103 protein-coding genes, 1 tRNA gene, 1 rRNA gene and 1 riboswitch (1 of these 106 running past the window's edge) are annotated in these 115343 nt (G+C 67.4%); of the genes, 57 read left to right on the forward strand and 48 right to left on the reverse strand.

What is annotated here, in order from left to right; genetic code table 11:
* Together rrf and AC1DC5_RS15435 are read left to right on the forward strand one after the other, a co-directional pair.
* Positions 1 to 98: ribosomal RNA gene (gene rrf / locus AC1DC5_RS15430) — 5S ribosomal RNA — on the forward strand; the annotation flags it as partial.
* Between the two features lie 366 nt (positions 99 to 464).
* On the forward strand, positions 465 to 1313 hold the full coding sequence (locus tag AC1DC5_RS15435) for an SDR family NAD(P)-dependent oxidoreductase (RefSeq protein WP_476865751.1): 849 nt from the start codon (positions 465 to 467) through the stop codon (positions 1311 to 1313).
* A gap of 337 nt (positions 1314 to 1650) precedes the next feature.
* On the opposite strand, the gene AC1DC5_RS15440 is transcribed toward AC1DC5_RS15435, so the two are convergent.
* The 7 genes from AC1DC5_RS15440 to AC1DC5_RS15470 form a co-directional block, all read right to left on the reverse strand.
* Complete coding sequence (locus tag AC1DC5_RS15440; protein WP_476865752.1) at positions 1651 to 3507, reverse strand: putative bifunctional diguanylate cyclase/phosphodiesterase; 1857 nt, start codon at positions 3505 to 3507, stop codon at positions 1651 to 1653.
* A 332-nt stretch (positions 3508 to 3839) separates the two neighbouring features.
* Positions 3840 to 5942 (reverse strand): putative bifunctional diguanylate cyclase/phosphodiesterase, encoded by a 2103-nt coding sequence (locus tag AC1DC5_RS15445; protein ID WP_476865753.1) that lies wholly within the window; start codon positions 5940 to 5942, stop codon positions 3840 to 3842.
* Between the two features lie 165 nt (positions 5943 to 6107).
* Complete coding sequence (locus tag AC1DC5_RS15450; RefSeq protein ID WP_476865754.1) at positions 6108 to 8336, reverse strand: EAL domain-containing protein; 2229 nt, start codon at positions 8334 to 8336, stop codon at positions 6108 to 6110.
* 136 nt (positions 8337 to 8472) lie between these two features.
* Positions 8473 to 9945: a UDP-glucose dehydrogenase family protein gene (locus AC1DC5_RS15455; protein WP_476865755.1), complete on the reverse strand. Its 1473-nt coding sequence runs from the start codon at positions 9943 to 9945 to the stop codon at positions 8473 to 8475.
* On the reverse strand, positions 9942 to 11108 hold the full coding sequence (locus AC1DC5_RS15460) for a glycosyltransferase family 4 protein (RefSeq protein WP_476865756.1): 1167 nt from the start codon (positions 11106 to 11108) through the stop codon (positions 9942 to 9944). Before AC1DC5_RS15460 ends, AC1DC5_RS15455 begins: the two co-directional genes overlap by 4 nt.
* A 386-nt stretch (positions 11109 to 11494) precedes the next feature.
* A complete protein-coding gene (locus AC1DC5_RS15465; protein ID WP_441407169.1) occupies positions 11495 to 11743 on the reverse strand; it encodes a hypothetical protein in 249 nt (82 codons plus the stop codon).
* Positions 11743 to 13179 (reverse strand): flotillin family protein, encoded by a 1437-nt coding sequence (locus AC1DC5_RS15470; RefSeq protein ID WP_476865757.1) that lies wholly within the window; start codon positions 13177 to 13179, stop codon positions 11743 to 11745. Before AC1DC5_RS15470 ends, AC1DC5_RS15465 begins: the two co-directional genes overlap by 1 nt.
* Before the next feature lie 252 nt (positions 13180 to 13431).
* Here AC1DC5_RS15470 and AC1DC5_RS15475 point away from each other — a divergent pair, with 252 nt between their 5' ends.
* On the forward strand, positions 13432 to 14814 hold the full coding sequence (locus tag AC1DC5_RS15475) for a phenylacetate--CoA ligase family protein (RefSeq protein ID WP_476865758.1): 1383 nt from the start codon (positions 13432 to 13434) through the stop codon (positions 14812 to 14814).
* Positions 14815 to 14979: 165 nt separating this feature from the next.
* On the opposite strand, the gene AC1DC5_RS15480 is transcribed toward AC1DC5_RS15475, so the two are convergent.
* Positions 14980 to 15885 carry an HNH endonuclease gene (locus AC1DC5_RS15480; protein WP_476865759.1) on the reverse strand — a complete coding sequence of 302 codons (906 nt, stop codon included), beginning with the start codon at positions 15883 to 15885 and terminating at the stop codon, positions 14980 to 14982.
* A gap of 55 nt (positions 15886 to 15940) precedes the next feature.
* Here AC1DC5_RS15480 and AC1DC5_RS15485 point away from each other — a divergent pair, with 55 nt between their 5' ends.
* Positions 15941 to 16120, forward strand: coding sequence for a hypothetical protein (locus AC1DC5_RS15485; protein ID WP_476865760.1), 180 nt, complete (start codon positions 15941 to 15943; stop codon positions 16118 to 16120).
* Positions 16121 to 16593: 473 nt separating this feature from the next.
* Here the strand turns inward: AC1DC5_RS15485 and AC1DC5_RS15490 are convergent, their stop codons facing one another.
* Positions 16594 to 16998: a DUF4383 domain-containing protein gene (locus AC1DC5_RS15490; protein WP_476865761.1), complete on the reverse strand. Its 405-nt coding sequence runs from the start codon at positions 16996 to 16998 to the stop codon at positions 16594 to 16596.
* A gap of 251 nt (positions 16999 to 17249) precedes the next feature.
* Between AC1DC5_RS15490 and AC1DC5_RS15495 the strand changes: the two genes are divergently transcribed.
* A complete protein-coding gene (locus AC1DC5_RS15495; protein WP_476865762.1) occupies positions 17250 to 18566 on the forward strand; it encodes a cell division protein PerM in 1317 nt (438 codons plus the stop codon).
* A gap of 25 nt (positions 18567 to 18591) precedes the next feature.
* On the opposite strand, the gene AC1DC5_RS15500 is transcribed toward AC1DC5_RS15495, so the two are convergent.
* The gene (locus tag AC1DC5_RS15500; RefSeq protein ID WP_476865763.1) at positions 18592 to 19032 is read right to left on the reverse strand and encodes a hypothetical protein; all 441 of its coding nucleotides are present in this window, start codon (positions 19030 to 19032) and stop codon (positions 18592 to 18594) included.
* Between the two features lie 39 nt (positions 19033 to 19071).
* Between AC1DC5_RS15500 and purN the strand changes: the two genes are divergently transcribed.
* Positions 19072 to 19656 carry a phosphoribosylglycinamide formyltransferase gene (gene purN / locus AC1DC5_RS15505; RefSeq protein ID WP_476865764.1) on the forward strand — a complete coding sequence of 195 codons (585 nt, stop codon included), beginning with the start codon at positions 19072 to 19074 and terminating at the stop codon, positions 19654 to 19656.
* Between the two features lie 72 nt (positions 19657 to 19728).
* Here the strand turns inward: purN and AC1DC5_RS15510 are convergent, their stop codons facing one another.
* Positions 19729 to 21081, reverse strand: coding sequence for an MFS transporter (locus tag AC1DC5_RS15510; protein WP_441407160.1), 1353 nt, complete (start codon positions 21079 to 21081; stop codon positions 19729 to 19731).
* Positions 21082 to 21243: 162 nt separating this feature from the next.
* Between AC1DC5_RS15510 and purH the strand changes: the two genes are divergently transcribed.
* On the forward strand, positions 21244 to 22929 hold the full coding sequence (gene purH / locus AC1DC5_RS15515; RefSeq protein WP_476865765.1) for a bifunctional phosphoribosylaminoimidazolecarboxamide formyltransferase/IMP cyclohydrolase: 1686 nt from the start codon (positions 21244 to 21246) through the stop codon (positions 22927 to 22929).
* Between the two features lie 425 nt (positions 22930 to 23354).
* Here the strand turns inward: purH and AC1DC5_RS15520 are convergent, their stop codons facing one another.
* Positions 23355 to 24356: a trypsin-like serine peptidase gene (locus AC1DC5_RS15520; protein WP_476865766.1), complete on the reverse strand. Its 1002-nt coding sequence runs from the start codon at positions 24354 to 24356 to the stop codon at positions 23355 to 23357.
* A 246-nt stretch (positions 24357 to 24602) separates the two neighbouring features.
* Here AC1DC5_RS15520 and AC1DC5_RS15525 point away from each other — a divergent pair, with 246 nt between their 5' ends.
* Positions 24603 to 26822: an NADP-dependent isocitrate dehydrogenase gene (locus tag AC1DC5_RS15525; RefSeq protein WP_476865767.1), complete on the forward strand. Its 2220-nt coding sequence runs from the start codon at positions 24603 to 24605 to the stop codon at positions 26820 to 26822.
* Positions 26823 to 26915: 93 nt separating this feature from the next.
* On the opposite strand, the gene AC1DC5_RS15530 is transcribed toward AC1DC5_RS15525, so the two are convergent.
* The 13 genes from AC1DC5_RS15530 to purU form a co-directional block, all read right to left on the reverse strand.
* Positions 26916 to 27440, reverse strand: a complete 525-nt coding sequence (locus AC1DC5_RS15530) for a mucin-associated surface protein (RefSeq protein WP_441405707.1) — start codon at positions 27438 to 27440, stop codon at positions 26916 to 26918.
* The gene (locus AC1DC5_RS15535) at positions 27437 to 28705 is read right to left on the reverse strand and encodes a serine/threonine-protein kinase (RefSeq protein ID WP_476865768.1); all 1269 of its coding nucleotides are present in this window, start codon (positions 28703 to 28705) and stop codon (positions 27437 to 27439) included. The genes AC1DC5_RS15530 and AC1DC5_RS15535 overlap by 4 nt, the downstream gene beginning before the upstream one ends.
* Before the next feature lie 728 nt (positions 28706 to 29433).
* Entirely contained in the window at positions 29434 to 30102 is a 669-nt protein-coding gene (locus AC1DC5_RS15540; protein WP_476865769.1) for a hypothetical protein, read from the reverse strand.
* Between the two features lie 855 nt (positions 30103 to 30957).
* On the reverse strand, positions 30958 to 32028 hold the full coding sequence (locus AC1DC5_RS15545; RefSeq protein ID WP_476865770.1) for a Gfo/Idh/MocA family protein: 1071 nt from the start codon (positions 32026 to 32028) through the stop codon (positions 30958 to 30960).
* Positions 32029 to 32198: 170 nt separating this feature from the next.
* Positions 32199 to 32906, reverse strand: a complete 708-nt coding sequence (locus AC1DC5_RS15550; protein WP_476865771.1) for an ABC transporter ATP-binding protein — start codon at positions 32904 to 32906, stop codon at positions 32199 to 32201.
* Positions 32907 to 32908: 2 nt separating this feature from the next.
* Entirely contained in the window at positions 32909 to 34342 is a 1434-nt protein-coding gene (locus AC1DC5_RS15555; protein ID WP_476865772.1) for an ABC transporter permease, read from the reverse strand.
* 186 nt (positions 34343 to 34528) lie between these two features.
* Entirely contained in the window at positions 34529 to 35632 is a 1104-nt protein-coding gene (locus AC1DC5_RS15560; protein ID WP_476865773.1) for a substrate-binding domain-containing protein, read from the reverse strand.
* A gap of 61 nt (positions 35633 to 35693) precedes the next feature.
* Positions 35694 to 36962 carry a multiple monosaccharide ABC transporter permease gene (mmsB, locus tag AC1DC5_RS15565; protein ID WP_476865774.1) on the reverse strand — a complete coding sequence of 423 codons (1269 nt, stop codon included), beginning with the start codon at positions 36960 to 36962 and terminating at the stop codon, positions 35694 to 35696.
* Positions 36963 to 37011: 49 nt separating this feature from the next.
* Positions 37012 to 38568 carry a multiple monosaccharide ABC transporter ATP-binding protein gene (gene mmsA / locus AC1DC5_RS15570; RefSeq protein WP_476865775.1) on the reverse strand — a complete coding sequence of 519 codons (1557 nt, stop codon included), beginning with the start codon at positions 38566 to 38568 and terminating at the stop codon, positions 37012 to 37014.
* A 130-nt stretch (positions 38569 to 38698) separates the two neighbouring features.
* Positions 38699 to 39889, reverse strand: coding sequence for an ROK family transcriptional regulator (locus AC1DC5_RS15575; RefSeq protein WP_476865776.1), 1191 nt, complete (start codon positions 39887 to 39889; stop codon positions 38699 to 38701).
* Positions 39890 to 40018: 129 nt separating this feature from the next.
* Positions 40019 to 40537 (reverse strand): gamma carbonic anhydrase family protein, encoded by a 519-nt coding sequence (locus AC1DC5_RS15580; protein WP_441405717.1) that lies wholly within the window; start codon positions 40535 to 40537, stop codon positions 40019 to 40021.
* A gap of 139 nt (positions 40538 to 40676) precedes the next feature.
* Entirely contained in the window at positions 40677 to 41090 is a 414-nt protein-coding gene (locus AC1DC5_RS15585; RefSeq protein WP_441405718.1) for a class I SAM-dependent methyltransferase, read from the reverse strand.
* Positions 41091 to 41149: 59 nt separating this feature from the next.
* Positions 41150 to 42010: a formyltetrahydrofolate deformylase gene (purU, locus tag AC1DC5_RS15590; protein WP_441405719.1), complete on the reverse strand. Its 861-nt coding sequence runs from the start codon at positions 42008 to 42010 to the stop codon at positions 41150 to 41152.
* Between the two features lie 98 nt (positions 42011 to 42108).
* Positions 42109 to 42194, forward strand: a riboswitch (ZMP/ZTP riboswitch).
* Between the two features lie 171 nt (positions 42195 to 42365).
* On the opposite strand from purU, the gene glyA reads away from it, so the two are divergent.
* The 11 genes from glyA (at position 42366) to AC1DC5_RS15645 (ending at position 52078) form a co-directional block, all read left to right on the forward strand.
* Complete coding sequence (glyA, locus tag AC1DC5_RS15595; RefSeq protein WP_441405720.1) at positions 42366 to 43667, forward strand: serine hydroxymethyltransferase; 1302 nt, start codon at positions 42366 to 42368, stop codon at positions 43665 to 43667.
* Positions 43668 to 43671: 4 nt separating this feature from the next.
* Positions 43672 to 44583, forward strand: coding sequence for a bifunctional methylenetetrahydrofolate dehydrogenase/methenyltetrahydrofolate cyclohydrolase (locus tag AC1DC5_RS15600; RefSeq protein ID WP_441405721.1), 912 nt, complete (start codon positions 43672 to 43674; stop codon positions 44581 to 44583).
* A gap of 224 nt (positions 44584 to 44807) precedes the next feature.
* Complete coding sequence (locus AC1DC5_RS15605) at positions 44808 to 45758, forward strand: ABC transporter ATP-binding protein (protein WP_441405722.1); 951 nt, start codon at positions 44808 to 44810, stop codon at positions 45756 to 45758.
* A gap of 10 nt (positions 45759 to 45768) precedes the next feature.
* Positions 45769 to 46632 carry an ABC transporter permease gene (locus AC1DC5_RS15610; RefSeq protein WP_441405723.1) on the forward strand — a complete coding sequence of 288 codons (864 nt, stop codon included), beginning with the start codon at positions 45769 to 45771 and terminating at the stop codon, positions 46630 to 46632.
* Positions 46629 to 47462: an ABC transporter permease gene (locus AC1DC5_RS15615; RefSeq protein ID WP_441405724.1), complete on the forward strand. Its 834-nt coding sequence runs from the start codon at positions 46629 to 46631 to the stop codon at positions 47460 to 47462. The genes AC1DC5_RS15610 and AC1DC5_RS15615 overlap by 4 nt, the downstream gene beginning before the upstream one ends.
* Before the next feature lie 25 nt (positions 47463 to 47487).
* Entirely contained in the window at positions 47488 to 47631 is a 144-nt protein-coding gene (locus AC1DC5_RS15620; RefSeq protein ID WP_441405725.1) for a VOC family protein, read from the forward strand.
* Positions 47632 to 47744: 113 nt separating this feature from the next.
* Complete coding sequence (locus AC1DC5_RS15625) at positions 47745 to 48320, forward strand: hypothetical protein (protein ID WP_441405726.1); 576 nt, start codon at positions 47745 to 47747, stop codon at positions 48318 to 48320.
* 10 nt (positions 48321 to 48330) lie between these two features.
* Entirely contained in the window at positions 48331 to 49164 is an 834-nt protein-coding gene (locus AC1DC5_RS15630) for an exodeoxyribonuclease III (RefSeq protein WP_441405727.1), read from the forward strand.
* A 17-nt stretch (positions 49165 to 49181) separates the two neighbouring features.
* Positions 49182 to 50297: a tryptophan--tRNA ligase gene (gene trpS / locus AC1DC5_RS15635; RefSeq protein WP_441405728.1), complete on the forward strand. Its 1116-nt coding sequence runs from the start codon at positions 49182 to 49184 to the stop codon at positions 50295 to 50297.
* A gap of 4 nt (positions 50298 to 50301) precedes the next feature.
* On the forward strand, positions 50302 to 50967 hold the full coding sequence (locus AC1DC5_RS15640) for a 2'-5' RNA ligase family protein (protein ID WP_441405729.1): 666 nt from the start codon (positions 50302 to 50304) through the stop codon (positions 50965 to 50967).
* Positions 50912 to 52078, forward strand: a complete 1167-nt coding sequence (locus tag AC1DC5_RS15645; RefSeq protein WP_441405730.1) for a YihY/virulence factor BrkB family protein — start codon at positions 50912 to 50914, stop codon at positions 52076 to 52078. Before AC1DC5_RS15640 ends, AC1DC5_RS15645 begins: the two co-directional genes overlap by 56 nt.
* On the opposite strand, the gene AC1DC5_RS15650 is transcribed toward AC1DC5_RS15645, so the two are convergent.
* The 5 genes from AC1DC5_RS15650 to sdhC form a co-directional block, all read right to left on the reverse strand.
* Positions 52041 to 52805, reverse strand: coding sequence for an alpha/beta hydrolase family protein (locus AC1DC5_RS15650; protein ID WP_441405731.1), 765 nt, complete (start codon positions 52803 to 52805; stop codon positions 52041 to 52043). The two genes, AC1DC5_RS15645 and AC1DC5_RS15650, sit on opposite strands and share 38 nt — an antisense overlap.
* Positions 52806 to 52905: 100 nt before the next feature.
* Positions 52906 to 53688, reverse strand: a complete 783-nt coding sequence (locus tag AC1DC5_RS15655) for a succinate dehydrogenase iron-sulfur subunit (protein WP_441405732.1) — start codon at positions 53686 to 53688, stop codon at positions 52906 to 52908.
* A gap of 1 nt (position 53689) precedes the next feature.
* Complete coding sequence (gene sdhA / locus AC1DC5_RS15660; RefSeq protein WP_441405733.1) at positions 53690 to 55489, reverse strand: succinate dehydrogenase flavoprotein subunit; 1800 nt, start codon at positions 55487 to 55489, stop codon at positions 53690 to 53692.
* Between the two features lie 126 nt (positions 55490 to 55615).
* On the reverse strand, positions 55616 to 56113 hold the full coding sequence (locus tag AC1DC5_RS15665; protein ID WP_441405734.1) for a succinate dehydrogenase hydrophobic membrane anchor subunit: 498 nt from the start codon (positions 56111 to 56113) through the stop codon (positions 55616 to 55618).
* A 2-nt stretch (positions 56114 to 56115) separates the two neighbouring features.
* A complete protein-coding gene (gene sdhC, locus AC1DC5_RS15670) occupies positions 56116 to 56496 on the reverse strand; it encodes a succinate dehydrogenase, cytochrome b556 subunit (RefSeq protein ID WP_082492811.1) in 381 nt (126 codons plus the stop codon).
* 294 nt (positions 56497 to 56790) lie between these two features.
* Between sdhC and AC1DC5_RS15675 the strand changes: the two genes are divergently transcribed.
* The 24 genes from AC1DC5_RS15675 to AC1DC5_RS15790 all read left to right on the forward strand — a co-directional run bounded on the left by AC1DC5_RS15675 (position 56791) and on the right by AC1DC5_RS15790 (position 82902).
* Positions 56791 to 57948, forward strand: coding sequence for a mannose-1-phosphate guanylyltransferase (locus AC1DC5_RS15675; RefSeq protein WP_441405735.1), 1158 nt, complete (start codon positions 56791 to 56793; stop codon positions 57946 to 57948).
* 134 nt (positions 57949 to 58082) lie between these two features.
* Positions 58083 to 59282: an amidohydrolase gene (locus AC1DC5_RS15680; RefSeq protein WP_441405736.1), complete on the forward strand. Its 1200-nt coding sequence runs from the start codon at positions 58083 to 58085 to the stop codon at positions 59280 to 59282.
* Positions 59283 to 59589: 307 nt separating this feature from the next.
* The gene (locus tag AC1DC5_RS15685) at positions 59590 to 60054 is read left to right on the forward strand and encodes a MarR family winged helix-turn-helix transcriptional regulator (RefSeq protein ID WP_441405737.1); all 465 of its coding nucleotides are present in this window, start codon (positions 59590 to 59592) and stop codon (positions 60052 to 60054) included.
* A gap of 157 nt (positions 60055 to 60211) precedes the next feature.
* Positions 60212 to 60643, forward strand: coding sequence for an organic hydroperoxide resistance protein (locus AC1DC5_RS15690; RefSeq protein ID WP_441405738.1), 432 nt, complete (start codon positions 60212 to 60214; stop codon positions 60641 to 60643).
* Complete coding sequence (locus AC1DC5_RS15695; protein WP_476865777.1) at positions 60640 to 61671, forward strand: NADP-dependent oxidoreductase; 1032 nt, start codon at positions 60640 to 60642, stop codon at positions 61669 to 61671. The genes AC1DC5_RS15690 and AC1DC5_RS15695 overlap by 4 nt, the downstream gene beginning before the upstream one ends.
* 269 nt (positions 61672 to 61940) lie before the next feature.
* Positions 61941 to 63050 carry a BMP family lipoprotein gene (locus AC1DC5_RS15700; RefSeq protein ID WP_441405740.1) on the forward strand — a complete coding sequence of 370 codons (1110 nt, stop codon included), beginning with the start codon at positions 61941 to 61943 and terminating at the stop codon, positions 63048 to 63050.
* Between the two features lie 167 nt (positions 63051 to 63217).
* Positions 63218 to 64897, forward strand: coding sequence for an ABC transporter ATP-binding protein (locus tag AC1DC5_RS15705; protein WP_441405741.1), 1680 nt, complete (start codon positions 63218 to 63220; stop codon positions 64895 to 64897).
* A complete protein-coding gene (locus AC1DC5_RS15710) occupies positions 64890 to 66293 on the forward strand; it encodes an ABC transporter permease (protein WP_441405742.1) in 1404 nt (467 codons plus the stop codon). Before AC1DC5_RS15705 ends, AC1DC5_RS15710 begins: the two co-directional genes overlap by 8 nt.
* Positions 66290 to 67615, forward strand: a complete 1326-nt coding sequence (locus AC1DC5_RS15715; RefSeq protein WP_441405743.1) for an ABC transporter permease — start codon at positions 66290 to 66292, stop codon at positions 67613 to 67615. Before AC1DC5_RS15710 ends, AC1DC5_RS15715 begins: the two co-directional genes overlap by 4 nt.
* Before the next feature lie 2 nt (positions 67616 to 67617).
* Entirely contained in the window at positions 67618 to 68022 is a 405-nt protein-coding gene (locus tag AC1DC5_RS15720; protein ID WP_441405744.1) for a cytidine deaminase, read from the forward strand.
* A complete protein-coding gene (locus AC1DC5_RS15725) occupies positions 68019 to 69341 on the forward strand; it encodes a thymidine phosphorylase (RefSeq protein ID WP_476865778.1) in 1323 nt (440 codons plus the stop codon). The genes AC1DC5_RS15720 and AC1DC5_RS15725 overlap by 4 nt, the downstream gene beginning before the upstream one ends.
* A gap of 220 nt (positions 69342 to 69561) precedes the next feature.
* The gene (locus AC1DC5_RS15730; protein WP_441405746.1) at positions 69562 to 70197 is read left to right on the forward strand and encodes a DedA family protein; all 636 of its coding nucleotides are present in this window, start codon (positions 69562 to 69564) and stop codon (positions 70195 to 70197) included.
* 114 nt (positions 70198 to 70311) lie between these two features.
* A complete protein-coding gene (locus AC1DC5_RS15735) occupies positions 70312 to 71067 on the forward strand; it encodes a DedA family protein (protein WP_441405747.1) in 756 nt (251 codons plus the stop codon).
* Positions 71068 to 71181: 114 nt separating this feature from the next.
* Positions 71182 to 72336 (forward strand): adenosine deaminase, encoded by a 1155-nt coding sequence (locus AC1DC5_RS15740; protein WP_441405748.1) that lies wholly within the window; start codon positions 71182 to 71184, stop codon positions 72334 to 72336.
* 67 nt (positions 72337 to 72403) lie between these two features.
* Positions 72404 to 73021, forward strand: a complete 618-nt coding sequence (locus tag AC1DC5_RS15745; protein ID WP_441405844.1) for a MazG nucleotide pyrophosphohydrolase domain-containing protein — start codon at positions 72404 to 72406, stop codon at positions 73019 to 73021.
* 158 nt (positions 73022 to 73179) lie between these two features.
* A complete protein-coding gene (eno, locus tag AC1DC5_RS15750) occupies positions 73180 to 74460 on the forward strand; it encodes a phosphopyruvate hydratase (RefSeq protein ID WP_224048898.1) in 1281 nt (426 codons plus the stop codon).
* A gap of 206 nt (positions 74461 to 74666) precedes the next feature.
* Positions 74667 to 75356 carry an FtsB family cell division protein gene (locus AC1DC5_RS15755; RefSeq protein WP_441405750.1) on the forward strand — a complete coding sequence of 230 codons (690 nt, stop codon included), beginning with the start codon at positions 74667 to 74669 and terminating at the stop codon, positions 75354 to 75356.
* Between the two features lie 95 nt (positions 75357 to 75451).
* Complete coding sequence (locus AC1DC5_RS15760) at positions 75452 to 76219, forward strand: DUF501 domain-containing protein (protein ID WP_441405845.1); 768 nt, start codon at positions 75452 to 75454, stop codon at positions 76217 to 76219.
* Positions 76216 to 77163 carry a Ppx/GppA phosphatase family protein gene (locus tag AC1DC5_RS15765; protein WP_441405751.1) on the forward strand — a complete coding sequence of 316 codons (948 nt, stop codon included), beginning with the start codon at positions 76216 to 76218 and terminating at the stop codon, positions 77161 to 77163. The genes AC1DC5_RS15760 and AC1DC5_RS15765 overlap by 4 nt, the downstream gene beginning before the upstream one ends.
* 141 nt (positions 77164 to 77304) lie before the next feature.
* On the forward strand, positions 77305 to 78693 hold the full coding sequence (locus tag AC1DC5_RS15770; protein WP_476865779.1) for a S8 family serine peptidase: 1389 nt from the start codon (positions 77305 to 77307) through the stop codon (positions 78691 to 78693).
* A 38-nt stretch (positions 78694 to 78731) separates the two neighbouring features.
* A complete protein-coding gene (locus AC1DC5_RS15775) occupies positions 78732 to 80201 on the forward strand; it encodes an NAD(P)/FAD-dependent oxidoreductase (protein ID WP_441405753.1) in 1470 nt (489 codons plus the stop codon).
* Between the two features lie 111 nt (positions 80202 to 80312).
* Positions 80313 to 81260: an N-acetyltransferase gene (locus tag AC1DC5_RS15780; protein ID WP_476865780.1), complete on the forward strand. Its 948-nt coding sequence runs from the start codon at positions 80313 to 80315 to the stop codon at positions 81258 to 81260.
* A gap of 32 nt (positions 81261 to 81292) precedes the next feature.
* Positions 81293 to 81366, forward strand: a tRNA-Leu gene (locus AC1DC5_RS15785).
* A gap of 177 nt (positions 81367 to 81543) precedes the next feature.
* A complete protein-coding gene (locus AC1DC5_RS15790) occupies positions 81544 to 82902 on the forward strand; it encodes an ABC transporter substrate-binding protein (RefSeq protein WP_476865781.1) in 1359 nt (452 codons plus the stop codon).
* A gap of 994 nt (positions 82903 to 83896) precedes the next feature.
* Here AC1DC5_RS15790 and AC1DC5_RS15795 read toward each other — a convergent pair.
* The 4 genes from AC1DC5_RS15795 to AC1DC5_RS15810 form a co-directional block, all read right to left on the reverse strand.
* Positions 83897 to 84670 (reverse strand): ABC transporter ATP-binding protein, encoded by a 774-nt coding sequence (locus AC1DC5_RS15795; RefSeq protein ID WP_441405756.1) that lies wholly within the window; start codon positions 84668 to 84670, stop codon positions 83897 to 83899.
* Positions 84667 to 85695 carry an ABC transporter ATP-binding protein gene (locus AC1DC5_RS15800; RefSeq protein WP_441405846.1) on the reverse strand — a complete coding sequence of 343 codons (1029 nt, stop codon included), beginning with the start codon at positions 85693 to 85695 and terminating at the stop codon, positions 84667 to 84669. Before AC1DC5_RS15800 ends, AC1DC5_RS15795 begins: the two co-directional genes overlap by 4 nt.
* A gap of 98 nt (positions 85696 to 85793) precedes the next feature.
* A complete protein-coding gene (locus AC1DC5_RS15805) occupies positions 85794 to 86762 on the reverse strand; it encodes a branched-chain amino acid ABC transporter permease (protein ID WP_441405757.1) in 969 nt (322 codons plus the stop codon).
* Positions 86763 to 86771: 9 nt separating this feature from the next.
* The gene (locus AC1DC5_RS15810) at positions 86772 to 88055 is read right to left on the reverse strand and encodes a branched-chain amino acid ABC transporter permease (protein ID WP_441405758.1); all 1284 of its coding nucleotides are present in this window, start codon (positions 88053 to 88055) and stop codon (positions 86772 to 86774) included.
* A gap of 544 nt (positions 88056 to 88599) precedes the next feature.
* On the opposite strand from AC1DC5_RS15810, the gene AC1DC5_RS15815 reads away from it, so the two are divergent.
* Positions 88600 to 89538 (forward strand): Bax inhibitor-1/YccA family protein, encoded by a 939-nt coding sequence (locus tag AC1DC5_RS15815; protein ID WP_441405759.1) that lies wholly within the window; start codon positions 88600 to 88602, stop codon positions 89536 to 89538.
* A 104-nt stretch (positions 89539 to 89642) separates the two neighbouring features.
* On the opposite strand, the gene AC1DC5_RS15820 is transcribed toward AC1DC5_RS15815, so the two are convergent.
* Together AC1DC5_RS15820 and galK are read right to left on the reverse strand one after the other, a co-directional pair.
* Complete coding sequence (locus AC1DC5_RS15820) at positions 89643 to 90881, reverse strand: acetyl-CoA C-acetyltransferase (protein ID WP_441405760.1); 1239 nt, start codon at positions 90879 to 90881, stop codon at positions 89643 to 89645.
* 20 nt (positions 90882 to 90901) lie between these two features.
* Positions 90902 to 92062 (reverse strand): galactokinase, encoded by a 1161-nt coding sequence (gene galK, locus AC1DC5_RS15825; protein WP_441405761.1) that lies wholly within the window; start codon positions 92060 to 92062, stop codon positions 90902 to 90904.
* Positions 92063 to 92150: 88 nt separating this feature from the next.
* Between galK and AC1DC5_RS15830 the strand changes: the two genes are divergently transcribed.
* The 4 genes from AC1DC5_RS15830 (at position 92151) to AC1DC5_RS15845 (ending at position 96381) form a co-directional block, all read left to right on the forward strand.
* A complete protein-coding gene (locus tag AC1DC5_RS15830) occupies positions 92151 to 93140 on the forward strand; it encodes an aldose 1-epimerase family protein (protein ID WP_441405762.1) in 990 nt (329 codons plus the stop codon).
* A gap of 61 nt (positions 93141 to 93201) precedes the next feature.
* Positions 93202 to 94476 (forward strand): AI-2E family transporter, encoded by a 1275-nt coding sequence (locus tag AC1DC5_RS15835; RefSeq protein ID WP_476865782.1) that lies wholly within the window; start codon positions 93202 to 93204, stop codon positions 94474 to 94476.
* Between the two features lie 33 nt (positions 94477 to 94509).
* Positions 94510 to 95748: a threonine ammonia-lyase gene (ilvA, locus tag AC1DC5_RS15840; RefSeq protein WP_441405764.1), complete on the forward strand. Its 1239-nt coding sequence runs from the start codon at positions 94510 to 94512 to the stop codon at positions 95746 to 95748.
* Positions 95749 to 95757: 9 nt separating this feature from the next.
* Positions 95758 to 96381: a rhomboid family intramembrane serine protease gene (locus AC1DC5_RS15845; RefSeq protein WP_441405765.1), complete on the forward strand. Its 624-nt coding sequence runs from the start codon at positions 95758 to 95760 to the stop codon at positions 96379 to 96381.
* A gap of 106 nt (positions 96382 to 96487) precedes the next feature.
* Here the strand turns inward: AC1DC5_RS15845 and greA are convergent, their stop codons facing one another.
* A complete protein-coding gene (greA, locus tag AC1DC5_RS15850; RefSeq protein ID WP_346924763.1) occupies positions 96488 to 96982 on the reverse strand; it encodes a transcription elongation factor GreA in 495 nt (164 codons plus the stop codon).
* 166 nt (positions 96983 to 97148) lie between these two features.
* On the reverse strand, positions 97149 to 97607 hold the full coding sequence (locus AC1DC5_RS15855; RefSeq protein ID WP_441405766.1) for a DUF4307 domain-containing protein: 459 nt from the start codon (positions 97605 to 97607) through the stop codon (positions 97149 to 97151).
* Positions 97608 to 97728: 121 nt separating this feature from the next.
* Between AC1DC5_RS15855 and mca the strand changes: the two genes are divergently transcribed.
* The 3 genes from mca (at position 97729) to AC1DC5_RS15870 (ending at position 101247) form a co-directional block, all read left to right on the forward strand.
* Positions 97729 to 98634: a mycothiol conjugate amidase Mca gene (gene mca / locus AC1DC5_RS15860; protein WP_441405767.1), complete on the forward strand. Its 906-nt coding sequence runs from the start codon at positions 97729 to 97731 to the stop codon at positions 98632 to 98634.
* 110 nt (positions 98635 to 98744) lie between these two features.
* Complete coding sequence (locus AC1DC5_RS15865; protein ID WP_441405768.1) at positions 98745 to 99077, forward strand: hypothetical protein; 333 nt, start codon at positions 98745 to 98747, stop codon at positions 99075 to 99077.
* Positions 99055 to 101247: a thioredoxin domain-containing protein gene (locus tag AC1DC5_RS15870; protein WP_441405769.1), complete on the forward strand. Its 2193-nt coding sequence runs from the start codon at positions 99055 to 99057 to the stop codon at positions 101245 to 101247. The genes AC1DC5_RS15865 and AC1DC5_RS15870 overlap by 23 nt, the downstream gene beginning before the upstream one ends.
* 46 nt (positions 101248 to 101293) lie before the next feature.
* Here the strand turns inward: AC1DC5_RS15870 and AC1DC5_RS15875 are convergent, their stop codons facing one another.
* Positions 101294 to 101866: an alpha/beta fold hydrolase gene (locus AC1DC5_RS15875; protein ID WP_441405770.1), complete on the reverse strand. Its 573-nt coding sequence runs from the start codon at positions 101864 to 101866 to the stop codon at positions 101294 to 101296.
* Between the two features lie 120 nt (positions 101867 to 101986).
* On the opposite strand from AC1DC5_RS15875, the gene AC1DC5_RS15880 reads away from it, so the two are divergent.
* Positions 101987 to 102655 (forward strand): HAD family hydrolase, encoded by a 669-nt coding sequence (locus AC1DC5_RS15880; RefSeq protein ID WP_441405771.1) that lies wholly within the window; start codon positions 101987 to 101989, stop codon positions 102653 to 102655.
* A gap of 135 nt (positions 102656 to 102790) precedes the next feature.
* Here AC1DC5_RS15880 and trhA read toward each other — a convergent pair whose 3' ends face one another.
* Complete coding sequence (gene trhA / locus AC1DC5_RS15885; protein WP_441405772.1) at positions 102791 to 103513, reverse strand: PAQR family membrane homeostasis protein TrhA; 723 nt, start codon at positions 103511 to 103513, stop codon at positions 102791 to 102793.
* 152 nt (positions 103514 to 103665) lie between these two features.
* On the opposite strand from trhA, the gene AC1DC5_RS15890 reads away from it, so the two are divergent.
* Together AC1DC5_RS15890 and AC1DC5_RS15895 are read left to right on the forward strand one after the other, a co-directional pair.
* Complete coding sequence (locus AC1DC5_RS15890) at positions 103666 to 104427, forward strand: isoprenyl transferase (protein ID WP_441405773.1); 762 nt, start codon at positions 103666 to 103668, stop codon at positions 104425 to 104427.
* A 233-nt stretch (positions 104428 to 104660) separates the two neighbouring features.
* Positions 104661 to 106103, forward strand: a complete 1443-nt coding sequence (locus tag AC1DC5_RS15895) for a PhoH family protein (RefSeq protein ID WP_441405774.1) — start codon at positions 104661 to 104663, stop codon at positions 106101 to 106103.
* A 394-nt stretch (positions 106104 to 106497) separates the two neighbouring features.
* On the opposite strand, the gene lepB is transcribed toward AC1DC5_RS15895, so the two are convergent.
* The 5 genes from lepB to AC1DC5_RS15920 form a co-directional block, all read right to left on the reverse strand.
* Complete coding sequence (gene lepB / locus AC1DC5_RS15900; RefSeq protein ID WP_441405775.1) at positions 106498 to 106980, reverse strand: signal peptidase I; 483 nt, start codon at positions 106978 to 106980, stop codon at positions 106498 to 106500.
* A 4-nt stretch (positions 106981 to 106984) separates the two neighbouring features.
* Positions 106985 to 108589 carry a multicopper oxidase family protein gene (locus AC1DC5_RS15905; protein WP_441405776.1) on the reverse strand — a complete coding sequence of 535 codons (1605 nt, stop codon included), beginning with the start codon at positions 108587 to 108589 and terminating at the stop codon, positions 106985 to 106987.
* A 146-nt stretch (positions 108590 to 108735) separates the two neighbouring features.
* Entirely contained in the window at positions 108736 to 109266 is a 531-nt protein-coding gene (locus AC1DC5_RS15910; protein ID WP_441405777.1) for a hypothetical protein, read from the reverse strand.
* 48 nt (positions 109267 to 109314) lie between these two features.
* On the reverse strand, positions 109315 to 109965 hold the full coding sequence (locus tag AC1DC5_RS15915; RefSeq protein ID WP_441405778.1) for a GNAT family N-acetyltransferase: 651 nt from the start codon (positions 109963 to 109965) through the stop codon (positions 109315 to 109317).
* A gap of 48 nt (positions 109966 to 110013) precedes the next feature.
* Positions 110014 to 110838: a hypothetical protein gene (locus AC1DC5_RS15920; protein ID WP_441405779.1), complete on the reverse strand. Its 825-nt coding sequence runs from the start codon at positions 110836 to 110838 to the stop codon at positions 110014 to 110016.
* 59 nt (positions 110839 to 110897) lie between these two features.
* Between AC1DC5_RS15920 and AC1DC5_RS15925 the strand changes: the two genes are divergently transcribed.
* The 3 genes from AC1DC5_RS15925 to AC1DC5_RS15935 all read left to right on the forward strand — a co-directional run bounded on the left by AC1DC5_RS15925 (position 110898) and on the right by AC1DC5_RS15935 (position 112758).
* On the forward strand, positions 110898 to 111461 hold the full coding sequence (locus AC1DC5_RS15925) for a prepilin peptidase (protein WP_441405780.1): 564 nt from the start codon (positions 110898 to 110900) through the stop codon (positions 111459 to 111461).
* A 41-nt stretch (positions 111462 to 111502) separates the two neighbouring features.
* A complete protein-coding gene (locus tag AC1DC5_RS15930; protein ID WP_441405781.1) occupies positions 111503 to 111973 on the forward strand; it encodes an NUDIX hydrolase in 471 nt (156 codons plus the stop codon).
* 116 nt (positions 111974 to 112089) lie between these two features.
* Positions 112090 to 112758: a vWA domain-containing protein gene (locus tag AC1DC5_RS15935; RefSeq protein ID WP_476865783.1), complete on the forward strand. Its 669-nt coding sequence runs from the start codon at positions 112090 to 112092 to the stop codon at positions 112756 to 112758.
* Between the two features lie 117 nt (positions 112759 to 112875).
* On the opposite strand, the gene AC1DC5_RS15940 is transcribed toward AC1DC5_RS15935, so the two are convergent.
* The 3 genes from AC1DC5_RS15940 to AC1DC5_RS15950 form a co-directional block, all read right to left on the reverse strand.
* A complete protein-coding gene (locus AC1DC5_RS15940) occupies positions 112876 to 114312 on the reverse strand; it encodes a class II fumarate hydratase (RefSeq protein WP_476865784.1) in 1437 nt (478 codons plus the stop codon).
* Positions 114313 to 114398: 86 nt separating this feature from the next.
* Positions 114399 to 115013 (reverse strand): carbonic anhydrase, encoded by a 615-nt coding sequence (locus AC1DC5_RS15945; RefSeq protein WP_476865785.1) that lies wholly within the window; start codon positions 115011 to 115013, stop codon positions 114399 to 114401.
* Between the two features lie 9 nt (positions 115014 to 115022).
* On the reverse strand, positions 115023 to 115343 hold the 3' portion of the coding sequence (locus AC1DC5_RS15950; RefSeq protein WP_476865786.1) for a DUF4245 domain-containing protein. It continues 426 nt past the right edge of the window; the window shows 321 of its 747 coding nt (coding positions 427-747); the start codon falls outside the window, past its right edge — the gene reads right to left on this strand; it ends in the stop codon at positions 115023 to 115025.

The following is a 115343-nucleotide window of genomic DNA, read 5'->3' on the forward strand; positions in this document are numbered from 1 at the left end:
CGCCCGCGCCCGGTCCCATTCCGAACCCGGAAGCTAAGACCCACAGCGCCGATGGTACTGCACCCGGGAGGGTGTGGGAGAGTAGGTCACCGCCGGAACATCATTACACGGTCGAGAGCCCCAACCACAGGTTGGGGCTCTCCCGCATTTAACCCCCAAACCACAACCAGGACCCTCCCGCACCCCCGCGGGCACCGTCGAGGCAGCAGTTCACGGCAATGCCACGCGCCAACACTGCCGCCAACTGCCCACTCACCGCAGATCATGCCGGCCACACCCGAACCCTCCCGCGCACCCGGGGGCATAAGGTCCAACCCTCCCGCACACCCGGGGGCAAAAGGTCCAACCCTCCAACAAATCCTGCCGGAGCGTCGCACCGGAACGTTGGTCATCCTGGCGTCGTTAGAGTTCGGTAGGCTCGATTCCAATATCCTGCTAACCACTTCCGCCTAAAGGACTTCTTTATGACTGCACGGACCATCGTCATCACCGGCGCCAGCGACGGCATCGGCGCGTCCGCCGCGCGGACCCTGAGCAAACAGGGGGAGCAGGTGGTCGTCGTCGGACGTTCCAGGGAGAAGACCGAGCGGATCGCGAAGGAGATCGGCGCGGACTTCTTCGTCAGCGATTTCGCGGAACTGGCACAGGTGCGCCAACTCGCCGCGCAGCTGAAGGAGAAGTATCCGCGGATCGACGTCCTGGCCAACAACGCCGGCGGCATCATGGGCAAGCGTGAGCTCACCGTAGACGGCCACGAGAAGACCTTCCAGATCAACCACCTGGCCCCGTTCCTGCTCACCACCGAGCTGATGGACGTCCTTACAGCCAGCAACGCCACCGTCATCAACACCTCCAGCGCCGCGAACTCGCTCTACGGCAAGCTGGACCTTGGCGACCTCGGGACCGCCACCAAGTACTCCGCCAACCTCGCCTACGGCAACGCCAAACTCGAGAACATCCTCTTCACGGCCGAGCTGAACAACCGCTATCAGGCTGCCGGCATCTCGACGGCGGCCTTCCACCCCGGCGTCGTGGCCACCAACTTCGCAGCCGATACCACCAGCCCGTTCCGGTTCCTGTACCGGAGTTTCCTCAACCGGTTCATGCTGAGCCCCGAACAGGGCGCGGACACGCTTGTGTGGCTCGCCACGGCCGCACCAGGGCAGGACTGGGTCTCCGGCGCTTACTACGCCAAGCGGGCCCTGGCGAAGGCCAACAAGCAGGCGTACGACTCCGGCCTCGCGGGGGAGCTGTGGGAGCGGAGCGCGGCCATGGTTGCAAAGGATGTCGACAAGCTCGACTTCCCGGCGTAACGACAGCGGCCTGCTCGTAGGTGCGGGAGCGTCGTTGGTTTTCCCGCCGGATCTGAGGGAGCGTCGGAGCTTCGTTTCCCGGGAGCGACGCTCCAGCCCAGTTACTCGTGCGGGCAGGGAGGCAAAACCGCGGCAGGACACGGAGCATCTGACGGCTGAGCGGCTTCGGCGCCGTGTAACTGGGCAGGAGCGTCGCCCCCGGAGGCGGCGCCCAGCGTAGCCGTCCACGCAGGTCGCGCCCAAACCCGCCGGATTTGCGGGAGCGTCGCCTGATTCATGCCGGACGTGCGGGAGCGTCGCGCCCAAACCCGCAGGAGCTGCGGGAGAGTGGCCCGGGCTACCGGCCGGCGTCGACCTTGTCGATGGCTGTGAGCGCGCTCTCCATCGTTCCGGCCAGATCGCTGGCCGGGGCCGGCTTGGCGAACAGGTAGCCCTGCAGGGAGTCGCAGCCGCGGTCCATCAGGTACCGGGCCTGGGCGGGCGTCTCGATGCCCTCGGCCGTGACCTTCAGGCCCAGGGCGTGCGCGGCGTTGATCATGGTGCCGAAGAACGGCAGCTGCTCCTGGCCGGTCTTGATCATCGCCACAAAGGAGCGGTCGATCTTGACCTTGTCCAGCGGCAGCTCCTTGAGCCGGCCCAGCGACGCGTACCCGGTGCCGAAGTCGTCCATCGCGATCCGCACGCCGGCCTCCCGGAGCTGGCGCAGCTGGCGCAGCACATCAGAGTCCGACTCAAAAAACACACTCTCGGTCAGCTCCAGCACGAGCTGGCGCGGATCCACCCCGGTGGAGGCCACAATAGCCAGCACATCGGTGGCGAAGTCGCGGTTCTGGAACTGCAGGCCGGAGACGTTCACCGCCACGCTGTACGCGGCGTCGCCGGCGAGCCAGGGCCGGATTTCCGCGCAGGCCCGGCGCATAACCTCGTCGCCGATCTCACGGATCAGGCCGCTTTGTTCGGCGACGGGGAGGAACTGGTTGGGCGGGACCAGCCGGCCGTGCCGTTCCCAGCGGGCAAACGCCTCGAACTGCACCACGGCCCCGAGCCCGGGGGAAACCACCGGCTGGTAGTGCACCGAGATCTGGCCCAGCTCCACGGCCTGCCGCAGCCCGGCCTGGCCGTCCGCCTTGGCGGCCACGGTGTTCAGCATCTCCGGCCGGAACCGCAGCCACGCGTTCTTGCCGCCGGTCTTCGCGGCCGTCATGGCCGCGTCCGCCTGCCGCAGCAGCTCCGCGCCGTCGAGCGTCCCGGAGGTCCTGGAGGCCAGGCCCATGCTCACGCCCGGCCGGACCAGGGAGCCGCCGACCCGCAGCGGCTCGTACAGCGACTCGGCGATCCGCTTGGCCACCGCATCGGCGTTGAGGCACTCGGTCAGGAGCACCACGAACTCGTCGCCGCCGAGCCGGGCCACGGTGTCGTGCGGCCGTACGCAGTTGCGGAGCCTGCTCGCGACCTCCATCAGCAGCTCGTCCGCGGAGGAGCGGCCCAGCATGTCGTTGAGGTTCTTGAAGTCATCCACGTTCAGCAGCAGCACATCCACCGGGTCCGGGCGGCGCAGCGCCGCGGCGAGCCGCTCGTTGAACAGCGTGCCGTTGGGCAGCGAGGTCAGCGGGTCCCGCAGCACCCCGGCCCGCACCTGGTCGTCGTGCCCGGTGAAGGCTGCGGGAACGGCCGCGGACGCAGCAGCAGCAGTACGACGGCGGTGCGTTGCGGCGTCCGCCGCTGTGCCGGCACCCGCAACGGCACCGGCATCCGTGTAGGTGCCGGCAAAAGTGAGGGCGGCCGCGGCAGTGCCGGCGTGGCGGTTCCCGGACTGCGCAGCCGGACGGTGCCCGGCCCCGCGGACGGACAGCGCGACGGACCGCGCGGCCGGACCAGCACCGGCGTCGGAGGGCAACAGCGAACAGGTGATCTCGACGGGAAGTTCGGTGCCGTCGGCGCGCCGGCCTGAGCCGGCGAAGGGCTGGCCGGAGCGTGGCGCGGAGGCGCCCAGGCCGGCGAGGACGCCATGGAAGGGCTCGCGGGAGTCCTCGGCCAGGAGCAGGGACGAATCGGCGCCCAGCAGCTGGGCGCGGGAGTACCCGAAAAGCTCCTCAGCGGCTGCGTTCAGGAACGAGATGGACCCGTCCGGATCCAGCAGCAGCAGCGGGTCCGGGCTGTGCTCCAGCAGTAGGTGTGCGAGTCCAGATTCCATGTGTTTTGCCTGCCCCCCAAGCGACGGATGCGAAGTGGCAGCCGTCCTTGCGGAGAACAAGGCGGGCTGCGCTCACTGAATCATATGTGGTGCGGACCCCGCGCGTGATACGCGTCATGTTGCGGCCAGAATTGTGTCGCTGGCGGCGGCCCCGCGGCGGCCAGGCAGCCGGCCAGCTGGCCCGCACGTCTACACCCGGGCAACGCCGGCCGGGGGTTCGGCGCCGCCGGCGGCCCGGCGGCCACCCGCACGGGCCCACCCGGGCAACAGCTGGCCCGCGAGCCAGCCCGGCGGCCCGACGCCGTCGGACGGCCAGCGCCTTACGCGCGCAACTATGCCGGCAGCGGAACACCCTCCAGCGCCGCAATGGCGGCGAGGGAGTTGCGGATGCCGAGCTCGCGCCGGGACTCGGGCTCGGGGCGGGAGAAGAAGAAGCCCTGCAGGGCGTCGCAGCCGTGATCCATCAGGTAGCGGGCCTGTTCCGGGGTTTCGATGCCCTCGGCGGTGACCTTTAGCCCGAGGCTGAGGGCCATGTGGATCATGGAGGTCAGGATGGGCAGCTTCTCCGTCCCGGAGCGCAGCATCGAGACAAAGGACTTGTCGATCTTCACGATGTCCACGGGGAGTTCCTGCAGTCGGCCCAGCGAGGAGTAGCCGGTGCCGAAGTCGTCCAGGGCAACCCGGATTCCGGCGCCGCGAAGGGTCACAAGCTGGGTGATGACGTGGCACTGGGCATCGAAGAAGACGCTCTCCGTCACCTCCAGGACCAGCTGGTGCGGGTCCACGCCGCTCCACGCCGCGATGTCCAGGACGCGTTCGGCGAAGTCCGGGTGCTGCAGCTGCACACCGGAGACGTTCACTGCCAGGGTCCGGCGCGGGTCCTCCGCGAGCCAGGGCTGGAGCTCGGTGCAGCTGCGCCGCAGCACTTCCGCCCCAATCTCCCGGATCAGGCCGCTGCGCTCCGCTGTCTGGATGAACGTGTCCGGGGGCATCAGCTTCCCGTCCCACTGCCAGCGGGCCAGCGCCTCGAACTGCACGACGTCCAGCTGCTCGGCGGACACCACCGGCTGGTAGTGCACGTTGATCTGCCCGAGTTCCACGGCCCGCCGCAGCCCGGAGGTCAGCTGGGTGCGCTCCAGCAGGGCGGCGAGCATTTCCGGCCGGAAATGCACGTAGCAGTTCTTGCCGGCTTCCTTGGCCGCGTACATGGCCAGGTCCGCCTGCCGCAGCAGCTCGGAGGACGTCATGGTCCCGGGACCCCGTGAGGCTACGCCCAGGCTCAGGCCCGGCCGCATGAGGGTCCCCTCGATGGACACCGGCGCGTTCAGGGCGGCCACCACCCGCTGGGCCACGGCGTCCGCATCGTTGCAGTCCACCAGCAGCACCACGAACTCGTCCCCGCCGAGCCGCGCCACGGTGCCGTGCGGCCCCACGCACTTCTGCAGCCGCCGGGAGACCTCCACGAGCATCTCATCCCCGGCATGGTGGCCCAGGACGTCGTTGACTTCCTTAAAGTCATCCAGGTCCAGCAGCAGCACGTGCACGGGCCCGGGAGTCAGCAGCGCGGCGGCGGCGCGTTCGTTGAAGAGCATCCGGTTGGCCAGCCCCGTCAGCGGGTCCTGGAAGGCCAGTTCCTTAAGCTTGTCCGTCTGCTCGGCGAGTTCTTCCATGGCGCGGCGGGCCTGGTCCTGCGCGCGCTGCCGGGTGGTGATGTCGCGGAAGTTCCAGATCCGGCCCACGATCTGGTCGGCTACCGTCTGCGGCCGGGAGTACAGCTCCACCGTGCGGCCGTCCTTGAACTCCAGCACGTTGTTGCTCTGCTTGGCCCTGTCGCCGTCCAGCTCAGTGACCTTCTGCAGGAAGTCGTCCGGGTCGACCAGCTGCTGGGCGATGAAGGTGACCAGTGCCGTCGGGTCCTCCGCCGTGATCAGCGCCGGCGGCATGCCCCACAACTTGAGGTACTGGTCATTGATCCCGGTGATCAGCCCTTCGTTGGAGACCACCACAATCCCGTCGGCAGTGGTTTCCAGCGTGGCATCGAGCAGCGAGACCGCCAGGCGGCGGCCCGAGTCGGTGTCCTCCCGGTGGCTGCCGTCCCGGACAGCAACCGCCATGGCCGTGCCGCCGTCGACCGTTACCAGCGAGCAGGTGATCTCCAGCGACAGTTCGCTGCCGTCCCGACGCCGGCCTGCCGCCGCGAACGGGCGCCGGCCCGCGCCGCTGCCGCGGCCCAGCCGGCCGAAGACCCGCAGGAACCCGCCGCGCTCGTCCTCGGAGAGCAGGATGTTGTGCCCGACGCCGAGCAGCTGTTCGCGCGGATAGCCGAAGAGTCGCTCCGCGGCCGAGTTCACGAACGCGATGGTTCCGTCCGAGGTCAGCAGCAGATACGCATCGGGGCCCTGCTCAAGCAGGCTTTCTTCAATCCCAGTTTCCACGGCGATACCGGCCCCCAAAGCGACGGATGTTGACGGACGTGACTTAAAGTCCGACGGCGGCGCCGCGGACAAGCGTTTCCTGAATCATAGGGTCCGTTGCGCGCTTGTCCAGCACCTCGGCACCGGACTTTCGCGGGTCAACTTTGCCGGTCACCCTTTTGCGGGTCAGCGGAGCCCGGCGACCCGATCTCCGCGGAGGGCGGCGAATGCCCCGGCAGACCGGGCGATCGCGGACGCCAGGGCGGGCTGGGCTTCGGGGCCGGAAAACAGGAAGCCCTGCAGCGAATCGCAATCCAGGTTCATCAGGTACTCGGCCTGCGCCGCCGTCTCCACACCCTCGGCGGTGACGGTCAGTCCCAGGCCGTGGGCCATGTTGATCATGCAGCTGAGGATCGGCAGGTTCTCCTCGCCGGTGTTGATCATGGAGATAAAGGACTGGTCGATTTTCAGGGTGTCCACGGGCAGGTCCTGGAGCCGGCCCAGCGAGGAGTAGCCGGTGCCGAAGTCGTCCAGTGCCACCCGCACCCCAGCCTTGCGGAGCGCGATGAGCTGCTGGATGACGTGGCAGTCGTCGTCGAAGAACACACTCTCTGTGACTTCCAGGACCAGCTGCCGGGGATCCACCCCGCAGGATCCGGTGACGGCGAGGACCAGCTCGGCGAAGTCGCCGTGCTGCAGCTGGACCCCGGAGACGTTGACGGCGAGGGACCGGGAGGGGTCCTCCGCGAGCCAGGGCTTCAGCTCGGTGCAGCCCTTGAGCAGGACCTCGGTGCCGATCTCCACGATCAGGCCGCTGCGCTCCGCCGTCGGGATGAACTGCTGGGGCGGGACCGTTTCGCCGTCGCGTTCCCAGCGGGCCAGCGCCTCGACCTTGACCACAACGCCGAGCCGGGACGAGACGATCGGCTGGTAATGCACGGCGATCTGGCCGGCGTCCACGGCCACCCGCAGCCCCGCCTCCAGCTCGGTGCGCGCCACGAGCGACTTCATCATCTCCGGCCGGAACCGCAGGTACCGGTTCTTACCGGCGGTTTTCGCCGCATACATGGCGACGTCGGCGCGGCGCAGCAGTTCGGAGGCGTCCACGGCGTCCTCGTGGAGGGATGCCAGCCCCAGGCTCAGGCTGGGGCGGAGCATGGTCCCGTCGATCCAGAGCGGCACCCGCAGCGATTCGACGATCTTCCCGGCCACCGCCTCGGCGTCCGGCGAGCCGACCAGCAGCACCACGAATTCGTCACCACCCAGTCGTGCTACAACGTCGTTGGCGCGGACACATTCGCGCAGCCGCCGCCCCACCTCGATCAGCATCTGGTCGCCGGCGTGGTGGCCCAAGATGTCGTTGACTTCCTTGAAGTCGTCCAAGTCCAGGAGCAGGACGTCGACGGCGGCACCGCGCGGGCCGAGCAGTGCGGAAGCGAGCCGGTCGCTGAAGAGCTGGCGGTTGGCCAGGCCGGTCAGCGGGTCCTGGAACGCGAGGGCCTTGAGCTGGGCGGCCTGCTCGGCGAGGTCGGCCATGGCCTTGGCGATCCGGTCCTGCGCGATCCGGGCCGGGGTCACGTCCCGGAAACTCCATACGCGCCCCACGACCTTGTCCGCGACCTTCTGCGGGCGGGAGTAGCGTTCGAAGGTCCTGCCGTCGCGGAAGTCCAGGATGTCGTTGCTTTCCGCGGAGGGAGCGGCGTAGAGCGCGGTGACCTTCTCGACGAACTGCGCCGGATCCACCAGCTGGTCCAGGACGAAGCCCATGACGGCCTCGTCGTCCTGGGTGGCCAGGAGCTCCCTCGGGATGCCCCACATGGAGATGAACTGGTTGTTGACGCCGGCGATCCGGCCGTCGCCGTCGACAACGAGGATGCCGTCGGCCGTGGATTCCAGCGTGGCGCTGAGCAGGGACATGGCTTCGCGGAGTCCGGCATCCGCGGCCAGCCTGTGGGAGGTGTCTCGGACGGCGACGGCCATGGTGGCGGGGGCGTCGTCGCTGTCCTGGGCCAGCAGCGAGCACGCCACTTCGCCCTGGAACTCGGTGCCGTCGCGGCGCAGGCCGTAAGCCTCGACCGGGGGGAAACCGGGGGGCATAGGGGACGTGGGGGCGGAAGCGGCCGGGCCGGCGTCGGTGGTGCCGGGGCCGCCGTCGGCGTCCTTGCGCAAGGCGAAGAAGAGCCGCTGCAGGCCGCTGCGGAAGCCTTCGGCTAGGAGCATCCGGTGGTCCTGGCCCAGGAGTTCGTCCCGGGTGTAGCCGAACATGCGTTCCGTGGCGGCGTTGACCCGGAGGATTGTGCCGTCCTCGGTGACCACCAGGAGGGCGTCCGGGCTGGACTCCAGCACCGCTTCGATGCCGGGTGCCGGGTACGGGGAAGCCGTCACGCGGCCACCGCCGTGCGAATTTGAGACCACCGGTAATCCATTGAAAAGCCCTCCCCTCAGGAAATCATAGGGGGTCGCTGGTTCGGGAGGCGTCCAAGCGGGGGTGGCGCGGCGGCATTTTGGCGGACGTGGTGACGCAGGCGGGCAACAGCCGTGGGCGGCCAGGTCACCCGGGCCGGTGTCCGGCGGCGCTCAGGCGTGTGGGGCTGGGCTTGGTTGCGCTCGGCTTGGGGCCGGGGCTGGCCGCCGTCGTGCCGGCTGCCGTGGTGCCGGCTGCGCTGAGGCTGGGAGCAGAGCCCCGGCCCAGTCCGCGGACCGTCCAGCCTTCCGCCTCCCAGACGGAGGCGTCGAGGACGTTCCGGGCGTCCAGGAGGGTCCGGCGTCGTACGAGCGCCCCGGCGTCGGCGGGCGAGAGCGCCGCGTACTCGTCCCACTCGGTCAGCAGCAGCACGAGTTCCGCTCCGTCCAGTGCCTGGGACGTGGACGGCTCGAAGCGGAGCTGCGGGTAGCGCAGCCATGCGTTGTTGATCGCGGCGGGGTCCGTCACCGTGACATGGGCGCCGGCGGACGCCAGCTGGAGGGCGACGTCCAGGGCAGGGGAGTCGCGGATATCGTCCGTGTCCGGCTTGAAGGCCGCGCCGAGCACCGTGACGCGGCGGCCGCCGAGCTGGCCCCCGCACAGTTCCGCGGCCAGACCGACGGTGCGGGAACGCTGGTCCCGGTTGATGGAATCCACCACGTCCATCCACCGGTCCACCGACTCCACGCCCAGGCCCGCCGCCTGGACCCGGAGCGAGCGGATGTCCTTGGGCAGGCAGCCGCCGCCGAACCCCAGGCCGGCGTGGAGGTACCGGCCGCCGATGCGCGGATCCATGCCCATGGCCGCGCCCAGCTGCTTCACGTCGGCGCCCGTGGCATCGCAAAGTTCGGCCATGGCGTTGATGAAACTGAGTTTCGTGGCGAGGTACGCGTTCGACGCCGACTTGATCAGTTCCGCCGTGGCGAAGTTGCAGACCAGCCGCGGAATCCCGGCGGCCAGCAGGGGCGCGTAGACGGCGTCGAGGGCTGCCGTGATTGCTGCGCCCGGGTTGCCGTTTCCGGTGCCGCCGTCGTCGTCCTGGGCGGAGTCCTCCGGGACGCCGTAGACCAGGCGGTCCGGGACTAGCGAGTCCTTGACCGCCGTGCCCTGGCGCAGGAATTCGGGGTTCCAGCCCAGGAGCACGTCCGGCCGTGGGGACAGCACGCCGCGGAGCATGTCCACCGTTCCGACCGGGACAGTGGACTTGCCCACCACCGCGGATCCGGCGGCAAGGTGGGGGAGCAGCGCCTGCGTGGCGGCGACGAGATAGCTGAGGTCGGCGCCGTCGGAGGTCTTGGACTGCGGTGTGCCCACGCAGAGGAAGTGCAACCGGGCATCGGCGGCGTCGGCGAATTCCGTGGAGAAGCTGAGCCGGCCGGTGGCGATGCCGTCGCGCAGGAGTTCGTCCAGGCCCGGCTCGAAGAACGGCGCCGCGCCCCGGCCCAGCTGCCCCACCTTGGCGGCATCGACGTCGATCCCCACCACGGTGTGGCCCATCGACGCGAGGGTGGCCGCGTGCACGGCCCCGAGGTAACCGCAGCCGATCACGGAAATTTTCACAGGGTGACTCCTTGACGGGTTGTGCTGGTGGTCCGGCTGGTGTGGGGGTTGTGGGCGGCGAGGACCGCGTTGTAGTGCTGGACCAGCTCGGCGCCGAGCGTGGACCACGTCCGACCCTGGACCGAAGCGTGGGCCGCCGCGGCGAACGCGCGGCGCTTGGCGTCGTCGCCCATCAGGTCAGCCACGCGGGACCGCAGCATGGCGAGGTCGCCGGGCTCATACAGCCAGCCGGTGCGGGAGTTTTCGACGAGGTCCAGCGGGCCGCCGCGGCCCGTCGCGACGACGGGCACGCCCGAGGCCATGGCCTCCTGGATGGTCTGGCAGAAGGTCTCGAACTCGCCGGGATGCACGAAGAGGTCGAAGGACGCCACGGCCCGGGCCAGCTGGTCGCCTCCGAGGAACCCGGTGAAGACAGCGTCCGGCAAGGCGGCCTGGAGGGCTTGCCGCTGGGGTCCGTCGCCGACAATCACCAGCCGGGTGCCGGGGATATCGGCCAGTACGGCGAGGTCCTGCACCTGCTTTTCGACGGCGAGGCGGCCCACGTAGCCGATGATGCGCTCGCCGGCCGGGGCGACGGTGCCCCGCCATCCGGCGTCGCGCTTGTCCGGGGAGAACCGCTGCGTGTCCACGCCGCGCCGCCACATCTGGACCCGCGGGATGCCTCGGCCGCGGAGCTGGTTGAGCGCGAAGCTGGAGGGGACTAGGGTCCGGGAGGCCAGCAGGTGGATGTTCTCCACCCGGTTCCAGGCCCAGTTCTCCAGGAATGGGACGCCGTACCGCCCGGCGTAGCCCGGGACCTCGGTCTGGTAGATGGCGATGGTGGGGATCCCCAGCTGGTGAGCGGCCTGCGCCGCGCGCCAGCCGAGCACGAACGGGGACGCCAGGTGGACCACGTCCGGTGCATAGTCGGCAAGGATTCGCTTGACCCGATAGACACCGCCCATTGCCACCCGGACGTTCGCGTAGCCGGCCAGCGGGACCGAGGGCAGCCGGTGGACATGCGCCCCGTAGACCTCGCCGGGCGCTCCTGTGTCCTGCGTGGACGGCGCGATCACCAGCACATCGTCTCCGCGCTCCTGCAGATGCTCCAGCACCCGCAGGATTGAGTGGGTTACCCCGTTCATCAGCGGCAGGAATGACTCAGCGACAATTGCGATCCTCACCCCTCCACCCTGCGTGGGCCGGCTTTCGGCGCGGGGTGGGGCGGATGGCGGGCGGGGGAAGAGTGGGTTAACGGGGTGTGGTTCGGGTGCCGGTGTTCGCGCCACCCCACCCACTGGGCACACGGTCCGGCGCCACTGGACATGCCCGCCGGCCGGGCCCAGGACTGGACATAGTGCCTTATGTCCTCTCGTGGCCGCGACGAATGGGCATGTTCACCGGGTGCGCGGTCCGTTGACTGCTGCTTGGCTGCCCGGGCCACTGGGCATCTCTTCCGGCCGGGGCCAGGACTGGACATAGTGCCTCATGCCCGCTCGTGGGCGCGAAGAATGGGCATGTCCACCCGCGGCGACAACGCTCCGGGCGTGGCGTACTCGGCGTCGAGCTTCTAGCCTTGACTGTCCTTCCGCAGGACGTCCGGCAGCTCGTCCACGTAGACAGTTTGCGGGGGCTCGTAGTAGATCACCAGGACCTCCTCGCCAACCGCGAAGACACTGGTCTTGTCGAACGGGTGGGCGTGGAAGGCGCTGGTTCCGCCACGGAACGGCAGCATTACTTCGCCGATGGTGCCCGGTGCGATGCGTCCGGTAACCCGCCCGATCCGGCCGGTGAGGCTCCGGTCAACGTCCCTGTGCATTACGCTTCCGGAGCTTTCGGTGGCCGCTTTGCATCCTCCCGACCATTCCTTAGCGAGGACCTGAGGGCGGGAAGATAGTCGCCCACCTGGGACAGGATTCCGCCGATCATTCGGTTGATGCCGTCGCCGCCGTTGAGGACGGTGAACTGGCCAACGTGGGCGAAGGGCTCCGCGGCAGCCGCGATGATGGCCGGCATGTTTTCCGCCAGCTGCTGAGAAATAACGGCTTCCTGGTTCGTGCCCAAGGCCTCGGCGCGGGCCTTGATGCCGTCCGCTTCGGCCAGCGCCTTGGCCTTGACAGCCGAGGCGGCAGCATCGCCGCGGGCCTTTGTGGCCGCAGCCTCCGCCTCGCCGGTAACCCGGGTGGCTCCGGCCGCGGCGGCCGCAGCTGTGGCATTGGCGTTGGCCTGAAGTTCCGTGCGCCGGGCGTTGGCCTCCGCTTCGAGTTCAGTGCGGCGTGCCAGCGCCTCGGCGGCGCTGATATCGGCCGCCTTCTGGCCCTCGGCATCGGTACGTTTCGCGTAGGCCTTGGCATCGGCGGGCTTGCGGACCGAGGTCTGCAGTTTCTGTTCCTCCCGGTCGGCCTCGAGCTTGGCCACCTCGGTCTCCTGGACCACCACCTGCTGGCGGGCCGTCGCGTCGGCGAGGGGGCCCGCCTGGGCGGCATGGGCCTTGGCCCGTTCGGCGTTGGCCTGTGCCTCGGACTGCCGGATGGCCGAGATGCTTTGTGCGTCCGCGATCAGCGCCTCCGCTTCGGCTTCCTTTTCCGCGGCCTCGCGGTTCCTGGTGGCCTCGGCGATGCGCGCCTCCATCTTGACCTGGGCGATATGCGGTTTGGCGATGTTCTCGATGTAGCTTGTGGGATCCTGCAGGTCCTTGATCTGGAGCGAATCGACCACCAGCCCCAGCTTTTCCATTTCAACGCCGCTGGCGCTGCGTACCTGTGAACCGAGCTTGTCGCGCTCGCGGATGATTTCCTCCATGGTCATGCTGCCGATGATCGAGCGCAGATGGCCCTCGAAAACGTTGTAGACCTGGCTTTCCATTTTCGCCTGCTGGCCGAGGAAGCGCCGCGCGGCGTTGGCGATGAATGGCGGGGCATCCCCGATCTTGTAAATGACAACACCTTCGACGATTACCTGGATGCCCTGCGACGTCACGCAGGAGACTTTGAGCTCGGTTTCATTGAGGGTCAGGGACAGTGTCCTGACGGTCTGCAGCCCGGGAAACACGAGCGCGCCCTTGCCGGTGACGATCTTAAAGTCCATTCCTTCCCTGGTCTCCAGGGTTCCCCGCGTCAGCCCCGAGATGATGAGGGCTTCATTGGGTTCGGCCACTTTCCACATCAATTTTGTGGTCAGCCAAATAACAGCGATGACGACAGCCGCGCCGATGATCGTGGCAAACAGCGGGAAGAAAACTGAAAAATCCGGCATAACCAGGTCCTTTCACGATGCTGGAAAAGGTGGTGCGGCACGGCCCCCAAACCGTGCCGATGATAGAACCCGGCCGGACGCGAAAATGGAGGTGAAGGGCCGCCAATCCAGCTGTAGTAGACAGTGTGATGCGCTCCCCGCCGCAAAGTCCAGACATTGGATGATGCGGGGACGAAAGCCCCTGCCACGGCGTCTGCTCAGGTGGAAGAGTGGATGTGGGCCGCCCGGGCCGGCCCGGGAAGGTAATTCGCGATGCGTGGTGTATCCGGAACGACGGTCGGGATCGCCTGGGACATCTGGCGCGCCGAGCGGGAAGGCCCGGAAGGGATCGCCCGCCGGCAGCGGGCCCGGCTCGCGGACCTCGTGGGCTTTGCCCGGTCCGCTTCACCCTATTACCGCCACTCGTATCGGGACGTGCCGGACGACGTCGCGGATGTGCGGCAGCTTCCGCGCGTAGGCAAGCGGGAGCTGATGGAGAACTTCGACGACTGGGTGACGGACCCGCACATCACCCTGGCGAAGCTGAAGTCAGAGATGCTCTCCGACCTCTCCCAACTCGGGAGGTCCTACCGCGGGAAATATCTGGTGCTGACCACGTCCGGCACCTCGGGGGAGCCGGCCGTCCTGGTGCACGACCGTGCCTCGTTGACGGCGGCGGGCGTCGTCGCAGGGATGCGCGGGCGCCGGACCCTGATGACGACGGCGGATGTGCGGACTCTGCTGCGCCACGGCCCGCGGGCGGCGGCCCTCGTCGCGGACGGCGGCCACTTTTCCGGCGTCGTGATGACGGAATCCGCCCGACGGCGCAGCCCCGCCATAGCCCGGCGGGTGCGCGTCTTCTCGGTGCTCAGGCCGCTGCCGGAGCTCGTGGGGGAGCTCAACGACTTCAGGCCGACGGTGCTCTACGGGTACCCGAGTGCCATGCTCCAGCTCGCCGAGGAACAGAAAGCCGGGCGTCTGCGGATCGGCCCGGCGCTGGCCGTCAGTTCGGGCGAGAAGCTGACCGCGGCGGGAAAGGCGGAGATCGAAGCGTCGCTCGGCTGCCGGGTGACGGACCGCTATCTTTCGTCGGAAGTCCCGGCCCTGACCTACCTCTGCCGGAACGGCGCGTTCCACGTCAACACTGACTGGTACATCATGGAACCGGTCGACGCGGACTACCAGCCCGTCCCCGCCGGCGTCACGTCCCACACGGTACTGGTCACCAACCTGGTCAACCGGGTGCAGCCCATCATCCGCTACGAACTCGGAGACCGGGTCACGCTTGCCACCTCGCCGTGCCCGTGCGGCAGCCCCTTCCCTGCTGTGAAAATCGAAGGCCGCGCCGGGGACTTGGTGTCCTTCGAAGCGTCGGACGGACACGCGGTCACAGTCCTCCCGCTGGCACTGGGCACGGTGATCGAGGAGACCGCCGGAGTACGCCGCTTCCAGGCGATCCGCACCGGGCCGCGGACTCTGCGCCTTCGGTTGGAGCCGGAGGAGGGCGCCGACAGGGTGCAGGTGCAGGCCGCCGTCGAGGAGCGGCTGGCAAGCTTTTTCGCGGCCCACGGGGTTGGAACCATTGCCATCGAACATGCGGAAGAGCCGCCCCAGGCCGACCGCAGCGGCAAGTTCCGGCAGGTCTGGTCCCTGTGAGGGCGCGCTGAACCGGGCCGACGTCGTATGGGCGCGGACGCCGACCGGCAATGCCAGGGTGAGCCTCCTTGGCCGGGTCCAGACGCCGACCGGTGGGCATACGATTCGCCGCATAGGGCCGCTCTGCAAGCGCGCGAAGCGGCCATATGTGGCGAACGGCTATGCCTACTGCGGTCCCAGGAGCTCCCGGGCGGCACGCTGTGCCTCCAGTTCCTCGGGGCTGACGGTTGCTCCGCGGAGGAATCCGGCGTCGCCGATGACCCGCCGGAGCTCGGCCACGGTCCGCGGGGTGCCCACGCCCTGGTGCGCCATGGCGTGGCAGTTGGCGCAGAGCGGGACTAGATCGGAAATGGGATCGAGCTCGTAGCCGCTGCCGAGCTGGGACACGGGGACGAGGTGGTGCACCGGGATGAAGTCCCTGCCGATCTCGCCGTACTTCTGTTCGAAGGAGAATCCGCAGGCCGCGCAGCTCGTGCCGTGGTGTGCGATGCAGGCCCGCCGCGCGTCGGGGTCCTGTTCGTAGCGGTTGACCTCGACCCGGGTGACCGCGTGCTGAGGGTAAGTGCCGGGGGCCGGCCGGGTGGGATCCGTGCCGGGCGGGGGCCCGACGTCGCGCCACAGGGTCCTGATCGCTGCTTCATCGGCCGGATCGTCGATCAGCGCCTCGGCATGATCGCCGGCCCACGGGATGCCGGGTGCGGCGTCTATGAGAACGCCGACGGCGATCTGCTCGCCGGGCGGCAAGAGCGAATCGAAGGCCACCTGCACATAGATCGTGGCCTGGTCCGGAGTCGCCCCGCGTGGATCGAGGGAGTGTGGCTCAGGAGTGCGTGGATCGGGAACGTTGGGCCCGGTCGCGGGCTGCACCGAAAGCACTACGCCGTGGCCGATCAGTCCCCGGCCGCGGTCCCCCTGCAGGCGCAGCCAGGCGTCCGTGCCCGCGGCGATCTGGTCACCGCCCACGCTCCACCGCTCAAGGTGCAGTCCCGTCGCGGCGACGCGTTCGACGGCGGCCGGATAGTTCCAGCGGTTCCGGCGGTCCGGGTTCCAGCCCAGGATGATGGCGGTCATCTGGCCATTCTCGCAGGCGCGGACCGCAGTAAAATTGATAACAGAGGTGTTGGACATGACCGGGTCCTTTGTGGTTCTGCTGATCATCCTGGCGGCGGTTTCCCTGGTCGCCATCGTTGGCACGGTGGTGCTGGTGATCCGCGACGGCCGCGGAACGCTACCGATGGAAAAGTCGGACCGGCCCTGGACTGCGGGGAACCTGCCGAGCCTTCCGTACTCCCTGATCCGGTTCTAGGTTGCGACCCTGCGTGTGGGCGCGTACGTACTCGCCCCCCACCGATTCGCCACATATGGTCGCTATCCGGGCGCTCAAAGGGGCCATTCGTGGCGAATGAGTAGGGCGGTGGATGGCGAAGGGGCCATTCGTGGCGAATAGACGAGAGCGCTCCGAACCCACGGTTTCCAGGGCTCCGCCGTCCCGTGCCGCCGTCGAGCCTCTGCTCCAGCAGGCGGGCCGCGGCGTCGTAGTTGGCCCACAACACGGCGATTCGCCACATATGGTCGCTATCAGGGCGCTCAATGCGGCCATTCGTGGCGAACGGTGGAGCCTCGGACGGCGTGGCAGCCCACCCGCAATCCCCACAAACACAAAGAAAGCTGGTGCAGTCGCTGCGTTTCCGCGAGGCGACTGCACCAGCAGGTAGTACGAATTTTCAGATTGCTATGAAACGTTACTCATTCGCGGCTCCCTTTATCCCGGTTGTTCGCTTACCGGGTTTTTGCGTCCTCGGCCAGATGCCTGGACATCAGCCAACCGGCGCCTACCATTGCTAGGCCCAAGATCATAAAGCCCCACGCACCCATGACATTCATCGACAGGAAGTTGGCCATCGACGACACACCGACAATGAGTGAGTAGGCGCTCAGGACGATGTAAAGCAGGCCAAAGCCCATGAGGAAGTTCCGGGCGCCCATGGGGTTGTTCCGGGACATCACTACGCCGACGGTGCCGATGAGGGCCTGGATGATGTTCAGCAGGATCGATACCTGGAACAGGCTCAGGAACAGGGCCGTGGAATTCGGTCCAACGATCGCCAATGAGTTGTACTGCGTGGTGATGCCGGGGATGAATCCGAGGATGCCCACGACTATAAGGACGATACCTACACCCATGCCGACGTTCTGGACATCTGTCCGTCCAAAGTGAACGCCATGTGCATGTGGAGATGCGGTAGTCATTTTCTGCCTCCAACCAATGATTGCGGACAGTACAATTTTACGGCCGGGTAGGCGAAAAAGCGCTGGAGAGCTGACCAGTTGAAGTGAGGGCGCACTCCCTGGAACGGGGCAAAATCACGGCCAAATCGGCCCGTTGAGCCTGTCGCACCGGGCAGGATCCCCGGCACGTGGCACGATGGATCACGATGAAACTGCGCGCTGATCAGACCGGGGAACGTGGACTTCCGATGCCGTTGTGGCTGCAGGGAGCCCTCGAGTCCGCGCAGGCAGCCATCATCTCGGCCCTGGTGGTGGCCGCTCCGATCGTCGCCGTGTGGGCCACCGCCGGTTTCCAGAACGGCGCCGCCGACGTACTGGCCCGCCTCGCCGGGCAGGCCTGGCTGCTGATCCACGGGGTTCCGCTGCTGCTCGAAACGGTCGGTGCGGGCTCCGCGGCGCAGCCGGAATCCGGCGTCCTGTCGCTCACGCCGCTCGGGCTCACCCTCATCCCGTTCCTGCTCGCCTGGCGCGCGGGCCGTCGGCTCGCCCGGGCGTCGTACACGGACCAGCTCTGGCAGGCGCTGCTCGGCTCCTGGCTGATGTACGCCGGGTTCGGCCTGGCCACAGGCTTCGTCTGCCGCACGCACGACGTCGGCGTGGGCCTCTGGTCCGCCGCCCTCATCCCGCTGATCCCGTTCGGGCTCGGCATGGTGATCGGCGCCCGCCGCGAGGCAGGCTCCTGGAGCCGGCTAATCGGCGTCGACGCCGTCGCCTGGCTCTCCCGCACCAGCCAGCATTCGCGCTGGGCCGGGTCCTACCTCGTGTCCGCGATCAAAGCCGGCTTCGTGGCGCTCCTGGCCAGCCTGGCGATGTCCTGCGCACTTCTCGCCGCCACCCTGATCGTCCATTGGAACCTCGTGATCGCGGTGTATGAAGCGCTCGACGCCGGCGCCCTGGGCGGTGCCGTGCTCACCATCGCGCAGCTCGGCTTCCTCCCCAACCTGGCGGTGTTCGCGCTCGCCTGGACCTCCGGTGCGGGCGTGGCCCTCGGCGTCGGCTCCCAAGCCGGCGCCCTGGGCACCGCCGTCGGGCCGCTGCCGTCGATCCCGGTATTCGCGGCGCTGCCGGCCGGGTCGCTGGACTACGGGGTTGCGGCGCTTGTGGTGCCGGTCCTCGCCGGGACCCTGGCCGGCTGGTGGTTCCTCCGGGAGGGCGAAAACCACTTTGACGAATGGCTCTCGATCAAGATCCGCGCGCGCTGGTTCACCGCCGCCGTCTCCACGCTGTGGCTTGGCGTGCTGGTCGGCTGCGTTGCCGGGCTGTTCGCGGCAGGCCTGGCGTGGCTGGCCCGGGGTTCGGCCGGCATCGGACGCCTCACGGAGATCGGCCCCGACCCGCTCACGACGGCACTGTTCGTGGCCGCGGAAGTGGGGATCGGCGTCGTGATCGGTTACGCTGCCGGGCCGTGGCTGGAACGCCAGCAGAAGCTGCGCGAAGCGGACCTGGAGACGGCGTCGTTGTGACGCGGCGCGCTGCCTGGCGGAACTCTTAGCGGAACTGCGGCAGTGATTTTTCCAGCTGGGTCTGGCACATGGAGGCGGCCTGCTGGGTGAGGGCGGCGCGGCTGCACTGCTGGTAGTCCCGGACCTGGTTGAAGAACAGCGCCGAGGACAGGAGCAGCAGCACCTGGATGGCGAGGACCACCAGCCCGGAAATCGTCCCGAACAGCACGAACTTGGATTCCTTGAACCTGGCGTACCGGACCAGCACCATGATGCCCAGCACGATCGCGGCCACCGTCAGGAGCGCGCTCAGCCAGAGGTAATTGATGTCCAACTGGTAGACGAAGAACGATCCCAGCACCGCCACGATGAAGCTGCGGAACAGAAGGTGGGTCTTCGCCTGCGAGGCCTTGGCCGCGTCACTGAGCGGGTGCTGGCCCTGCGGCTGGCCGCCCTGGCTGCCGGCGGGGTCGTTCGGGGGATTCATGTTTTCCAGCCTACGCGAGCGGCCCCATAAGCTAGGACAATGCGCATCGTAGTCCTCGTCTCCGGCACCGGCTCCAACCTCCAGGCCGTCATCGACGCCGTAAAAGAGGGACAGCTCGAGGTTGAGATCGCCGCCGTCGGTGCCGACCGGCCCGGAACCTACGGGGTGGAGCGCTCCGCCGCCGCCGGAATCCCGACCTTCGTGGTGGACTTCAAGGCCTACCCGGACCGGGCCGCCTGGAACGCCGCGCTCACCGACGCCGTGGCCGCGTGCGCGCCCGACGTCGTGGTGTCCTCAGGGTTCATGCGGATCGTCAGCGCGGACTTCATTGACGCGTTCGGCGGCAAGTACCTCAACACCCACCCGGCCCTGCTGCCGTCCTTCCCCGGCGCGCACGGGGTCCGCGACGCGCTGGCCTATGGCGTGAAGGTCACCGGCTGCACGGTGCACTGGGCCGACGTCGGGGTGGACACGGGCCCGATCATCGCCCAGGAAGCCGTGGCGGTCGGGGACGGCGAGACCGAAGACTCCCTGCACGAACGGATCAAGGTCGTGGAGCGCCGGCTGTTGGTCGCGACCCTGGCCTCGCTCGCCGCGGAGACGGGCGCCGAAACACCCCGTTGAGCTATCACTTTTGGTGCTTCACAGCGGTTCAGAAGCACCAAAAGTGATAGCGCATCCGGGGTCCTGGACGCGCTAGGAGAGGTGGCGCTGCTTGGTCTCCGGGGCGAAGAACGCCATCCACAGCACGCTCAGCAGAACCAACACGCCGGCGATCGCGAACGACGTCGCCAGGCCCAGCTCCGGCCAGAGGAACGCCGCGAAGATCAGCGGGCCGAAGCCGGCCCCGAGCCGGGAGAACGTGGAGGCCCAGCCGAAGCCGGAACCGCGCAGCTCCGTCGGGTAGAGCTCGGAGACGTAGGCGTAGAGCACCGGGATGGCCACCTGCACCACAAAGCCGAACACCAGCAGCCAGAACACGGCCGCCGTCGGGATGTCCACCACGATCGCGACGATCACCAGGGTCAGTGCGGACAACGGGCCGGTGATCGCCAGGATCCATTTGCGCCCCACCCGCTCCACCAGCAGCGCGGCCACCACCACGCCCAGGAGCCCGACGGCGGCCATGGAGGCGGTGGTGAGGAACGCCTTGTACTCCTCGAAGCCGGCGCCGATCAGGATCCGCGGCATCCAGGTCAGGGACAGGTAGTACACCAGCAGGATGCTGAAGAACAGGGACCAGGCCGCCGTCGTGATTTTCCAGTCGTACTGCCAGAGCAAGCGCAGCTGGGTCCAGGCGCTGCCGGCGGAGAGCTTCGGGGCGTCCTTCGCCTCCGGCAGGCTGTAGACGCGCGGTTCGGCCCCGGTGGCCGCGACGAGGTCGTCGATCACCTTGGCGGCCTCGTCCCGGCGGCCCTTGCGGATCAGGAACAGCGGTGATTCGGGGACGCTGCGGCGGACCCAGAACACGAGCAGCGCCGGCAGGACCATCACCAGCATGGTCAGCCGCCAGTCGCCGTACAGGGCCACCAGCCCGGCCGAGATGAAGCCGCAGAGGGCGGCGCCGATGGGCCACCAGCCGTCCATCGCGGTGAGGACCTTGCCGCGCTGCTTGCGGGGCGTGAATTCGCCCACCAGGGCGTAGTCCACCGGGATGCAGCCTCCCAGGCCGAAGCCGGCCATAAAGCGGAACGCGACGAACCAGAGGAAGTCGGGGGAGAACGCGCCCAGCACAGTGAAGACCGAGAAGATCAGCAGTGTGGCGGTGAAGGCCTTTTTGCGGCCGATGGTGTCCGCGATGGTGCCCCAGATGAAGGCGCCAAGGGCCATGCCGATCAGGTTCGAGGCGCCGATCCAGGCGGCCTCGCCCGGGCTGAGGGACCAGTGCTTGGACAGCAGCGGAATCAGGATCCCGTTGAGCGTGACGTCCCAGGCGTCGAACATAAAGCCCAACCCGCCGATCAGGAAGATCCGGCCCTGCACCTTCCAGCGCCACGGCAGTTCCTGGACCACCTGTTCGCCGCTGGGCACAGTGGTGTACGTATTCATCTCAGCCTCCTGGGAAAACTCTACGTGGCCCGGCCGCGGCCTGCGTGTGCTTCATACTCCGGCGCGCGGGCATCCCGGCGGGACGGCAGAGTGCGCCGACGCGATAAACTGGCCGCATCCCCACCACCCGCGGCCCCGCCGCGATATAAGACGGAGACTTTTGTGAGCTTCACGCAGCTTGACCGTGTATCCATCGACCGTGTTCCCATTCGCCGGGCCCTGATCTCGGTCTACGACAAGACCGGTCTGGAGGAGCTCGCGAGGGGCCTGCACGACGCCGGCGTCAAGATCGTCTCTACCGGCTCCACCGCCAAGAAGATCGCCGCCGCCGGCATCCCTGTGCAGGAAGTCGAAGAGGTCACCGGCTCTCCGGAAATGCTGGACGGCCGCGTCAAGACCCTACACCCGCGCGTGCACGGCGGCATCCTCGCCGACCGCCGGGTCCCGGCCCACATGGACACGCTCGCGTCGATGGACATCGAGCCGTTCGACCTCGTCGTCGTGAACCTCTACCCGTTCGTGGAGACCGTCAAGTCCGGCGCCGCGCAGGACGACGTCGTCGAGCAGATCGACATCGGGGGCCCGGCGATGGTGCGCTCCGCCGCGAAGAACCACGCCGCCGTCGCGATTGTGGTGGACCCGTCCTCATACAGTTCCGTGGTGGCTGCCGCTGCCTCCGGCGGCTTTGACCTGAAGACCCGGCGCCGGCTCGCCGCCAAGGCCTTCGCGCACACCGCGACCTACGACACCGCCGTCGCCAGCTGGACCGCGAGCCAGTTCCTCGACGAGGACGGCGACGGCGTCATCGACTGGCCCGCGTACGCCGGCCTGGCCCTGGAACGCTCCGAGGTGCTCCGCTACGGCGAAAACCCGCACCAGCAGGCCGCCCTCTACGTGGACAAGGCCGCGCCGGCCGGCATCGCGCAGGCCGACCAGTTGCACGGCAAGGCCATGAGCTACAACAACTTCGTCGACGCGGACGCCGCCCTGCGCGCCGCGTTCGACTTCGCCGAGCCCGCCGTCGCAATCATCAAGCACGCCAACCCCTGCGGCGTGGCCGTGGGTTCGGCCTCCGCGGCGGACCCGATTGCCGACGCGCACGCCAAGGCGCACGCCTGCGACCCGGTCTCCGCGTTCGGCGGCGTGATCGCGGCCAACCGCACGGTCACCGCGGGCATGGCCCGGACCGTCGCCGGCATCTTCACCGAGGTCGTCATCGCGCCCGGCTTCGAGGACGAGGCGGTAGAGATCCTGTCCAAGAAGAAGAACATCCGCCTCCTGGCCCTGCCCGAGGGCTACGGCCGCTACCCCTCCGAAATCCGCCAGGTCTCCGGCGGCGTGCTGGTGCAGATGTCGGACAGGGTGGACGCCGACGGCGACAACCCGGCCAACTGGACCCTCGCCGCGGGTGTTGCCGCCGACGCCGACACCCTGGCTGACCTCGCCTTTGCCTGGACCGCCTGCCGCGCAGCCAAGTCCAACGCCATCCTGCTGGCTTCGGATGGCGCCGCCGTGGGCATCGGCATGGGCCAGGTCAACCGGCTTGATTCCTGCAAGCTCGCCGTCGAGAGGGCCAACTCGCTGGGTGTTTCGGTGGAGTCCGAGGTTGACGGTGCCGGCGGTGCCTCGAACGCTGATGCCAGCGGCGCCCCCGAGCGCGCCCGTGGCGCGGTGGCGGCGTCGGACGCGTTCTTCCCGTTCGCCGACGGCCTGCAGATCCTGATCGACGCCGGTGTCCGCGCCGTCGTCCAGCCCGGCGGCTCGGTCCGGGACGATGAAGTCATCGCCGCAGCCAACGCCGCGGGCATCACAATGTACTTCACCGGCGCCCGGCACTTCTTCCACTAAGGGGCCGCGCCCGACGACGTCGAGATCGGTGGCGCGCGGTCAATCCGGCCCTGGCGGCACCAAGAATGGACATGTCCTCCCCTTGCGGAGGGCATGTCCATTTTTCGTGGCCGCGGGCGGGCATATTGGGATTATGTCCAGGCCTGAGTCCCGGGGGAGGGGCATGTCCCCGCGGCTGGATGGTGCGGAGTGGATTGCGGGCAGGTGCGCGTCGAGGGACATGCCCATAGTTCGCGCCGGAAACTGGGCAGAAGAGGGTTATGTCCAGTCCCGGGCTCCAGGGGAGGGCATGTCCCGGCCACCGTGAGAAACCAGCCCGAAACACCGGGACGACACGCCAACGCGGGGCCACCTGGGCCCATCCCCGCTGCTGGAGATGGGCCTCGAGTGACCCCGCGCTGGTGTTTGTGTGGCTGGCAGCGGGCCTAGGCGGCTGCCGCGCTGCTGTAGGCCTGCTGGATGACGGAGCCCCAGTACGGGCCGTACATCTTGGTGGAGTTGGTTCCGTAGCCGTAGCTGTTGACCGAGTTCTGGTAGCCGGACGAGCTGGAGCCGATGAACCAGGGGCCGCCGGAGGAACCGCCGGTCATGTTGCAGGAGATGCCCTGGGTGTTGAACTGCGGGTTGTTCGGGTCGTTGGAGGCGGTGCCGCTGCAGCTCTTGAGGGACTCGCCGTTGAACGGCGCCGCCGCGGGGTAGCCGAACGCCTTGTAGCTGAGGCCGCGCGCTGCGTTGAACTGCACACCGGAGGCGCCGACGACGTCGGCGAGCTTCTGGCCGTTGAGGGTGTTCATGACAGCGAAGCCCGTGTCGTAGGTCATGTCGCCGCCGGAGCTCCACTGGGTCGGGGCGTAGAGGGCCTTGGCCGTCCACATGCCGTAGGGGGCGGAGCCGTTGAGGTAGGCCGGGACGAACGTGAACTTGGTGGCGAAGGCGCCCGGGCCCTCGTTGAGGCAGTGGCCGGCCGTGGAGACCGTGCTCTTGTTCGCGGAGGACACCGAGTTGGCGGAGCAGACGTAGTTGGCGCCGCCCAGGGTGAAGAAGACCTTGCCGATGTGCTTGACCGGGGACTCGCTGGCGTTCGCCTTGGGCGTCACTGCCTTGGCCTGCAGGCTCGGGGACTGGGCCTCGACGGTGCTCGGCGCTCCGGCTTCCGCGGGCCGGTTCGCGGCGGCCTTCGAGTTGGCGCTCCGCTGTTTGGCCCTCTCAGCCAGCACGTCGCCCGGGATGGCGTTGCGCATCTTCTCCGCCGTCCAGTATTCCGCTCCGCCAGTCTCGACGACGGTGTGGCTGGTGACGCCCGACGTCTCTGTCGGGGCTTTGCCGGGTGCCGGGGCCGCGCTCGCGGCGCCCGCGGCGCTCAGTGCCAACAGTGCCGCGGCCGAGAGGCTGAGGAGGCTGGTGGCAAGAGTTTTGCGTGTTCTCATGGGTGTCCTAACCGGTGGAAAGCGGGGCGGCCGCTGGTGGTGGCCGCTGTGATGGAACGAAACTACGGGACTTTGACGAATCTGTAAAGTCGATTGTCAATTCTTGTCAAAGCTGATTGCGGCCGTCACGGAGTCCGGGTCCTCCGACGCCGGTAGGCGGCAACCCGGCTCCCTCGGGTAAGTTAGGGGTGTTGAGATAACACAAGATTCCGGAAATACCCAGACCTTCAGGGAGACGCCCGAGCAATGGCAAAGATTATCTATACCCACACCGACGAAGCGCCGATGCTGGCTACCTATTCGTTCTTGCCGATTGTTGAAGCCTTCGCTTCGACGGCCGGTGTGGAAGTGGAGACCCGCGACATTTCGCTGGCCGGCCGCATCATCGCATCGTTTGGCGACTACCTCACCGAAGAGCAGCGCGTCAGTGACGCACTGGCCGAACTCGGCGCCCTCGCCAAGACGCCGGAAGCCAACATCATCAAGCTGCCGAACATCAGCGCCTCCGTGCCGCAGCTGAAGGCCGCCATCGCGGAACTCCAGGGCCAGGGCTACGCCCTGCCGGACTACCCGGACAACCCGTCCTCGGACGAGGAGACGGACATCCGCTCCCGGTACGACAAGATCAAGGGTTCCGCCGTCAACCCGGTGCTCCGTGAAGGCAACTCGGACCGCCGTGCGCCGCTCTCCGTCAAGAATTACGCCCGCCAGAACCCGCACAGCATGGGCGCGTGGACCCCGGAGTCCAAGACCAACGTTGCCACGATGGACGCCGATGACTTCCGCTCCAACGAGAAGTCCGTGGTCATCGAGGCGGACACCAACCTCAAGATCCAGCTGGTCAAGGAAGACGGCACGGTCAAGGTCCTCAAGCGTGCCTTCCCCGTCCTCGCCGGCGAGGTCATCGACGGCACCGTGATGCGCGCCGCCGCGCTGGATACCTTCCTCGCCGCCCAGGTTGCCCGCGCCAAGGAAGAGGGCGTGCTGTTCTCCGCCCACCTCAAGGCCACCATGATGAAGGTCTCGGACCCGATCATCTTCGGCCACGTCGTCAAGGCGTACTTCGCCGAACTGTTCGACACCTACGGCGCCCAGATCGCGGCCGCCGGCCTGAGCCCGAACAACGGCCTCGCCTCCATCCTCAACGGTCTCGCGGACCTTCCCGAAGAGATCCGCGCCGACGTCGAGGCCGGCATCCAGAAGGGCCTGAACGACGGCCCCGAGCTGGCCATGGTCGATTCCGACAAGGGCATCACCAACCTGCACGTCCCCTCCGACGTGATCGTGGACGCCTCCATGCCTGCCATGATCCGCAGCTCCGGCCACATGTGGGGCCGCGACGGCCAGGAAGCCGACACCCTCGCCGTCCTCCCGGACAGCAGCTACGCCGGCATCTACCAGGTAGTCCTCGACGACTGCCGCGCCAACGGCGCCTTCGACCCGACCACCATGGGTACCGTCCCGAACGTCGGCCTGATGGCCCAGGCCGCCGAGGAATACGGCAGCCACGACAAGACGTTCGAGATCCAGTCCGCCGGAACGGTGCAGCTGGTCGACGACGCCGGCACGGTGCTGATCGAGCACCAGGTCGCCCCGGGTGACATCTGGCGCGCCTGCCAGACCAAGGACGTGCCGATCCGCGACTGGGTCAAGCTGGCCGTCACACGCGCCCGTGCGTCCGCCACCCCGGCCATCTTCTGGCTGGACAAGGGCCGCGCGCACGACGCCCGGATGATCGCGAAGGTTGAGGAGTACCTCAAGGAGCACGACACCGAGGGCCTGCAGATCGCCATCATGTCCCCGGTGGAGGCTACGGCCTTCACGCTCGAGCGGATCCGCAAGGGCGAGGACACCATCTCGGTGACCGGCAACGTGCTCCGCGACTACCTCACGGACCTTTTCCCCATCCTGGAACTGGGCACCAGCGCCAAGATGCTCTCCGTGGTGCCGCTGATCAACGGTGGCGGCCTCTTCGAGACCGGCGCCGGCGGCTCCGCTCCGAAGCACGTCCAGCAGCTGCTCAAGGAAAACCACCTGCGGTGGGACAGCCTGGGTGAGTTCCTGGCGCTCGCCGTCAGCTTCGAGCACCTCGCCACGTCCACGGGCAACGCCCGTGCGCAGGTCCTCGCCGACACCCTGGACCGCGCCACCGGCACCTTCCTGCTGGAGGACAAGTCCCCGAAGCGCAAGGCCGGCGAACTCGACAACCGCGGCAGCCACTTCTATCTGGCCAAGTTCTGGGCCCAGGAGCTGGCGCGCCAGACCGACGACGCCGAGCTGGCGACGGCGTTCGCCGCTGTCTCCGGTGCGCTGGATTCCGGCGAGGAGACCATCGTCGGCGAGCTTCTGGCCGTCCAGGGCTCCCCGGTGGACCTCGGCGGGTACTTCCACCCGGACGCGGCCAAGGCCACCGCAGCCATGCGGCCCTCGGCTAAGTTCAGCGAAGTGCTGTCGATGCTCAGCTAGATCCGCTGCGCCGGCGGCCAGCCGGCAGTGATAAAGAGGGAGGAGCCCGCGGGCTCCTCCCTCTTTTGTGTACTCCCGGCGGATTGGCAGGGTCTAGTCTTTGTCTTTGCCCTTGCCTTTTCCCTTGCCATTGTTGACCGGTGGCACGGGCGCGACGGCGGGCGGGGGAGCCTGTGCTGCCGCAGCCGCCGCTGCGGCATCGGCTTCAGCCTGGGCGGCGGCTGCAGCGGCGGCCTGCGCCGCCGCTTCCTGTTCGGCGGCAACCCGGGCGGCTTCGGCCTGCCGGGCGGTGATGTCCGCGCGGACGGTATCGACGGACTTCCGGATGCCTTGGTGGCGCTTGAAGGACACCTCGCCACGGGCGGCCGCCTCGTCCAGCTTCAGGACGAGTTCGTCGAGGTGCTTCAGCGACGCTGCCGGATCGTTGGCCGCGGCGGCCTCGGTGACGGCCAGCACCGCGGATTGAAGCTGCTTGGCGGCGTCGCGGTCCAGCTCGGCCGCCGGCGCGCAGCCAGCCAACGTGCCGGTAAGCAGCGCCGCGCTGAGGACCCAGGCGGTCAGGTGCGGACGGGAGCTGCGGGGCCGTGGGGCACGGGAATGCCGGGTTGTCAGTTTCATGGTTCCACACTCTTCTGCAGTTCCTGCAGGTGCTGGCCGAGGTCCCCGGTCACTGCCGGATAGGGGACGACGGCGGGCGGCTCGGGCGCAGCGAAGGCGACGGCGGCAGCCACGGCACCGGTAACGAGCGCCAACAACGCAATGGACAGCAGGAGCTGCGTACGGCGGCGGGCCAGCCGGAAGCGGGAGGCGGTCCGGGATGCCAAGGATCCGCGGCGGGCTTCCGGACTCGTGACCGCGTCCGGGTCCAGCAGGTGCGTGGCCGGGGTGCCTCCGCCGCCGATTCTCGTAGCGGCGATCGGCGCGGTAGTAGTGCCAAGGCCTGTCGCCGGTCTGGCGGATGGTATCCGCGGGGGCCGGGCCGGCGGTGCGGGCAGCACCCGGGTGCGCTCTTCCGCGAGCGGGCCGGGAAGCGATTCGGGGGAGACCAGGGCATGCCGCAGCGCAACTTCGAGGTCCGCTGCGGACGGCCGGTCCAGGGGATCCAGCGCGGTCATGGAGCGGATCAGATCGGCCCATTCGGTGGGGACGGCATCGGGGATGCCGGGCGCCCTGTGCAGCCTGGCGACGGCGGATTCCACGGCGCTGCCGGGATATTCGACCTCGCCCTTGATGCATTCGAGCAGGACCAGCCCCAGCGAATAGATGTCGCTTGCCGGGCCCAGGTCCGCGCCCCGGGACTGTTCCGGGCTCAAGTACGCTGCGGTGCCCACCATGGTGCCCGTGGCGGTCAGCCGGGTCCCGTCCATGATGCGGGCAATCCCGAAGTCGGTGAGCTTTGGCCGCAGCGGTTCCCCGGGACGGACCGGAACCAGCAGGATGTTGGCCGGTTTGATGTCCCGGTGGATGATGCCGAGCGAGTGGACATAGGCCAGGGCGTCCGACACGCCGGCTCCGATGACCGCGATCTCATCCAGCGGCAGCGGGCTGTGCCGGATCCGGGCCCGGAGGTCCTGCCCGTCCACCAGTTCCATGGTCAGGAAGGGTCGGGGTTCCTCGGGGATCCGCGTGTCGGTGCCGGCGTCGAAGAGGGTGACCAGGCTCGGATGGTTCAGGGTTGCCAGCAGTTCAATCTCGGCTTCCTGGCGCCGGAGTTCGTCGGGGTCGGCGGACTGGGGTGCAAAGAGCTTGAGCGCGACGTCGCGGCCCAGGTTCATGTCCTTGGCGGTGTACACGGAGGCCATGCCGCCCCTGCCGATCATTTCCCCCAGCCGGTAGCGGCCGCCCAGGAGTACTGCCGTGACGATTTCGGGCGAACTGTCCACGCTTATCCCCGTCCTTATTCCCGTGCGCCACGGCGGCGCCCCTCAAGAATGATACCGGGACGGGTATTGGCTCCCCGCAAGGCGGCCGCGGACCGACGGCCGCTGTGCGGGACAGATGCTTCCGCATCCTGTTGCCGTTGGGTCCCCCCAGCGGACCCAACGACGGAATGCTTTGCCGGTTCGTGTTGCCGTTGGGTCCCCCCAGCGGACCCAACGACGGAATGCTTTGCCGGTTCGTGTTGCCGTTGGGTCCCCCAGCGGACCCAACGACGGAATGCTTTGCCGGTTCGTGTTGCCGTTGAGTCCCCCAGCGGACCCAACGACGGAATGCTTTGCCGGTTCGTGTTGCCGTTGAGTCCCCCAGCGGACCCAACGACGGAATGCCCTTGCCGGAGCCTGTGAGGTCGTTGAGTCCCCCAGCGGACCCAACGGCATCGCTCCGGTCTCACGAGACCTAGCGGAAGCGGGGCGGCTTACGGCGGGCGTTCCTTGTAGTGCGGTGCCGGTTTGAGTCGCGCCGGCGGTCCTTCGGGCGCGCTCGGCCCGGGGTGCAGCCCTACGGGCGCTGACGACGTCGGTCCCGCGGCTGAAGCGGTGAAAATGGCATAAGGGGTGCCGGAATACCGGCAGCGGACGTTGGCGTCCATCGGGGGGTCTCCTGAATGACTGTTGGCGGGCGCTCAACGGCAGCCCGATTGGCCGTGCTCTGTGGAGGCAGAGACGGCTAACTAGTCAGGAGAAGAGCCGGGGTCAGCGGCGACGGCTGAGTGGACGTGCTGCAGCGGGCCACGGATAGGTTCCGCGCCAGCAGTGGGAATCACCAGGTACTGGCTGGGAAGCCAGGCGGCCGCACTTCCGGGGCCACCGGACGAGAACGCCGATCCGGATCCGGAGCCGGGAGCTGCGGGCAGCGCATTGGGAGCGGGCAGACCTGTCCCCTGGGGCCACGGTCCCGGGTGGTCGTTGCCGCCAGGCGCCGGCGGCGCAGTGCCTCCAGGGGCAGAGCCTGCCGGGGGCGCACTGGTTTGCTGGCCGTCCCCTGTGAGCCAGGTGTCAGCCTTCAGCGCAGAGAGGTACGGGGTACTTCCATAGGCCAAGTAGTCGGGCGCCGACGTCGCCTCGTGCAGTTCGGGCAGGGCTGAGGTGCTGTCCTGGCAGTCTGCAGGGGCGCCGGAATCCGGGGCGACGGGGGTGTCAGCGGGAGCGGGAGCCGGGACTGCCACGTCCAGGAGCGCCAGATCCAGACCTTTCGGATCAGTGGACGGTGCCGGGACTGTAACGGGCTCTGCCGGCAGGGGGTCGGTCACTGCCGGGACCGTGGGCTCCGGGACAGGCTCGGCCGCGGGGGTCGTCGGATCGGTGGACGCCAGTGTGGGATCCGTGGCCGGGGCGGTCACCGGAGGCGTTGGATCGGGAGTGGCCACTGGAGTGGTGGGAGTCGGTGTGGGAGCCGGGTACGTCACGTCCGGGTCCGGGGCCGGCGTCGGTGTCGGGCCCGAACCGCTTGGCGATGGCGTTGGCGTTGGCGTGGGGGTGGTTGGTGTCGGCGTCGGCGTCGGTGTCGTCGGGGACGGGGACGGGGCCGGCGCAGGTTCCGCCGTGGGCGGGGAGGTCGGCGCGGCCGTGGGTTCAGGGGCTGGGGCCGGAGCAGGTGCGGGGGGCGGAGCGGGAGCGGGTGCGGGGGCAGGGTCCGGAGCAGGGGCGGGGTCCGGAGCGGGAGCGGGTGCGGGTGGCGGAGCGGGGTCGGGAGCAGGTGCCGGGTCCGGAGCGGGCGCGGGCGCGGGCACTGCGGACTCGGACGGGACCGGAACGGCCGAAGCGGAAGGGGCAGGCGCCGGATCCCCGGTGGGGACGGGAACAGCGGCCCAGGGTGTACCCGTGGGCGTGGGCACGGCCGTTGCCATGCGCTGAACTGCCGCCGAAAATGTCGGCACCGGAACTGATTCTGCGGAGGTGGCTCCGTCGGGGAGCATCATGACCGTTGCGGACGTGCCGCCCGCCGTCGGCGAGGGAGTGGCCCCATCGTCAGCAATGACTGGGTTCGTTGAGAGTGCCAGCCAGGCGATCCCGGCGACGCCGCCCAGAAGCACCGTTCGGAGGGTACGGCGCGCGCGCAACGGGATTGATGCTGGGTCCACGCGCACACCCCATTTCCCCGAGAGCTCGATGGTTGCATATAGGGTAAGTCCGCACGCGGCGGCGAGTCCAGAGTCAAAAGTAACTTGACGGCTCAGGCGCCCCACAAATTGCCGTCACCGGGCGTCGTTCGGGTAGCTCACTCCCAGTTGGGCGCGTACCCCGTCGAACAGCCGCATGGTGTTGAGGGAGTCCTCGAGCAGCATCACGGGGCTTTCGGTGAGCCCTTGCTGGATGCAGCGGGTGACTTCGCGCAGCTCGTAGCTGTAGCCTCGCCCGACGACGTCGAAAGACTCACTGCGGGGACCGTCGAAGCCCACCTGGACGAGGAGCTCCTTGGGATTATTAATCGAGCCGACAGACTGCAGGAAGCCGCGGCTGCCGGCCACTGTGGCGGTTCGGGGGCCGTGCGCCAGCAGGGAGGAGGTCAATTGCGCCTGGGCGCCGTGGTGGTAGCCCAGCGTCAGCGCGTTCTGGGCGTCGACGCCGTCGTCGTTCAGCCAGCCGGTGGCAGTGACGGTCTGCGGGAAGCCCAGGGTGCCCAGGGCCCAGAGCAGCGGGTAGACGGTGAGGTCCAGCAGTGCGCCGCCGCCATCCTTCGGTGCCCAGAGGCGCGAGGTGGGCGAGTACGGCGCCGGGAAGCCCAGGTCCGCTCCCACCCACTTGACCTCCCCGATTTCGCCGGAGGCGGCGATCTCGAAGGCCCGCTGCATGCCCGGCAGGAAGCGGCTCCACATGGCTTCCATCAGGAACAGGCCGTTGGCGCGGGCCAGGGACACCAGCTCGGAGGCTTCCCGGGCGTTGACGGTGAGCGCTTTCTCGCAGAGCACGTGCTTGCCCGCGGTCAGGGCCGCCATCGCGATTTCGTGGTGGTGGGCGTGCGGTGTGGCGACGTACACGACGTCGACTGCGTCGTTGGCGAGCAGCCGTTCATAACCGGTCTGCCCGTTCTGGTTCCCGTAGGCCCGGGCGAAGCCGAAATCGGCGGCGAAGGCATCCGCCGCCGCCTGTGTGCGCGAACTGACCGCGTAAAGCTCGGCGTCGGCAAGTAGTTCCAGATCGCGGGTCACGGACGCCGCAATGCCTCCCGTGGCGATGACGCCCCAGCGCAGCCTGGCGCCGGTGGCCGTGCGGGGATCGGGGTCCGGCTGGCTGAAAAGCCAGGGCTTAGCGATGAGGGCGGTCATGGAGTCATCTTCTCACCCGGGGGAGAGGGGACCGGGGGAGCACGCCATACCTGAGGGAGCGTTTGGGAGTTGGCCGCCGAAGCTGATGGACCGTTTGGGAGTTGGCCGCGGAAGCTGGGGGCTGGTTGAGGGGGGAGCCCCCGGCTTCCGCGGCGTCTGTGGGGCGGGCGTCAGGCGGGGGACCCCGCCGGAACCCGGGTGCGCGCGGACTCCTCCGTCAGCCGGCCTTGCTGGAGGCGGAACCGGCGGTCGGTTTTGTTGGCCAGCGAACGGTCGTGGGTGACCACGAGGATGGTGGTGTTGTGGTCCCGGCTCAGCGAACTGAGGAGCTCGATGATGTGCTCGCCGGTCTGTTCGTCCAGGTTGCCTGTCGGCTCGTCCGCGAGGATCAGCTTCGGGGAGTTGGCCAGTGCCCGGGCGATCGCCACCCGTTGCTGCTCGCCGCCGGAGAGCCGGTTGATGCGCCGCACATGCTTGTCCGGATCGAGCTGCACCTGCTCCAGCAGCGCTTGGGCACGCTCCAGGCGGGCAGCCTTCCGGATCCCGGCAAACTCCATCGGCAGCATCACGTTGTCCACAGCGGACAGGTTCGGGATCAGGTTGAACTGCTGGAACACGAAGCCGATGTCCCGCCTGCGGTATTCGGTGAGCTTGCTGTCCGGCATGCCGGCCAGACTCACGCCGTTGACGAGGACGTCCCCGCTGGTCGGCTTGTCGAGGGCGCCGAGGAGGGACAAGAGGGTGCTTTTGCCGCTGCCGCTCTTGCCGACGATCGAGGCCAGGGTGCCCTGCTCGAGCTCGAAGCTGACGTCGTTGACCGGCTTGATGGTGCGGTCGCCGGACTTGAAGGTGCGGACCAGGTTTTTGACTTCGATCATGGCTACTCTCCTCGGAGGACTTCGATGGGACGGATGCGTGCGGTGAGGAGGGCCGGAACCAGGGCCCCGACGACGGCGACGCCAAACACGGCGGCAATCCCGGCGGCGATCACGCCGGGGGAGGCGCTGGCGGTGACGGAGGTCAGCAGCTGGCTGGTCCCGCCGAGAGGGTTCCCGCCGGGAGCGCCGGGGAAGCCGCCTGCCATGCCGGCACCGGGGACCCCGCGCTGGCCGGCCACGGTGGCGGTGGCGGTGGCGGTGGCGGTGTTGGAGCTGATCAGCGCGGAGGCGATGCCGCCGCTGGCGAAGGACGCGACGGCGGCACCCACCGCGCTGCCCAGGGCCACGAGGACCAGCGCCTCCAGCACGAACTGCAGGCCGATGGTGCGGTTCCGGGCGCCGATCGCCTTCAGCACACCGATTTCCCGGCGGCGCTCGCGGACCAGCATGACCATAATCAGCAGGATGATCATGCCTGCGGTGGCGAGTGCCGCCACAAACGCGGTGAAAGAGATGGTCTTGACGCTGCCGAGCGAGCTGACCGCCGTTTCCAGGTTGCGCTGGCCCTGGCTGACGTCGGCCATTCCGGTGCCGAGCGCATCCTGCAGCGCCGATTTGGCGGCGTCGACGTTTTCCATCGAATCGACGGTGACGATCATCGTGGACAGTTCCCCGGGGAGTTCCGCGAGAGCCTGGGCCGCCGGGAGCGTGAGGTACAGGGCGTTGTTGCCGAAGGCCGTGCCGGCGTCGAACAGGCCCGCCACGGTGAAGGTCTGGTCCTTGATGGTGAACGTGGAGCCGACGGTGAGACCGTTCTTCTCGGCGAGGGTGGTGCCCAGCAAGGCACCGGTGGACTCGGCGGTGTAGTCGCCCAGTCCGGTGCCCTGTGTCAGCTCCAGTGCCTTGCCGGTGGTGTCCACCTCGGCGCCGACGCCGGTGGCCGTGATGGGCACCGAGAACGCCGGCGCCGCGCCGGTGCCGGTTCCTGTGCTGCCGGTGGCCGCCTGATTGCGCGAGCCGAGCGTTCCGGCGTCGACGGCGGCAGTGAGGCTGGTGGTCGCTGCGGTGGCGGACTGGCCGCCCGGGCCGCCCTGCCCGCCTGGACCTCCCGCTTGCGCGGAAGCGGCGTCGGCGTTGCGCAGACGCAGCGCCTTGGTGCCGACCACCGTGCTCACATTCGGCACGGCGGCCGCAGTGGCGGCCTGTTCCACGGTCAGCGGCTCGCCGCCGCCTTCGAAGCCCTGCCCGCCGGCGGGATTGACGGTCAGCACGGTGCCCACCGAGGCGTTCAGCTCCGCGACCTTCCCGGCGACAGCCTGGTTGGCCACCAGCATGGCGAGGGCGAGGCCGATGGCAACCGCCAGCACGGCCACCACGGCCGCTGTTCGGACCTTGTTTCGAAAGGCGTTGCCGATACTCCGGGCAAGGACGCTCACGTGACTCCTAGGGATCTCAGGCCGGCCGGAAGGGCCGGCGGCTGATCCCACACTGGTACGGGCTGCTGTGCGGATCGCCGTCCGGAGCTATGGATCCGCTGTGAACGGCTGCGCCGGGTGCCGGGCAGCAAAAAGCCCCGGTCCGCCAGGAGGCGGAGCCGGGGCTTTTGTGGTGCAGTAAACGAACTACTGCTTGGTGAGCGGTCCGAGGACCGGATCGTTGACGTAGGCCGTGTGAACGTTGGCCGAGGTCACGATGACCGGCTCCAGCAGGTACGCCGGAACCACCTTGACCGTGTTGTTGTACGACTTGTCATCGTTGATCTCAGGCGTCTTGCCGGCCTGGAGGTCCTTCACCATGGTGATTGCATGCTCCACGAGCTTGCTGGTGTCCTTGTTGATTGTGGAGTACTGCTCACCGGCCATGATGGACTTGACGGACTCAACTTCGGAGTCCTGGCCCGTAACGACCGGAATCGGCTTGCCTGCAGCCTTTACCGAGGTGATGATCGCGCGTGCCAGCGTGTCGTTGGGGGACAGTACACCGTCGAGCGTTGCAGTGCCGTAGGTTCCGGCGAGCAGGGTGTCCATACGCCGCTGGGCGTTCTCTGCCTTCCAGCCCTGGGTCACGGCCTGCTCGAAGGAGGTCTGGCCGGACAGCACCTTGAGGGTGCCGTCGTCGATCTTCGGCTTCAGGACGCTCATGGCGCCGTCGAAGAAGACCTTCGCGTTGGCGTCATCCGGGGAACCGGCGAAGAGCTCGATGTTGTACGGGCCTTCCGGCTTCTTGGCCTTCATGCCCTCCAGCAGCGCCTGGCCCTGGAGTTCACCGACCTTGAAGTTGTCGTAGGCCACGTAGTAGTCCACGTTCTGGGTGTTCAGCAGCAGACGGTCATACGCGATGATCGTGGCGCCGGCTTCCTTGGCCTGCTGGAGCTGGGTACCCAGCTGCGCACCGTCGATGGCACCGACGATGATGACCTTGGCGCCCTTGGTGATCATGGCGCTGATCTGGTTCTGCTGTTCCGACACGCCGCCGTTGGCGAACTGCACATCCGGCTTGAAACCGGCGTTCTTCAGTCCGTCGTTGAAGAGCGTCTCCGCCAGAACCCAGTTTTCGCTGGTCTTCTGGGGGAGCGCGACGCCGATCAGGGAATCCTTCGGGAACGCCTCCCCGCCTGTTGTTGAACCGCCGGAGGTTCCGGAGTCCGTGCGGCCGCAGGCCGTCAGCGCCAGTGCCGCAATAGCAGCGATTGCTGCTGCCTTTCCTGCTTTACCAATCAGTCGCATTGCTTGGTTCACTTTCTTTAGATGGTGTGCGGAGAATTGTGGAGCTGTCCAGAGGGGCGGATCAGATGCCCCTTGAGATGACCTCTTTGGTTTGGGTGGTTTCGTCGGCCTTGATCTCGCTGCTGCGGCCGAAGTTCTTCATCAGCATGCCGATGATGGATTTCTTGCCCTGGGACTTGTTGTAGACATCGAACGCGACGGCGATCAGGAGCACGAGGCCCTTGATGATCTGGGTCAGGTCGGCGCCGACGCCGAGGAGCTGCAGGCCGTTGTTCAGGACGGCCATGACCAGGCCGCCGACGATCGAGCCGATCACGGTGCCGACGCCGCCGGTCACCGCGGCGCCGCCGATGAAGACTGCCGCGATGGCGTCCAGTTCCCAGCCGACGCCGTCGAACGGGCCGGAGGCGGTGGAGCGGCCGACGAAGATCATGCCGGCGAGGCCGGCCAGGACGGACATGTTCATCATGACCAGGAAGTTGACCTTCTTGGACTGGACGCCGGAGAGCTCTGCGGCGTGCCGGTTGCCGCCGACCGCGTAGATGTGGCGGCCGATGACGGTCTTGGAGGAGATGAAACCGTAGATGATGACCAGGGCTGCCAGGATCAGGCCCGGGATCGGAAAGGACGTGCCCGGCCGGCCGGTCGCGAACAGGTACGTCGCGTACAGGATGGCGCCGTTGATCAGGACCATTTTAGTGATGCTGACCCAGGCTTCGGGGACCTCGGCGCCGAGGGCTTTGGCGTTGCGCCGGGAGCGGATCTCGCTGAAGATCACGAACGCGACGGCGGCCAGGCCCAGCAGCAGGGTGAGGTTGTTGTAGCCGGTGCTCGGACCGATTTCGGGCAGGTAGCCGGAGCCGATCTTCTGGAAGTCCCCGGGTACCGGGATGGTGTTGGACTTGCCGACGTACTGGTTGGCGCCGCGGAAGATCAGCATGCCGGAGAGGGTGACAATGAACGCCGGGATGCCGACGTAGGCAACCCAGAACCCTTGCCAGGCACCGATCAGGACGCCGAGTCCGAGCCCCATCAGGATGCCGAGGTACCAGGGGATGCCCCAGTCACGGATGAAGAGGGCCACGCAGACGCCCACGAAGGCCGCGACCGAACCCACGGAGAGGTCGATGTGGCCGGCGATGATCACCAGGACCATGCCGATGGCAAGGATCAGGATGTAGGAGTTGCCGTTGAAGAGGTTGATGACGTTGCCCGGGGTGAGCGTGCGGCCATCGGTGGCAATCTGGAAGAAGATGATCAGCGCCACCAGGGCGAAGATCATGCCGAATTGGCGGGTGTTGCCGCCAAAGAGCTTCTTGAGCGCGTTCATTGTTTTCAGTCCTTGTTTCCGGAGTGTTCGGAGCAGTTGGCCACAGCGGTCAGGCAGTCTTGCGGGCGGAGGTCATGAGTTTCATGAGGTTTTCCTGGCTGGCTTCGTCCTTGTTGACCACACCCGTGATGGCGCCTTCGAAGATGGTGTAGATGCGGTCCGAGAGGCCCAGCAGCTCGGGCAGCTCCGAGGAGATCACAACCACGCCCTTGCCCTGGTTGGCCAGCTGCTGGATGATGCCGTAGATCTCGTACTTGGCGCCGACGTCGATCCCGCGGGTGGGCTCGTCGAGGATCAGCAGCTCGGGGTCGGTGAACATCCATTTCGCGAGCACCACCTTCTGTTGGTTGCCGCCTGAAAGCTTGGCCACCCCCTCCTCCACGGAGGGCGCCTTGGTCCGCAGCGATTTGCGGTACTGCTCGGCGACGGTGAACACCTTGTTGGCGTCAATGACGTTACGTTTGCTGACCTTGCGCAGGTTCGCCGCGACAGTGGTTTCTTTGATGTCGTCCAGCAGGTTCAGGCCCAGGGACTTGCGGTCCTCGGTGACGTAGCCCAGGCCCGCGTCGATCGCCTGCTTGACGCTCTTGAGCTCCACTTCCTTGCCGTCCACGTAGACATGCCCGGAGAGGAACCGGCCGTAGGACCGGCCAAAGACGGAGCGGGCCAGCTCGGTGCGCCCGGCGCCCATCAGCCCGGCGAAACCGACGATCTCACCGCGGCGGACGAAGAAGCTGGAGTTCTTGCAGACCATGCGGTCCTGGACCTGCGGGTGGCCAACGTTCCAGTTCTTCACCTCGAAGAAGACCTCGCCGATCTTCGGCTCATGGTCCGGGAAACGGGATTCCAGGGTCCGGCCCACCATGCCCTTGATGATGCGGTCCTCGTCGACGCCGTCGGCCTTGACGTTGAGCGTCTCGATCGACTTGCCGTCGCGGATGATGGTGATGGAATCCGCGATCTGCTCGATCTCGTTGAGCTTGTGGGAAATGATGATCGACGTGATGCCGCGGCCCTTCAGGCCCAGCATCAGGTCCAGCAGGTGCTGGGAATCGGACTCGTTCAGCGCCGCCGTGGGCTCGTCAAGGATGAGGAGCTTCACCGACTTGTTCAGGGCCTTGGCGATCTCGACCAGCTGCTGCTTGCCGACGCCGATTTCCTTGATCGGGGTTTCCGGGTCTTCCCGGAGCCCCACCCGGGCCAGCAGCTCGGTGGAGCGGGTCCGGGCCTCGGCCCAGTCGATCACCCCGCGCTTGGTGGGCTCGTTGCCCAGGAAGATGTTTTCCATGATGGACAGCTCGGGAATCAGCGCGAGCTCCTGGTGGATGATCACGATGCCGGCGTGCTCGCTGGCCCGGATGTCCTTGAACTGCTGGACTTCGCTCTGGTAGACGATGTCGCCGTCGTAGGTGCCGAACGGGTAAACCCCGGACAGAACCTTCATCAGCGTGGACTTGCCGGCGCCGTTCTCACCGCAGATCGCGTGGATCTCGCCGGCCTTAACCCGCAGGTTCACCTCGGACAATGCTTTAACGCCGGGGAACTCTTTGGTGATGGAGCGCATCTCGAGAATTACCGGATCGCTGTGCGTGTTGAGGGACGTCATCTGCCCTTACGCCTCCAATGCATGACTTCGTTGTCCGCCCCTGCAAACCGCAGGGCCGTCTGATGGAAAAGTAAACTGGATCACAGGTGTTGTCGTCAAGTCTTTAACGCAACAGCCCGATAACGAAAGCTCAGTTCCGGCGGATTCCGGCGTGCTGGAACACCAGTGCGGTGGCACCGAGGGCCTCGGCGCGGTCGCCCAGCGACGACATGGTGAGCGTCGTCGTCTCGCCGATCACGGGCACGGCGTGCCGGACCAGGCCCCGCCGGATAGGATCCAGCAGCAGCTCGCCGAGCCCGGCGAGGGGGCCGCCGACCACAATCACTTCGGGGTTGATGAGGTTCGCGACGTTGCCCAGCGCGCGGCCCGCGGCCAGCCCGGCGTCGTCCACCACGCGCAGCGTGGCCGAGTCGCGGGCGAGGGCCTTACGCACGATGTCCTCGCTGCTCTGCGGCTTGTCCTCGCCCCGGCTCAGGAGCTCCATCATGGTGGTGGTGGAGGCGATGGTTTCCAGGCAGCCGCGGTTGCCGCAGCGGCAGACCAGGCCGTGCTCGTGAATCGTCGCATGGCCGATCTCGCCGGTGATGCCCACGTTCCCGTAGTACGGCATCCCGTTCAGGATGAGCCCGGCGCCGATGCCCGAGCCGATCTTGAGGAACAGCAGGTTGCTGATGCTGCTGTGCGGACCCCAGGTGACCTCCGCCAGGGCGCCGAGGTTGGCGTCGTTGTCGAGGAAAACGGGGAGATCCAGCGCTTCTTCGAGGCGTTTGAGGATGTTGATGCCCACCCATTCGGGCAGGATGGCGCCCTGCGCCACGGTGCCGGTGCGGCGGTCGATGGGCCCGGGAATCCCGACGCCGGCACCCACCACGGCGCGGCGTTCCACTCCGCTGTGGGCCAGGAGCCGGTCCAGCAGTCCGACGGCGGCCCTGATGCCCTCCTCGGCGTGGTGGCCCAGGGGGAGCAGGACCGATTCCTCGGCGATGACGTGATAGCTCAGGGAGGCCAGTACGACGCGCAGGTGCCGGCGGCCGAAGTCGATTCCGACCGCCACGGCCCCGTTGCTGTTGAGCCGGACGTTGAGGGCCCTCCGGCCAGAGCTGGTAATCGGTTCGGTCGACGCCAGCCCGGCATCCTGCATGATCTTCACGATGTTCGAAATCGTCGCCGTGGAGAGGCCGGTCTGACGTGCGAGTTCCGCCTGCGTGGAAGGTCCGGCGAGAAGGCACTCGATGATCCGCTGCTGGTTCAAATGCCGGAGGGCGGATTGTGATCCGGGGTTTTTGGTTCGGCTCCTCGTTGAGCGCGTTGGTGAGGGCATGCAATGAAGCGTCCCGCATCAAACGCTTGTAGTCAAGAAGTTAACGCAACTGCAGCACGCGTGTCGTTTCGGGCGGCACCCCGGCCGCGGGCTGCCGCCGTCGTCCGCCGGACCCCCGGCGCCGGGCTGTCAGGAGTGCAGTTCCCGGTGCGCCCGGGCCAGCTCCCGGTAGTGTGCGGCGTTCTGCTGGACCCCGGCGAACTCCTCGTCGCTGAGCTCGCGCCGGACCTTGGCCGGTACCCCTGCGACCAGCGAGCGGGGCGGGATGACGGTTCCTTCCAGCACCACGGCGCCGGCCGCGATGAGGGAACCGGCGCCGATCACCGCGCCGTTGAGGATGGTGGCGCTCATGCCGATCAGGCAGTCGTCCTCGACCGTGCAGCCGTGCACGACGGCGCTGTGGCCGACGCTGACCCGGGCGCCGACGGTGCAGGGGAAGCCCGGGTCCGCATGCAGGACGACGTTGTCCTGGAGGTTGGTGCCGGCGCCGACGGTGATCGCGGCGGTGTCGGCCCGGACGGAGACGCCGTAGAAGGCGCTGGAATCCTCGGCGAGCGTTGCCTTGCCGATCACGGAGGCGCTCGGGGCGACGAAGGCGGATTCATGGACAGCCGGGGTGTCGCCGGCGAATGCGTAGATGGGAGCCATTCCTCCAGCCTAGGACACGCACCCGGCCGCGAACGGGTAGAACCAGCGCCGCCCCTCAGCCCCGCTCCTCCCGTTGAGCTATCAGTTGTTGTCGTTTTCAGCGCTGAGAACGACAACAACTGACAGGTCAACGTGGGTTTCAGTCGGGGGAGCGCAGGACGGTGAAACCCCCGCCCTCGCCGCCCGGGTCGGGTTCCGGGAGGACGACGGCGATCGGGGCGCCTGGCGCCGTCACCCGGCCGAGTTCGCGGACGACGTCGTCCCATTCCTCCGGCGGCAGGCCCGCCAGTGCGTCGACCGCCCAGACCGAGGGGAAGGCCGCGTCTGCGAACGGCAGGGAGCCGGCCCCCGCCACCGAGGCTTCCAGCCCGCGGGCGCGCGCGGAATGGATGTTGTCCTCGGACGGGTCGACGCCGGTGAAATGGATGCCGGACTGGACAAAGCGCAGCCCGTCCGTGCCTTGGCCGCAGTCGAGGCCCAGCACGCCCCTGCGGCCCTCGGCCTTGAGCAGGGTCACGAATTCCGAGAGCGGGTCCTCCGCGGAAAGTGCCATACCCCTATTCAATGACCGCCGTCAGCCGAAAACAACGGGGTCAGGTGAATACAGCCGGGTCAGTTGAAGACAACTGTCCGGTTGCCGTCCAGCAGGACCCGGTGCTCGGCATGCCACTGCACCGCCTGGGCCAGGGTGCGGCCTTCCACGTCGCGACCCATCTGGACGAACTGCTCGGCCGTGCGCCGGTGGTCCACGCGGATGACTTCCTGCTCGATGATCGGGCCCTCGTCCAGGGCGGCCGTCACGTAGTGCGCGGTGGCCCCGATGAGCTTCACGCCGCGGGCATGCGCCTGGTGGTAGGGCTTGGCGCCCTTGAAGGAGGGCAGGAAGGAGTGGTGGATGTTGATGGCCTTGCCGGTCAGCTCCTGGCACAGTTCGTCGGAGATGATTTGCATGTAGCGGGCAAGGACCGTGAGTTCGACGTCGTGCTCGGCCATCAGGGCCCGCAGTTCATCCTCGGCCTGGACCTTGGTGGCCGGAGTGACCGGGATGTGGTGGAAGGGGATGCCGTAGAACTCGGCCAGGCCCGCGAGGTCGCGGTGGTTGGAGACGATGGCCGGGATCTCGATCGGCAGGGTGCCGGAGCGCTGCAGGAACAGCAGGTCATTGAGGCAGTGCGCCGACGTGCTGGCCATGAGCAGGGTGCGGACCTTGCGGCCGGCCGGGTTCAGGCTCCACTGCATGCCGAAGGCCTGGGCGACAGGTTCCAGGGCGGCCTGAAGCTCCAGCTGGGAGGCCGCCGTCGTTGCCTCGACGCGCATAAAGAAGGTGCCGGTAGCCTGGCTGCCGTACTGCTGCGAGTCCGCAATATTGCCGCCCGCGACGAGCAGGGCGCCGGCGACGGCGTGCACGATTCCGGGGCGGTCCGGGCAGGAGAGGGTCAGGATGTAGGAAGCAGTCAGCTGGTCGTCAGTCACGGGGATTAGCCTACCCGCGGCGGCGCAAGGGCTGACGCACGATTGCGCGCAGTGACTGTGCGCAACGACTGTGGCCGGGGCGCCGCTCTGGGGTAGTCTGGTCGGGTCGCAACTGGCGTTGGGTGGCTAACCACCAGGGAGCGGCATTCACGAAGACCACGGATCGTACGCCTGGGCCGAGGGTCATGTTTTCCGGTTGGCAGCATCCCGCTGCCAGCCCGCATCGGCACCCCGCTTTCGGGGTCCGGTCCCTTGGCACGTCCCCGTTATCCGGGGCCGTAATTTAGGGGCGCCGCCGCGGGCCAGCCGGTAACCTGACCTTAAGCAGTGCCCGTTGCCTAGCCAGGAGTTCCCCGTGACCACCTCCCTTAGCCTTTCTTCAGCCGCAGTGAGCAATCAGCCGCTGGCTGACCTCGATCCCGAAATCGCCGCCGTCCTCGCCCAGGAGCTCGGCCGCCAGCGAGGCACCCTGGAAATGATCGCCTCCGAGAACTTCGCCCCGCGCGCAGTGATGGAAGCCCAGGGCTCAGTCCTGACCAACAAGTACGCCGAGGGCTACCCCGGCCGCCGCTACTACGGCGGCTGCGAATACGTCGACATCGCCGAGCAGCTCGCGATCGACCGCGTGAAGGACCTGTTCGGCGCCGAGTACGCCAACGTCCAGCCGCACTCCGGTGCCCAGGCCAACGCCGCGGCCCTCTCGGCCATGATCACACCGGGCGACAAGATCCTTGGCCTGTCCCTGGCCCACGGCGGCCACCTGACGCACGGCATGAAACTGAACTTCTCCGGCAAGCTGTACGACGTGGCCGCGTACCAGGTCGAGGAAGACAACTTCCGTATCGACATGGATAAGCTCCGTGCGCAGGCCATCGCCGAAAAGCCGCAGGTGATCATCGCCGGCTGGTCCGCCTACCCGCGCCACCTCGACTTCGCGGCCTTCCGCTCCATCGCCGACGAGGTGGGCGCCCTCCTGTGGACCGACATGGCGCATTTCGCCGGACTCGTCGCCGCCGGACTGCACCCGAGCCCGGTCCCGCACTCCGACGTCGTCACCTCCACGGTGCACAAGACCCTCGCCGGGCCCCGCTCGGGCGTGATCCTGGCCAAGAAGGAGTGGGCCAAGAAGATCAACTCCAACGTCTTCCCGGGCCAGCAGGGCGGACCGCTCATGCACGTCATCGCCGCCAAGGCCGTCGCGTTCAAGATCGCCGGCACGGCAGAATTCAAGGAACGCCAGGAGCGCGTCCTGGAAGGCGCCCGGATCATCGCCGACCGCCTGAACCAGGCCGACGTGTCCGACGCCGGCGTCTCCGTCCTCACCGGCGGCACCGACGTGCACTTGGTCCTGGTGGACCTCCGCAACTCCCAGCTGGACGGCCAACAGGCCGAAGACCTCCTGCACTCGGTGGGCATCACGGTCAACCGCAACGCCGTCCCGTTCGACCCGCGCCCGCCGATGGTCACCTCCGGCCTGCGCATCGGCACGCCCGCCCTGGCCACCCGGGGCTTCGGCGCCGAAGAGTTCACCGAGGTCGCCGAGATCATCGCCACCGCACTGAAGGCCGGCTCCGCCACGGACGTGGAGGCGCTCCAGTCCCGCGTGGACAAGCTCGCCGCAGACTTCCCGCTGTACCCGCAGCACGAGCAGTGGTAAGCGGATGACGACGGAGACCGCCAGCATCCCTGCCAACACCGCCCGCATCCTTGACGGCAAAGCCACCGCCGCCACGATCAAGGCCGAACTGACCGAACGCGTCGCCGTCCTGAAAACCAAGGGCATCGTCCCGGGCCTGGGCACCATCCTGGTGGGGTCCGACCCGGGCAGCACCTGGTACGTCGGCGGCAAGCACAAGGACTGCGCCGAGGTGGGCATCACGTCCATCCGGCGCGACCTGCCGGAGGACACCACCCAAGAGGAGCTCCTGGCCGTGGTCCGGGAGCTCAACGAGAACCCGGAGTGCACCGGCTACATCGTCCAGCTCCCGCTTCCGGCGCACATCGACCAGGACGTCATCCTGGAGGCCATGGATCCCGACAAGGACGCCGACGGCCTGCACCCGATGAACCTGGGCCGGCTCGTGGCCAACGTCAGCGGACCCATGAAGTCCCCGCTGCCGTGCACGCCCAAGGGCTGCGTGGAGCTGCTCACCCGGCACGGCATCAACCTCAAGGGCAAGCGTGTCCTCGTGGTGGGCCGCGGCGTCACGATCGGCCGGCCCGTGGGGCTGCTGCTGACCCGCAAGGACGTCAACGCCACGGTCATCCTGGCCCACACCGGCACCGTGGACCTGCCCGCGGAACTCCGGCAGGCCGACGTCGTGATCGCCGCGGCCGGCCAGCCGCACATGATCAAGGCGGCGGACCTCAAGCCCGGCGCGATTGTGCTCGACGTCGGCGTCAGCCGCGTCGACGACGGTACCGGCAAGGCTGTGGTCACCGGAGACGTGGACCCCGCCGCGGCCGACGTCGCCGCCTGGCTCTCCCCGAACCCCGGGGGGGTGGGCCCCATGACGCGCGCCATGCTGCTGGCCAACGTGGTGGAAACCGCGGAACGCCACGCGGCCGCTTAGGCCTAGTCCCGGAACCTGAACAGCGTGGACCGCAGGGCGCCACCTCCTTTGGCGGAGGTGGCGCCCTGCGTCGTCTGGGCACCGAAGGTAACAGAACGGCAAACGTCTGGATTTTTTACGAAAAGACTCTTTCATAGTTCGGCCGTTTCCATTACCGTGTTCGGGTGCCTGAACTCGTCTCGAAGCAAACCTCACCCACGGAAGCCTCCTCAAAGGACGCCCCATTGAGCAGCTCCTCTACTACCGGCGCTCCGCAGTACGTCATCACTGCCGAAAACCTGACCAAGCGCTACGGCGATGTCGTCGCCGTCGACGGCATCTCCTTCTCGGTGCCCGCCGGTGAGGCGTTCGGCCTGCTCGGCCCCAACGGCGCCGGCAAGTCCACCACCATGAAGATGATCGGCGGGGTGTCCCAGCGGACCTCCGGAAGCCTCAGCATCATGGGCCTGGATCCAGACCAGAACGGCCCGGAAGTCCGCGCGCACCTGGGCGTCGTCCCGCAGCAGGACAACTTGGACGAGGAACTCAAGGTCCGGGACAACCTGCTGGTCTACGGCCGGTACTTCGGCCTGCCCATGAGCTACCTCAAGCCCAAGGCCGACGAACTGCTGGAGTTCGCCCAGCTCACTGACAAGGCTAAATCCAAGGTCGATGCGCTCTCCGGCGGCATGAAGCGGCGGCTCACGATCGCGCGCTCCCTCATCAACGAACCCCGGATCCTGCTGCTGGACGAACCCACCACCGGGCTGGACCCGCAGGCCCGGCACATCCTCTGGGACCGGCTGTTCCGGCTCAAGGAGCAGGGCGTCACCCTGATCCTCACCACCCACTACATGGACGAGGCCGAGCAGCTCTGCGACCGGCTGATCGTGGTGGACAAAGGCAGGATCATGGCCGAGGGCTCGCCCGCCAGCCTGATCCGCGAGTATTCCACCCGCGAGGTCCTGGAACTGCGCTTCGGCTCGGAACGCAACGCCACGGTCGGCACCGAACTTGAGGGCATCGGCGAACGGGTGGAAACCTTGCCGGACCGCGTCCTGATCTACGCACACGACGGCGAGGCCGCCCTCGAAGAGGTCTCCGCCCGCGGGCTCCGCCCGGTGACCTCGCTGGTGCGCAGGTCTTCGCTCGAGGATGTCTTCCTGCGCCTGACGGGCAGGAGCCTCGTTGACTAAGAAAGCAGAGTTGACCAAACCAACTCAGGCGGCCAAAACGACGGCGGCCCCCGCGCTGCGCGCGCATTCGCCGGAGATCTCCGCGGCCAAAGCCCGGAAGTGGGGCGCCTTTTACTACGCCGAGCAGGTCCTGCGGGTGATGAAGGGCTACGGCTGGACGATCGTGATGTACGGCGTCGGGCAGCCCGTCGCCTACCTCTTTGCGATGGGCGTCGGCCTCGCCACCCTGGTGGACACCAACAGCGCGGCGCCCTTCGGCGGGGTCAGCTACCTGGTGTTCATAGCCCCGGCCCTGTTGATCTCGGCAGCCGTCATGACCGCCGCGAACGAGTTCACCTTCCCGGTGATGGACGGCTTCAAATGGCGCCGGGTCTACTACGGACCGCACGCCTCGCCGCTGACGCCGGAGCAGATTGCGCTCGGACAGATCATCGCCGTCACGGTGCGCCTGCTGCTGCAGTCGGCCATCTACTTCGGCGTGGTCGCGTTGTTCGGGGCCTCGCCGGGGGCCTGGGGTTGGGCCTCGATCCTCGTCGCCACCCTCGCCGGGCTCTCCTTCGGCCTGCCGCTGATGGCCTACGCGGCTTCCATCAAGGAAGATAAGGGCCAGTTCGCCATGGTGATGCGCTTTATCGTGATGCCGCTGTTCCTGTTTTCCGGGACGTTCTTCCCGCTGGACACCCTGCCCCTTGCAGTGCGCTGGATCGGCTGGATCTCCCCGATCTGGCACGGCACGGAGCTGGGCCGCGTGCTCAGCTACGGCTACCAGGAACCCCCGCTGCTGACCATCGCGCATGTCGTGTTCCTGCTGGCGCTGTGCGTCGTCGGCTGGGTCCTGACGAAACGCCAGTTCGTGAAGAGGATGGGCGGATGAGCGCCGTCATTACCAGCCACAGCGTCACCGAGGCGGCCCGCGACCGGCACTTCGGGTCGCTCTACTCCCGCAACGTCCGCGCCGTCGTCGCCCGCGGGCTGATGGCCACCAAGAGCAGCAACTGGATGGTCATGCTCTCGGGCTTCTTCGAGCCGGTGCTGTACCTGATCTCGATGGGCGTGGGCCTGGGCGCGATCGTCGGTTCGGTGCAGGGGCCTGGAGGCGGGGAAATCTCCTACGCCGCGTACATCGCCCCGGCGCTGCTGGCCGTGTCCGCGATGAACGGTGCCGTCTACGATTCCACCTGGAACGTGTTCTTCAAGATGAACTTCGCCAAGCTGTACCAGGGCATGCTGTACACCTCCCTGGGGCCGCTGGACGTTGCCATGGGCGAGATTTTCCTGGCCCTGCTCCGCGGCCTGATGTACGCCACCGGGTTCACCGCGGTGATGGGCCTGATGGGGCTGATCACAACCCCGTGGGCCATCCTGATGATCCCTGCCGCGGTGCTGATCGCCTTCGGCTTCGCGAGCTTCGGCATGGGCATCACGAGCTTCATGAAGACCTTTCAGCAGATGGACTGGATCAACTTCGTGATGCTGCCGATGTTCCTGTTCAGCGCCACCTTCTACCCGCTGAGCGTCTACCCGCAGTACATCCAGTGGCTCATCCAGGCCATGCCGCTGTGGCACGGAGTGGAGCTGCTGCGGCAGATCAGCGTGGGCGTCTTCACCCCGGCCACGGCCGTCCACATCGGCTACTACCTCGTCATGATCGTGCTGGGCGTGCTGCTCACCACCGGCCGGCTGCGCAAGCTGTTCCTCAAATAGCATTCCTTCACAAAAGGAGAACCCCGTGATCGGAAAACTGCGGGAGGACCTCGACGGCGGCGAGGCGGCGGTCCTCCGTGCCGGCGCCACAAGCCTCGACGCCGGCACGGAGGCCTTCCGGGTCTTCACGGACCCCAGCGGCCATCCTTTCTGCCTGGTCTTGTCGTAGGGCGCAGTGTTTTCCTGAAACCCGTGTTGTCGTAAAACCTGCCTTCTTCAAGGCACCGTTCGCCCCGGGTGGAAGCGGCCAGGGGCGTCCCGGCGGTTTGCGATAATAGGCACATGCAATCTCTGGGCAACTCCGAGTCTTCCAAGCCGTCCGCGTACAACTCCGCCTCCGGCAAGTTCTCCATGTTCCGCATCAGCGGACCCGGGATGATGGTATTCATCATCGCCTTCGTCGTCGCGGTCATCTTTGCCGCGAACCAGAACGACGTCGTCGGCTGGCTCGTGGCGATCATCGCCGGCTTCTGGCTCGCCTTGGCCTCCTTCGTGGTCTTCAGCATCCAGAAGGCGGCCAAGAAGGCCGGCGCCAAGCTCACGGAAGCGCAGAACGCCTTCAACGCGGCCGCCGGCCGGGCGCCGTCGTCGGGCAGTGTTGACCACGGCAGCACCCGCCTCGTGGACGTCCGCCGGGAAGCGGACGAAGTCCGGAACATGAAGCTGGACCACTCGTTCAAGATCGTGCAGGTGCAGGTCCGCGTCGTCGAGCAGGAGCGGGCGAAGGGCGCCGCCGCGGACCAGGACACCATCCACCGGGCACTGGAGACCATCGAGATTACCGCCACGAACGCCCGGGACATGATCAAGTCCTCCGGCGGCACGGACGAGCCCGTCTCCGGAACCATTGTCGACTAGAGTGGATCGGGTGAGTTCGGCATTGAAGAAGGACAACCTTCGCATCGCGTCAGTCAACGTCAACGGCCTTCGCGCTGCCTACAAGAAGGGCATGGCGGAATGGCTTGAGCCCCGCGAAGTGGACATCCTCTGCCTGCAGGAGGTCCGCGCGCCCGACGCGATCGTCCACGAGCTGCTCGGCGAGGGCTGGTACATCCTGCACGCTGAAGCCGAGGCCAAGGGCCGCGCCGGCGTCGCCATCGCCTCCCGCACCGAACCAGTGCAGACCCGCGTCGGCATCGACGACGACTACTTCGCCACCTCGGGCCGCTGGGTCGAGGCCGACTTCATCGTCCGCAACGCGGAAGGGGAAGCCTCCCAGCTGACCGTCGTCAGCGCCTACGTGCACTCCGGCGAGGCGGGCACCCCGAAGCAGGACGACAAGTTCCGCTTCCTCGACGCCATGGCCGGCCGGCTCCCCGCACTGGCCAAACACAGCGACCACGCCCTGGTGGTGGGTGACCTCAACGTCGGCCACACGGAGCTGGACATCAGGAACTGGAAGGGCAACGTCAAACGTGCCGGTTTCCTGCCCGAGGAGCGTGCCTACTTTGACCGCTTCTTTGGCGAGGAGATTGGCTGGAAGGATGTTCACAGGGGCCTGGCGGGCAACGTCGACGGCCCCTACACCTGGTGGTCGCAGAGGGGACAGGCCTTCGACAACGACACCGGCTGGCGCATCGATTACCACATGGCCACGCCCGTACTCGCCGCCGCTGCGGTGTCTGCAGTTGTTGACCGGGCGCCGTCCTGGGACACCCGCTTCTCCGACCATGCCCCGCTGGTAGTGGACTACCGGCTCTAGTCTTAAGGCTTCCGCGAATGATCTCTCCTTCCACTGTGACCCCCGTGAACGACGCCGACGCTGCCCCGGCCGCCGAAACCGCCGCTGCCGTTTCCGCCGCCGTCCCGTCGGGAATCCGCCAGCGCATCCTCTCCGGCATGCAGCCCTCGGCGGATTCCCTCCACCTGGGCAACTACCTCGGCGCCTTGGTGAACTGGGTCCGGATGCAGGACGAGTACGACGCGGTCTTCTTCATTCCGGACCTGCACGCGATCACCGTTCCGCAGGACCCCGCCGAACTGGCCCACCGCACCCGGGTCACGGCTGCGCAGTACATTGCTGGCGGCGTGGACGTGGAAAAGTGCACGCTCTTCGTCCAGTCGCAGGTCCCCGAGCACGCCCAGCTGGCATGGGTGCTGAACTGCATCACCGGCTTCGGCGAGGCCTCCCGGATGACCCAATTCAAGGACAAGGCCTCGAGGCACGGCTCGGACCAGGCCAGCGTCGGCCTGTTCACCTATCCCATCCTGCAGGCCGCGGACATCCTCCTCTACCAGCCGCACGGAGTGCCGGTGGGCGAGGATCAGCGGCAGCACGTGGAACTCAGCCGCGACCTGGCCCAGCGCTTCAACTCGCGCTTCGGTGAGACGTTCAACGTGCCGGCGCCCTTCATCCAGAAGGAATCGGCGAAGATTTACGACCTGCAGAACCCCACCGCCAAAATGTCCAAGTCGGCGGAATCACCGGCCGGCCTGATCAACCTGCTGGATGATCCCAAGGTCATCGCCAAACGGATCAAGTCCGCGGTGACGGATGCCGAGACGGACATCCGTTTCGATCGCGAGGCCAAGCCCGGGGTCTCCAACCTCCTGACCATCTACTCGGCCATCACAGGGCAAAGCGTGGAGGCCCTCGTCGCCGCCTACCAGGGCAAAATGTACGGCCACCTCAAGGTGGATCTGGCCGAGGTAGTGGCGGAACGCCTCACCCCCATCCGGGACCGGGCCAACGAACTGCTGAACGACCCCGCGGAGCTTGACCGGCTGCTGGCCCTCGGCGCGGACAAGGCGCGGGAGATTGCCTCGGTCACGCTGCAGGACGTGTACTCCAAGGTAGGGTTCCTGCCCTACGCCGGAACGAACGGAGTCCGCTAGGCCAATGTCCTCCGTCAGCAAAGTCACCGCTAACGAGCCGAAACGCGCCAACCCGCGTGCCCCCGGCAGCGCTGCCCCGGACGCCCAGGACACGCAGGACAACGGACACGGCAGCGAAGGCATCAGCATCGGTGTGATCCTGGGGTTCCCGGCGGAGATCGCCGAGGAGCTCCAGCGCTGGCGTGCCTCTTTCGGTGATCCCATGGCGGGAGTCATTCCGGCGCACATCACGCTGGTGACCACCACCATGACGCAGGACTGGGAAGCGACCCGCAGCCATGTGCGTGAGATCGCGGGACGGCAGGAGCCTTTCAACGTGACCATCGCCGGGACCGGGTCTTTCCGGCCGGTCTCCCCGGTGGTGTTCCTGAACGTCGAGGACGGCTTCGGCGACTGCGTGAGCCTCCACCGCCAACTGCAGTCCGGGCCGCTGGAGCGGGAGCTGCCGTTCGACTACCACCCGCACGTCACGGTGGCCCACGACGTCGCCCCGGAGAGCCTCGACGAGGCCGAATCGGTGCTCAAGGATTACAGGGCCACGTTCCCCGTGGCTAGCATGGGACTCTACGAGCACGACGACAACGGCATTTGGCAGCTACGGGAAGAGCTTGATTTTGGGACCAAACCTCACCACGACGGAGGCCAGGACGGCGCCGCGGACGCCGGCTAAGCCGCCCCTTCCCACCGACCTGGCCGGGCTGAAACTGGAAGTCATCCGGAAACGGGTCGACTGGGGCAAAGCCCGACGCGCCGGCGGCGGGGGCCTGGCGTCGATGATGGCGATGGTGGCGTGGCTGCTCGCCCGGGTCAACACACTGTTGCCAGCCCGCGCCTTCGCGCACTACGGCCGCCAGCACGGTCCGCTGATGAGCGCGGGCATCGGGTTCAGGATGTTCTTCTCCGTCACCGGCCTCCTGGCCACGGGTTTCTCCTTGGCCGGCCTCTTCCTCAGCGGACAGCCTGCGCTGCTGGACCAGATCATCAAGAGCGTCGCCATGACCGCGCCCGGCCTGCTGCAGGTCGACGGCAGCGAGGGACTGGTTGACCCGTATGCGCTGCTGAACCCTTCCAGCCTGGGCTGGGCGGCCGTGATCGCCGCCGTCGTGACAGTGTTTACGTCCTTGGGCTGGATCAGCGGCATCCGCGACGGCGTGCGCGGCATGATGCAGCTCGGCCCAAAAAACATGAATCCGGTCCTGCAGATACTGCTCGACGTCGGCGCACTGGTACTGCTGGGAGTGGCGCTGGTGATCAGCTCGGCAGCCTCCCTGATCTTCGGCACGGCGGCGGACTGGGTGACGGCGCAGCTTAGCCTCGATCCAGCGCTGGCCGGGCCTCTGACGACCTCCGTGACCGTCCTGGTGCCCCTGCTGCTGGGCTGGGGCACCGCTGTGATCATGTTCCGGGTTGCGGCGGGGATAAAGCCGGCCCGGCGCTCCCTGCTGGAAGGCACCATCCTCGCAGCAGTCGGCACCACGGTGCTGCAGATCTTCAGCACCCAGCTGCTGGCCAGTGCCGGGAAGAACCCCATCCTGGCGCCCTTCGCCATCATTATCGGCCTGCTGATCTGGTTCAACCTGGTCAGCCAGGTCTACGTGATCTGCGCCGCCTGGGTGGCCATCAGGGAGCAGGACCTCGCCATGGAACCTGCCGCCACGACCACCGGCTGGGGGGCCCGGCGCGTCCAGCCCGGCAAAACGCCGTCGGAGCCCCGGCCCCGCCGGACGTCCTGGTCCGCCGCGTTCAGGCGTCGAGGTACTGGTCGGCCCACGCCGAAATAATCTTCGCGGCCCGGGCCGCCTGGCCCTTGGCCGTCAGCAGGTGGTCGCTGCCCTCGAGGGACACGAAGCTGCGCGGATGCCGTGCGGTCTGGAAAATGGTGCTGGCGTTCTCGATGCCCACGGTGTTGTCCGTGGGGGAGTGCAGCACCAGGAGCGGCTTGTGCAGCCGCCGGATGCAGTCCGTGAGGTCGGCATTCTCGAGGTCCTCGACGAAGTGCCGGCGGATCTCCACCCTTTTGCCGCCCAGGTCCACTTCCGCGCTTCCCTCCCTGAGGATCCTGTCCAGGGCGGCGTCGAAGACGTGCGCCACGTGCTTCGGCGAGAACGGCGCCCCTACCGTAGCGACGGCGTCGAGCTCCGGGATCTCGCGTGCGGCCGCCAGGACCGCAGCTCCGCCGAAGGAGTGACCCACAAGCAGGGAGACCGCCCTGCCCGAGTCGCGCATGAATTCGGCCGCCTTGACGGTGTCGGCCACCTTGTGGCTGAAGGACCCCTCGGACCACAGGCCCGCGGATTCGCCGAGGCCCAGGTTGTCGAAGCGGAGCATGCCCACCCCGTTGTCGGCCAGGGCCTTGCACATCCGCGACGCCGAGGGGCTGTCCTTGCCCAGGGTGAAGCCGTGCGAGAAGACGCCCCAGCCCTTCACGGGGCCCTCGGGAACGTCGACGACGCCGGAGAGCAGTTCGCCGGTGGAACCCTGGAACGAGACTTTTTCGGAGCGGGACACGGTGTCCCCTTTCGTTGAGTGGGGGAACGACGACGGCGCCCCCACCCTGAGGTGAGAGGCGCCGTCGTCTGTTGCCTTTTGGTTTACGGAGAGCTGAACGCTAGATCTTGCGGGACAGGATGGCCTGCTTGACCTCGGCGATTGCCTGGGTGACCTGGATGCCGCGGGGGCATGCCTCGGTGCAGTTGAAGGTGGTGCGGCAGCGCCACACGCCTTCCTTGTCGTTGAGGATCTCCAGGCGCATGTCGCCGGCATCGTCGCGGGAATCGAAGATGAAGCGGTGCGCGTTGACGATCGCGGCCGGGCCGAAGTACTGGCCGTCGGTCCAGAACACCGGGCAGGACGAGGTGCACGCGGCGCAGAGGATGCACTTGGTGGTGTCGTCGAACCGTTCGCGGTCCTCAGCGGACTGCAGGCGTTCCTTGGTGGGCTCGTGGCCGCGGTTGATGAGGAAGGGCATGACCTCACGGAAGGACTGGAAGAACGGCTCCATGTCCACGATCAGGTCCTTCTCCACCGGGAGGCCCTTGATCGGCTCGACCGTGATGGGCTTGGACGTGTCCAGGTCCTTCAGCAGGGTCTTGCAGGCGAGGCGATTGCGGCCGTTGATGCGCATGGCATCGGAGCCGCAGACGCCGTGCGCACAGGAACGGCGGAAGGAGACGCTGCCGTCCAACTCCCACTTGATCTTGTGCAGGGCGTCGAGGACACGGTCGGTGCCGTACATGGTGACCTTGAAGTCATCCCACGTGGCGTCCTCGGAAACCTCGGGGTTGTAGCGGCGCACGCGCAGCGTGACGTCGAAGGACGGGATCTCCCCGCCGCCACCGATGTGGGCGGGCAGTTCGATCTTGGAGGCTGGCTCAGCGAGTTCAGCGGTCATCTTAGTACTTCCTCACCATCGGCTCGTAACGCGTAAAGACCACCGGTTTGGTGGCAAGCCGGATGCCGGCAATGGCCTCCGCGGAGCCATCCGCCGGAGCATGCTCATCCTTGTACGCCATGGAGTGCTTCATGAATTTTTCGTCGTCACGCTCGGGGAAGTCCTCGCGGAAGTGGCCGCCGCGGGATTCCTCACGGTGCAGGGCCGCCACGGTCATGACCTTGGCGAGCTCCAGCAGGAAGCCCAGCTCCACGGCCTCGAGCAGGTCCAGGTTGAAGCGCTTGCCCTTGTCCTGGACGCTGATGCGCTGGTACCGCTCCTCGAAGGAGGCGATGTCCGTCAGGACCTGGTTCAGCGTCTCGGCGGTGCGGAACACCTGCATGTTGGCGTCCATGGTGTCCTGCAGTTCCTTGCGGATTGCAGCGACCTTCTCGGTGCCGTCAGAGGTGCGGACGTGGTTCAGCAGGTCCAGCGTGTAGGCCTCCGGGTCACCGGGGAGTTCCACGAAGTCTGCGGTCTTGGCGTACTCCGCGGCGGCGATGCCGGCGCGCTTGCCGAAGACGTTGATGTCCAGCAGCGAGTTGGTGCCCAGGCGGTTGGAGCCGTGCACGGAGACGCAGGCAACCTCACCGGCGGCGTAGAGGCCCGGGACGACGGTGTCGTTGTCCTGGAGCACCTCGGCGCTGATGTTGGTGGGAATGCCGCCCATGGCGTAGTGCGCCGTCGGGAAGACGGGAACCGGCTCCGTGTACGGCTCGACACCCAGGTAGGTGCGGGCGAACTCGGTGATGTCCGGCAGCTTGGCGTCGATGTGCGCCGGCTCCAGGTGCGTCAGGTCCAGGAGGACGTAGTCCTTGTTCGGGCCGCAGCCGCGTCCCTCACGGACTTCGTTGGCCATGGAGCGGGCCACGATGTCGCGGGGGGCGAGGTCCTTGATGGTTGGGGCGTAGCGCTCCATGAAGCGCTCACCCTCGGAGTTGCGCAGGATCGCGCCTTCGCCGCGGGCAGCCTCGGAGAGGAGGATGCCCAGGCCGGCGAGGCCTGTCGGGTGGAACTGGAAGAACTCCATGTCCTCCAGCGGGATGCCGCGGCGGAACGCGATGCCCATGCCGTCACCGGTCAGGGTGTGGGCGTTCGACGTCGTCTTGAAGACCTTGCCGGCGCCGCCGGAGGCGAACACCACGGACTTGGCCTGGAAGACGTGCAGCTCGCCGGAGGCGAGGTCGTAGGACACGACGCCGGCAACGCGCTTCTGCTTGTACGGGGTGCCGTCCTCGCGGACCGCGTCTTCCTCGACGGTCAGCAGGTCAAGGACGTAGTACTCGTTGTAGAACTCGACGTTGTGCTTGACGCAGTTCTGGTACAGGGTCTGCAGGATCATGTGGCCGGTGCGGTCCGCAGCGTAGCAGGCACGGCGGACGGGGGCCTTGCCGTGGTCGCGGGTGTGGCCGCCGAAGCGGCGCTGGTCGATCCGGCCCTCGGGCGTGCGGTTGAACGGCAGGCCCATCTTCTCCAGGTCCAGGACGGCGTCGATCGCTTCCTTCGCCATGACCTCGGCTGCGTCCTGGTCAACCAGGTAGTCGCCGCCCTTGATGGTGTCGAAGGTGTGCCACTCCCAGTTGTCTTCCTCGACGTTGGCCAGGGCCGCACACATGCCGCCCTGCGCCGCGCCGGTGTGGGAGCGGGTGGGGTACAGCTTGGTCAGTACTGCTGTTCGGGCGCGCTGACCGGATTCGATCGCCGCGCGCATCCCGGCGCCACCGGCACCGACGATGACGACGTCGTACTTATGGACCTGCATACCAGACGCTCTTTCTCTCAAAATTCGCTAACAGCACCGGCAGGCGGAGCCTGCCCGGTGAAATCTCGTGGAAATCCGTGGCCTGCACGGGGCAGGCAGGGATCGGTTGCCGCAAGGGCTGCGCCGCTACGGCGCGGGGCAGAACCCGCCGGGCAGCTGGACGCCGTTGACCACGGGGCACGGGTCAAAGGTGAAGATGACCAGGGTGCCGAGGATGATGATGACGGTGGTGGCCGCGTAGAGCACGATCTTCAGCCACAGACGCGTGGCGTCCTTTTCGGCGTAGTCGTTGATGATGGTGCGGACACCGTTGGTGCCGTGCAGCATTGCGAGCCACAGCATGGCCAGGTCCCAGATCTGCCAGAACGGGTCGGCCCACTTGCCGGCCACGAAACCGAAGTCGATCGCGTGGATCCCTTCGCCCACCAGCAGGTTGACGGTGAGGTGTCCGAAGATAAGGACCACGAGGACGACGCCGGAAAGCCGCATGAAGAGCCATGCAAGCATTTCGAAGTTCCCTTTTGAACTGCCGTTGCGGCGGTACTGCGGTGCAATCCGATTGCTTCCGACCTTTGCACTGGGCGCCTTCGGACTGCGCGGGCTCTGAATCTCAGTTGCACTCATGGCTAGTGACCTCCAAGGGCGAGGGAAAGGTGGCGGATGGAGAAGCCCACCATGACGACTGCCCAGAGAATCAGCACCGTCCACAGCATCTGGCGCTGGTACTTCGCGCCCTTCTTCCAGAAGTCGACGGCGATGATCCGCAGCCCGTTGAAGGCGTGGAACACGATCGCTGCGACAAGGCCCGTTTCACCCAGGGCCATCAGGGGGTTCTTGTAGGCACCGATCACGGCGGTGTAGGCCTCGGGGGACACACGCACCAATGAGGTGTCCAGCACGTGGACCAACAAGAAGAAAAAGATCACTACACCGGTAATGCGGTGTCCAACCCAAGACCACATGCCTTCACGGCCGCGGTACAAGGTGCCTGCTGGTTTTGTCGGCACTGAATAAACCTCCCTGCAACACAGCGGCGCTGGCATGGGATCCACGCGGGGGGAACGCCTGCTGCGAGAGCACTCGTAAGCTCAAGCCTAAATCTAGGCTTCGCTCACAGCTTATTCAATTCAGCCACCGGTCGGTGACGGCGCCCCGGCGGGGTTTTCCCCTAGTTTTGAGACGAACGCCACATTCCGTTGACTGCGCGGGAGCGCCTCGACGGCTCCGCGGTGCGCCGGCCAAGTGTCGCGTCCGCCACCGGATCAGGCCCGCTCGCACCACGTTCAGCTAAAGTAGCGGTGATGACTACAGACAAAGTGACACGCCAGGACTCTCCGCAGCATTCGGCCCAAGGCTCGGCTCTGGACCGATTTATTGCGGTGATTCCGGCCGGCGGTGTGGGGACCCGCCTTTGGCCTCTGTCGCGGGCAGCAGCCCCCAAGTTCCTTCACGACCTCACGGGCTCGGGCAGCACGCTGCTGAGATCCACCTACGACCGGCTCGAGCCGCTCGCCGGCAAGCACATGCTTGTCGTGACGGGCATGGCCCACCGCGATGCGGTCTGCCGCCAGCTCCCGGAGATTGACGACGCGGACCTGGTGCTGGAGAGCGAGCCCAAGGACTCCGGCGCGGCCATCGGTTTGGCCGCGGCCATCCTGCACGAGCGCGATCCGGACACCATCATGGGCTCCTTCGCGGCAGACCAGGTGATCAGCCCCGACGGGCTGTTCCATGACGCCGTCCGGGAGGCCATCCACGCGGCCGCGGCCGGCAAGATCGTCACGATCGGCATCAAGCCCACGCACCCCTCCACCGGCTTCGGCTACATCCGGGCCGGGAAGAACCTCGGCGTGGGCGGAGCGCCCAGCGCCCAGGCCGTCGTCGAATTCGTGGAGAAGCCCAGCGAAGAGGTCGCCCAGGAGTACCTCGACAGCGGCGAATACGTCTGGAACGCCGGCATGTTCGTGGCTCCCGTCTCGCTGATGCTCAAGCACCTCGAAGCCAACCAGCCCGAGCTCTTCGCCGGGGTCCAGGAGATCGCCCGGGCCTGGGACACCCCGCAGCGCGACGAGGTCAAGGCCCGCGTCTGGCCCACCCTGCCCAAGATCGCGATTGACTACGCCGTGGCCGAACCCGCCGCCGCCGCCGGCGACGTCGCCGTCGTGCCCGGCACCTTCCGCTGGGACGACGTCGGGGACTTTGCGTCGGTAGGCCGGCTCAACAGCGCCAAGGAAGTCAAGGACGTCACCGTGATCGGCGACGGCGCCCGCGTCTTCACCGAGGACGCCAGCGGCGTGGTGGTCTCCGACACCAAGCGCGTGATTGCGCTGATCGGGATCAAAGACGTCGTTGTGGTAGACACTCCCGACGCCTTGCTCGTGATGCACAAGGAACACTCCCAGCGCGTGAAGCAGGCCGTTGACGCGCTGAAGGCCAGCGGCGACACAGACGTCCTCTAGTTATTTTGACGTCCTCTGGATTTCCGGCGTCCTCCGGGCCCTTCGGCCCTACCGGGGGCGCCGGAAGTGTTTCCCGATCCGTAACGCGCCGTACGCGATGCCGCTATTCTTTCTGCGCTCGCTAGAGTTATTCTGTGCGCAACTACTCAACTGAAGCTGAGCCCACCACGCTGGTGGGACCGTGGCTCGAGCCCCTGCTGCCGGAGCTGATCGCTTTCCGGCGGGACCTGCACGCACACCCGGAACTCTCCTTCAAGGAATTCCGGACCACGGACAAACTCGCAAAGCGCCTTGAGGACGCGGGCCTCAAACCCCGGCGCCTCGAGGGGACCGGCCTGACGGTCGACATCGGGGATGGTCCGATCGCCACCGCCCTGCGCGGCGATATTGACGCCCTGCCCATCATCGAGGAAACCGGCCTGCCGTTCGCCTCGAAGAACCACGGTGTCACCCATGCCTGCGGCCATGACGTGCACACGGCGACCATGCTCGGCGCCGCCCTGGTCCTGCAGAAGATGCACGAGGTGTCGCCGCTGCGCGGTTCCGTCCGGATTATTTTCCAGCCGGCAGAGGAAACCATGCCCGGCGGAGCCCAGAGCTGCATCGAGCAGGGCGTCCTTGAGGGTGTTCCCCGGATCCTGGCACTGCACTGCGACCCCCGGATCGAGGTGGGCAAGATCGGCACCCGGATCGGTGCCATCACCTCGGCGTCGGACACCATCAAGATCGAACTGTCCGGCCGCGGCGGCCACACTTCGCGCCCCCACCTGACCGAAGAGCTCGTCTTCGCCCTGGCGCAGATCGCTGTCAACGTTCCGGCGGTACTGTCCCGCCGCGTTGACGTCCGCAGCGGCGTCTCGGTGGTCTGGGGCCACATCTCCGCCGGCTCCGCCCCCAACGCCATCCCGGCCAGCGGCTACATGGCCGGGACCATGCGCTGCCTGGACCGCGACGCCTGGCACAGCGCCGGCAAGATCCTCGACGAGGTGGTGCAGCAGATCGCGGCACCCTACGGCGTCGACGTGCACCTGGAACACACCCGGGGCGTGCCTCCCGTGGTGAACTCAGAACACGAGACCGCCCTGATCGAAGCCGCAGCCCGCGCCGAAATCGGCGAGAGTTCCGTGGTCCTGACGCCGCAGTCCATGGGCGGCGAGGACTTCGCCTGGTTCCTTGCGGACCTCCCCGGCGCCATGATGCGCCTCGGCACCAAGACCCCCGGCGGCGAGGAGTACGACCTGCACCGCGGCGACTACATCCTGGACGAACGCGCCCTGGGCCTCGGCATCCAGGTCCTCACCGCCGCAGCCCTTCGCACCATCCGCGACCTCTAGCTCCTGCAGCTACCCGCGACTCTGGCCTCCGCGGGCCGCCGATGCATCGGCCCCCGGGTGTTCCTTCTGCTCCCTCCTCTGCCCGGGGGCTGGCCGCCGCGCTGAATTTCCCCATCTTTGCCGGCACGACGCCGGGACGCACCGGCGGTGTCGGCGGACACGCCGTCGGCGCCTTGCGAACCTGGGGAAATCCGGCGGCGGCCTGCAGCAGCAGCCCCTTGCACGGCGGAGGTACGGTTACCGCCTGCGCTATTAGGTTGCGCACAACTGAATTGTGCACAGTTTAGTTGTGCGGTATGCTGGAGCCATGACCACGCAAGAAGGAGCCAGCGCTTCCCGCACCGATGCCCCTCGCTTGAACAGGCAACTGTGCTTTGCCATGTACTCGGCCTCGCGGGCGGCCACCGCCGCCTACCGGCCGATGCTTGACGAACTGGGCCTGACCTACCCGCAGTACCTGGTGATGCTGGTGCTCTGGGAGGAGGACCCGCGGAGCGTCCGCGAACTGGGGGAGGAGCTGGGGCTGGACTCCGGCACGCTCTCCCCGCTGCTCAAGCGGCTGGAGGCCCTGGGCCTCGTGGAACGCCGCCGGTCCGTGGCGGACGAGCGCCGGGTGGAGGTCTCCCTCACCGAGGCCGGGACAGCGCTGAGCGCACGGGCCACCGGCATCCCGCAACGGCTCGCCGATGCCGCCGGGCTTTCCCCCGCAGAGCTGGACCAGCTCCGCGAGACCCTTGGCCGGCTCGCCGCCGCGCTGCACGCCCCCCGCTAGAGCCCAAGCCCTCGCGCCGCCCGCTCCCTGCGCCGCAGAAGCCGCCGACGTCGAAATCGCCGGAGGCGCGCCAGCTCGCCGGAAGTTTACGGCGCCCGCGCAGGCTTCCGGCGAGTTCGCCGCCGGCCACCAGATTTTCCCAACAGATTGGATCCCCATGAAGACTCTCTACACAGCCGAGGCCCTGGCCTCGGGCGACGGCCGCGACGGCACCGCCGTCACCAAGGACGGCAAGCTCAACGTGGCCCTGGCCAGCCCGGTGGAACTCGGCGGCAACGGCGAAGGCACCAACCCGGAGCAGCTCTTCGCCGCCGGGTACGCGGCCTGTTTCCACTCTGCCCTGCGCCTGGTCGGACGCCAGGCGAAGGCCGATCTGACGGATTCCGCCGTCGCCGCCCGGATCCACCTCGGCGCCCTCGGCGACGGATCCGGCTACGGCATCGCCGCGGAACTCGAAATCGCCCTGCCCGCCGTGGACCGGAAGACGGCGGAGGCCCTCGTGGCCAGGGCGCACGAAGTCTGCCCCTATTCCAACGCCACCCGAGGCAACATCACTGTCGACATCAAGATCCTGGAGGTCGCCGCATGAGCGCCAGCACCGAAACCACCACCCTTCCCGCCGCCACCCGCGAAATCCAGCTGGCGTCCCGCCCGCACGGCCGCCCCGTGCCGGAGAACTTCCGCCTTGCCGAGACCGCGCTGCCCGAACTCCAGGACGGCCAGGTCCTGGTCCGCAACCTCTTTATGTCCGTGGATCCCTACATGCGCGGCCGGATGAACGACGTCAAGTCCTACTCGCAGCCGTTTGCCCTGGACACCGCACTCGACGGCGGCGCCGTCGGCGAGGTCATCGCGTCCCGGTCCGCCGACCGTAAGGTGGGCGACGCCGTCGTCCATTCCCTGGGCTGGCGCGACTACGCCGTGCTCGACGCCGGAGCAACCACTCCCGCCCGCACCGACCTGGCCCCCGCGCAGGCCTTCCTGGGCGCACTGGGCATGACCGGCCTGACCGCCTACGCGGGCCTCCTGAAGGTGGCGGAGTTCAAGGCCGGCGAAGTCGTCTTCGTCTCCGGCGCTGCCGGTGCGGTCGGCTCGCTGGTGGGGCAGATCGCCAAGGCAATGGGGGCGTCCCGTGTCATCGGCAGCGCAGGCTCCCCGGAAAAGGTGGCACGGCTGCTGGAGCTCGGCTTCGACGCGGCCTTCAACTACCACGACGGTCCGGTGGCCGAGCAGCTGGCCGAGGCCGCCGGCGAACGCGGGATCGACGTGTACTTCGACAACGTCGGCGGGGAACACCTCGAAGCCGCACTGTCGGCACTCACTGTCGGCGGCCGTGTGGCCATGTGCGGCGCCATTTCGCAGTACAACTCGACCGAGCCCACACCGGCTCCGCGGAACCTCATGCAGGCGATCGGCAAGCAGCTGACCCTCAAGGGATTCCTGGTCGGCGGCTACTGGCAGCACATGGCCGAGTTCGTCGGGACCATGTCCGGCTGGCTCGCCGACGGCACCGTGCGCTACGACGAGACCATCGTGGACGGACTGGAAAACGCACCGCAGGCCTTCATGGATCTCCTCGACGGCGCCAACACCGGCAAGATGCTGGTCCGCCTCTAGCCTTTCCGCACGCTGGAAAGCCCGCACCGGAATTGCCGGTGCGGGCTTTGCTGTCTGTACTGCTTGGTAACAAGTTCTCAACAATCTGGGGAATCACTGTGAACTGTGCTACCTCGACGTGTCACAGGACACTAAAGTGGCTTGCATCAGTGCGCCTCGGCGCAGTGCTGCGAAATCCATCAGTGAAAACAGCGTTTCAGCGGCAATCCCGCCAACAGACACTCATTGAGCTCCCGTCGTAGCGCCTACTCTTTCTTCCTGGAGGAAAATTGAAGAACTCTCTGCGTGCAACCTTTAAGCGCGGTTCAATGGCCGGAGTCGCCACCGCCGGCGCGGCTGCACTTCTGCTGACCGGTTGCGGCGCCGCCCCGACGGCCAGCAGCACCGCGACTGCCACGGCCAGCAACTACACAGGCTGCATCGTCTCCGACTCTGGTGGATTCGACGACCAGTCGTTCAACCAGTCCTCCTACGAAGGGCTGAAGAAGGCGGAGAAGGACCTGGGCATCAAGGTCAACCAGGCCGAGTCCAAGACCAACAACGACTTCGAGCCGAACCTCCGCGCCATGGTCACCGCCGGCTGCAACCTGACCGTCACGGTCGGCTTCCTGCTCGGCGACGCCACCAAGGCCCAGGCCACGGCCAACCCGAACAGCCACTTCGCCATCATCGACTTCGGCTACGAGACCCCGATCAGCAACGTCAAGCCGATCATCTACGACACGGCCCAGGCCGCCTTCCTCGCGGGCTACCTCGCGGCAGGCACCACCAAGACCGGAACGGTCGCCACCTTCGGCGGCATCAAGATCCCCACCGTCACCATCTTCATGGACGGCTACGCCGACGGTGTCAAGTACTACAACGAGAAGAACAACAAGGACGTCAAGGTTCTTGGCTGGGACAAGGCCAAGCAGGACGGCTCCTTCACCGGTGACTTCGAAAAGCAGGACAAGGGCAAGCAGTTCACCCAGAACTTCCTGGACCAGGGCGCGGACATCGTGATGCCCGTTGCCGGTCCGGTCGGCAAGGGCGCGGGCGCGGCCCTGAAGGAAGCCAAGGCGGCAGGCAAGGACGTCAAGCTCATCTGGGTTGACTCCGACGGCTTCCTCACGGCACCGGATTACAAGGACATCATGCTCTCCTCCGTCATGAAGCTGATGGGCGAGGCCGTCGAGACCGTTGTGAAGGAAGACACGGAAGGCAAGTTCTCCAACACCCCGTACGTTGGCACCCTCGCGAACGACGGCGTGCAGCTGGCTCCGTTCCACGACCTGGACTCCCAGGTCCCGGCCCAGCTCAAGTCTGACCTGGACCAGATCAAGAAGGACATCGCCTCCGGCAAGCTGAAGGTTGAATCCGCAGCCAGCCCGAAGGTCTAACTTCCTTTCGCTAAGCGCCACGGCCCGTACGGTCACCACCGCACGGGCTGTGGCGCTTTTCGTTGAGCGGACCGGCTCCGCTTCCGGCTGCAGGCACTACGCTGGTTCTGCAGCCCCATCATCCGTCCGGGCCACAATCGCCGGACACTTCGAGATTGGTCAGAGTTTTGAAACTTGAACTCAAGGGGATCACCAAACGCTTCGGCTCCCTGGTAGCCAACGATCACATTGATGTGGTTGTTGAACCCGGGCAGATTCACTGTCTGCTCGGCGAGAACGGCGCGGGTAAGTCCACGCTGATGAACGTCCTGTATGGACTGTACGAGCCCACTGAGGGCCAGATCCTCATCGACGACAAACCCGTCACTTTCCGCGGCCCGGGCGACGCCATGGCCGCGGGTATCGGCATGGTGCACCAGCACTTCATGCTGGTCCCGGTCTTCACGGTTGCCGAAAACGTCGCCCTGGGGGCGGAGAACACCAAGGCCGGCGGATTCCTGGACCTGGATGACACCCGCCGGAAGATCAAGGAGATCTCCGACCGGTACGGCTTCGACGTCGATCCCGACGCGATGATCGAGGACCTCCCCGTCGGCGTGCAGCAGCGCGTGGAAATCATCAAGGCGCTGGTCCGCGACGCCAAGGTGCTCATCCTCGATGAGCCCACTGCCGTGCTGACCCCGCAGGACACCGATGAACTGCTGGACATCATGCGCCAGCTCAAGAGCCACGGCACCTCGATCGTCTTCATTTCGCACAAGCTTCGCGAGGTCAAGGCCGTCTCCGACACCATCACGGTGATCCGGCGCGGCAAGGTGGTCGGCAGTGCCGACCCCGGCGCCTCGACGACGGAACTGGCCTCGCTGATGGTGGGCCGCGCCGTGAGCCTGACACTGGACAAGGCCCCCGCCAAGCCGCAGGAAACCACCTTCCAGGTCAAGGACCTCACCGTGATCGCCCCCAGCGGCCAGCATGTTGTGGACGGCATCAGCTTCGAAATCGCACGCGGCGAGATCCTCGCCGTCGCCGGCGTCCAGGGCAACGGCCAGACCGAACTGACCGAGGCCATCCTGGGCCTCCAGGAACGCGCGCAGGGTTCCATCCTGCTGGACGGCGAGGAACTGCTGGGCCGCAGCGTTAAGGACGTACTGAACTCCGGCGTCGGCTTCGTGCCCGAAGACCGCTCGGTCGACGGCCTGATCGGCACCTTCTCGATCGCCGAAAACCTGATTCTGGACCGCTACGACAAGGCTCCATTCGCCAAGGGCATCAGCATGAGCCCGGCCAAGGTCCTGGAGAACGCCAAGACCCGGATCGACGAGTTCGACGTGCGCACGCCGTCGGGTTCGCTGGCGGCCGGCACCCTCTCCGGCGGCAACCAGCAGAAGGTTGTGATGGCCCGGGAGCTCTCCCGGCCACTTCGGCTCTTCATCGCCTCCCAGCCCACCCGCGGCGTGGACGTCGGATCCATCGAGTTCCTGCACAAGCGCATCGTCGCCGAGCGTGACCACGGCACCCCTGTGATGATCGTGTCCACCGAACTGGACGAGGTGATCGAACTCGCCGACCGGATCGCAGTGCTCTACAAGGGCAAGCTGGTCGGGATCGTTCCGGCCGGCACCGGGCGCGACGTCCTCGGCCTGATGATGGCGGGCCTGTCCCCGCAGGACGCCCTCGCGGACGCCGCGAGCAAGCAGGCAGCCTCCCATCCCGGGGAAGTGCCCCCTGGGCATCCGGCCGAAAATGCCGCCGACCCCGCCGCCGACCCCGAAGCAACGAACCAGGCGCCCGCCGCCCAGCCCGTGCAGGAGCCCCGCTCCGGCGCCGTAGGAGACGACCATGAGTGAGAACAACGAGCCGCGACACTCGGCTGAACCGGATCCGGACCGGATTCCCAAAACCCAGTCCCCGGCCGGGGAGCCCCAGGACCCCCTGGAGGACGACGCCGATTTCGTCACCACGCTGGACACCGCCGGCGGCGCGATGCGGCCGTCGGCTGTCCCGGTCTCTGCCCAGAGCGGAACGCTGCCGGGCGCGGAAGAACCGGACTCGGTGCTGCGCAAGATCTTCACCGGCAACGGCATTGTGACCATCCTGGCCGTCCTCCTGGCCCTGATCCTCGGCGGACTGCTCATTGCCAGCACGGACAAGGTCGTGGCGGCCACGTCGTCGTACTTCTTTGCCCGGCCCACCGACTTCCTGGCGGCCGTCTGGTCTGCCGCCACCGGCTCCTATGTCGCGCTTTTCCAGGGCTCGGTGTTCAACCCGCGGGGGAGCGGCGTCGGCGGACAGTTCGCTCCGCTGATGGAGACCCTCACCATCGCCACCCCGCTGATTACCGCCGGCCTCGGCGTCGCCCTGGCCTTCCGTGCGGGCCTGTTCAACATCGGTGCCCAAGGCCAGATCATCATGGCCGGCATCCTCGCCGCCTGGGTGGGCTTCGCGCTGCACCTGCCGGTGGGGCTGCACCTGCTGCTCGTCCTGCTCGCCGGCGTCATCGGCGGTGCCATCTGGGGCGGACTCGTCGGTGTGCTCAAAGCGAGAACCGGAGCCCATGAGGTCATTGTGACCATCATGTTCAACTACATCGCCCTCTACTTCCTGCGCTACCTGCTGGACACGGACCTGTTCCAGCGGCCTGGCGAGACCACGCCGATTTCCCCGATCCTGGACCCGTCGGCGGTTTACCCGCAGATCTTCGGCACCCAGTACCGGCTGCACCTCGGCTTCCTGCTGGCCATCGCGGCCACAGTGTTCGTCTCGTGGCTGCTGAACCGGTCAACGATCGGCTTCGAATTCCGCGCCGTCGGCGCCAACCCCAAGGCGGCACTGACCGCCGGAATCAACGTCCCCCGCGCCACCATCCTGGTGATGACCCTGGCCGGTGGCCTGGCCGGACTGGCCGGCGTCGCGCAGGTGGCGGGCACCGAAAAAGTCCTGACCGACGGTGTTGCGGCAACGTACGGCTTTGATGCCATCACCGTCGCACTGCTCGGACGTTCGACGCCGTGGGGCACGTTCGCCGCCGGCATCCTGTTCGGCGCCTTCCGCGCCGGTGCGGTCCAGATGCAGATCCAGACCGGCACCCCGATCGACATTGTCCTGGTGGTCCAGTCGCTGATCGTGCTGTTCATCGCGGCGCCGCCCCTGATCCGGGCGATCTTCGGAATGAACCCGCGCAAGAAGAAGGCCGCAACCGCCGGCAAGACCCAGAAGGCAGCAACCACCGGAGGTGCAGCATGAGCACAACAGCCACAGCGCCCGTACCGGGTGGCCCGCAGGGAAAACCGGAGGCAAAGGAACGCAAGCAGACAACGTCCGGCAAGCCCGTGACCTGGAAGCTGCCGGTGACGCTAGCGGCGCTGGCCACCGTCGCCTTCATCTTCTTTGGCCTGATGGGCCCGCAAAAAACCGCTAAGTTCGGGGTTTCCTCCGGGGGCGACTTCTTCCAGCTCCCAGCGATCGAAGTTCCGGCATTCCTCAGCGGCATTGTGCTCTCCGTGATCCTGCTGGGCCTCGCGGGCTACGCCCTGGTCCTGAAGGCGAAAAGGAACCAGCGGCCGCCCCGCTGGCTGCCGGTCGTCTTCACCGTCGTCTTCGTCGTTGCCTTCCTGATCTGGGTCGTCGGCGGCGCAAGGACTCCCAGCATCTCGCTGGCCGGCCTCATCGCCGGGTCCGTGACCCTCGCCGTGCCGATTGTCTTCGGTTCCCTCTCCGGTGTCCTGTGCGAACGCGCCGGCGTCGTGAACATCGCCATCGAAGGCCAGCTCCTGGGCGGTGCCTTCACGGCCGCGATCGTCGCCAGCCTGACCGACAATCCCTACCTGGGCCTGCTTGCCGCGGCCGTGGCCGGCGCGCTCGTGTCGATGGTCCTGGCGGTCTTCAGCATCAAGTACGTGGTCAACCAGATCATCGTCGGTGTGGTGCTCAACGTGCTGATCTCGGGCCTCACCGGCTTCCTGTTCAGCACCGTGATGCAAGCGAACAAGGAAATGTTCAACTCGCCCGGCCGGCTTCCCATCATCGAGATCCCGGTCCTGTCCAGCATCCCGGTCCTCGGCCCGATCCTCTTCAAGCAGTCCGTCGTGGGCTACCTGATGTACGTGGCCGTCATTGTCGTGTGGATCGGGCTGTTCAAGACGAAGTGGGGCCTCCGGGTCCGCTCCGTCGGCGAACACCCGCAGGCCGCCGACACGCTGGGCATCAAAGTCAACGCCACCCGCTTCTGGAACGTCACGCTCGGCGGCGCCGTCGCCGGAATCGGCGGATCGTTCTTCACCCTCGTGGCGATCGACAGCTTCACGAAGGAGATTTCGGGCGGCCGCGGCTTCATCGCCCTCGCCGCGATGATCCTGGGCCGCTGGAACCCGATCGGGGCGTTCTTCGCCGCGCTGCTGTTCGGCTTCGCCGACAACCTGCAAAGCATCGTGACGATCATCGGCACTCCCGTGCCGAGCCAGTTCATGGCCATGCTGCCGTACCTCGTCACCGTGTTCGCCGTCGCCGGCCTCGTGGGCCGGTCACGGCCGCCGGCCGCGAGCGGCATACCGTACGTCAAGGGTTGACCATGGACAGCGCCAACGTCGACTGGGCGGCACTCGAGGCCGCCGCGGTCGCCGCCATGGAGAACGCCTATGCGCCGTATTCGAAGTTCGCGGTGGGGGCAGCAGCCCTCACCGCGGACGGCCGGATCGTCAGCGGCTGCAACGTCGAAAACGCCAGCTACGGACTGACCCTGTGCGCCGAATGCGCTCTCGTGGGCAATCTGCACATGACCGGAGGCGGCCTGCTCCGCGCCTTCTACTGCGTGGATGCCGGCGGCAACGTCCTTATGCCCTGCGGACGCTGCCGGCAGCTGCTCTACGAATTCCGGGCTCCCGACATGGAGCTCATGACCACCCAGGGAATCAAGACCATGGACCAGGTCCTTCCCGATGCCTTTGGCCCCCAACACTTGGAGGAACCCCGGTGACACCAAATCCCAACACGACTGAAGCTTTCGACGCCGTCGACATCATCCGCATTAAGCGGGACAAGGGTGTGCTCAGCCCCGCCCAGATCGACTGGACGATTGAAGCGTACACCCGTGGCGCCATCGCCGACGAGCAGATGGCCGCCCTGAACATGGCCATCCTGCTCAACGGCATGGACCGGGCCGAGATCTCCCGCTGGACGGCGGCCATGATCGCCTCCGGCGAGCGGATGGACTTCTCCGGCCTGCGGCGGCCCGACGGCGGCATGAAGGCGACGTCGGACAAGCACTCCACGGGAGGTGTCGGGGACAAGATCACCCTGCCGCTGGCACCCCTGGTCGCGGTCTTCGGCGTGGCCGTGCCGCAGCTCTCGGGCCGCGGCCTGGGCCACACCGGCGGCACCCTGGACAAGCTCGAAGCCATCCCGGGCTGGCGTGCGGACCTCAGCAACGAGGAAATGATGGCCCAGCTCCAGGACGTCGGCGCGGTCATCTGCGCGGCCGGCGCGGGACTGGCCCCGGCGGACAAGAAGCTCTACGCGCTCCGCGACGTCACCGGAACCGTGGAGGCGATCCCGCTGATCGCGTCCTCGATCATGAGCAAGAAGATCGCCGAAGGCACCGGCTCGCTGGTGCTGGACGTCAAGGTCGGCAGCGGAGCCTTTATGAAGGACGAGGCGCGCGCCCGGGAACTGGCCGAGACCATGGTGGCCCTGGGCAAGGACGCCGGCGTCAACACCGTGGCCCTGCTGACCAACATGAACACGCCCCTGGGCCTCACAGCGGGTAACGCGATCGAAGTTCAGGAATCGGTCGAGGTCCTGGCCGGCGGCGGTCCGGAAGACGTCGTCGAACTTACGGTCCGGCTCGCGGAGGAGATGCTGGCGTGCGCCGGCGTCCATGACGCCGATCCCCGGGCTGCCCTGCGCGACGGCCGGGCCATGGACGTCTGGAACCGGATGATCGAGGCGCAGGGCGGCGACCCGCGGGCCAAGCTTCCGGTCGCCAAGGAATCCGAGGTCATCTACGCCGCGGCCGACGGCGTCCTGGTGGAGCTCGACGCAATGGCCGTCGGTGTCGCTGCCTGGCGCCTCGGTGCCGGACGCGCCCGCAAGGAGGACCAGGTCCAGGCCGGGGCCGGGGTGCGGATGCACGCCAAGCCCGGCGCCACGGTCAAGGCGGGGGAACCGCTCATGACGCTTCTGACAGACACCCCGGAGAAGTTCGAGCGCGCCAAGGAAGCACTCGAACACGCCGCGGTGATCGCGCCGGAGGGCTCCCGGCCCGCGCAGAAGCTCATCATCGACCGCATCGCGTAACGCCCGCCCACCCCGTTGCCCTGTCACTTGTGGTCTCCAAACCCCGGTTTTGGCCGCCAGACGTGACAGGGCAACGGCGTGTCCGTAGGGCAACAGGGGGCCGGCGGTACACTAACCCCACGGCAGTACCCTTGAAGCGCAGGCCCGGCTCCGGCCGAGCCTGCGCTTGAAGTATCTCTACTCGACGGACCTATCTGGCCCCGCCGGGCGTTAGGAAACTGTGCAGGCAATTAACGACTTCATCCTGGCCGCCGCGGGGCAACCCTGGGTGCTCTTCCTCGTGTTCGCGTGCTGTGTGATCGACGGCTTCTTCCCACCCATTCCGAGCGAATCGGTCGTCGTGGGGCTCGCCGCGGTGGCCGCCACCGCCGACGTCCCCAACCCGGCGTTCCTGGCCGCGACAGCCGCCGCCGGCGCCTTTCTCGGCGACAACATCGCCTACCTGATCGGACGCCGGACCGGAACGCAGCGCTGGGCCTGGATGCGCGGCCCCCGGATGCAGAGGGCATTCCGGTGGGCCGGCACGGAGTTGCGCAAACGGCCCGGCTCCCTGATCCTCGTGGCACGCTTCGTGCCGATCGGCCGCGTCGCCGTCAACCTGACGGCCGGCGCCACCCACTTCCCGCGGTCACGCTTCGTCGGGCTGACGGTGCTCTCCGCGGTGCTCTGGGCCTCGTATTCCGTCGCCATCGGACTCTTCTTCGGCCAATGGTTTGAAGAAAACCACTTGCTTGGGGTCATTGTCGCCGTGATCTGCGCGATTGGCCTTGGGATCCTGGTGGACCTGGTCATCAGCAGGCTGCGCGGGACGCTTCCCGAGGACACCGGGCAGCCGGTCCCTCCGGCAGACCCCTAAAGGGCGCGAAGCCCGAAATTGTGAAGATTTGTCCAGGCCGAAACATGGCGCATCCTTGCCGGCCATGGGACACTGAAGAGCGCTTTTCGTCACTTTCCTAGGAGCAACGCCCGCGTGGAATTTATCAATGAGGCTATACTCCATGCCGCGGGACAGTGGTGGATTTACCCGATTCTTACGCTCTTCTGCTTCATCGACGGTTTCGTTCCGATTCTGCCGAGTGAAACCCTGATCGTCGCCTTGGGTGCCCTCTCTGTCACGTCCGGCCAGCCGAATATGTGGTGGGTTATGGCAGCGGCCGCCGTGGGGGCCATCGCCGGCGACAATATGGCCTATCTGCTCGGCCGCCATGTCGGCGTCGAGCGCTTTCGCTGGATGCGCAAACCCAAGGTCCAGCGCGCCCTTGCCTGGGCGCGCTATGAACTCGACAAGCGCGGCGCCATGCTGATCTTCACCGCCCGCTACATCCCGGTGGGACGCGTGGCCGTCAACTGGATCGCCGGCACCACGGCCTACCCCCGCCGACGCTTCGTCATCCTCGACATCTTTGCCTCCATCACGTGGGTGGCCTACTCGGCGGGCATCGGCATCATTGCTGGCAACTGGGTCCACGAACACCCGCTGCTGGGGGTCGGGATCGCCATCGCCTTCGCCATCGTGCTGGGCATCGTGATCGACCACCTGCTGACCTGGCTGCACCGCTGGCGCGACACGAAGGGTGCTGCCGCGGCGGCCAGCCGGGCCGCAAGCCTTGCAGCCGACGCCAAGGCGGGGCACACCAAGACGGCGCACGCCAAGACGGGGCACACCACGCATAGTGCACCCGCTGCGCCCGCGCCGCTGGCGGCACCGGCCGACGTCGAGGCCTGATTCCGGCGGTCCGCCGCGGGCAAAGGCCCGCCGGTTGCCCGGCCGGCTGACGGTTCGCCGCGCGCACGGCCCCACCGGCTGGTGTTGCCCGGCGTCCGACCCTAAGGTTGGAACGTGACTGAGATAATTCTTGACGCTGCCCCTGACCTCGAATTCGACCTGAAGGGCCTCCCCAAGGTTTCCCTTCACGACCACCTGGACGGCGGACTCCGTCCGGCCACCATCATTGAACTTGCCGAGGCCGTGGGACACACGCTGCCCTCCACCGATCCCGTCGCCCTGGGGGAGTGGTTCCGCGAATCCGCCGACTCCGGCTCGCTGGTCCGCTACCTCGAGACGTTCGACCACACCGTTGCCGTGATGCAGACCAAGGACGGCCTCTTCCGCGTCGCCAAGGAATTCGTCGAAGACCTCGCCGACGACGGCGTCGTCTACGGTGAAGTGCGCTGGGCACCCGAACAGCACCTGGCGAAGGGCCTGAGCCTGGACGAGGTCGTCGAGGCTGTGCAGGCCGGCCTCGACGCCGGTGTCGACGCCGTCGCCGAGACCGGCCGCGACATCCAGGTCGGCCAGCTGATCACCGCCATGCGCCACGCCGACCGCGGCCAGGAAATCGCCGAGCTCGCCGTCCGCCACCGCAACAACGGCGCCGTCGGCTTCGACATTGCCGGCGCCGAGGACGGCTTCCTGCCGTCCCGCTTCAAGGACGCCTTCACCTACCTGGCCCAGCACAACTTCCCGGCCACCGTCCACGCCGGTGAAGCTGCCGGACTCGAAAGCATCCAGTCCGCCCTGGTGGACGGACGCGCCCTGCGCCTGGGCCACGGCGTCCGCATCGCCGAGGACGTCACCGTTGAGTTCGAAGCGGACGAGGACGCCGACGGCAGCGACGAGCAGGATGACAACATCGGCATGGTCACCCTCGGTGACCTCGCCAGCTGGGTCCGCGACCGCGGCATCGCGCTGGAGATCTGCCCGTCCTCCAACCTGCAGACCGGCGCCATCGCCGGCTTCGGCGAGGGAATCGAGAGCCACCCGCTGGACATGCTCTACCAGCTCGGCTTCAACGTCACGATCAACACAGACAACCGGCTCATGAGCGGCGTGACCCTCACGGACGAGTTCGAACTGCTGGTTGAGACCTTCGACTACGACCTTGACGACCTGCTGGAGCTGACGCTGAACGCAGCCGAGGCCGCATTCCTGCCGCTCGAAGAGAAGGAAGCCCTCGTCGAATACATCAACGAGGCCTACGCCGACCTTGGCTAACGAAAAATCCACCGCGGTGGGCGCGCTGGCCGGCTGCATCGCCGAACTCCGCGCCCACTGCCCCTGGATGGGTGCCCTCACCCACGAATCCCTTGTGGAGTACCTCCTCGAGGAGGCCTACGAGGTGGCGGAAACCATCGAAACGGACGGCGGCGACGCCGAGCTGAAAGCCGAACTGGGCGACGTTCTGCTCCAGGTGGTCCTGCACGCCCGGCTCGCGCAGGAACGCGGCTCCTTCGACCTCGACGACGTCGCCCGCGGCCTCACCGCCAAAATGATCCGGCGCAACCCGCATGTGTTCCGTCCTGACGGATCCCTGCAGGAGTCCTTCCCGGCGACGGTGGAGGAGATCGTCCAGACGTGGGACGCCGTCAAACGCTCGGAGCAGGTCCTGCACTCCGGGTCCGCACACTCCGGTGCGGGGCCCTCCCGCGGGCCCCTCGACGGCGTCCCCGGTGCCCTGCCGGCGCTGGCCCGGGCGCAGAAACTCCTGGACCGCGCCGAGCGCACTGGCCTCCCGTCGTCCACGCCGCCGGTTGACGTCCCGGCATCGGAGGAGGATCTCGGGGACCTGCTCTTCGCCATCGCGGCCAGCGCGCGAGCCCGGGGGTTCGACGCCGAACGCGCCCTCCGCGGCGCGAACCGCCGCTTCCAGGCGAGCCGGCCACCGCCACCGTCCCTGTAGACCGCCAAAATGACGTCCGGGGAATGGATAGGTTTCTGTAACTTATGCCACTCTCGACTAGGCTGTGTAACGACGAGGACGTCGGTTTTTCAGCTTGATTCCCAGCTTGATTTCCCATCAGATTCCCAGCAGATCGCTTCACCCAAAGGAGCCTATCCATGGCGCTTATCGATGCCATCCACGCCCGCGAGATCCTCGATTCCCGTGGCAACCCCACCGTAGAAGTTGAAGTCCTGCTTTCGGACGGCCAGATCGGCCGCGCAGCAGTTCCCTCCGGCGCCTCCACCGGCGAGCACGAGGCCGTGGAGCTCCGCGACGGCGACAAGGGCCGTTACCTCGGCAAGGGCGTCCAGAAGGCCGTCGACGCCGTCATCGACCAGATCGCCCCGGCCCTCATCGGTTTCGACGCCACCGACCAGCGCAGCATCGACCAGTCGATGATCGACCTGGACGGCACCGCCAACAAGAGCAAGCTCGGCGCCAACGCCATCCTGGGCGTATCCCTGGCCGTCGCCAACGCAGCCGCGGCCTCCGCCGACCTGCCGCTCTACAAGTACCTCGGCGGACCGAACGCGCACGTCCTGCCCGTGCCGCTGATGAACATCCTCAACGGCGGCTCGCACGCCGACTCCGACGTCGACATCCAGGAATTCATGGTTGTCCCGCTGGGTGCCGAGACCTTCTCCGAGGGCCTGCGCTGGGGTGTCGAGGTCTACCACGCCCTCAAAGCTGTCCTGCAGGCCAAGGGCCTGTCCACCGGCCTCGGCGACGAAGGCGGCTTCGCGCCGAACCTGCCGTCCAACCGCGCAGCCCTGGACCTCATCCAGGAAGCCATCCGGAACGCCGGCTACACCCCGGGTCAGGACATTGCCCTCGCCCTGGATGTGGCCTCCTCCGAGTTCTTCAAGGACGGCGCCTACCAGTTCGAAGGCAAGTCCCTCAGCTCCTCCGAGATGAGTGCCTACTACGCCGAGCTCGTTGCCGACTACCCGCTGGTTTCCATCGAGGATCCGCTGGACGAAAACGACTGGGAAGGCTGGAAGACCCTCACCGACGCCATCGGCGACAAGGTCCAGATCGTGGGTGACGATCTCTTCGTCACGAACCCGGAACGCCTGCAGACCGGCATCGATTCGAAGACCGCCAACTCGCTGCTGGTGAAGGTCAACCAGATCGGTTCCCTGACCGAAACCCTGGATGCCGTCTCCCTCGCCCAGCGCGCCGGTTACACCACCATCACCTCGCACCGCTCCGGCGAGACCGAGGACACCACCATCGCCGACATCTCCGTTGCCACCAACGCGGGCCAGATCAAGACCGGTGCCCCGGCCCGCTCCGAGCGCGTTGCCAAGTACAACCAGCTGCTGCGCATCGAAGAGGAACTCGACGACGCCGCACGCTACGCCGGACGCAGCGCCTTCCCGCGTTTCAACGGCTAGTAACCGCACGAACCGCGAACCGGTGGCTATGGTTGAAAGACCATGGCCGCCGGTTTCTTTTTTGGGATCTCGTTCCGTGCCTGTGCCCGGCCTGGGCCACGGCGACCAGCACTGAGCAGCCCCGATCAACACTGAGCAGAACCAAACAGCACTGAACCAGCAAGCCGCAAGCCAGCCCGGTGGGCACCGGGCATTACAGGAGTGACATGGCTACCCGCCGACCCAAGGTTCCCCGGGCCACGCCTGCCGCCCCGAAGTCTCCGGACAGCGGCGACGGCGGCGACGTCATCCAGGCTGATTTCGGCAGTTCCCGCGGTATCCAGCAGGAACCAGCCGGTGGGGCAGCCCCAAAATCCCGGACCGGCAACACCGTCGCCTCCCGTCAGTCAACGGCCACGTCCGCCGCAACGCCGCCGGGCGGTCCCGGGCAGGCGAAAGCAAAGCAAAACCCGACCAGGAACAGCACGGCCGCGGGGGACAGCGCCGCGCCGGCCGAAGAGCACCCCGTTCCCGCCAAGGCCTTCTCGGGCCGCATGCTGGCGCTGCTCGTCGTCATGATTGCCATCACCATCATGCTGGCGCCCACGGTCAAGATCTTCTTCGAGAAGCGTGCCGAAATCGCCGCGCTTCAGGCGGACATTGCCGCTAAACAGTCCCAGCAGGATGATCTCCGGCGGCAGGTCTCCCGGTGGCAGGATCCGAACTACGTGAAGCAACAGGCCCGCGACCGCATTAACATGGTTATGCCCGGCGAAACGGGCTACTGGGTTTTCGGCAGCGATCTACCTGCCGGATCGTCCGGTGGCGCTGCCGGTGCAGGATCAGCCCAAGACCCGGCCGAGCTGCCCTGGGTGGACTCCCTTTGGGAATCCATCCGGCGCTCGGCAACAGACTAAGCAGCGGCGCCCGCCGCAGGAATGTCCGCCGGACAAACCAGACAGGGCAGGAAGGTGCCGCCCCCGTGGACGAGAACCGAGTGGACGAGACCCCCATGTCAGTGGACCCGAGCGCAGAGACCCCCGGCACCCCGGATCCCTCCCGCTCCCCGGGGGAATCCCGCAGGCCCTCGTCCCGCGACCTCGATGTCCTGAGCCGGCAGCTGGGGCGCCCGGTGCGCGACGTCGTCGAGATCCCTGCCCGCTGCGTCTGCGGCAATCCGCTCGTGGCGGCCACCTCCCCGCGGCTGAGCAACGGCACACCTTTTCCCACCACCTTCTACCTCACGCACCCCGTCATCACCTCGGCCGTGTCGCGGCTGGAGGCGGCGGGCCTGATGAACGAGATGAACGAACGGCTCGGGGGAGACGGCCACCTGGCCGCGGATTACCGCGCCGCCCACGAGGCCTACCTGGCTTCCCGCGCAGAGATCGGCGCCCGGTCCGGGATCGGAGCCGTGCCTGAAATTGACGGCATCTCCGCCGGCGGAATGCCCACGCGCGTCAAATGCCTGCACGTCCTGGTGGGCCATTCGCTCGCCGCCGGACCGGGCGTGAACCCCCTCGGCGACGAGGCCATCGCAGCAATCAGCGAGTGGTGGACCCAGGACAGGTGCTACTGCGACGGCGCATGGGACACCGGCGGCGAAGCCCCCTCGCAGGACCTCAGCAGGCACGGCCCGCAGGGTCTTCCGGAGATCGTGGGCCGGCCGGCCCCGGTCCGGAAACCGCGCACCGTAGACCCCGACAGCACCACCGACTCCGGCAGCACCACCGACGCCGGCAGGACCACCGACGACGGCGGCAGCGGGGCCGGTCAGTGACCCGGGTGGCCGCCGTCGACTGCGGCACCAACTCGATCCGCCTGCTCATCGCCGACGCGGAAACGGACGGCGCGACGCCGCGGCTGGCCGACGTCGTGCGCGAAATGCGCGTCGTCCGGCTCGGCCAGGGTGTGGACGCCACCGGCGAACTCGCCCAGGAGGCCCTGGACCGGACGTTCGCGGCCGCCGCGGACTACGCCGGGCAGATCCGCCGGCACGGGGCCGCCAACGTGCGCTTCGTCGCGACCTCCGCCACCCGCGACGCCGGCAACCGCCAGGTTTTCGTCGACGGCATCCGCGAGATCCTCGGCGTTGAACCCGAAGTCATCACCGGGGACGAGGAAGCCGCACTGTCCTTCGCCGGCGCCAGCAGCGTCCTGCCCTCCCGGGGCGAGGATCCCGTCCTCGTGGTCGATCTCGGCGGCGGCAGCACGGAGTTCGTACTGGGTAACGCCGACGGCGTCATCGCCGCCCGGAGCGTCGACATTGGCTGTGTCCGGATGACGGAACGCCACCTGCGCAGCGACCCGCCGACGGCGGAACAAATCGCCGCGGCGGAGGCCGACGTCGACGCCGCCATTGATGAGGCGGCCCGGACCGTCCCGCTGGACCGCAGCGCCGCCGTCGTCGGGGTGGCCGGTTCCATCACCACCATCACAGCCCACGCGCTGCGGCTGCCGGAATACTCCGCTGAGGCCATCCACGGCACGGAACTTTCGCTGGACGACGTGAGCAGGGCCTGCTCCGAGTTGCTCGCGATGTCACACGCGGAACGTGCCGCGCTGCCCTACATGCATCCCGGCCGGGTGGACGTGATCGGGGCAGGCGCACTCGTCTGGCGGCGCGTCCTGGAACGGCTGGCCGAAGCCACGGACGGCAGGGTCGTTACGGCGGTCACCAGTGAACACGATATTCTTGACGGAATTGCCCTGAGTATCAGCTAGGCAGCAGGGCATCAGCTTGGCCTCAGGCCGGCTGGACTGCGTGCCCGGCGGACGCCCGGCCAGCCAGCGTCTATTCCAGAACCCCGCCCAGATCCCTCCGCGTTCCGCAGCGCCACCAGCTGTCCTGCCGATAGGACCCGAATGACCAGAGCAACAGACCGGCGCCGCCGGACCGCCTCCGCGTTGATGGCCTTGGCCCTTGCCGGCGGCAGCCTGACGGCCGCTTTGACCGGAGCCCCCGCTGCGCACGCCGACGAGTGGCGGGACAAGGAGTACTGGCTTGCCGAATCCGGCATCACCAAGGCCTGGGAAGTCTCCAAGGGCGCCAACGTCAAGGTCGCCGTGATCGACAGCGGCGTGGACGGCAAGCACCCGGACCTTGCCGGCGTGCTGACCGGCGGCGTCGACGTCTCCGGCGCAGGGACCGCGGACGGCCAGCAGAGCATCGGGGCAAAGCCCGAGCACGGAACCCTTGTCGCCACCATGCTGGCGGGCCGCGGGCACCAGCCTGGGGGGTCGACGGCAAAGCCCAGCCCGAGTGCCGGACCGACTGTCGGGCCGGACGGAATTGTCGGCGTCGCCCCCGAAGCGCAGCTGTTGTCCGTCTCCACCTGGCTCGGGTCGCCGAACCCCGGCGGCAAGAGTGACCAGGACCAGATACCCCAGGCTGTCCGCTGGGCGGTCGACAACGGCGCCCGCGTCATCAACATTTCGCTCGGCAGCACCTCACCGGAATGGCCGCAGAGCTGGGACGCGGCGTTCCTGTACGCCGAGCAGAAAGACGTTGTGATCGTCGCCGCCGCGGGCAACCGCGGGGGCGGCAACGTCCAGGTCGGGGCCCCCGCCACCATTCCCGGCGTGCTGACCGTCGCAGGGCTGGACCGCAAAGGGACCGCCAGTATCGATTCCTCGTCCCAGGGCATCAGCATCGGCGTCGCGGCCCCGGCGGAGAACCTGATAGGCGGGCTCCCCGGCGGCGGCTACGCGGAATGGGCCGGTACCTCGGGCGCCACCCCCATCGTCGCCGGCGTCGCCGCCCTGATCCGCTCCAAATGGCCTGAAATGACGGCCAGCCAGGTCATCAACAGAATTGTCAGCACCGCGAAGGACGCCGGCGCCCCGGGCAAGGACCCGCTGTACGGCTTCGGGATCCTCAACGCCGAGGCGGCGCTCAAGGCCGACGTCCCCGAAACCCGGATCAATCCGCTGGGTTCGATTTCGGACTGGATCCGGGTCCACCGGCGGGGCAACCCCGCCACGACGCCGCCCGCCACGTCGGCGGTCCCGTCCAGCGCGGCGCCCACCCTGCCGGAGGCCACTGTCCCGGTCGCGGAGCCCCCGTCCGGGCTGGACAGCGCCGTGCCGGCCATGGTGGTGCTCGGCTTCGGCGGACTGTTCCTGTGCATCGTGGGAGCCGCGGTCTTCCAGCTCCGCCGCGCAGTGCGGACGAGCCCCAAGGGAGGCCCCGACGGGCCCGGAAACCCGGAAACCGGAGTGCTCGATTCGGTGGATTCCACCCGGAAACCGTAGTTAGTGAAGTTTTTCACAAAGTACGGTATTCTTGGGGCATGGCATCCTCCCCTCAGCTCCAGGACCGTCCCAGGGTACTCGTCGTCGGCGGCGGGTACGTCGGCCTGTACGTAGCCCTCAAACTGCAGAAGAAGATCGCGAACGCCGGTGGCATCGTCACCCTCGTTGATCCCCTGCCCTACATGACCTACCAGCCCTTCCTTCCCGAGGTTGCCGGCGGCAACATCGAGGCACGCCACGCCGTCGTCTCGCACCGCAGGCACCTCAAGCAGACCGAGCTCATCCAGGGCCGCGTCACCTCGATCGACCACGCCAACCGCACTGCCGTGGTTGCCCCGGCCGACGGCGGCGCGACCTTCGAGGTTCCGTACTTCGACGTCGTGGTGGCCGCAGGCGCGATCACCCGCACGTTCCCGATCAAGGGACTCGCTGACAAGGGCATCGGCCTGAAGACCATCGAGGAAGCCGTCGCACTGCGCAACGGCGTGCTCGAGCGGATCGAAGCCGGCTCGCTCATGACCGATCCGGTGGAACGCGCCCGCGCACTGACCTTCGTCGTCGTCGGCGGCGGCTTCGCCGGCATCGAGTGCATCACCGAAATGGAAGACCTGGCCCGCGCCGCGGTCAAGAACAACCCGCGCATCAAGCAGGAGGAAGTCCGCTTCGTCCTGGTCGAGGCGATGGGTCGGATCATGCCCGAGGTCACGGCCAGCCAGGCCGAATGGGTTGTGGAACACCTCCGCAGCCGCGGCATCGAGGTCCTGCTCAACACCTCGCTGGACAACGCCGAGGGCTCCCTGAAGCTCATCAACCTCCCGGACAAGACGCCGGCGCAGGAATTCGAGTCGGACACCCTGGTCTGGACTGCCGGCGTGCAGGCCAACCCGATGATCCGCTCCACCGATTTCCCGCTGGAGCCCCGCGGCCGCGTCCGCGTCCTCCCGGACTTGCGCATCGCAGGCGACGAAGGCATCATCGACAACGCTTGGGCAGCCGGCGACATTGCGGCCGTGCCGGACCTCACGGGCAGCGGCCTGCCGGACGGCACCTGCGTCCCGAACGCCCAGCACGCGCTGCGCCAGGCCAAGCGCCTCGCCAAGAACCTGTGGGCCTCCCGCTGGGACAAGCCGCTCAAGGACTACAAGCACAAGAACCTGGGCGCCGTCGCCGGCTTCGGCGAGTGGAAGGGTGTTGCCAACCTCAACATCGTTGGCCGGATCGGCCTCAAGGGCCCGCTCGCCTGGCTGGCACACCGTGGCTACCACGGCCTGGCCATGCCGACCGTAGAGCGCAAGATCCGCGTGATCTTCGGCTGGATCCTGGCGTTCTTCGTTGGCCGCGACACCACCCAGCTGATCGACCTGGACAACCCGCGCGGCGCTTTCGTGGCCGCCGCAACGCCGGCCCCCAAGCCGGCTGAGGCTGCGCCTGCGGCTCCGGCTGAGAAGCCGGCGGCAGATGCCGGCAAGCCTGCCAACAAGGAAGCGGTTTCGGCCGACTCCAAGTAGCCCGCAGCAGCATTCGACGGCGGCCGTTCCCTTGCGGGGGAGCGGCCGCCGTCGCCGTTAACCCGTCATCCGCCGCCCGGGACCCGGGCGGCCCGAGCCTAGACTGGCTCCATGACCGCTGAAAAGGACCTCCACACCCTGCTGGCCACGATGCACCCGGAACTCCGCGAGGGGGAGTTCGTCTACGTCCTCTGGCCGCACGGCAGACCCCTGGCCGGCGCGGTGGCCGCCGCCGTCCGGGAGGCGGAAGGCCTGACGGTCGTGCTGCCGCGGGCCGAAGCCGACAGCCTGGGACTGCCCTACGACTTTGTCGGTGCCTGGATCACCCTTCAAGTGCACTCCTCGCTCGAAGCCATCGGCCTGACGGCAGCCGTCAGCGCCGCCCTGACCGAGGCAAAGATCAGCTGCAACGTCCTGGCCGGCTTCCACCATGACCACATCCTGGTCCCGGTGGCGGACGCTGATCGGGCTCTCGAGGTGCTGCACGAGCTGGTCGCAGCCAGCGGGGAACAGAAGCCGGCCCCCGAGCTGGTGCTGCGCAGCGAGCAGCCCGCGGACCGGGCCGCCATCCTCGCCCTCACGGCCGCGGCGTTTGCCGTCTCCCCGGTCACCGGGCTGCCGGTCGAGGGTGAACCCGAAGAGGTGGAGCTCCTGCGTGCGCTCTTCGACTGTGACGAATACCTGCCGGACTTCAGCATCGTCGCGGTGCTGGGCGGCGAGGTCGTCGGGCACGTGATCAGCACCCGTGGGCGGGCGGGGGAGCTGGCGCTCCTGGGACTCGGCCCGATCGGCGTCGTGCCGCGCCTGCAGCGCCACGGAATCGGCAGCGCTCTCATGAAGGAAACGATCGCCCGGGCCAACGGGGCGGGGGAGCGCGGCATCGCGCTGCTGGGCGACCCGGAGTACTACTCGCGCTTCGGCTTCGTGACGTCGACCTCGCTCGGCGTGGAGGCCCCCGATCCGGCCTGGGGTGTGCACTTCCAGCTGCTCCCGCTGGCCCTCTGGCCGGGCGGCGTGAGCGGAACATTCCGCTACGCCAAGCCGTTTGGCAGCGCCTAGCCGGAGGTCAGGCGGGATACCATGGACCGGGCGCCCCAGTAGCCCAATTGGCAGAGGCAGCGGACTTAAAATCCGCGTGTTGTGGGTTCGAGTCCCACCTGGGGCACGCTTCTTGGCGCGCCCGGGTCCGGCGGCCAGATTTCCTCTATGCAACGAGTGTTATAAGGATGTGACCGTAGTCACTTTGGTTCGGGCCGAATTTGCATTAGCTTGAAGTTAAATCAGGAACACCTGATCTTTCGCATCAAAGGCCGTTCGCACCTTTAGATCGAGGAGATTGTAAATGACTTCACTCCCCCAGGTGGCGCCGCGCATCGCTAAGCTCACCGCGCTTAGCATCGGCGTCGCTCTTCTGGCTACGGCTTGTGGTGGCACGTCCACCCCGTCGTCGACCGGAACCGGATCCGCTAGCGCCAACGCCGCCGGCATCGCTTGCCCGGCACCCAGCGCTGGAGCTGGTGCCGGTACAACAGCCGCGACCAACACCGGACCGGTTCCCGCAGCAACCACCACCACCGAGACCGCCCTGAAGATCGGCTCGCTCCTGCCGACCACCGGTTCGCTGGCCTTCCTCGGCCCGCCCGAAATCGCGGGTGTCAACCTTGGCATCAAGGAAATCAATGATGCCGGCGGCGTGCTGGGCAAGCCCGTAGAGGTCATCCACCGCGACTCCGGTGACACCAAGACCGATATCGCCACGCAGTCCACCACGGCTCTGCTGGGCCAGGGCGTCAGCGCGATCGTCGGTGCCGCATCGTCCGGCGTTTCCAAGACCGTGATCAACCAGATCACCGGCGCGGGCGTCATCCAGTTCTCCCCGGCCAACACCTCGCCGGACTTCACCGCCTGGGACGACAAGGGCCTCTACTGGCGCACCGCCCCCTCGGACGTGCTTCAGGGCAAGGTCCTCGGCAACTACATGGCCACCTGTGGCGCCCAGACCGTTGGCATGATCGTATTGAACGACGCTTACGGAACCGGCCTTGCGAAGAACGTGAAGTCGGCGTTCGAGGCGGCTGGCGGCAAGGTCGTGGCAGAGGAACTCTTCAACGAAGGCGATTCCCAGTTCAGCAGCCAGGTGGACAAGGTTCTGGCCGCGAAGCCGGATGCCATCGCCCTGATCACCTTTGACCAGGCCAAGAGCATCGTTCCGCTGATGACCGGCAAGGGCGTCAAGCCCACCCAGATGTTCCTCGTTGACGGCAACATGTCCGACTACAGCAAGGACTTCCAGGCGGGCACGCTGAAGGGCGCCCAGGGCACCATCCCGGGTACTTTCGCTAAGGACGACTTCAAGAAGAAGCTGCTGGCCATCGATCCGGCGCTGAAGGATTACAGCTACGCAGGCGAGTCCTACGACGCCGTGAACCTGATCGCACTCGCCTCCGAAGCCGCCAAGAGCACGAAGGGCGTCGACATCGCCGCCCAGCTCAAGGCAGTCTCCGAAGGTGGCGAAAAGTGCAGCGACTTCCCGTCCTGCGTCACCCTGCTCCGCAACGGCAAGGACATCGACTACGACGGCCAGTCCGGCCCCGTAACGTTCTCCGACGCCGGCGACCCGACGGAAGCCTACATCGGCATCTACGAGTTCCAGGATGACAACACCTACAAGGCAGTCAAGGAAGAGTTCGGCAAGCTGTAAGCCCGACTTTCCCCAGCCACAGAAGACCCCCGTCCACCGGACGGGGGTCTTCTGCGTGCTGGGGATTCGGGGGAGGGGCTGTGTCACGTGCGGCAGGCTTTCGGCCGGCACCGGGCTGCCCGACGTCGGGAATCCAGCCCTGCGTCCCGGCGGCCCGGCAAAAGACTGCGCCGCGTGACGCCGTCGACGTTTCTCCGGGGCAGGGACAGGGGTGGTGGGGGAGGCGTCACGCACGGCAGGGCTTTCGCCCGGCATTGGGCTGCCCGACGGCGGGCATTCGGCTCTGAGTCCCGGCAACCAGGCCAAAAGACTGCGCCGCGTGACGCCGTCGTCGTTTCTTAGGGGCCGGCGGGGTGGTGGGAGAGGCGTCACGCACGGCAGGCTTTAGCCCGGCATTGGGCTGCCCGACGGCGGGCATTCGGCTCTGCGTCCCGGCAACCAGGCCAATAGACTGCGCCGCGTGACACCGTCGTCGGGCCGGCGGCGGCAGCAGGAGTTCCAGGGCCAGCCGGACGCGTACCTTGGACCACCAAACAGATGGTGACGGGGCGGGTGCGTGGAAGACGTCCAGAGGGCTGCAGAAACGGACTAGCGCTGTGGAATCGGACGAGGGCTACGCGGATCCCCGGTGCGCTGGACCGGAACCGGTGCGGAAAATGCCGGGTCGGGTGCCACAGTTTGGAACTGGTGCGGACACGTGGCTGGGGTGCTGCAGCGCCTGGGCCGGCGTCGTGGGCATGCTTCGGGCCGCCGGGGCTGCGGAAAAGGAAATGCGCTGCGGATTTGGACGGGGGCTGCCCGGATCCGGGGTGCGCCTGTCCGGAACCGGTGCGGAAATGCCGGCTCGGGTGCGCTGGTCCGGAACTGGTGCGGAAATGCCGGCTCGGGTGCGCTGGTCCGGAACTGGTGCGAAAACGCCCGCCGGGCTGCTGACGCCCCCAGACACGCAGAAGGGCCGCCACCGGCTGGTGACGGCCCCTGCGGGGATGAAACGCTAGTCGACGGTGTCGGCGAGGGTGCCCAGATACAGCTGGATGACCTTCGGGTCCTTCATAAGCTCCCTGCCCGTGCCTGTGTATGCGTCCTTGCCCTGGTCCAGGACATAGCCGCGGTCACAGATCTGCAGGCAGCGCCGCGCATTCTGCTCCACCATGATGACCGAGACGCCGGCGCGGTTGATCTCGTGAACCCGGAGGAAGGTCTCATCCTGCTTGACAGGGGAGAGGCCCGCGGACGGCTCGTCGAGCAACAACACGGCCGGGTCCATCATGAGGGCCCGTCCCATCGCCACCATCTGGCGTTCGCCGCCGGACAGCGAGCCGGCGCGCTGTGCACGCCGTTTGCCGAGTTCCGGGAACAGGCCCGTGACGAAGTCGAAGCGCTCCGCAAAGTCCTTCGGCCGCTGGAACATGCCCATCTGGAGGTTCTCCTCGATGGTCAGCGCCGCGAACACGTTGTTGTTCTGCGGGACGAAGCCGATGCCGCGGCTGACCAGCTTGTTGGCCTTGAGCCCGGTGATGTCCTGGCCGCGGACCACAACCGAACCCGAGTGGACCTTGACCAGGCCGAACATCGCCTTCAGCAGCGTCGACTTGCCGGCGCCGTTAGGGCCGATGATGCCGATCAGCTCACCCTTGCGGGCCTCGATGCTGCAGCCGTTGAGGATGTTGACACCCGGGATGTATCCGGCGACCAGATTGGTGACCTTGACGACCGAATCCTCGTCCTGCACGGGCTTTGCGGCGGCTGCCGCGCTGGTGGCGCTCATTCTGTGTCCTTCTCTGTGCGGGTCGGCTCCTCGGCGCTGCGCCGGCCGCGCGCCGGACCGCTGGTGTCCGGGGCAGTGGCCGAGTCCGTTTCACCGGCGACGACGTCGAGCGAAATGATGCCGGCGTTTTCGGTGCCGACAATCGATTCCTCGTCGGCGACCAGTTCGGCGGCAAGCTCCTTGATGCCTTCCGAGTCACCGAGATCCACGTCGTGGTGGGCGCCCAGGTAGGCGTCAATCACGGCCGGGTTCTTCATGACCTCGCCCGGCGGGCCTTCGGCCACAATCTTGCCCTCAGCCATGACCACGACCCAGTCCGCGATGTGCCGGACCATGTGCATGTCGTGCTCGACGAACAGCACGGTCATGCCCTCGGCCTTGAGGTTCTTGATGTGGTCCAGCAGTGACTGTGTCAAGGCCGGGTTCACGCCTGCCATCGGCTCGTCGAGCATGACCAGCTTGGGCCGGACCATCAGCGAGCGTGCCATTTCCAGGAGCTTGCGCTGGCCGCCGGAGAGGGACGCTGCGTAGTCGTCCTTCTTGGCATCCAGCTTGAATTTCTCCAGCAGCACGTTGGCTTCTGCAGTGATCTTCTTTTCCTGCCCGCCCCAGATGCCCTTGAACAGTGCCTTGGAGAGCCGCTCGCCGGACTGATGGGAGGCGCCGAGACGCATGTTCTCCATCACCGTGAGCTTGCCCATGACCTTGGTCAGCTGGAACGTGCGGACCATGCCCATCCGGGCCACCTTGTACGAGGAGACCCCGGCGAGGCTGTTGCCCTCGAACTGCCACTTGCCGGTGTTCGGAGTGTCGAAGCCGGTCAGCAGGTTGAACAGGGTGGTCTTGCCGGCGCCGTTGGGACCGATCAGCGCGGTGATCTTGTGCCGCGGGATCTCGAGGTACTCGACGTCGACGGCGTTGATGCCGCCGAAGCTGCGGGTGACGTTCTCCGCCACCACGATCGGGTCACGCTTCTTGCAGCCGGGCGCAGTCTCCCCGGCGGCGATCGGACGCGTGTCCGTCATGTAGTCAATATTCTCCGGGTTCTCCGGATTTACCGTACGTCCCGGGTTCTCCGGGTTCTCCGGATTTTCCGACTGCTGCGGTTCTTCGCTTTGCGTGCTCATGCGAATGCCAGCTCCTTCTTATTGCCGAGGACACCCTGGGGCCTGAAGATCATCAGCAGCATCAGTGCGACACCCACCAGGATGTAGCGCAGCTGGCCGGCCTGGACCGTGTTCAGCCACGTGATAGTGCCGGATTCGATCAGGCCGTACAGGATGCCTTGAGTAAGGGACAGCACCACCCAGAAGATCATGGCGCCGACGACCGGCCCCAGCACCGTGCCCAGGCCGCCGAGCAGCAGGCAGGTGTAGAGGAAGAACGTCAGTTCTGTGCCGTAGTTCGCCGGCTGGACAGCGCCGCGGGGGAGTGTGAAGATCATGCCTGCGAGGGCGCCGAGGACACCACCGATGATCAGGGCCTGCATCTTGTACGCATAAACGTTCTTGCCGAGTGAACGGACGGCGTTTTCGTCCTCACGGATGCCCTTGAGAACGCGTCCCCAGGGGCTGCGCATCAGCAGCCATACCAGGGTGCAGAACAGGGCCACGACCGCCCAGGCGACGACCCGGATGTAGAAGTCCCGGTTGTTCATGCCCATGTACAACCCCGGGGGGAACGGGTTCATGGCGTAGAAGTCGCCTTCGAACGCGGCGAGGCCGTTGGCCGAACCGGTGATGGCCGTCAGCTGGTTGGTCGTGACGATGTAGCGCACGATTTCCGCCGCCGCGATCGTCACGATGGCCAGGTAGTCGGCCCGGAGCCGGAGGGTGGGAATACCGAGCAGCAACGCAAAGATGGCCGAGCAGACCACCGCGATCAGCAGGCCCACGAAGAACGGGACGCCGAGCGTCAGGGTGGAGATGGCGAAGCCGTAGGCCCCCACCGCCATGAAGCCTGCCTGGCCGAAGTTGAGCAGGCCCGTGTAGCCGAAGTGAACTGCAAGGCCGAGGGTGGCAAGCGCGTACGCCGCCGTCGTCGGGCTGAACAGTTCGCCGGCAGCGCTGGAAAATATGAATCCGAAGTCCATGGCTGTCTCCTAACCCACGCGCTCGCGCCGGCCCAAGATGCCTTGGGGCCGGATCAGAAGGACAATAATCATGATGAACAGTGCTCCAACGTATTTGAGGTCGGCAGCGAGGCCGAACACGGTGGTCAGCTCCACGAAGATACCGACGATGATGGATCCGATCAGGGCACCCCACACTGTGCCGAGGCCGCCCAGGGTGACGCCGGCGAAGATCAGCAGCAGGATCTGCGACCCCATATCGAAGGTGACGCCGGGACGGTAGTACGCCCACAGGATGCCGCCGAGCGAGGCGAGCATGCCGCCGGTGACCCAGACAATCCGGATCACGGAGTCGACGTCGATGCCGGAGGCAGCCGCCAGTGCCGGGTTGTCGGCGACTGCGCGGGTGGCCTTTCCGAGCCGGGTCTTGAGCAGGACGATGCCAAGGATGGCAATGACCGCGGCGCTGATCACGAGGGACCACAGGTTGTTGGGGGAGATCGAGATCGGGCCGATCTGGATCTCCGCACTCTGCGCGAACGGCAACTGCTGGGTGGCGCCGCCGAAGAAGAACTGGATCACGTAACGGACCGCCAGGGCAAGGCCGATGCTGACGATCATCATCGGAACCAGGCCCGTGCCGCGGCGCCGCAGCGGCTTCCACAGGCCCGCGTCCTGGACGTAGCCGAATAGACCGCCGCCGAGCAGTGCTAGAAGGATTGCCAGCCAGAACGGGAGGTTCATGGCGTTGAAGGCGAAGACCAGGACGGCGCCGAGGGTGACCATCTCACCGTGGGCGAAGTTGGTCAGCCCGGTGGTTCCGAAGATCAGCGAGAGCCCCACGGAGGCGAGGGCCAGGAGAAGTCCGAAGCTCAGGCCCGCGACGAGGCGGTTGATCAGGTTCTGGCCGAAGTCCTGCTGCTGCACAACGATGCCTTTACCGAAGGCGAAGATCACCGAGAGGTTGGAGGTCTGGCTGAACGTGACCTGGCGGGGGTTTTCCTGGCCGTCGGCGAGCTTGATGCCTTCCGGGAGTGTGGATTCATCCAACTCGACTTCGTAGGTTCCCTGGGTGGGAACCCCGATGGTCCAGGAGCCGTTGGCGCCCGACTTGGCCGTTCCGGTGAAGTCGCCGCCCTTGGCGGTAATGGTGACGTCAGCGATCGGCGCGCGGTCATCGCCGCGCAGGAAGCCGCTGATGCTGTTCTGGAACGTGGTTGCCGACGGGGATGGTGTCGGAGAGGGGCTCGTGGCCTGTGATGCCGGCGCGACGATCAGCAGTAGCGCGGCTACGGCGGCAAAAACGGCCCCCACAGCTTTCAGCAGTCTGCCGCGCCGTCTCTGCGACAGGCCTCTCGGTGTGCTTCTCAAAATGAAAACCTCCACATGGGGTGGTGTGGGTTGCGCCATTGCAACCGCTGCGAACAGTCAGGGCGACGGGGTGGTGCGTGGTGCGATGCGGTGGAGCGTCTGGCTTGTGATGTCCGTCACCCTATTTGGCCCATGTTACAGCCCGTTCGGGGCAATGAATGCCGTCGCGAGCAGGCAGAACGTCGCGATCGGGTAACAACCGTGAAGCCCGGGAGGCGGGGTGGTTTACCTGTCCTAAAGTAAACTTTTGTTGTTCAGGAGTACGCCTTAACTGTCGGTCCACGCCCTGCGGGAAAGGGGTGCGGGAACACGGCCCGGAGGTCACAGTTGAGTTGCGGCGGGCAGCCCCGGGAACTAACACTGCACGCCGGCTGTTGGAATTGGTAGCGTGTTGTAACCGATAGCTTTGTAACCGGTCACTTTGTATCGGATCACTGACGGTTCACCACCGGATCATCATTCACCCCCTATTTGGAGGACACCCGCAATGGCACTTGGCGGAAACCCAGTCTTCAACGGAAAGAACTTCCGTGGAGCAACCCAGGCACCGCCTGCCCCGCAGGCTTACGGACAGGGCCCCTACGGCCAAAACACCCACGGCCAGAGCCAGTTCGGCCAGGGCCAGCTCGGCCAGGCCCAGTACGGCCAGACCCAGACCGGTTGGAACCCTGCCCAGCAGGGCATGACCCAGGACCAGCTCCAGGACATGTACAACCGGCCTGCCGCCGGCCCCGCCGATACCGGCCGCATGACCTATGACGACGTCATCATGAAGACCGCGGCCTGCCTCGGCGCAGTCGTTGCCGGTGCTGCCGTTACCCTCCTGGTGGCTGAGGGCCTGGCCTACATGCTGATGATCGTCGGCGCGCTGGGCGGGTTCGTCCTCGCGCTCGTCAACACCTTCAAGAAGCAGCCCTCCCCGGCGCTGATCCTGGCCTACGCGGCGCTCGAGGGCCTCTTCCTCGGCGGACTGACGCGGATCCTCGACGGCATGTTCCCGGGCGTCGGCCTGCAGGCCGTGATCGGCACGCTCTCCGTGTTCGCCGTGACGCTGGTGCTCTTCCGGAGCGGCAAGGTCCGGGCCACGCCGAAGGCCATGCGCTTCTTTATGATCGCCATGATCGGCTACGCCGTGTTCGCGCTCGTGAACATGGTCATGATGTGGACCGGCGCCGTCGATTCCCCGTTCGGACTGCGTACCCAGGTGGAAATCTTCGGGATCCCGCTGGGCGTCTTCATCGGCCTGCTGGCGATCGGCCTCGCCGCATTCTCCTTGATCATGGACTTCACCAGCATCGAAGCCGGCGTCCGCAGCGGCGCCCCGCAGCGCTTCTCCTGGACCGCGGCCTTTGGCCTCACGGTGACGCTGGTGTGGCTGTACGTTGAGATCATCCGCCTGCTGGCCATCCTCCGTGGCGACGACTAACAGCGTCGCTCGCAGCCGCTAGCTGAAACCTGACAAAGAGGAGCCCCGCCGCAAGGTAGGGCTCCTCTTGCGTCTGCCCGTGGTGCCGCTGCCGCGGGGCCGGCTCAGCCCAGCCGCTCCAGCACCACGGCCATGCCCTGGCCGCCGCCGACGCACAGCGTCGCCAGCCCGAGGGTCGCATCACGTTCGCGGAGGCCGTTGATCAGCGTGGTGGTCATCCGGGCGCCGGTCATGCCGAAGGGGTGCCCCAGTGCGATGGCGCCGCCGTGGACGTTGAGCTTCTCATGATCGATCCCGAGTTCCCCGGCGCTGGCGACGACCTGCACCGCGAAGGCCTCATTGAGTTCCACAAGGTCGATGTCCTGGAGACCCAGCCCGGCAAGCTCGAGGGCGCGGCGGCTCGCCTCCACCGGACCCATGCCCATGAGCTCGGGGGAGAGGGCGCTGACGCCGGTGGAGACAATCCGTGCCAGCGGATCCAGCCCGAGTTCGCGCGCCCGGACGTCGCTCATCACGACGACGGCGGCCGCTCCGTCATTCAGCGGGCAGGCGTTGCCGGCTGTGACCGTGCCCTCGGCGCGGAAGACCGGCTGCAGGGCGCTGACCGCCTCCAGGGTGACGCCGGCCCGCGGCGAGTCGTCCCGGCTGATCACGGTGCCGTCCTTGCGGGTGTAGGGCGTGATCTCCCGGGCATAGAACCCGGACGCGGCAGCTGCTTCGGCGCGGTTCTGGCTCAGCACCGCCCAGGCGTCCTGGTCCGCCCGGCTGATGCCGAAGCTGGTCGCGACGTTTTCCGCCGTCTGGCCCATGGCGATGTAGATATCCGGCATGCGGCCGCCCAGCCGCGGATCCGTCCACGGGGTATTGGACCCGGCCCTGGCGGCTGTACGCTGCCGTGCGGCGTCGAAGAGCGGGTTGTGCGTGCTTGAGTCCGTTTCTCCGGCGCCGGCCCAGTCGCGGTAGCGGGACACGGCCTCCACCCCGGCTGCGACGAACGCGTGCCCTTCGCCGGCCTTGATGGCGTGGAAGGCCATCCGGAGGGTCTGCAGGCTCGAGGCGCAGAAGCGGTTGATGGTGGCGCCAGGGACGTTGTCCAGCCCGGCCAGGATGGTGACCACCCGGGCCATGTTGGAACCGGCTTCGCCGCTGGGCTCGGCGCAGCCCAGGTAGAGGTCGTCCAGTCCCCGGCCGCTGGCGTCCGCCGCGTCGAAGGACGGAATCCGGGCCAGTGCCGCTGCCACCATGGCGGCAGCGAGATCGTCGGGCCGTTCATCCTTCAGCGAGCCTTTGAAGGCCCGTCCGATCGGGCTTCTGGCAGTGGAAACAATGACCGCTTCTGACATGCGCCCAGCCTACGCTCCGCCTATGCCAGCCGCATCGCGCCGGCCGCCGGGCGGACGCTGAAGATGTCCGGCGCGGTGTATCCGGCCTCCGCGAACGCGCGTCCGACGGCGGCACGCACCTGCTGTTCGGCTGCTGCCGGGGTGAGTGCGATGGCGGAGCCGCCGAAACCGCCGCCGGTCATCCGGGCGCCGATCGCACCGGCTGTGCGAGCGGCTTCGACGGCGAGGTCCAGCTGGGGGCAGGAAATCTCGAAGTCGTCCCGCATCGACGCGTGGGAAGCATCCAGCAGGGGACCGATCGCCTCCGGCCCGGTGTTTTCAAGGACCCCGACCATCTGCAGGACCCGCTCATTCTCCGTCACTACATGCCTGACGCGGCGGAACGTTACCGGGTCCAGCAGGCCGCCCGCCTCGGCCAGGTCCACAAGCCCGACGTCGCGCAAGGCACGCACGCCGAGGACTTCGGCACCGAGTTCGCAGGAGGCGCGCCGGTCTGCGTAGCCTCCGCCGGCGTGGGAATGCGACACTTTCGTGTCGATCACCAGTGTGACCAGGCCAGCGCTCCCGGCGTCGAACGGCACCAGCCGGACGCCTTGGTCGCGGCAGTCGAGGAAGAGCGCGTGCCCGGCCGCCCCGCGCAGGGACGCTGACTGGTCCATGATGCCGGTGGGGGCGCCGACGAAGTCGTTTTCCGCGCGCTGGGTGGCCAGGACCATGTCCGCGGTGCCCAGGCCCGCCCCGACAAGTTCGTTGACCGCAGTGATGACGGCACACTCAATGGCGTGGGACGAGGACAGCCCGGCTCCGCGGGGAACATCGGAGTCCAGCAACAGGTCCAGGCCGCCGACGTCGATTCCGCGCTGCTGCAGCGCCCACAGGACACCCAGCGGATACTTGGTCCATCCCCTCGCCGTGCCGCGGTTCAGGGAACCGGCATCCGCGGTGGTCAGTCCCTGGTTGCCGAAGGTGGACAGCAGCCGGATCGTGGGGTCCGGACGCAGCCGGACCGCCACCCGGGCAGTCCGGTCGATCGCAAAGGGCAGCACAAAACCCTCGTTGTAGTCGGTGTGCTCGCCGATCAGGTTGACCCGGCCCGGCGCCTGCCACACCCCGTCCGGCGGCGCGCCGAAGACGGACTCGAACCGGTCCGCCAGCCGCACGGCATCGAGGGGAAGCGTCATGCCGTGCCGTCAGCGGCGGCGGTCCTGGAAAAGCGCGTCATGGGTCCACGGTATACGCCGCGGCGCGACGCTGGGTACGGTGGGGACCATGGACGTTCAGACCCCCGCTTTCCCGGACTCTCCCCACAGCGACAGCCCCGCCGATGGCACCGGCCCGGACGATGCGGCCCGGCGCTACGCCACGGGCCGGCAGTACGAGCTGCGGCGCGGCGACGCGCTCGCCGTCGTCACCGAACTGGCCGCCGGGCTGCGGCTGTACAGCCGCGGCGGCACGGCCCTGACGGAAAGCTACGGGGACGGGGTGATTTCGCCTGGCGCCGCCGGCATCACCCTGGCGCCGTGGGCGAACCGCGTGGAAGACGGCGTCTGGTACCTGAACGGCAAGAAGCAGCAGCTGGACATCACCGAGGTGTCCCGCAACAACGCCAGCCACGGGCTGCTGCGCAACGCCTCCTATGCGCTCGTCGACGAATCCGAGTTTTCGGTCACGCTCGAAGCGGCCGTGTTCCCGCAGCACGGCTATCCCTTCTTGCTGCGCCACCGAGTGAGCTACGAACTGGCCGCGGACCTGGGCCTGGTGGTCCGGCAGCTGCTCATCAACGACTCACAGGAGCCGGCCCCGTTCGTCCTCGGCGCCCACCCCTACCTCCGGCTGGGGGAGCTGCCGAGCGAGGAACTCACCGTCACCGTCCGCGCCGGCACGAGGCTCGTGACGGACCAGCGCCTGATCCCGCGCGGCACGGAACCGGCGGGCGGAGACTTCGACCTCCGCGCCGGGCGGCTGGTCGGTGAACTGGACCTCGATTCCGCCTACACGGAGCTGGAGTTCGACGGCGGCATGGCCCGCCACACGCTGAGCGCGGCGGACGGGCGCAGCGTGAGCCTCTGGCAGGACGAGAACTGCAGCTACGTCCATGTCTTTGTCACCACGGAGTTCCCGGGCAGGACCAAGGCCGTGGCGATCGAGCCCATGACCGGTCCGGCCAACGCTTTCAACAGCGGCGACGGCCTCCGCTGGCTGCCTCCGGGGGAGCGGTTCGCCATGACGTGGGGAATCAGCGCGTCCCTTGAACCGTGACCGGCGGCTGGGTTTCCCATCCGAGTTTCCCATCCGGGGAGTGCTGGTGAATCATGGGGCTATGACGCCAGCTGACGATTCCGCCCCGCGAGAGAACCCCGACGTTGCCCGCGCTGGCGCTGGGAGCGCCCCCGCCAGCGTCCCCGTACAGGGGCGAATTGTCACGGACCGGGAGATCGACCAGGACATCCCCTATGGCGTGCGGATTGCCGCGTCCTGGTCCTGGCGGCTGGGGCTCATCATTCTCATGGCGGGCGCCCTCGTGTGGCTGCTCAGCCGGGTCAGCTTCCTGCTGATCCCCGTGATGGTCGCCGCGCTCCTGGCCGGGCTGCTGGCACCGGTGAAGAACTGGCTCAGGCGGAACGGGGTTGCCAACGGGCTCGCGGTCGCCATAACCGTCCTGGGCTTCATCGGCCTGATTGTCGGCGCCCTGGCGCTTGTGGGCCGGCAGCTCGTCGCAGGTTTCGCCGAGCTGTGGAGCGAAGCGCTGACCGGGGTCCAAAAGATCCAGGTCTGGCTCGCGGACGGCCCCCTGCACCTCTCCGCGGCGCAGATCGACCAATACCTGAAGGAAGGCACCGCGGCGCTGCAGAACAACAGCAGCAGCATCCTCAGCGGAGCACTCTCCTTCGGCAGCACCGCCGGGCACTTCGCCGCCGGGATGGTCCTGGCGCTGTTCATCCTCATATTCTTCCTGCTGGAAGGCCAACGCATCTGGTCCTTCCTTGTGCGGCTGTTGCCCCGGAAAGCCCGCGCCGCCACCGACGGGGCCGGCCGCGTCGGCTGGGCCTCGATGGTGAGCTACACCCGGATCCAGATGTTCGTCGCGTTCGTGGACGCCGTCGGGATCGGGGTCGGGGCCGCGATCATCGGGGTGCCCCTGGCCCTGCCGCTGGGCGTGCTCGTGTTCCTTGGTTCCTTCATCCCGATCGTCGGCGCCCTCGTCACCGGCGCCGTCGCGGTACTGCTGGCACTCGTTGCCAACGGCTGGGTCAATGCACTGATCATGCTGGGGATCGTCCTGCTGGTCCAGCAGTTGGAGAGTCACATCCTCCAGCCGCTGGTCATGGGAAAGGCCGTCTCCCTGCACCCGGTGGCCGTCATCCTGGCCGTCGCCGCCGGCTCCTACCTCGCCGGAATTCCCGGAGCCCTGTTCTCCGTTCCCATCCTCGCCGTAGCAAACTCGTCGATTCGCTACATTGCCGGCAGAACGTGGGAACATGAAAGTGCGCTGGCCCGACTGCCGGGCGCAACCTCCGGCCGCAGCGATGGCGCTGCCCCCGACAATGGTTCCCCAGGCAGCGATGCCGGACGGGGCGCCGGGTCCGCACCCTGATCCGAAGACTGATCCGAAAAAGGAGACTAGTTCGTGAACACCCTTGAGAGCCTGCCCGTCACGCTGGACGATGTCCTGGAGGCGCAGAAGCTGCTCGACGGGATTATTACGCGGACGCCGGTTGAATCCTCGCGTGCCCTGGGCAGCATGGTCGGCGGCGAAGTCTTCCTCAAGTGCGAGAACCTGCAGCGGGCCGGCTCCTTCAAGGTCCGCGGCGCCTACGTCCGGATGGCCAAACTCGCCCCGGACGAAAAGAAGCGCGGAGTCGTGGCGGCCTCGGCCGGCAACCACGCCCAGGGTGTGGCCGTCGCCGCCAAGAGCCTGGGCATCAAGGCCCGGATCTATATGCCGCTGGGCGTCGCGCTGCCCAAACTCGCCGCTACCCGCAGCCACGGGGCCGAGGTGGTCCTGCACGGCCACAACGTCGATGAGGCGCTCGCCGAAGCGAAGCGCTACGCGGACGAAACCGGCGCGGTCTTCGTCCACCCCTTCGACGACGTCGACGTCGTTGCCGGCCAGGGCACCGTCGGGCTGGAGATCCTGGAACAGGTCCCTTACGTTGACACCATCCTGATGGGCGTCGGCGGCGGCGGGCTCCTCGCCGGCGTCGCGGTGGCCGTGAAGGCCAGGGCCAAGGAGCTGGGCCGGGAGATCCGGATCATCGGTGTGCAGGCCGAAAACGCCGCCGCCTACCCGCCCTCGCTCGCCGCGGACGCCCTTGTCCCGCTCAAACGTGTCTCCACCATGGCGGACGGCATCGCCGTCGGCCGGCCCGGCCAGCTGCCTTTCAGCATCATCCGGGAACTCGTCGACGACGTCGTCACTGTCAGCGAGGACGCCCTGGCCCGGGCACTCATCTTCCTGCTGGAACGCGCCAAGATGGTTGTTGAGCCGGCCGGGGCGGTGGGTGTCGCGGCGCTGATGGAAGGCAAGATCGAGAACCCGGGCACGGTCGCCGTGGTGCTCTCCGGCGGCAACATCGACCCGATGCTGATGCTCAAGGTCATCCAGCGCGGCCTCTCCGCCGCGGGCAGGTACATGACCGTGCGCATGATGCTGGACGACCGTCCCGGCTCGCTGGCGACGATCGCCCGGATCATTGCCGAGAACGACGCCAACGTCACGGGCCTGGACCACACCCGCGTGGGCGGCTCTATCAGCATGGGGGACGTGTCCATTACCGTGAACCTGGAGACCAAGGGCCACGAACACTGCGAGAAGGTCCTCGCGGCGCTCCGGGCCGAAGGCTTCCAGCCGATCGTGGTGCATTAAGGGGACCTGATGCTCGACTCCACCCGGAACGGCCGGCCGCGCGCCGTCGAAACCGCCGCGGTGCGCGCCCGCAAGGGACTGCTCGTGGTGGGGTCGTTTGTCCTGGTGCTGTACGTCATTGAGATCATCAACGCACTCATGCTCCGGTCGCTCAACGGCACGTTTGGGCTGCGCCCGCGCAGCCCCGACGGGCTCCTGGACATCCTGACGTTCCCGCTGCTGCACGCCAACCTGGCGCACCTGTTCTCCAACACGCTGCCGCTGATCATCTTCGGCTTCCTGGTGCTGCTGTCCGGGCGCCGGGTGTTCTTCATCACCCTGGCCCTGAGCTGGCTGGTCTCCGGGACCGTGGTGTGGCTGATCGGCGGGTTCAATGTCACGGTGGGGGCGTCCGGACTGGTGTTCGGGCTCTTCGCGTTCCTGCTGGTGCGCGGCTTCTTCAACCGCAACTGGTGGCAGATCCTGCTCTCCGTGGTGCTGTTCCTGACCTACGGCGGGATCCTGTTCGGAATCCTGCCCACGGTGGCGGGCTACGTTTCCTGGCAGGCGCACCTCGGCGGCGCCATCGGCGGTGTGATTGCCGCCCTCATCCTGAGCGCGCCGCGCGCCGGAACGCCGCGCACCGGCCAGTAGCCCACCAGGCCGGCAGCGCACCGCGACACAGAGACCGCGACACAAAGAACGACGCCGGCCCTCCCGCATGGGGAGCGCCGGCGTCGTGCGTTTCAGTGTGCAGGTGTCAGCCGGCGTACGGCTTGGCGGAGATGATCTCCACCGTGATGTCCTTGCCGTTCGGGGCGGTGTAGCTGAGCTTGTCGCCCTCCTTGTGGCCGACGATGGCAGCACCCAAGGGTGACTTCTCGCTGAAGACGTCGAGATCCGAGTCGCCGGCGATTTCCCGGGAGCCGAGCAGGAAGGTCTCCTCGTCGCCGGCGATCCTGGCCACGACGATCATCCCGGGCTCGACGATTCCGTCGTCGGCCGGGGACTCGCCCACGTGGGCGTCCCTGAGCAGCGCGGTCAGCTGGCGGATGCGGGCTTCGATCTTGCCCTGCTCCTCTTTGGCCGCGTGGTAGCCGCCGTTCTCCTTGAGGTCGCCTTCCTGGCGCGCGGCCTCAATCTTCTGAACGATTTCCGCCCGGCCGGGGCCGGAGAGGTGGTCCAGCTCTGCCTTCAGGCGGTCAAAAGCTTCCTGGGTAAGCCAAGCTGCAGTTGCGCTGTTCGTGGTAGACACGGACTTCTCCTTTATGGTCAAACAAGCAAAGACCCCGCCACGGTGGCCACTTTTGGAACTCAGCAACCAGCTCAGCGGGGGAAAGGTATTGATCCATTGTAGTCAATCCTGTGGATAAACCAAAGAACCCTGCGGTGTGGATCACACCCGTGTTACGGACGCGGCGCTATTTGGCGGCGTCGGGGATCCAGCAGCTGTCCACGACACCGGACACGGCCTGGGACTCGGTGCGCACGGTTGCCCGGTGGGCTGTGGTGCGTCCGCCGTCGGAACCGGCGTCGGCGGCGTTGGGGGGGATATCCAAAACCTTCCAGCCGACGACGGCGAACTTGGAATCCAGCGCTTTGACCGAACATTTCGCCGCGGTAGCCGGTTCCTTGGTGACCTGGAAATCGATTTCAGCCAGGGTGGCGTCAGGAGTGCTGTAGCCGATGTCCTTGAAGGTGACGCTCCCGGTCGCGTTAGACGTCGAGATCCAGGCCATAAAGGCCATTCCGGCGGCGAGGGCAACGACCAAAATGATGCGTTTGGTTTTGCCGCTCAGCGTTCGCTTTTGGCCGCCGTAACGATTGGCTAGGCTGGGAGATGCCGGGGCAGGCGCGGAAGGCTGATCCTTGGAAGTCACCAGTCCAGTTTAGTGTGGATCGGGAGGGGTGGCCGCCGCGCCGCCGTTCGAGCCCGATACACCTGCCTGACGATCCGTACCCGTAGATGAAAACCGTAGAAGAAAGAGGAGCCGTCTCACGATGACAGCGTCCACCAACCCGTCAGCGCCGCTTCGACTGTTGGCTGTCCATGCTCATCCCGACGACGAATCCAGCAAGGGCGCCGCCACGATGGCCAGCTACGCCGCGGCCGGCGTCGAGGTCCTGGTGGCGACCTGCACGGACGGCTCCCGTGGCGATATCCAGAACCCTGCGGTCGCAGGCATGCCGCACCCCAAACGGGACATGGCCGGCGCGCGCAGGCTCGAGATGGCGCACGCCGCCAAGGTCCTCGGCGTCCGCCAGCAGTGGCTGGGCTTTGTCGATTCCGGGCTTCCGGAAGGTGATCCGCTGCCCCCGTTGCCGGCAGGCTCCTTCGCCACGCTGCCGCTGGAACGGGCCGCCGCCCCGCTGGTCCGGCTGGTCCGCCGCTTCAAGCCCCAGGTCATCCTGAGCTACGACGAGAACGGCGGTTACCCGCACCCGGACCACATCATGGCGCACCGCGTCGCCGTCGAAGCCTTCGAAGCCGCGGGGGACCCGGCCCGCTACCCGGGAACCGGTGAGGCCTGGGCGCCGAGCAAGTTGTACTACGACCGCGCGTTCAGCCCCGAGCGGTTCCGTGCCCTGCATTTTGCGCTGGAGGAATCGGGCCTGCAGTCGCCCTACGCCGAACGGCTGGCCGCCTGGCTGGAAGCCGACGCGGAGGGCCACACCCCGCCCGCGCCGACCCACCCGACCACCACCCAGATCGAATGCGGTGATTTCTTCGAGGCACGTGATGATGCGCTGCGGGCACACCGTACCCAGGTGGACCCTGAGGGCTTCTTCTTCGCGGTCTCCCCGGCGATGCAGCGGCGCGTATGGCCGTGGGAGGACTACTCGCTGATCCAGTCCCGGGTTCCGTCGGAGCTGCCTGAAAAGGACTTCTTCGCCGGGCTAAGATAGACATATCCGGCATTTCTATGACGCGTAGAAGACGTTGTGGAACCAGTTCAACGCAGTTCCGCGGCCAGCCGCCGTCGGGCCGCCATCCAGCCCCATAGAAGGTCCTTACCGTGCATTCCTTGCTTATCGCCCTGGCAACCACCCCGGCGCCCGCCCCGTCGCCGTCGCTGCGCGAGGGGCTGACCCAGGATCAGGTGACGCCCGGCCTGCTGGGTTTCGTCCTGACCGCTTTTATCGTGGTGCTGACTGCCCTCCTGATCGTCGACATGGTGCGGCGCATCCGCCGGGTCCGCTACCGTGCCCAGGTGGAGGAGGAACGCGCGGCCGCTGCCGAGGCTTCGGTCAACGACGGCGCTCCGCAGGCCGACGGTGCCGGAGATCCCGCCGGCCGGTCCGGCAACCGTCCCGAAATCAACGGTGATGCAGGGCCCGGAAGCCGCTGACGGCGGCTCGTCTCCGCACGCACCCGAGGCCTCCAACGCCTTGGGCGGAGAACCCTCTGCCTACCTCCGGCAGCATGCCGGAAACCCCGTCCACTGGCGGCCATTCGGTGACGAGGCGTTTGCGTCCGCAACGGCCCGCGACGTGCCGGTTTTCCTCTCGATCGGCTATGCGGCGTGCCATTGGTGCCACGTCATGGCCCACGAATCCTTCGAAGACCAGGGCACCGCGGACTTCCTGAACGCCAACTTCGTGGCCGTGAAGGTGGACCGTGAGGAGCGCCCCGATGTCGACGCCGCCTACATGGCCGCGACCCAGGCGCTCAGCGGAGAAGGCGGCTGGCCGATGTCCGTCTTCCTGCTGCCTGACGGGCGGGCCTTCTACGCTGGCACCTACTATCCGCCCCGGCCGCTGCCGGGCAGGCCGTCCTTCCGCCAGGTGTTGGAGGCCGTAGCGGACGCGTGGCAGGAACGCCGCGGAGCCGTGGAACAAAACGCCGACACCCTGGCCCGCGGCCTCGCCGCTTCCCGGCCCGGCGCCGCCGTCCGCCTGGACGGTGTGCCGGAACCGTTCGATCCGTACCTTCCAAGGGAAGCCGTGGAGGCCCTGGCAGGTGACGAAGACACAGCCTATGGCGGCTTTGGCGGCGCTCCGAAGTTCCCGCCGTCGGCCGTCCTGGAATTCCTGATCCGGCACGCGGCGGTTGCCTCGCCGGCCCTCGACGCCGGAACCCCGGCGCAGGCCCGCGATTTGGCGGGCCGGACGCTCGCGGCGATGTCCCGTTCGGCCCTGTTCGACCAGCTCGACGGCGGCTTCGCCCGCTACTCCGTGACCCGCGACTGGTCGGTGCCGCACTTCGAGAAAATGCTGTACGACAACGCCCAGCTGCTGCGGGTCTACGTCCACTGGGTCCGGCTCGGCGGCACGCCCGGGTACCCGGCCGCGGAAGCCGCCGACGTCGCCGGCCGCACCGCCGGCTGGCTGCTGGCATCGCTGGGGCTGGGCGCTGACGATGCCGGGAACGGGCAGCTGCCCGAGGCCCTTGCCTCGTCCCTCGACGCCGACACAGTCGTGGACGGTGTTCACACGGAGGGTGCCAGCTACCTGTGGACGCCGGCAGCCCTGGAGTCTGTGCTGGGACCGGCCGACGGCGGCGCCGTCGGCCGCCTGATGAACGTCCACGCCGGCGGCACCGTGACCGCCGACGGCTCCCCACTGCACCCTGGCCGGGCGCTCAGTGCCGACGAAGCGGAACTCTGGCAGCAGGTCCGGCCGGTGCTGCTCGCCGGGCGCTCGCGACGGCCGCAGCCTGCCCGGGACGACAAGGTGGTAGCCGGCTGGGACGGCCTGGCCGTTGCCGCCCTGGCCGAGGCCGGAGCGGTTCTGGGCCAGCCCAGGCTCGTGGCCGCGGCGGGGCGCATCGCGGAGTACCTGGCGCGGGTGCACTGGAAGCCGGGTGCCGACGGCGGTCCCGGCACGCTGATGCGGGTCTCCCATGACGGCGTGGCGCGGGGAATCGGCGGGCTCCTGGAGGACTACGCGTTCTGCGCCGAGGGCCTGATCGCGCTCTACGCGGCCTCGGGCCGGACCCGCTGGTACCGGCTGGCCGGGGACATCCTGGCGGCGGCGTGCGAGCGCTTCGCCACGGACGGCACGCTCCAGGACGCTGCGGGGGAGTCGGAGCAGCTCGCCAACGCGCAGGGCGGACGGGCCCCGCTGAATCCGTTCGACGACGCCACCCCCAGCGGAGCCGCAGCCTTCGCCGGAGCGCTGCTGTCCTTCTCGGCCCTGTCCGGTTCACCTGAATACCGGGCCCTCGCCGGCAACATCCTCGCTCTGCTGCCGCCGCTGGCCACCCGAGCGCCGCGGGCGGCAGGCTGGTTGCTCGCGACGGCGCAGGCCGCGCTCGCGGGCCCGGTGGAGGCCGCCGTGGTCGGGCCCGACACCCCGGAAAGGGCGGCGCTTCACCTGGCGTTGCTGCGCTCGCCTAGCCCCGGGCTGGTGATCGCCCTGCAGCCTGAGGCGGACGGGCAGGGGCCGCCCCTGCTGCGCGGCCGGGCGGCGGCCCCGGACGGCTCGCCGCTGGTCTTCCTGTGCCGCGGCATGGTCTGCGGGCTTCCCGTGGGTTCGGTCCGGGCAGTGCGGGAGCGCCTCGCCAGCATGGGGGGATGAACCGGCTGCCGGACGCGGACTTCTGCCTAACTCAACGGGCCAAAACTCATTGGGGCACGGCGCTGGCGCCGGCGCCGATCGCCTTTGCCACGTCGCTCAGATCGTTGTTCAGTTGGTGGTCGCGGCCGGGGAGCCGGTGCACCTGCGCCTGGGGGATCACCCCGGCATACAGGTCCGCGTGCGACGGCGGGACGGTCTGGTCCGCGAGACCGTGGAACACGTGAACCGGTACCCCGTGCGGAAGCCTCGTTCCGAGGTTCGTTGGCAACTCGAAGTCGTCGGCGGGCCAGCCGCCGTCGCCGACGAACGGCGCGGCGATCAGCACGATCGCCGCCAGCGCGCACCCTGGGGGCTGCCCGGCAAGAGCGTTGATGAGGATTGCCGCACCCACCGAATGGCCCACCACGACGGCGCCGTCCTCCAAAGCCGCCAGCTCACGTCGGATGGCCGTGCTCCACGCAGCCGGATCCGGGTCGTCTTCGTCCGGCATCCGCGGGTACTGGACCTCGTACCCGTCGCCAAGCCCCCGCAACAGGCTCCCAACCAGTTTGTTGTCCCAGTCGTCGTGCGTGCCCGCGCCACCACCCTGGATGAACAGGATCTGCCGGGCCATTGTCATGGTGGTCCTCCTTCGCGCTTGTCGCGGTGTGTGGCCCTATCTCAACACCTAGGCCGGCCGGCCTCAACCCCCTCGGGGTTCTGCCGTTGAGGTGGGGGAACGGCTGGTTACACTGGCGGAATGACTCCTCACCCTTTCAAACTCGTGGTTTTCGACTGCGACGGCGTCCTGGTCGATTCCGAGGTCATCGCAGTGCGGGTGGACCAGCTGGTGCTCGCCGACCTCGGCTGGGAACTGGAACTGGACGAAATCGTGGAGCGCTTCGTCGGCAGGAGCGAGGCGCACTTCGTTGCCACGCTCGAAGAGCAGCTCGGCGTCGAGCTGGCTGAGGGGTGGGACCGGAAGTACGAGCCGTGGTACCGGACGGCGTTCGAACGCGACCTCGTGGCGGTCGACGGCGTCGTGGAAGCACTCGATGAGCTCCGGCTCCCGAACTGCGTTGCCTCCAGCGGGACCCATGCCAAGATGCGGCAGACGCTCGGGCAGACCGGGCTGTGGCACCGCTTCGAAGGCCGGATCTTCAGCGCGACGGAAGTCGCCAACGGCAAACCCGCCCCGGATCTGTTCCTGCACGCCGCAGGGACGCTCGGCACCGCACCGGAGCGCTGCGCCGTCGTCGAAGACAGCGCCCACGGCGTCCAAGCGGCCCGGTCGGCCGGGATGCATGTTTTCGCGTACGCCGGCGGGGTGACCCCGGCGGAGCGGCTGGAAGGGCCCGGCACCACGGTGTTCTCCGATATGCGGCAACTGCCCGGGCTCATCGAGGCCGGGCGGCCCTCGCCCTCCTGAGCCGGACCTCGACGCCGGAATTTCCCCACCTTTGGAGTCTGTGCCCGCGTGTCGGGCAGTGGATCCGGCGAGCCGCGACGTCGCCGTCTGGAAGGTGGGGAGAGCCCGCGCAGGCGGCGGGACCAGCGGCGGATTTCAGCTCAGGACGGCGATGGCAATCGCGATGTAGTGCGCGGCGAAGGCGAGGACCGTCAGGGCGTGGAACAGCTCGTGGAAACCGAAGTGTGAGTAGCTAATGTTCGGCTTCTTCAGAGCGTAGAACACGGCGCCGGTGATGTAGAGCGCGCCACCGACGCAGATCAGCACCGCCGAGGCCACATTGGCTGCGAAGAACTCCGGCAGGTAGAAAAGCGCGCCGCAGCCCAGGGCGATGTAGATCGGCACATAGAGCCAGCGCGGGGCGTCGGTCCACAGCAGCCGGAACAGCACGCCGAGGATCGCCCCGGACCAGATCACCCACAACAGCAGCTCGGCCTTTGGCCGGTCCAGGAGCGCCCAGGCAAGCGGCGTGTAGCTTCCCGCGATCACCAGCATGATGTTCGTGTGGTCCAGCCGCTTCAGCACTATCTTGACGCGCGGTGACCAGTTGCCCCGGTGGTAGATGGCGCTGATGCCGAACAGCAGCACCCCGGTGAACGCATAGACGGCGCACGCGATCTTCAGGTCCGGCGTCGGGGCCAGCAGCACGAGCACCAGGCCGGCGGCCAGCGCCAGGGGAGCCGTCACCGTGTGGATCCAGCCCCGCCACTTCGGCTTGATCATCAGGAGCTCGGCCAGCCGGACCGCAGCCTCGTCGATCGGGCCGGTTCCACGGTCCGCCGGCTGCTCCGGCCGGGGCTCGGGGGTGTTGCTTTCCATGCCGCAATAATAACCTACGGTCCAGTAAGTTACCCACTAGTAACAAAGTCGACCGGGCAGAATCGTAACGACCTTGTGCCTCGGTGTGTCCTCCGGCGGGTAGCCTAGGATTTGCACTGCAGTCGTACAAGGAAGCCAGGTGAAATCTCCGGATGGAAATGCCCGGGTTCCTCTATGGCTTCTACGAGCGCAAGCTCCAGCGGTCCCTGGACCCGGAGCGCATCCCCCGGCACATCGGCGTCATGGTGGACGGCAACCGCCGCTGGGCCCGGCAGTTCAACGCACCGACCAGCCAGGGCCACCAGGCCGGGGCCGACAAGATCCATGAGTTTCTCGGCTGGTGCCAGGAACTCGGCGTCAAAGTGGTCACCCTTTACATGCTCTCCACGGACAACATGAACCGCTCGGGCGAAGAGCTCGACCTGCTCATGGGCATCATCGCCAACACCCTGGACCGGCTGGACGAGGACGCCGAGATCTCGGTCCATGCGATGGGCGCCCCGGAACTGCTGCCCGACTATCTGGCGGCGCGCCTCAACCGGCTCACAGCCCGCACCCCGGCGCGGGAGAAAATCCATGTCAACGTCGCCGTCGGCTACGGCGGACGCCGCGAAATCGTCGACGCCGTCCGCGAACTGTTGCACGACGCCGTCGCCCGCGGTTCGGACATCGGGAAACTGGCCGATGAGCTCAGCGTCGACGACATCTCACGCTTCCTCTACACCCGCGGCCAGCCCGATCCGGACCTCGTGATCCGCACTTCCGGGGAGCAGCGGCTCTCCGGCTTCCTGATGTGGCAAAGCGCGTACAGCGAGTTCTATTTCTGCGAAGCCCTGTGGCCGGCGTTCCGGAAAGTGGACTTCCTCCGGGCCCTGCGCGACTACGCCGGCAGGCAGCGCCGCTACGGCTCCTGAGCCGTTATTTGGTGTTCACGCGATGGCAACAAGAATCGCCGAAAAATTGGCACGGAAACGCCATGTCCGGGACGTACGTTAATCCCATCAGCAGGCAAACCGCCGGCTGATCGGGGAGGCCAGTACATGGAGCGGAAGTTCGCACCGGGTGTATGGGAGGCCGCGTCCGGCCTCCAGGCCGAGCCGCCTCACCAATAACAATTCCGGGCATGCGTCCCGGGGCTGGAGTCGATGTGGCTATTTCTGAACAACTGCCCGACGTCGTGACCGACCAGGGACAGAAAGCTACCTCTCGCGCCAAGCGAGCCACCTCAAAGACCGGTGCAGCGTCCAGGGACGCCGCAGCCGGTCTTGCTGTTTCCGGGGAAGGGACAGCAAGCACGGAACCGGCCCGGAGCTTCGTGATCGACACCTCGGTGCTGCTCTCGGACCCGCGGGCCCTGTTGCGGTTCGCGGAACACGAAGTCATCCTGCCGATCGTCGTCATCACCGAACTCGAAGGCAAGCGGCACGACCCCGAGCTCGGCTATTTCGCCCGCAAGGCGCTCCGGCTCCTCGATGACCTGCGGGTGGAGCACGACGGACTCGACCGGCCCATCCCGCTCGGCCACGACGGCGGCACGCTTATGGTGGAACTGAACCACATCTCCGCCGAGGTGCTGCCGGCCGGCTTCCGCGGCGGGGACAACGACAGCCGGATCCTCGCCGTCGCCAAGAACCTCGCCAACGAGGGCCGCGACGTCACGGTGGTGTCCAAGGACCTCCCGATGCGCGTCAAGGCCTCGGCCATGGGGCTACAGGCTGACGAGTACCGCAACGAACTCGTCAAGGACTCGGGATGGACCGGCGTCGCAGAAATCGACGCGGGCGAGGAGGAAGTCGCCACGCTCTACGGCCACGAGCCGGTCTTCATTCCGGAGGCAGCCGAGATGCCGACGAACACGGGCCTGGTGATCCTCTCGCAGCGGGGATCAGCACTTGGCCGGGTGGGCGCCGACAAGCAGGTCCGCCTCGTCAAGGGTGACCGCGACGTGTTCGGGCTGCACGGGCGTTCGGCCGAGCAGCGGCTGGCGATCGACCTGCTGATGGATCCTTCCGTGGGCATCGTGTCCCTCGGCGGGCGTGCGGGCACGGGGAAGTCCGCCCTCGCCCTCTGCGCGGGCCTTGAAGCCGTCCTGGAGCGCAGGGAACACCGCAAGGTGATCGTTTTCCGGCCGCTCTACGCCGTGGGCGGCCAGGAACTCGGCTACCTGCCGGGCTCCGAGGCGGAGAAAATGAACCCGTGGGCGCAGGCCGTCTTCGATACCCTCGGCGCCCTGGTCAGCCAGGAAGTCGTGGAGGAGGTCATGGACCGCGGCATGCTCGAGGTGATGCCGCTGACCCACATCCGCGGCCGTTCCCTGCACGACGCCTTCGTGATCGTGGACGAGGCCCAGTCGCTCGAGAAAAACGTCCTCCTCACCGTCATGAGCCGGATCGGGCAGAACTCCAAGATCGTCCTCACCCACGACGTCGCCCAGCGTGACAACCTCCGGGTCGGCCGGCACGACGGCGTCGCCGCCGTCGTCGAAACGCTCAAGGGCCACCCGCTCTTCGGCCACGTCACCCTCACCCGGTCAGAGCGCTCGCCGATTGCGGCGTTGGTAACGGATCTGCTGGAGGGGGCGGAGATCTAGGTTTTCGTTCCTGGGCTCGCCTTTGCGAGGGGCCGTGGTCCGGGTCGCCGGGCCGCGGCCCTTCGCCGTCGCTTAGACACGGCCCATCGGACCCGCTGCGGTCGCTGGGCGACCTTCGGGGCCCGATGCGCCGCGATGCGCTCCTTTGCGAAGAACCGCGGTCCGGCGGCTGCTGCAGTCACCTTTTGCGAAGAACCGCGGTCCGGTGCGTTCGTCCGGTTGCTCCTTGCGGGGGAGGGGGGTCACCTTCGCGGGCCCGCGGTGTCCCGCTGAGGAGCGCATCGCCGACCAGAGCGAAGCGGAGGTCGCCCAGCGACCGCAGTGAAGCGGCGGGAGGTGTCTAAGCGACGGCGGGGCGCCGTGGGACCGCTCGCCGGACGCTCCCACGTCTTGGCTATCGGCCCAGGACTGTGCCTTGGACTGCTGTGATGGGGATGGGGCCGAAGTCTCGGGAGTCTACTGAGGATTCTCGGTTGTCGCCGAGGACGAAGAGGCCGCCGGGCGGGACTGTTACGGTGCCGAAGTAGACGCCGTCGATGGTTCGCTGGTCGACGAAGGGTTCTTTGGCTTCGGTTCCGTCCACGTAGAGGACGCCGTCGAGGATGGCGACAGTCTGTCCCTCGGTGGCCACCACGCGTTTGAGCAGGACCGCTTCGTTGGGCATCTCGCCGTCGTCCGGTCCGTTGAAGACGACCAGCTGGCCCGGCTGGACCCCGGCCAGACGGGGGAGGGCCTTGTTCAGCCAGACGATGCTGCCGGCCGCGACGGTCGGTTCCATGCTTTCCGAGCTGACCGTGATCGGTTCGACCACCCAGAGCCGGAGCGCCAGCAGCCCGCCCAGGCAGAGGGCGGCGCCGGCCACGGTGCGTCGTTGCACCTGCTCAGCCCTGGACTGGGTCCCAGACGGCCGGGGCCGCGGTGATCGGATCGTTCGGGTCTGCTTCATTGGCGCCGAGCCCCACGCGGAACTGGAGCATCATGGCGTGGTCCTCATGGGTCAGGTTGTGGCAGTGGAGCATGTAGCGTCCACGGTGCGGGCCGAAGTGGACCAACAACCGCACGGTTTCCCGTTCCCCGACGTAGACCACGTCCTTGGGCCCCTTCTCGTGGGCGAACGGCGGTTTGCCGTTCCGGCTGAGGATCTGGAAGTCCACGAGGTGCATGTGCATGGGGTGGAACCAGCCGTCGGAGCTGTTTTCCAACTCCCAGATCTCCACGGCGTCCAGCGCGGGATCGGCCATCACCCGCTTGAAACCGCTCGCGATGACTTCTTCCCAGGTCAGGTTGTCGATCATCCAGATGTTGGTGACGTCGTCGTGCCGGATCCGGAACCTGCGGGTCTTCATGGAATCCGCTGCGGTGAGGTCCATCGCGTGGCTGGTGGCGAGTGTGGTGGGGATGGTGTTCCACGTGGGGTCCGCCGTGTTGACGGCGTCACCGACGACGTCGAAGGCCATGATCTTTCCGGTGTTGTCGAAATCGCGGTTGTTGTCGTTCGACGAATTGCGCAGTTCGATCCGGGTCCCGGTGGCGTATTTGCGGAAGTCAATCAGGATCTCATAGCGCTCGGCACTGCCGTGGCGCCAGGACGCGAGCGTCTGCGCCACGGGCACCAGCCCTGCGTCCGTGGCCACCAAGGTGACAGGGTCTCCGGTGCTGAGCTTGAAGTTGTAGGACCGGGACACGGAAGCGTTCAGGACCCGGAAGCGGTAGACGCGTTTCTGGACCTTCATGACCGGCCAGGGTTTGCCGTTGACCAGGATGACGTCTCCCCACAGGCCCGAGTGCTCGCGGTCGTCAAAGCCCAGCGCGCCGTTGGCCGCGAACATGGCGTCGCTGATGGTGAGGGGGACGTCGAAATTGCCCTGGGGGAGCAGCCCCTTCTCGACCGGATCGCTGATCAGGTACTGGCCGGCCAGCCCCGAATAGACGTTTTGCGCCGTGAAGTGCACAGCGTGATCGTGGTACCAGAGGGACCGTGCCGGCTGGCTGTTCGGGTAGTGGTAATCCTTGTAGAAACCGGGCAGCGTGAGGTCGTTCGCGTAGCCGTCAAACTGCGGAAGGGACGCGGATCCGTGCAGATGGGTCGATGTGGGCATGGCATGGCCCAGCGTCGGGTGCTTGGCGGGGAGTTGGTTGCGGACACGGACGATGGACCGGGTTCCCTTGTCGATCCGGATGGTGGGGCCCGGGAAGATGCCGTTGTAGCCCAGGATCGGAGTGCTCAACCGGGAGAGGATCTTGGCGCTGCCCAGCCGCTGCGTCATGGTGTAGTGGCGCGTGGTGACGCCGTCAGCGCCGACAGTTGTCTGGTAGGCCAGGGGCGGCGGAATAGTCAGCGGCTCCCGGAAAGGCCGGGGCATGTCACTGTCACTGAGCTTGCTGGCAGACTTCGCGCTGACGCCGGAAATGGGTACTGTCACGATGCCCGCCCCGACCACTCCGACTCCGCCGAGGATGAGCGCCTGCCTCCGTGTTAGGGACATGTTGATCAGCTTCCTTTCAACATTGGTGTTTCTTCCGCCAGAGTGGGCCAAGGAGCTTGGAAAAACCTACCGAACGAGTGTCCGCAGGTGCGGCCTGCGGGACCGTGCCAAAGCCGGCTGTCCGGGCAGGTCGGTCGGGTTTGAGGCTAGCCGGTGTGGTGTGACAGGCCCAGGGACAGCCGTGAGCCGCCGGGCCCGTCGAGGACCAGGGCGACCGCCTTGTCCGGAAGTTCGAAGATCAGGGTTGCCGCGACTGCCTCGCCCTGTTGGAGGTCCGCGGCGGCCGGCGCTTGCCAGAGCGGCCGGAACTGCTCCCGGCCCAGGCCCGAGACACTGAAGTCGCCGGTATCCAGCCGCAGGCCGCCGGGCTCCAGCGCGGTGATCCGGACCACGAGCCGGACCCTGTGGGTGCCTTCCGCAGGGGCGCCGTCCAGCGCGTCGTCATTGTCTTCCGGTTCCCAGCCGTCGTCCTCGACCGGGACGATCTCGCCGATGCTGGCCATGCCGCCCGGAATAGAGGCGGACGCGCCCAGCGGAACGCTTGGTTCGGGCCGCGCGGTGAGGAACAGGTACACCAGGGTAAGCCCGATGAGGCTCAGCATGGCGACGGGAATCAGTATGAGACGCCGGCGTGTGCCGCGCGCTGCTGGCTTCGCTTCGAGCTCGATGGCGGTCATGCGGTCATTGAAGCCCGCCCGGCTTGGGAAAAGCCGGTACCGGTGGCGCTAGCCGCCGATGCCCAGGAATTTCGCCGTGGCGTCGTGGCCGGCTACCTGCAGGTTCCAGTCGGGGCGCTTGAAGGTCGCCGGGATGAGGCGGACCTTCTGGGCTTCCTGGCGTTGACCGCCCCAGGCGGCGCGGGTGACTCCGTTCAGTTCGTAGCCGAGGGAACGTGACACGCCCAGCGACTGCTGGTTCCAGGCTGCCGCCTCGGATTCCGCGACCTCCGCACCGAGCCAATCAAAGGCATAGAGGGCGACGGCGGCACGCATCTCCTTGCCGAATCCCTGGCCGTGCACACTCCGCCGGAGCCAGGAACCCGTGCTGACAGTCTTCAGCGTGGCGAAGTCCTTGGCCTCGACGTCCTGGCAGCCGATGAACTCGCCGTCGTGCCAGATGCCCAGCAGCAGCGTCCACTCCTGCGGCGACATCGTCCCGCGGCACCGCCAGTACCACTGCGCCATGTTGGGCCCGAGCTCCTCTGCAGGGGCTTCCGCCCATGGTTTGCTGAACGGGCTGCGGCCGGGCTCGTGAATGCCGCTCAGGGCCGCCTGCACCGCCGCGGGGATCTCCTCATCACGGATTGGCCGCAGCGTGAGGCGGGGTGTAGTCAGCGTGAGGCCGAAGGGCGGCCAGTAGCGGGCGAGCTCAGTCATCCGGGAAGCCTAGCCGAGCGCGGGACTCCCAGCGAGTCACACAGGCGCTCAGCCCGCCGGGAGTTCCCAGCTGATGTGCCGGCGGACATCCGTCAGGTTCATGGACTCGGCGAGGAACAGGTCGTCCAGCATGTATTCGTCCACGGCCAGGATCCGCAGCCAGTGCCCGTATTCCTCGGGTTCGTCCCCGTCCTGTCCGCCCTCCAGCCAGCGGCTCGCGACGCAAACGCCAGTGCCGGCGTCGACTCTCACCTGCGTGCGGCCGGGCCGGCACAGCGGCGAGGCGGGGTCGGTGGGGCGGTACCCGGGGTTCGGGGTGACAGTGACTTCCAGGGCGGGCCGGCCCTCGTGCAGGATTTCGGTGATGGGGCCCAGCTCCACGGCATTCGAGTTGGGAAATTCGAGCGGCACGGGGGCGTTGCCTGCCAGTTCCACCGGGTCCAGAGCGGCGGAAAAGCGGCCATTACCGAAGCCGGGCTCGCCATAGGCCGCTTCGGGACGGCGCCGGACCAGGCCGCGGTCATCGTAGACCGGGGTGACCAGGTGGGGCGGCAGCAGCCAGGTCTTCCGGGTCGACCGGACGTAAAACACGTCGCGGGAATCGTTGATTCCGGTGCTGCTTTGAAGGACCAGCCCGTCCGCGGTCTCCAGCCGCAGGGCACCCGGGCGGCGCAGCCACGCGCGGACCAGGTCTGGAGCTGCCTTTTCAAGGGTCCCCTGGCCGGGGGCAAGGGGCCGGTCCAGGTACTCAAACCGCAGGGAATGCCACTTCCACGGCGAGGAACGGCACAGGTCCCGGAATGCGGCCGCCTGCTCCGCGGCGTCCCCGGGCGGGCGCGGCTCACGCCGGTTCGAGTTGTCCCATGCGGCCATATCCACAGTTTACGCGCGGGCCCGGCGCTGGCAGCCGGAATTTCCAGTAGCATCCGAGGGTGATCCAACGACTCGGCGGACTGGGGGAAGTGACACCGCTGGCCTTCTGGCTGGTGCTGCTGGCCTGCGCCTATTTGGCGGTCGCGGCCATACGGCTCACCGTCATCGACGTGCGCCACCATCTGCTGCCGGACCGGATCGTCTTTCCGGCCTATGCCGTCGCCGGGGTGCTGCTGCTGGGCGCAGCGGCGGTCCACGCCGCGGCGGGAGCCGTTGCCTCGGCGGCAGTTCCCGACGGCGGCGCCGGACTCTTCGGTGTTCCCGGGCTCCGCGTGGTGGCCGGGGGAGCGGCGTTGTGGCTGTTCTACTTCCTGCTGCGGGCCGTCTATCCGCCGGGGATGGGGTTTGGCGACGTCAAGCTGGCAGGCGTCCTCGGCATGTACCTGGGGTTCCTCGGCTGGCCGCACGTCTTTGCCGGGACCTTCGCCGCGTTCCTCCTCGGCGGGCTGTGGAGCCTGGCCCTGCTGGTCTCGCGGCGCGGCTCCCTGAAATCGAGCATTCCTTTTGGGCCGTTTATGCTGGCGGGCGCCGCCGCCGCCATGGCCCTCCTGCCGGCGGCCTGAACCGCTGCCCGCTCTCCCGCGCACTTGGCTAGGCTGGCGTGATGGCTACCCCCGACTTCATCCTCAAGCTCCGTGCCAAGATCGGCCACGAAACCCTTTGGATCCCCGGCGCCCGGGCCGTGGTGTTCGACGACGCCGGCAGGGTCCTGCTCGGCCAGCGGGCCGACAACGGCCAGTGGGGGCTGATCACCGGGATTCTGGAGCCCGGGGAGGAGCCGGCGACGGGCATGCTGCGGGAAGTCCTGGAGGAGACCGGCGTCGTTGCCGCGGCCGAGCGGCTCGTCTCGGTGGACGCCGTCGGGCCCACCACGTATCCGAACGGGGACGTCTGCCACTTCCTGACGCTCGTGTTCCGGTGCCGCTACGTCTCCGGGGAGGCACGGGTCAACGACGACGAATCCCTCGCCGTGGGCTGGTTCGGCCCGGAGGAATTCCCGGCGCTGATGCCCGGGCATCTGGAGAGCATCGAACGTGCGGCGCAGCCGGACGGGGCCGCCCACTTCCGGGGCTGACGGCCAACGCTGCGGTGTCTTACTAATCCTGTCGGTGCCCCGCAGTAGCCTGCTCCTGTCCAGCCAGACGCTGGGGAGAGTTGGTCCGGGTGCGCCCGGACCGGAAATGGGGAAGCATGACAGACGCTGCACTGACACACGTTTACGTTCTCCTGGACCGATCGGGGTCCATGAGCGCCATTGCCGACGACACGGTAGGCGGGTTCGCGGCCTTCGTGCGGGACCAGCAGTCGGTGGCCGGCCGCTGCCGGCTCTCCCTTGCCCAGTTCGACGACAGCTACGAACGGGTCTACGCCGCCGTGGACATCCAGGACGTTCCTCCGCTGGATCTTCAGCCGCGCGGCAGCACTGCCCTGCACGACGCCATGGTCCGGCTGATCGGCGAGGCCGGAGCGGAGTTGGCTGCACTCCCGGAAGACGAGCGCCCCGGCACGGTGCTGGTGGCCGTCCTGACCGACGGCCACGAGAACGCCTCACGGGAGGCCACGGGCGCCATGGTCAAGGAACTGGTGGAACGGCAGCAGCTCCAGTGGGGCTGGCAGTTCACCTACCTGGGGGCCAACCAGGACGCCGTGCTGACCGCTCACGGGCTCGGCATCCGGGCCGAGGACGCCCTCACGTACGCCGCGGGGAACGTGGATGCGGCGTTCTCGGTCCAGTCGGCCAAGACACGACGGCTGCGGGAGGCGCGGATCGGCGGGGCGAGCATGGCCGACGCGGCTGCTGCGGCGGCCTACACGGAGGACGAGCGGGAGGCGGCCGGGGGAGGAACACCGCAGCCGTAGAAGGCGTGTGCCGGCAACACGCACGACGGCGGCCGGCGCCCTTCGCCAGAAAGGTGCCGACCGCCGTCGGACGCTGCCGCTGCCGCGCCGGACGGGCGCGGCAGCAGGGCGTGGGTGCTAGGCCTTGTGCGGCGGACGCGTCATGGACATGACGTCCAGGGCGGTGTCCAGCTGCTCCTCGGTCAGTTCGCCGCGCTCCAGGAAGCCCATCGCCACCACGGTTTCGCGGATGGTGAGGCCCTCTGCCACGGACTTCTTCGCGATCTTTGCCGCGTTCTCGTAGCCGATGAACTTGTTCAGCGGCGTGACGATGGACGGGGATGCCTCGGCGAGGAAGCGGGCACGCTCGACGTTGGCCGTGATGCCGTCGATCATCTTGTCGGCCATGACGCGGCTCGTGTTGGCGAGCAGGCGCACGGATTCGAGCAGGTTGGCGGCCATCACCGGGATGCCGACGTTGAGCTCGAACGCGCCGTTGGTGCCGGACCAGGCGATGGCCGTGTCGTTGCCGATGACCTGGGCGCAGACCATGATCGAGGCTTCGCAGATGACCGGGTTGACCTTGCCCGGCATGATCGAGGAGCCCGGCTGCAGGTCCGGGATCGCGATTTCGCCGAGGCCGGTGTTGGGGCCGGAGCCCATCCAGCGCAGGTCGTTGTTGATCTTCATGAAGGAGATCGCGATGTTGCGCAGCTGGCTGGAGGCCTCGATGAGGCCGTCACGGTTCGCCTGGGCCTCGAAGTGGTCGCGGGCCTCGGTCAGCGGCAGGCCGGTGTCGGCGGAGAGCAGTTCGATGACACGCTCCGGGAAGCCGGCGGGGGTGTTGATGCCGGTGCCGACGGCGGTGCCGCCGAGCGGAACTTCGGCGACGCGGGGGAGGGAGGCATTGATGCGCTCGATGCCGTAGCGGACCTGTGCGGCGTAGCCGCCGAACTCCTGGCCCAGCGTCACGGGAGTGGCATCCATCAGGTGCGTGCGGCCGGACTTCACGACGTCCTTGAACTCGACGGCCTTGCGCTCCAGGGACTGCGCGAGGTAGCCCAGCGCCGGGATCAGATCGTTGATCAGGGCGGAGGTGGCGGCCACGTGGACCGAGGTGGGGAAGACGTCGTTGGAGGACTGCGAGGCGTTGACGTGGTCGTTCGGGTGGACCACCTTGTCGCTGCCGCCGGCCTTGAGCGCGCGGGTGGCCAGTTCGGCAAGGACCTCGTTGGTGTTCATGTTCGACGAGGTGCCCGAGCCGGTCTGGAAGACGTCGATCGGGAAGTCGCCGTCGTACTTGCCGGTGGCAACCTCGTCGGCGGCGTCGGCAATGGCCTGGGCGAGCTCGCCGTCGAGCACTCCCAGTTCTGCGTTGGCCTGGGCAGCGGCCTTCTTCACGCGGGCCAGGGCTTCGATGTGGGCGCGCTCCAGGGTCTTGCCCGAGATCGGGAAGTTTTCGACGGCACGCTGCGTCTGGGCGCGGTACAACGCGTTCACGGGGACGCGGACTTCGCCCATCGTGTCGTGTTCAATGCGGAACTCTTCAGTGTTCAAATCTGCTGTGGAAGTCATGGAGCTAGCTTATTGGGCGGAGGCGTTCCACCGAAAACCATGAACTGCCCGCTACGGGGCACTTTGAGGACCGCCGCGTCGGGAACTCAGATCTCACCGATTCCGGAAACGATGTCCGCCCTGCCGTCGGCCAAGCTGTAGGCGAGGCCGATTACTGCTGCCCGGCCGCTTCCGACTGCATCCGAAATCACCCGCGAACTGTCCACGAGCCGCTGCGACGTCTGTTTGACGTTCTCCACCACCATGTCGTTGACGTCGTTCTGGTTGTTGCGCAGCGAGGTCAACACCGACGGCGTGATGCGCTCAACGAGGCTGCGCATAAAACCTATGGGCATCTGTCCGGTTTCCACTGCCGCTTTGGTGGCCGTGACCGCTCCGCAGCTGTCGTGCCCCAGGACCACGATCAGGGGCACGCCGAGGACGCTGACGCTGTATTCGAGGGATCCGAGCACGGCGTCGTCGATCACCTGTCCGGCGGTGCGGACGACGAAGGCGTCCCCGAGGCCGAGATCGAAGATGATTTCAGCGGCGAGCCGGGAATCCGAGCAGCCGAAAATCACCGCGAAGGGATGTTGGTTCTCCACGAGGGAGGAACGGCGCGACGCGTCTTGGTTGGGATGGGAAGATTCGCCGGATACGAAGCGCTCGTTGCCTTCGCGGAGTCGACGCCAGGCAAGTGCGGGGGTGAGATAGGTGGCCACGGCCCTACTTTACGGCGAAGGTGAAGGGGAGGGCGAAACTGTTGCTGCCGCGGTGCCCGCGGGTGACGCACTGCCGGTGGCCGCGGAATTGCTCTCGAGCGCCTTGACCACAGCTGCGGCCAGGACCGTGAATTCATCCAGTTGGGCGGATCCGGTCAGGATAACCGTGGTCCCGCCGGCGTCGAGAAGCACCATGGACTTCTCGCCCTTGCCGGTGTCACGGAGTTCCCAGTCCCGGCCCCCGGCGTTGCGGGTGCCCGTGACGGGTGCGCTCTTTACCTGCTGGAGCAGCCAGGTGGGATTGGACTGCCGCGTCTGCACGAGGCCGAT

The sequence above is a fragment of the Arthrobacter sp. 10L424 genome (assembly GCF_056395325.1).

Excerpts from the sequence above, each read along its gene's own strand:
- AC1DC5_RS15835 (WP_476865782.1), top strand. The coding sequence starts at position 93,202 with ATGACGCCAGCTGACGATTCCGCCCCGCGAGAGAACCCCGACGTTGCC.
- trpS (WP_441405728.1), top strand. The coding sequence starts at position 49,182 with ATGATCTCTCCTTCCACTGTGACCCCCGTGAACGACGCCGACGCTGCC.
- AC1DC5_RS15480 (WP_476865759.1), bottom strand. The coding sequence starts at position 15,885 with ATGACCGCCATCATCCTGGGCTGGAACCCGGACCGCCGGAACCGCTGG.
- AC1DC5_RS15720 (WP_441405744.1), top strand. The coding sequence starts at position 67,618 with ATGGACAGCGCCAACGTCGACTGGGCGGCACTCGAGGCCGCCGCGGTC.
- AC1DC5_RS15790 (WP_476865781.1), top strand. The coding sequence starts at position 81,544 with ATGACTTCACTCCCCCAGGTGGCGCCGCGCATCGCTAAGCTCACCGCG.
- AC1DC5_RS15760 (WP_441405845.1), top strand. The coding sequence starts at position 75,452 with ATGTCAGTGGACCCGAGCGCAGAGACCCCCGGCACCCCGGATCCCTCC.
- AC1DC5_RS15490 (WP_476865761.1), bottom strand. The coding sequence starts at position 16,998 with ATGGGTGTAGGTATCGTCCTTATAGTCGTGGGCATCCTCGGATTCATC.
- AC1DC5_RS15545 (WP_476865770.1), bottom strand. The coding sequence starts at position 32,028 with ATGACCGCCCTCATCGCTAAGCCCTGGCTTTTCAGCCAGCCGGACCCC.
- AC1DC5_RS15665 (WP_441405734.1), bottom strand. The coding sequence starts at position 56,113 with ATGAGTGCAACTGAGATTCAGAGCCCGCGCAGTCCGAAGGCGCCCAGT.
- AC1DC5_RS15875 (WP_441405770.1), bottom strand. The coding sequence starts at position 101,866 with ATGACAATGGCCCGGCAGATCCTGTTCATCCAGGGTGGTGGCGCGGGC.
- AC1DC5_RS15920 (WP_441405779.1), bottom strand. The coding sequence starts at position 110,838 with ATGGCCGCATGGGACAACTCGAACCGGCGTGAGCCGCGCCCGCCCGGG.
- AC1DC5_RS15880 (WP_441405771.1), top strand. The coding sequence starts at position 101,987 with ATGACTCCTCACCCTTTCAAACTCGTGGTTTTCGACTGCGACGGCGTC.
- AC1DC5_RS15715 (WP_441405743.1), top strand. The coding sequence starts at position 66,290 with ATGAGCACAACAGCCACAGCGCCCGTACCGGGTGGCCCGCAGGGAAAA.
- AC1DC5_RS15845 (WP_441405765.1), top strand. The coding sequence starts at position 95,758 with ATGCTCGACTCCACCCGGAACGGCCGGCCGCGCGCCGTCGAAACCGCC.
- AC1DC5_RS15580 (WP_441405717.1), bottom strand. The coding sequence starts at position 40,537 with ATGGCTCCCATCTACGCATTCGCCGGCGACACCCCGGCTGTCCATGAA.
- AC1DC5_RS15780 (WP_476865780.1), top strand. The coding sequence starts at position 80,313 with ATGACCGCTGAAAAGGACCTCCACACCCTGCTGGCCACGATGCACCCG.
- AC1DC5_RS15770 (WP_476865779.1), top strand. The coding sequence starts at position 77,305 with ATGACCAGAGCAACAGACCGGCGCCGCCGGACCGCCTCCGCGTTGATG.
- AC1DC5_RS15675 (WP_441405735.1), top strand. The coding sequence starts at position 56,791 with ATGACTACAGACAAAGTGACACGCCAGGACTCTCCGCAGCATTCGGCC.
- AC1DC5_RS15465 (WP_441407169.1), bottom strand. The coding sequence starts at position 11,743 with ATGCACAGGGACGTTGACCGGAGCCTCACCGGCCGGATCGGGCGGGTT.
- AC1DC5_RS15695 (WP_476865777.1), top strand. The coding sequence starts at position 60,640 with ATGAGCGCCAGCACCGAAACCACCACCCTTCCCGCCGCCACCCGCGAA.
- AC1DC5_RS15585 (WP_441405718.1), bottom strand. The coding sequence starts at position 41,090 with ATGGCACTTTCCGCGGAGGACCCGCTCTCGGAATTCGTGACCCTGCTC.
- AC1DC5_RS15600 (WP_441405721.1), top strand. The coding sequence starts at position 43,672 with ATGACGACGGAGACCGCCAGCATCCCTGCCAACACCGCCCGCATCCTT.
- AC1DC5_RS15805 (WP_441405757.1), bottom strand. The coding sequence starts at position 86,762 with ATGGACTTCGGATTCATATTTTCCAGCGCTGCCGGCGAACTGTTCAGC.
- AC1DC5_RS15615 (WP_441405724.1), top strand. The coding sequence starts at position 46,629 with ATGAGCGCCGTCATTACCAGCCACAGCGTCACCGAGGCGGCCCGCGAC.
- eno (WP_224048898.1), top strand. The coding sequence starts at position 73,180 with ATGGCGCTTATCGATGCCATCCACGCCCGCGAGATCCTCGATTCCCGT.
- AC1DC5_RS15625 (WP_441405726.1), top strand. The coding sequence starts at position 47,745 with ATGCAATCTCTGGGCAACTCCGAGTCTTCCAAGCCGTCCGCGTACAAC.
- AC1DC5_RS15710 (WP_441405742.1), top strand. The coding sequence starts at position 64,890 with ATGAGTGAGAACAACGAGCCGCGACACTCGGCTGAACCGGATCCGGAC.
- AC1DC5_RS15930 (WP_441405781.1), top strand. The coding sequence starts at position 111,503 with ATGGCTACCCCCGACTTCATCCTCAAGCTCCGTGCCAAGATCGGCCAC.
- AC1DC5_RS15795 (WP_441405756.1), bottom strand. The coding sequence starts at position 84,670 with ATGAGCGCCACCAGCGCGGCAGCCGCCGCAAAGCCCGTGCAGGACGAG.
- AC1DC5_RS15575 (WP_476865776.1), bottom strand. The coding sequence starts at position 39,889 with ATGCCCTCACCAACGCGCTCAACGAGGAGCCGAACCAAAAACCCCGGA.
- AC1DC5_RS15905 (WP_441405776.1), bottom strand. The coding sequence starts at position 108,589 with ATGTCCCTAACACGGAGGCAGGCGCTCATCCTCGGCGGAGTCGGAGTG.
- purN (WP_476865764.1), top strand. The coding sequence starts at position 19,072 with ATGCGCATCGTAGTCCTCGTCTCCGGCACCGGCTCCAACCTCCAGGCC.
- AC1DC5_RS15690 (WP_441405738.1), top strand. The coding sequence starts at position 60,212 with ATGAAGACTCTCTACACAGCCGAGGCCCTGGCCTCGGGCGACGGCCGC.
- mmsA (WP_476865775.1), bottom strand. The coding sequence starts at position 38,568 with ATGACGTCCCTCAACACGCACAGCGATCCGGTAATTCTCGAGATGCGC.
- AC1DC5_RS15470 (WP_476865757.1), bottom strand. The coding sequence starts at position 13,179 with ATGCCGGATTTTTCAGTTTTCTTCCCGCTGTTTGCCACGATCATCGGC.
- AC1DC5_RS15655 (WP_441405732.1), bottom strand. The coding sequence starts at position 53,688 with ATGACCGCTGAACTCGCTGAGCCAGCCTCCAAGATCGAACTGCCCGCC.
- galK (WP_441405761.1), bottom strand. The coding sequence starts at position 92,062 with ATGACGCTTCCCCTCGATGCCGTGCGGCTGGCGGACCGGTTCGAGTCC.
- AC1DC5_RS15520 (WP_476865766.1), bottom strand. The coding sequence starts at position 24,356 with ATGAGAACACGCAAAACTCTTGCCACCAGCCTCCTCAGCCTCTCGGCC.
- AC1DC5_RS15685 (WP_441405737.1), top strand. The coding sequence starts at position 59,590 with ATGACCACGCAAGAAGGAGCCAGCGCTTCCCGCACCGATGCCCCTCGC.
- AC1DC5_RS15640 (WP_441405729.1), top strand. The coding sequence starts at position 50,302 with ATGTCCTCCGTCAGCAAAGTCACCGCTAACGAGCCGAAACGCGCCAAC.
- trhA (WP_441405772.1), bottom strand. The coding sequence starts at position 103,513 with ATGGAAAGCAACACCCCCGAGCCCCGGCCGGAGCAGCCGGCGGACCGT.
- mmsB (WP_476865774.1), bottom strand. The coding sequence starts at position 36,962 with ATGAACGCGCTCAAGAAGCTCTTTGGCGGCAACACCCGCCAATTCGGC.
- AC1DC5_RS15560 (WP_476865773.1), bottom strand. The coding sequence starts at position 35,632 with ATGCGACTGATTGGTAAAGCAGGAAAGGCAGCAGCAATCGCTGCTATT.
- AC1DC5_RS15830 (WP_441405762.1), top strand. The coding sequence starts at position 92,151 with ATGGACGTTCAGACCCCCGCTTTCCCGGACTCTCCCCACAGCGACAGC.
- AC1DC5_RS15550 (WP_476865771.1), bottom strand. The coding sequence starts at position 32,906 with ATGATCGAAGTCAAAAACCTGGTCCGCACCTTCAAGTCCGGCGACCGC.
- AC1DC5_RS15485 (WP_476865760.1), top strand. The coding sequence starts at position 15,941 with ATGACCGGGTCCTTTGTGGTTCTGCTGATCATCCTGGCGGCGGTTTCC.
- AC1DC5_RS15475 (WP_476865758.1), top strand. The coding sequence starts at position 13,432 with ATGCGTGGTGTATCCGGAACGACGGTCGGGATCGCCTGGGACATCTGG.
- AC1DC5_RS15435 (WP_476865751.1), top strand. The coding sequence starts at position 465 with ATGACTGCACGGACCATCGTCATCACCGGCGCCAGCGACGGCATCGGC.
- AC1DC5_RS15530 (WP_441405707.1), bottom strand. The coding sequence starts at position 27,440 with ATGAAACTGACAACCCGGCATTCCCGTGCCCCACGGCCCCGCAGCTCC.
- AC1DC5_RS15890 (WP_441405773.1), top strand. The coding sequence starts at position 103,666 with ATGGAAATGCCCGGGTTCCTCTATGGCTTCTACGAGCGCAAGCTCCAG.
- AC1DC5_RS15440 (WP_476865752.1), bottom strand. The coding sequence starts at position 3,507 with ATGGAATCTGGACTCGCACACCTACTGCTGGAGCACAGCCCGGACCCG.
- AC1DC5_RS15495 (WP_476865762.1), top strand. The coding sequence starts at position 17,250 with ATGAAACTGCGCGCTGATCAGACCGGGGAACGTGGACTTCCGATGCCG.
- AC1DC5_RS15820 (WP_441405760.1), bottom strand. The coding sequence starts at position 90,881 with ATGTCAGAAGCGGTCATTGTTTCCACTGCCAGAAGCCCGATCGGACGG.
- AC1DC5_RS15510 (WP_441407160.1), bottom strand. The coding sequence starts at position 21,081 with ATGAATACGTACACCACTGTGCCCAGCGGCGAACAGGTGGTCCAGGAA.
- AC1DC5_RS15815 (WP_441405759.1), top strand. The coding sequence starts at position 88,600 with ATGGCACTTGGCGGAAACCCAGTCTTCAACGGAAAGAACTTCCGTGGA.
- AC1DC5_RS15755 (WP_441405750.1), top strand. The coding sequence starts at position 74,667 with ATGGCTACCCGCCGACCCAAGGTTCCCCGGGCCACGCCTGCCGCCCCG.
- AC1DC5_RS15500 (WP_476865763.1), bottom strand. The coding sequence starts at position 19,032 with ATGAATCCCCCGAACGACCCCGCCGGCAGCCAGGGCGGCCAGCCGCAG.
- AC1DC5_RS15745 (WP_441405844.1), top strand. The coding sequence starts at position 72,404 with ATGGGTGCCCTCACCCACGAATCCCTTGTGGAGTACCTCCTCGAGGAG.
- AC1DC5_RS15910 (WP_441405777.1), bottom strand. The coding sequence starts at position 109,266 with ATGACCGCCATCGAGCTCGAAGCGAAGCCAGCAGCGCGCGGCACACGC.
- AC1DC5_RS15935 (WP_476865783.1), top strand. The coding sequence starts at position 112,090 with ATGACAGACGCTGCACTGACACACGTTTACGTTCTCCTGGACCGATCG.
- AC1DC5_RS15870 (WP_441405769.1), top strand. The coding sequence starts at position 99,055 with ATGCAGGGCCCGGAAGCCGCTGACGGCGGCTCGTCTCCGCACGCACCC.
- AC1DC5_RS15940 (WP_476865784.1), bottom strand. The coding sequence starts at position 114,312 with ATGACTTCCACAGCAGATTTGAACACTGAAGAGTTCCGCATTGAACAC.
- sdhA (WP_441405733.1), bottom strand. The coding sequence starts at position 55,489 with ATGCAGGTCCATAAGTACGACGTCGTCATCGTCGGTGCCGGTGGCGCC.
- AC1DC5_RS15800 (WP_441405846.1), bottom strand. The coding sequence starts at position 85,695 with ATGACGGACACGCGTCCGATCGCCGCCGGGGAGACTGCGCCCGGCTGC.
- AC1DC5_RS15775 (WP_441405753.1), top strand. The coding sequence starts at position 78,732 with ATGGCATCCTCCCCTCAGCTCCAGGACCGTCCCAGGGTACTCGTCGTC.
- AC1DC5_RS15525 (WP_476865767.1), top strand. The coding sequence starts at position 24,603 with ATGGCAAAGATTATCTATACCCACACCGACGAAGCGCCGATGCTGGCT.
- AC1DC5_RS15915 (WP_441405778.1), bottom strand. The coding sequence starts at position 109,965 with ATGACTGAGCTCGCCCGCTACTGGCCGCCCTTCGGCCTCACGCTGACT.
- mca (WP_441405767.1), top strand. The coding sequence starts at position 97,729 with ATGACAGCGTCCACCAACCCGTCAGCGCCGCTTCGACTGTTGGCTGTC.